103 protein-coding genes, 1 tRNA gene, 1 pseudogene and 1 riboswitch (1 of these 106 running past the window's edge) are annotated in these 115,343 nt (G+C 62.5%); of the genes and pseudogenes, 63 read left to right on the top strand and 42 right to left on the bottom strand.

The annotated features are described in order from the left end of the window. The 5 genes from NKH13_RS22215 to trmB form a co-directional block, all read left to right on the top strand. A protein-coding gene (locus NKH13_RS22215) for a VOC family protein (RefSeq protein WP_352914352.1) crosses the window boundary here: on the top strand, positions 1-66 show its 3' portion. It extends 405 nt beyond the left edge of the window; 66 of the gene's 471 nt are visible here — the last part of the coding sequence; the start codon falls outside the window, past its left edge; its stop codon occupies positions 64-66. 87 nt (positions 67-153) lie between these two features. Then, positions 154-1,743, top strand: coding sequence for an apolipoprotein N-acyltransferase (lnt, locus tag NKH13_RS22210; protein ID WP_352914350.1), 1,590 nt, complete (start codon positions 154-156; stop codon positions 1,741-1,743). A 138-nt stretch (positions 1,744-1,881) separates the two neighbouring features. Further along, positions 1,882-2,301 carry a helix-turn-helix domain-containing protein gene (locus NKH13_RS22205; protein WP_352715811.1) on the top strand — a complete coding sequence of 140 codons (420 nt, stop codon included), beginning with the start codon at positions 1,882-1,884 and terminating at the stop codon, positions 2,299-2,301. 328 nt (positions 2,302-2,629) lie between these two features. Further along, the gene (gene metK, locus NKH13_RS22200; RefSeq protein ID WP_352715809.1) at positions 2,630-3,919 is read left to right on the top strand and encodes a methionine adenosyltransferase; all 1,290 of its coding nucleotides are present in this window, start codon (positions 2,630-2,632) and stop codon (positions 3,917-3,919) included. Positions 3,920-3,930: 11 nt separating this feature from the next. Further along, positions 3,931-4,632, top strand: coding sequence for a tRNA (guanine(46)-N(7))-methyltransferase TrmB (gene trmB / locus NKH13_RS22195; protein WP_352914347.1), 702 nt, complete (start codon positions 3,931-3,933; stop codon positions 4,630-4,632). A 60-nt stretch (positions 4,633-4,692) separates the two neighbouring features. On the opposite strand, the gene NKH13_RS22190 is transcribed toward trmB, so the two are convergent. Further along, positions 4,693-4,857: a hypothetical protein gene (locus tag NKH13_RS22190; protein WP_352914345.1), complete on the bottom strand. Its 165-nt coding sequence runs from the start codon at positions 4,855-4,857 to the stop codon at positions 4,693-4,695. 281 nt (positions 4,858-5,138) lie between these two features. Between NKH13_RS22190 and rimP the strand changes: the two genes are divergently transcribed. From rimP to NKH13_RS22135, 11 genes are all read left to right on the top strand, one after another. After that, positions 5,139-5,771 carry a ribosome maturation factor RimP gene (rimP, locus tag NKH13_RS22185; RefSeq protein WP_023676900.1) on the top strand — a complete coding sequence of 211 codons (633 nt, stop codon included), beginning with the start codon at positions 5,139-5,141 and terminating at the stop codon, positions 5,769-5,771. A gap of 47 nt (positions 5,772-5,818) precedes the next feature. Then, positions 5,819-7,414, top strand: coding sequence for a transcription termination factor NusA (gene nusA, locus NKH13_RS22180; RefSeq protein WP_023676901.1), 1,596 nt, complete (start codon positions 5,819-5,821; stop codon positions 7,412-7,414). A gap of 38 nt (positions 7,415-7,452) precedes the next feature. Beyond that, positions 7,453-8,103 carry an RNA-binding protein gene (locus NKH13_RS22175; protein WP_023719562.1) on the top strand — a complete coding sequence of 217 codons (651 nt, stop codon included), beginning with the start codon at positions 7,453-7,455 and terminating at the stop codon, positions 8,101-8,103. Further along, complete coding sequence (gene infB / locus NKH13_RS22170) at positions 8,100-10,667, top strand: translation initiation factor IF-2 (protein ID WP_352715804.1); 2,568 nt, start codon at positions 8,100-8,102, stop codon at positions 10,665-10,667. Before NKH13_RS22175 ends, infB begins: the two co-directional genes overlap by 4 nt. 16 nt (positions 10,668-10,683) lie before the next feature. After that, entirely contained in the window at positions 10,684-11,256 is a 573-nt protein-coding gene (locus tag NKH13_RS22165; protein ID WP_352914342.1) for a YcxB family protein, read from the top strand. Positions 11,257-11,305: 49 nt separating this feature from the next. Beyond that, positions 11,306-11,728, top strand: a complete 423-nt coding sequence (gene rbfA / locus NKH13_RS22160; protein ID WP_352914341.1) for a 30S ribosome-binding factor RbfA — start codon at positions 11,306-11,308, stop codon at positions 11,726-11,728. Then, on the top strand, positions 11,728-12,687 hold the full coding sequence (gene truB, locus NKH13_RS22155; protein WP_352914339.1) for a tRNA pseudouridine(55) synthase TruB: 960 nt from the start codon (positions 11,728-11,730) through the stop codon (positions 12,685-12,687). Before rbfA ends, truB begins: the two co-directional genes overlap by 1 nt. A 146-nt stretch (positions 12,688-12,833) precedes the next feature. Further along, positions 12,834-13,928, top strand: a complete 1,095-nt coding sequence (gene corA, locus NKH13_RS22150; protein ID WP_352914337.1) for a magnesium/cobalt transporter CorA — start codon at positions 12,834-12,836, stop codon at positions 13,926-13,928. Positions 13,929-14,068: 140 nt separating this feature from the next. Beyond that, complete coding sequence (gene rpsO, locus NKH13_RS22145; protein WP_280940423.1) at positions 14,069-14,380, top strand: 30S ribosomal protein S15; 312 nt, start codon at positions 14,069-14,071, stop codon at positions 14,378-14,380. Positions 14,381-14,789: 409 nt separating this feature from the next. After that, positions 14,790-16,937, top strand: coding sequence for a polyribonucleotide nucleotidyltransferase (gene pnp / locus NKH13_RS22140; RefSeq protein ID WP_352914336.1), 2,148 nt, complete (start codon positions 14,790-14,792; stop codon positions 16,935-16,937). A gap of 104 nt (positions 16,938-17,041) precedes the next feature. Further along, complete coding sequence (locus tag NKH13_RS22135) at positions 17,042-18,055, top strand: class I SAM-dependent methyltransferase (protein WP_352914335.1); 1,014 nt, start codon at positions 17,042-17,044, stop codon at positions 18,053-18,055. A 36-nt stretch (positions 18,056-18,091) separates the two neighbouring features. On the opposite strand, the gene fabI is transcribed toward NKH13_RS22135, so the two are convergent. The 3 genes from fabI to fabA all read right to left on the bottom strand — a co-directional run bounded on the left by fabI (position 18,092) and on the right by fabA (position 20,779). After that, complete coding sequence (fabI, locus tag NKH13_RS22130) at positions 18,092-18,904, bottom strand: enoyl-ACP reductase FabI (protein ID WP_352715792.1); 813 nt, start codon at positions 18,902-18,904, stop codon at positions 18,092-18,094. A 13-nt stretch (positions 18,905-18,917) separates the two neighbouring features. Then, complete coding sequence (fabB, locus tag NKH13_RS22125) at positions 18,918-20,138, bottom strand: beta-ketoacyl-ACP synthase I (RefSeq protein ID WP_352715790.1); 1,221 nt, start codon at positions 20,136-20,138, stop codon at positions 18,918-18,920. 122 nt (positions 20,139-20,260) lie between these two features. Further along, positions 20,261-20,779: a 3-hydroxyacyl-[acyl-carrier-protein] dehydratase FabA gene (gene fabA, locus NKH13_RS22120; RefSeq protein WP_352715788.1), complete on the bottom strand. Its 519-nt coding sequence runs from the start codon at positions 20,777-20,779 to the stop codon at positions 20,261-20,263. Positions 20,780-21,019: 240 nt separating this feature from the next. On the opposite strand from fabA, the gene irrA reads away from it, so the two are divergent. Continuing rightward, the gene (gene irrA / locus NKH13_RS22115) at positions 21,020-21,451 is read left to right on the top strand and encodes an iron response transcriptional regulator IrrA (protein ID WP_352715786.1); all 432 of its coding nucleotides are present in this window, start codon (positions 21,020-21,022) and stop codon (positions 21,449-21,451) included. Positions 21,452-21,461: 10 nt separating this feature from the next. After that, positions 21,462-21,821 (top strand): DUF4260 domain-containing protein, encoded by a 360-nt coding sequence (locus NKH13_RS22110; protein WP_352715784.1) that lies wholly within the window; start codon positions 21,462-21,464, stop codon positions 21,819-21,821. A gap of 82 nt (positions 21,822-21,903) precedes the next feature. On the opposite strand, the gene NKH13_RS22105 is transcribed toward NKH13_RS22110, so the two are convergent. Continuing rightward, positions 21,904-22,461, bottom strand: a complete 558-nt coding sequence (locus NKH13_RS22105) for an SH3 domain-containing protein (RefSeq protein ID WP_352914330.1) — start codon at positions 22,459-22,461, stop codon at positions 21,904-21,906. Positions 22,462-22,616: 155 nt separating this feature from the next. Here NKH13_RS22105 and NKH13_RS22100 point away from each other — a divergent pair, with 155 nt between their 5' ends. Next, the gene (locus NKH13_RS22100) at positions 22,617-23,618 is read left to right on the top strand and encodes a 2-hydroxyacid dehydrogenase (RefSeq protein ID WP_292654007.1); all 1,002 of its coding nucleotides are present in this window, start codon (positions 22,617-22,619) and stop codon (positions 23,616-23,618) included. A gap of 64 nt (positions 23,619-23,682) precedes the next feature. Here the strand turns inward: NKH13_RS22100 and NKH13_RS22095 are convergent, their stop codons facing one another. The 9 genes from NKH13_RS22095 to NKH13_RS22055 all read right to left on the bottom strand — a co-directional run bounded on the left by NKH13_RS22095 (position 23,683) and on the right by NKH13_RS22055 (position 33,236). After that, entirely contained in the window at positions 23,683-24,171 is a 489-nt protein-coding gene (locus NKH13_RS22095; protein WP_352715782.1) for a GNAT family N-acetyltransferase, read from the bottom strand. Then, complete coding sequence (locus tag NKH13_RS22090; protein WP_352715781.1) at positions 24,168-24,929, bottom strand: molybdopterin-synthase adenylyltransferase MoeB; 762 nt, start codon at positions 24,927-24,929, stop codon at positions 24,168-24,170. Before NKH13_RS22090 ends, NKH13_RS22095 begins: the two co-directional genes overlap by 4 nt. Before the next feature lie 74 nt (positions 24,930-25,003). Next, positions 25,004-26,152 (bottom strand): DNA replication/repair protein RecF, encoded by a 1,149-nt coding sequence (recF, locus tag NKH13_RS22085; RefSeq protein ID WP_352914326.1) that lies wholly within the window; start codon positions 26,150-26,152, stop codon positions 25,004-25,006. Between the two features lie 26 nt (positions 26,153-26,178). Beyond that, the gene (gene dnaN / locus NKH13_RS22080; RefSeq protein WP_023676920.1) at positions 26,179-27,297 is read right to left on the bottom strand and encodes a DNA polymerase III subunit beta; all 1,119 of its coding nucleotides are present in this window, start codon (positions 27,295-27,297) and stop codon (positions 26,179-26,181) included. Between the two features lie 199 nt (positions 27,298-27,496). Further along, complete coding sequence (gene dnaA / locus NKH13_RS22075; RefSeq protein ID WP_376702025.1) at positions 27,497-29,044, bottom strand: chromosomal replication initiator protein DnaA; 1,548 nt, start codon at positions 29,042-29,044, stop codon at positions 27,497-27,499. A gap of 839 nt (positions 29,045-29,883) precedes the next feature. After that, positions 29,884-30,150, bottom strand: coding sequence for a 30S ribosomal protein S20 (gene rpsT / locus NKH13_RS22070; protein ID WP_023676922.1), 267 nt, complete (start codon positions 30,148-30,150; stop codon positions 29,884-29,886). Between the two features lie 160 nt (positions 30,151-30,310). Continuing rightward, positions 30,311-31,084 (bottom strand): enoyl-CoA hydratase, encoded by a 774-nt coding sequence (locus NKH13_RS22065; protein WP_352914324.1) that lies wholly within the window; start codon positions 31,082-31,084, stop codon positions 30,311-30,313. 27 nt (positions 31,085-31,111) lie between these two features. Further along, complete coding sequence (mutM, locus tag NKH13_RS22060) at positions 31,112-32,002, bottom strand: bifunctional DNA-formamidopyrimidine glycosylase/DNA-(apurinic or apyrimidinic site) lyase (RefSeq protein ID WP_352914322.1); 891 nt, start codon at positions 32,000-32,002, stop codon at positions 31,112-31,114. Next, a complete protein-coding gene (locus tag NKH13_RS22055; protein ID WP_352914320.1) occupies positions 31,995-33,236 on the bottom strand; it encodes a phosphopentomutase in 1,242 nt (413 codons plus the stop codon). The genes mutM and NKH13_RS22055 overlap by 8 nt, the downstream gene beginning before the upstream one ends. Before the next feature lie 154 nt (positions 33,237-33,390). On the opposite strand from NKH13_RS22055, the pseudogene NKH13_RS35675 reads away from it, so the two are divergent. Next, positions 33,391-33,665 (top strand): annotated as a pseudogene (locus NKH13_RS35675) (phosphate/phosphite/phosphonate ABC transporter substrate-binding protein); the annotation flags it as partial. On the opposite strand, the gene NKH13_RS22050 reads toward NKH13_RS35675, so the two are convergent. The 3 genes from NKH13_RS22050 to NKH13_RS22040 form a co-directional block, all read right to left on the bottom strand. Beyond that, positions 33,617-34,237 (bottom strand): TadE/TadG family type IV pilus assembly protein, encoded by a 621-nt coding sequence (locus tag NKH13_RS22050; protein WP_352914318.1) that lies wholly within the window; start codon positions 34,235-34,237, stop codon positions 33,617-33,619. The pseudogene NKH13_RS35675 and the gene NKH13_RS22050 sit on opposite strands and share 49 nt — an antisense overlap. 30 nt (positions 34,238-34,267) lie before the next feature. Then, entirely contained in the window at positions 34,268-34,828 is a 561-nt protein-coding gene (locus NKH13_RS22045) for a TadE/TadG family type IV pilus assembly protein (RefSeq protein ID WP_352464859.1), read from the bottom strand. A 152-nt stretch (positions 34,829-34,980) separates the two neighbouring features. Further along, positions 34,981-35,403, bottom strand: a complete 423-nt coding sequence (locus NKH13_RS22040; protein WP_352715763.1) for a pilus assembly protein N-terminal domain-containing protein — start codon at positions 35,401-35,403, stop codon at positions 34,981-34,983. A 346-nt stretch (positions 35,404-35,749) separates the two neighbouring features. Between NKH13_RS22040 and NKH13_RS22035 the strand changes: the two genes are divergently transcribed. From NKH13_RS22035 to NKH13_RS21995, 9 genes are all read left to right on the top strand, one after another. After that, positions 35,750-35,920, top strand: a complete 171-nt coding sequence (locus NKH13_RS22035; protein ID WP_023676929.1) for a Flp family type IVb pilin — start codon at positions 35,750-35,752, stop codon at positions 35,918-35,920. A 149-nt stretch (positions 35,921-36,069) separates the two neighbouring features. Further along, positions 36,070-36,588 (top strand): A24 family peptidase, encoded by a 519-nt coding sequence (locus NKH13_RS22030; RefSeq protein WP_023676930.1) that lies wholly within the window; start codon positions 36,070-36,072, stop codon positions 36,586-36,588. A 189-nt stretch (positions 36,589-36,777) separates the two neighbouring features. Next, positions 36,778-37,593 carry a Flp pilus assembly protein CpaB gene (gene cpaB, locus NKH13_RS22025; RefSeq protein ID WP_023676931.1) on the top strand — a complete coding sequence of 272 codons (816 nt, stop codon included), beginning with the start codon at positions 36,778-36,780 and terminating at the stop codon, positions 37,591-37,593. Beyond that, entirely contained in the window at positions 37,590-39,116 is a 1,527-nt protein-coding gene (locus tag NKH13_RS22020; protein ID WP_352715760.1) for a type II and III secretion system protein family protein, read from the top strand. The genes cpaB and NKH13_RS22020 overlap by 4 nt, the downstream gene beginning before the upstream one ends. A 14-nt stretch (positions 39,117-39,130) precedes the next feature. Continuing rightward, on the top strand, positions 39,131-39,865 hold the full coding sequence (locus tag NKH13_RS22015) for a CpaD family pilus assembly protein (protein ID WP_352914314.1): 735 nt from the start codon (positions 39,131-39,133) through the stop codon (positions 39,863-39,865). A gap of 55 nt (positions 39,866-39,920) precedes the next feature. Beyond that, positions 39,921-41,204, top strand: coding sequence for a CpaE/TadZ family protein (locus tag NKH13_RS22010; protein WP_352914311.1), 1,284 nt, complete (start codon positions 39,921-39,923; stop codon positions 41,202-41,204). 29 nt (positions 41,205-41,233) lie between these two features. Next, the gene (locus NKH13_RS22005) at positions 41,234-42,742 is read left to right on the top strand and encodes a TadA family conjugal transfer-associated ATPase (protein ID WP_352715754.1); all 1,509 of its coding nucleotides are present in this window, start codon (positions 41,234-41,236) and stop codon (positions 42,740-42,742) included. A gap of 29 nt (positions 42,743-42,771) precedes the next feature. After that, positions 42,772-43,785, top strand: coding sequence for a type II secretion system F family protein (locus NKH13_RS22000; protein WP_352715752.1), 1,014 nt, complete (start codon positions 42,772-42,774; stop codon positions 43,783-43,785). A gap of 9 nt (positions 43,786-43,794) precedes the next feature. Next, a complete protein-coding gene (locus tag NKH13_RS21995; RefSeq protein ID WP_352715749.1) occupies positions 43,795-44,811 on the top strand; it encodes a type II secretion system F family protein in 1,017 nt (338 codons plus the stop codon). A gap of 116 nt (positions 44,812-44,927) precedes the next feature. Here NKH13_RS21995 and NKH13_RS21990 read toward each other — a convergent pair whose 3' ends face one another. Beyond that, complete coding sequence (locus tag NKH13_RS21990) at positions 44,928-45,749, bottom strand: tetratricopeptide repeat protein (RefSeq protein WP_352715853.1); 822 nt, start codon at positions 45,747-45,749, stop codon at positions 44,928-44,930. Positions 45,750-45,871: 122 nt separating this feature from the next. Here NKH13_RS21990 and NKH13_RS21985 point away from each other — a divergent pair, with 122 nt between their 5' ends. The 5 genes from NKH13_RS21985 to pdeM all read left to right on the top strand — a co-directional run bounded on the left by NKH13_RS21985 (position 45,872) and on the right by pdeM (position 51,851). Then, a complete protein-coding gene (locus tag NKH13_RS21985; RefSeq protein WP_352715746.1) occupies positions 45,872-47,236 on the top strand; it encodes a leucyl aminopeptidase family protein in 1,365 nt (454 codons plus the stop codon). A gap of 70 nt (positions 47,237-47,306) precedes the next feature. Continuing rightward, on the top strand, positions 47,307-47,657 hold the full coding sequence (locus NKH13_RS21980; protein ID WP_023676939.1) for a MarR family winged helix-turn-helix transcriptional regulator: 351 nt from the start codon (positions 47,307-47,309) through the stop codon (positions 47,655-47,657). A gap of 30 nt (positions 47,658-47,687) precedes the next feature. Next, positions 47,688-48,548 (top strand): C40 family peptidase, encoded by an 861-nt coding sequence (locus tag NKH13_RS21975; protein ID WP_352715744.1) that lies wholly within the window; start codon positions 47,688-47,690, stop codon positions 48,546-48,548. A 67-nt stretch (positions 48,549-48,615) separates the two neighbouring features. Further along, on the top strand, positions 48,616-51,138 hold the full coding sequence (locus NKH13_RS21970) for a ligase-associated DNA damage response DEXH box helicase (protein WP_352914307.1): 2,523 nt from the start codon (positions 48,616-48,618) through the stop codon (positions 51,136-51,138). After that, the gene (gene pdeM, locus NKH13_RS21965) at positions 51,135-51,851 is read left to right on the top strand and encodes a ligase-associated DNA damage response endonuclease PdeM (RefSeq protein ID WP_352715740.1); all 717 of its coding nucleotides are present in this window, start codon (positions 51,135-51,137) and stop codon (positions 51,849-51,851) included. Before NKH13_RS21970 ends, pdeM begins: the two co-directional genes overlap by 4 nt. A 2-nt stretch (positions 51,852-51,853) precedes the next feature. Here pdeM and NKH13_RS21960 read toward each other — a convergent pair whose 3' ends face one another. From NKH13_RS21960 to NKH13_RS21950, 3 genes are read right to left on the bottom strand one after another with little or no spacing between them, the layout of a single operon-like run. Next, on the bottom strand, positions 51,854-52,789 hold the full coding sequence (locus NKH13_RS21960) for a dimethyl sulfoxide reductase anchor subunit family protein (RefSeq protein WP_352914305.1): 936 nt from the start codon (positions 52,787-52,789) through the stop codon (positions 51,854-51,856). A gap of 10 nt (positions 52,790-52,799) precedes the next feature. Next, positions 52,800-53,534, bottom strand: coding sequence for a 4Fe-4S dicluster domain-containing protein (locus NKH13_RS21955; protein ID WP_352914303.1), 735 nt, complete (start codon positions 53,532-53,534; stop codon positions 52,800-52,802). Beyond that, positions 53,531-56,461, bottom strand: a complete 2,931-nt coding sequence (locus NKH13_RS21950; protein ID WP_352914301.1) for a molybdopterin oxidoreductase family protein — start codon at positions 56,459-56,461, stop codon at positions 53,531-53,533. The genes NKH13_RS21955 and NKH13_RS21950 overlap by 4 nt, the downstream gene beginning before the upstream one ends. Before the next feature lie 280 nt (positions 56,462-56,741). Between NKH13_RS21950 and NKH13_RS21945 the strand changes: the two genes are divergently transcribed. Beyond that, complete coding sequence (locus tag NKH13_RS21945) at positions 56,742-57,644, top strand: LysR substrate-binding domain-containing protein (protein WP_352914298.1); 903 nt, start codon at positions 56,742-56,744, stop codon at positions 57,642-57,644. A gap of 5 nt (positions 57,645-57,649) precedes the next feature. On the opposite strand, the gene NKH13_RS21940 is transcribed toward NKH13_RS21945, so the two are convergent. The 4 genes from NKH13_RS21940 to NKH13_RS21925 all read right to left on the bottom strand — a co-directional run bounded on the left by NKH13_RS21940 (position 57,650) and on the right by NKH13_RS21925 (position 64,781). Beyond that, a complete protein-coding gene (locus NKH13_RS21940) occupies positions 57,650-58,906 on the bottom strand; it encodes an Hsp70 family protein (RefSeq protein ID WP_352914297.1) in 1,257 nt (418 codons plus the stop codon). Positions 58,907-59,014: 108 nt separating this feature from the next. Further along, complete coding sequence (locus NKH13_RS21935) at positions 59,015-59,806, bottom strand: TIGR02186 family protein (protein ID WP_352715726.1); 792 nt, start codon at positions 59,804-59,806, stop codon at positions 59,015-59,017. Continuing rightward, complete coding sequence (locus NKH13_RS21930) at positions 59,806-60,729, bottom strand: sulfite exporter TauE/SafE family protein (RefSeq protein ID WP_352715723.1); 924 nt, start codon at positions 60,727-60,729, stop codon at positions 59,806-59,808. Before NKH13_RS21930 ends, NKH13_RS21935 begins: the two co-directional genes overlap by 1 nt. 191 nt (positions 60,730-60,920) lie before the next feature. After that, positions 60,921-64,781 (bottom strand): peptidoglycan-binding protein, encoded by a 3,861-nt coding sequence (locus NKH13_RS21925; RefSeq protein ID WP_352914295.1) that lies wholly within the window; start codon positions 64,779-64,781, stop codon positions 60,921-60,923. Positions 64,782-65,331: 550 nt separating this feature from the next. On the opposite strand from NKH13_RS21925, the gene NKH13_RS21920 reads away from it, so the two are divergent. The 7 genes from NKH13_RS21920 (at position 65,332) to NKH13_RS21890 (ending at position 74,283) form a co-directional block, all read left to right on the top strand. Then, positions 65,332-65,793, top strand: a complete 462-nt coding sequence (locus tag NKH13_RS21920) for a MerR family transcriptional regulator (protein ID WP_023719513.1) — start codon at positions 65,332-65,334, stop codon at positions 65,791-65,793. 237 nt (positions 65,794-66,030) lie between these two features. Then, on the top strand, positions 66,031-67,827 hold the full coding sequence (locus NKH13_RS21915; RefSeq protein ID WP_352914293.1) for an acyl-CoA dehydrogenase: 1,797 nt from the start codon (positions 66,031-66,033) through the stop codon (positions 67,825-67,827). Between the two features lie 239 nt (positions 67,828-68,066). After that, complete coding sequence (locus tag NKH13_RS21910) at positions 68,067-69,236, top strand: acyl-CoA dehydrogenase family protein (RefSeq protein WP_352914291.1); 1,170 nt, start codon at positions 68,067-68,069, stop codon at positions 69,234-69,236. A 31-nt stretch (positions 69,237-69,267) separates the two neighbouring features. Continuing rightward, positions 69,268-70,476 carry an acetyl-CoA C-acetyltransferase gene (locus tag NKH13_RS21905; protein WP_352715712.1) on the top strand — a complete coding sequence of 403 codons (1,209 nt, stop codon included), beginning with the start codon at positions 69,268-69,270 and terminating at the stop codon, positions 70,474-70,476. Between the two features lie 12 nt (positions 70,477-70,488). Then, complete coding sequence (locus NKH13_RS21900) at positions 70,489-72,708, top strand: 3-hydroxyacyl-CoA dehydrogenase NAD-binding domain-containing protein (RefSeq protein ID WP_352914289.1); 2,220 nt, start codon at positions 70,489-70,491, stop codon at positions 72,706-72,708. Positions 72,709-72,790: 82 nt separating this feature from the next. Further along, positions 72,791-73,435, top strand: a complete 645-nt coding sequence (locus tag NKH13_RS21895; protein WP_023677336.1) for a S24 family peptidase — start codon at positions 72,791-72,793, stop codon at positions 73,433-73,435. 11 nt (positions 73,436-73,446) lie between these two features. Continuing rightward, a complete protein-coding gene (locus tag NKH13_RS21890; protein WP_352715707.1) occupies positions 73,447-74,283 on the top strand; it encodes a thermonuclease family protein in 837 nt (278 codons plus the stop codon). Here the strand turns inward: NKH13_RS21890 and NKH13_RS21885 are convergent. After that, positions 74,246-75,901: a lysine--tRNA ligase gene (locus NKH13_RS21885; protein ID WP_352914285.1), complete on the bottom strand. Its 1,656-nt coding sequence runs from the start codon at positions 75,899-75,901 to the stop codon at positions 74,246-74,248. The two genes, NKH13_RS21890 and NKH13_RS21885, sit on opposite strands and share 38 nt — an antisense overlap. 246 nt (positions 75,902-76,147) lie before the next feature. On the opposite strand from NKH13_RS21885, the gene NKH13_RS21880 reads away from it, so the two are divergent. Then, complete coding sequence (locus NKH13_RS21880; RefSeq protein ID WP_292659499.1) at positions 76,148-76,558, top strand: tellurite resistance TerB family protein; 411 nt, start codon at positions 76,148-76,150, stop codon at positions 76,556-76,558. A gap of 14 nt (positions 76,559-76,572) precedes the next feature. On the opposite strand, the gene NKH13_RS21875 is transcribed toward NKH13_RS21880, so the two are convergent. After that, positions 76,573-77,424: an ABC transporter substrate-binding protein gene (locus tag NKH13_RS21875; protein WP_352914284.1), complete on the bottom strand. Its 852-nt coding sequence runs from the start codon at positions 77,422-77,424 to the stop codon at positions 76,573-76,575. 271 nt (positions 77,425-77,695) lie between these two features. On the opposite strand from NKH13_RS21875, the gene NKH13_RS21870 reads away from it, so the two are divergent. The 3 genes from NKH13_RS21870 to NKH13_RS21860 all read left to right on the top strand — a co-directional run bounded on the left by NKH13_RS21870 (position 77,696) and on the right by NKH13_RS21860 (position 79,928). Then, a complete protein-coding gene (locus NKH13_RS21870; protein WP_352898518.1) occupies positions 77,696-78,427 on the top strand; it encodes a helix-turn-helix transcriptional regulator in 732 nt (243 codons plus the stop codon). Between the two features lie 97 nt (positions 78,428-78,524). Further along, entirely contained in the window at positions 78,525-79,163 is a 639-nt protein-coding gene (locus NKH13_RS21865; protein ID WP_023677342.1) for an acyl-homoserine-lactone synthase, read from the top strand. Between the two features lie 15 nt (positions 79,164-79,178). Beyond that, positions 79,179-79,928: an enoyl-CoA hydratase-related protein gene (locus tag NKH13_RS21860; protein ID WP_352914282.1), complete on the top strand. Its 750-nt coding sequence runs from the start codon at positions 79,179-79,181 to the stop codon at positions 79,926-79,928. A 24-nt stretch (positions 79,929-79,952) separates the two neighbouring features. Here NKH13_RS21860 and ppk2 read toward each other — a convergent pair whose 3' ends face one another. Next, positions 79,953-80,855 (bottom strand): polyphosphate kinase 2, encoded by a 903-nt coding sequence (gene ppk2 / locus NKH13_RS21855; protein WP_352914281.1) that lies wholly within the window; start codon positions 80,853-80,855, stop codon positions 79,953-79,955. Positions 80,856-81,052: 197 nt separating this feature from the next. On the opposite strand from ppk2, the gene NKH13_RS21850 reads away from it, so the two are divergent. The 3 genes from NKH13_RS21850 (at position 81,053) to NKH13_RS21840 (ending at position 84,285) form a co-directional block, all read left to right on the top strand. Next, positions 81,053-82,318 (top strand): sensor histidine kinase, encoded by a 1,266-nt coding sequence (locus NKH13_RS21850; protein ID WP_352914278.1) that lies wholly within the window; start codon positions 81,053-81,055, stop codon positions 82,316-82,318. 117 nt (positions 82,319-82,435) lie between these two features. Continuing rightward, positions 82,436-83,161 (top strand): phosphate signaling complex protein PhoU, encoded by a 726-nt coding sequence (phoU, locus tag NKH13_RS21845; protein WP_352488223.1) that lies wholly within the window; start codon positions 82,436-82,438, stop codon positions 83,159-83,161. A gap of 116 nt (positions 83,162-83,277) precedes the next feature. Further along, positions 83,278-84,285 (top strand): magnesium and cobalt transport protein CorA, encoded by a 1,008-nt coding sequence (locus NKH13_RS21840; protein WP_352715689.1) that lies wholly within the window; start codon positions 83,278-83,280, stop codon positions 84,283-84,285. Positions 84,286-84,395: 110 nt separating this feature from the next. Here NKH13_RS21840 and NKH13_RS21835 read toward each other — a convergent pair whose 3' ends face one another. Then, positions 84,396-84,920 (bottom strand): GcrA family cell cycle regulator, encoded by a 525-nt coding sequence (locus tag NKH13_RS21835; protein WP_023677348.1) that lies wholly within the window; start codon positions 84,918-84,920, stop codon positions 84,396-84,398. A gap of 354 nt (positions 84,921-85,274) precedes the next feature. On the opposite strand from NKH13_RS21835, the gene NKH13_RS21830 reads away from it, so the two are divergent. The 3 genes from NKH13_RS21830 to NKH13_RS21820 all read left to right on the top strand — a co-directional run bounded on the left by NKH13_RS21830 (position 85,275) and on the right by NKH13_RS21820 (position 88,588). Then, positions 85,275-86,474, top strand: coding sequence for an aspartate aminotransferase family protein (locus tag NKH13_RS21830; protein ID WP_352914274.1), 1,200 nt, complete (start codon positions 85,275-85,277; stop codon positions 86,472-86,474). A gap of 14 nt (positions 86,475-86,488) precedes the next feature. Beyond that, positions 86,489-87,400 carry an ornithine carbamoyltransferase gene (gene argF, locus NKH13_RS21825; RefSeq protein WP_352914271.1) on the top strand — a complete coding sequence of 304 codons (912 nt, stop codon included), beginning with the start codon at positions 86,489-86,491 and terminating at the stop codon, positions 87,398-87,400. A gap of 177 nt (positions 87,401-87,577) precedes the next feature. Next, complete coding sequence (locus NKH13_RS21820; protein WP_352715680.1) at positions 87,578-88,588, top strand: Hsp33 family molecular chaperone; 1,011 nt, start codon at positions 87,578-87,580, stop codon at positions 88,586-88,588. Positions 88,589-88,594: 6 nt separating this feature from the next. Here NKH13_RS21820 and apaG read toward each other — a convergent pair whose 3' ends face one another. Further along, the gene (gene apaG, locus NKH13_RS21815; protein WP_254816331.1) at positions 88,595-88,987 is read right to left on the bottom strand and encodes a Co2+/Mg2+ efflux facilitator ApaG/CorD; all 393 of its coding nucleotides are present in this window, start codon (positions 88,985-88,987) and stop codon (positions 88,595-88,597) included. A 228-nt stretch (positions 88,988-89,215) separates the two neighbouring features. On the opposite strand from apaG, the gene NKH13_RS21810 reads away from it, so the two are divergent. After that, positions 89,216-90,370, top strand: a complete 1,155-nt coding sequence (locus NKH13_RS21810) for a ceramide glucosyltransferase (RefSeq protein ID WP_352914268.1) — start codon at positions 89,216-89,218, stop codon at positions 90,368-90,370. 36 nt (positions 90,371-90,406) lie between these two features. Here NKH13_RS21810 and NKH13_RS21805 read toward each other — a convergent pair whose 3' ends face one another. Continuing rightward, the gene (locus NKH13_RS21805; RefSeq protein WP_352715674.1) at positions 90,407-91,597 is read right to left on the bottom strand and encodes an O-succinylhomoserine sulfhydrylase; all 1,191 of its coding nucleotides are present in this window, start codon (positions 91,595-91,597) and stop codon (positions 90,407-90,409) included. A gap of 69 nt (positions 91,598-91,666) precedes the next feature. Next, a riboswitch (SAM riboswitch) is annotated at positions 91,667-91,744 on the bottom strand. A gap of 135 nt (positions 91,745-91,879) precedes the next feature. Between NKH13_RS21805 and NKH13_RS21800 the strand changes: the two genes are divergently transcribed. After that, complete coding sequence (locus tag NKH13_RS21800) at positions 91,880-92,974, top strand: 2'-deoxycytidine 5'-triphosphate deaminase (protein WP_352715671.1); 1,095 nt, start codon at positions 91,880-91,882, stop codon at positions 92,972-92,974. A gap of 34 nt (positions 92,975-93,008) precedes the next feature. Here NKH13_RS21800 and NKH13_RS21795 read toward each other — a convergent pair whose 3' ends face one another. The 5 genes from NKH13_RS21795 to chvE all read right to left on the bottom strand — a co-directional run bounded on the left by NKH13_RS21795 (position 93,009) and on the right by chvE (position 98,653). Then, positions 93,009-93,458 (bottom strand): hypothetical protein, encoded by a 450-nt coding sequence (locus tag NKH13_RS21795; protein WP_352914266.1) that lies wholly within the window; start codon positions 93,456-93,458, stop codon positions 93,009-93,011. Positions 93,459-93,485: 27 nt separating this feature from the next. Further along, positions 93,486-94,478: an AraD1 family protein gene (araD1, locus tag NKH13_RS21790; protein WP_352715665.1), complete on the bottom strand. Its 993-nt coding sequence runs from the start codon at positions 94,476-94,478 to the stop codon at positions 93,486-93,488. A 189-nt stretch (positions 94,479-94,667) separates the two neighbouring features. Further along, positions 94,668-95,960 (bottom strand): multiple monosaccharide ABC transporter permease, encoded by a 1,293-nt coding sequence (gene mmsB, locus NKH13_RS21785; protein WP_292659525.1) that lies wholly within the window; start codon positions 95,958-95,960, stop codon positions 94,668-94,670. Beyond that, positions 95,957-97,489 (bottom strand): multiple monosaccharide ABC transporter ATP-binding protein, encoded by a 1,533-nt coding sequence (mmsA, locus tag NKH13_RS21780; RefSeq protein WP_292659527.1) that lies wholly within the window; start codon positions 97,487-97,489, stop codon positions 95,957-95,959. The genes mmsB and mmsA overlap by 4 nt, the downstream gene beginning before the upstream one ends. Positions 97,490-97,588: 99 nt before the next feature. After that, complete coding sequence (gene chvE / locus NKH13_RS21775) at positions 97,589-98,653, bottom strand: multiple monosaccharide ABC transporter substrate-binding protein (protein ID WP_254816339.1); 1,065 nt, start codon at positions 98,651-98,653, stop codon at positions 97,589-97,591. Positions 98,654-98,971: 318 nt separating this feature from the next. On the opposite strand from chvE, the gene NKH13_RS21770 reads away from it, so the two are divergent. Beyond that, entirely contained in the window at positions 98,972-99,961 is a 990-nt protein-coding gene (locus tag NKH13_RS21770; protein WP_352464898.1) for a LysR family transcriptional regulator, read from the top strand. A gap of 314 nt (positions 99,962-100,275) precedes the next feature. Here NKH13_RS21770 and NKH13_RS21765 read toward each other — a convergent pair. Continuing rightward, positions 100,276-100,349, bottom strand: a tRNA-Gly gene (locus tag NKH13_RS21765). A 131-nt stretch (positions 100,350-100,480) separates the two neighbouring features. On the opposite strand from NKH13_RS21765, the gene NKH13_RS21760 reads away from it, so the two are divergent. After that, positions 100,481-100,744 carry a DUF6460 domain-containing protein gene (locus NKH13_RS21760; RefSeq protein WP_023677362.1) on the top strand — a complete coding sequence of 88 codons (264 nt, stop codon included), beginning with the start codon at positions 100,481-100,483 and terminating at the stop codon, positions 100,742-100,744. A gap of 4 nt (positions 100,745-100,748) precedes the next feature. Here NKH13_RS21760 and NKH13_RS21755 read toward each other — a convergent pair whose 3' ends face one another. After that, entirely contained in the window at positions 100,749-101,651 is a 903-nt protein-coding gene (locus NKH13_RS21755) for a histone deacetylase family protein (protein ID WP_352914264.1), read from the bottom strand. 50 nt (positions 101,652-101,701) lie between these two features. Here NKH13_RS21755 and NKH13_RS21750 point away from each other — a divergent pair, with 50 nt between their 5' ends. After that, a complete protein-coding gene (locus NKH13_RS21750) occupies positions 101,702-103,126 on the top strand; it encodes an MATE family efflux transporter (protein ID WP_352914392.1) in 1,425 nt (474 codons plus the stop codon). A gap of 3 nt (positions 103,127-103,129) precedes the next feature. Here the strand turns inward: NKH13_RS21750 and NKH13_RS21745 are convergent, their stop codons facing one another. Further along, positions 103,130-104,206, bottom strand: coding sequence for a quinone-dependent dihydroorotate dehydrogenase (locus NKH13_RS21745; protein ID WP_352914262.1), 1,077 nt, complete (start codon positions 104,204-104,206; stop codon positions 103,130-103,132). Then, the gene (locus tag NKH13_RS21740; RefSeq protein ID WP_352914261.1) at positions 104,203-104,553 is read right to left on the bottom strand and encodes a DUF952 domain-containing protein; all 351 of its coding nucleotides are present in this window, start codon (positions 104,551-104,553) and stop codon (positions 104,203-104,205) included. The genes NKH13_RS21745 and NKH13_RS21740 overlap by 4 nt, the downstream gene beginning before the upstream one ends. A gap of 125 nt (positions 104,554-104,678) precedes the next feature. Between NKH13_RS21740 and NKH13_RS21735 the strand changes: the two genes are divergently transcribed. Next, positions 104,679-105,110: a hypothetical protein gene (locus tag NKH13_RS21735; protein WP_352914260.1), complete on the top strand. Its 432-nt coding sequence runs from the start codon at positions 104,679-104,681 to the stop codon at positions 105,108-105,110. Positions 105,111-105,229: 119 nt separating this feature from the next. After that, a complete protein-coding gene (locus tag NKH13_RS21730) occupies positions 105,230-105,892 on the top strand; it encodes a response regulator (RefSeq protein ID WP_473556440.1) in 663 nt (220 codons plus the stop codon). Between the two features lie 3 nt (positions 105,893-105,895). On the opposite strand, the gene NKH13_RS21725 is transcribed toward NKH13_RS21730, so the two are convergent. Continuing rightward, complete coding sequence (locus tag NKH13_RS21725; protein WP_352914258.1) at positions 105,896-109,384, bottom strand: hybrid sensor histidine kinase/response regulator; 3,489 nt, start codon at positions 109,382-109,384, stop codon at positions 105,896-105,898. A 235-nt stretch (positions 109,385-109,619) separates the two neighbouring features. On the opposite strand from NKH13_RS21725, the gene mscL reads away from it, so the two are divergent. Both mscL and NKH13_RS21715 read left to right on the top strand, forming a co-directional pair. Continuing rightward, positions 109,620-110,042, top strand: a complete 423-nt coding sequence (gene mscL / locus NKH13_RS21720) for a large conductance mechanosensitive channel protein MscL (RefSeq protein ID WP_352715847.1) — start codon at positions 109,620-109,622, stop codon at positions 110,040-110,042. Between the two features lie 112 nt (positions 110,043-110,154). Then, the gene (locus tag NKH13_RS21715) at positions 110,155-111,321 is read left to right on the top strand and encodes a pyridoxal phosphate-dependent aminotransferase (RefSeq protein WP_352715649.1); all 1,167 of its coding nucleotides are present in this window, start codon (positions 110,155-110,157) and stop codon (positions 111,319-111,321) included. A gap of 91 nt (positions 111,322-111,412) precedes the next feature. Here NKH13_RS21715 and hemA read toward each other — a convergent pair whose 3' ends face one another. After that, the gene (gene hemA, locus NKH13_RS21710; protein WP_352715646.1) at positions 111,413-112,690 is read right to left on the bottom strand and encodes a 5-aminolevulinate synthase; all 1,278 of its coding nucleotides are present in this window, start codon (positions 112,688-112,690) and stop codon (positions 111,413-111,415) included. Between the two features lie 264 nt (positions 112,691-112,954). Between hemA and galE the strand changes: the two genes are divergently transcribed. Next, positions 112,955-113,950, top strand: a complete 996-nt coding sequence (gene galE / locus NKH13_RS21705; protein ID WP_352715644.1) for a UDP-glucose 4-epimerase GalE — start codon at positions 112,955-112,957, stop codon at positions 113,948-113,950. A gap of 43 nt (positions 113,951-113,993) precedes the next feature. Continuing rightward, the gene (locus NKH13_RS21700; RefSeq protein ID WP_352914255.1) at positions 113,994-115,244 is read left to right on the top strand and encodes a D-amino acid dehydrogenase; all 1,251 of its coding nucleotides are present in this window, start codon (positions 113,994-113,996) and stop codon (positions 115,242-115,244) included. The last annotated feature ends 99 nt before the right edge of the window (positions 115,245-115,343 follow it).

Below are 115,343 nucleotides of genomic sequence, written 5' to 3'. Positions count from 1 at the left end.
CGCTCTGTCCCACGCGAAGAGACTGAACGGCTGGGCGGACTGAAGATCGAAGGCTGGCATCGATAGCTATGAGCGGACTAGGTCGCCCGGTTTGGAGCCAAGGCCGTGGCCTGATAAATCTTGCTTCCTGATTCGCACGACTCGGAAGCATAGATGGAGCGCCAGGCCGGCCGGATAATTCTGCTTTGGGGCTGGCGGCGCGCGCTGGTGGCGTTTCTCGCCGGGGCGCTAGCGGTTCTTGCCCAGGCGCCTTACGATTTCTTCGCCGTCTGTTTCGTTTCGTTCCCGCTGCTGGTGTGGCTCCTCGACGGCGCGACCGGCGAAGCCTCGGACGGTTTTCTGCGGCGCTTGCGGCCGGCTTTCGCCACCGGCTGGTGGTTCGGTTTCGGTTACTTTCTTGCCGGTCTCTGGTGGGTCGGCTCGGCGCTGCTGGTCGAGGCCGACAGCTTTGCCTGGGCCTTGCCGTTCGCGGTGGTCGGCATCCCCCTCGCGCTGGCCTTCTTTTACGGTTTCGCTGCCGTGGTTGCCCGGCTGTTGTGGAGCAACGACATTGGCCGCATCGCCGCGCTCGCCTTCGGCTTTGCGCTGGCGGAATGGCTGCGCGGCTTCCTGTTTACCGGTTTTCCGTGGAATGCCGTCGGCTATGCGGCGATGCCGGTGCCTTTGCTGATGCAGAGCGTCTCGGTGACCGGCATGGTCGGCATGAACGCGCTTGCGGTCTTCGTCTTCGCGCTGCCGGCCCTGCTTGCGGCGCGCAAGCATCTTCGCCTCGGCGCGGCATTGCTTGTCGTTCTCGTCGCCGCCCATGCCGGCTTCGGCTATATCAGGCTCGCCGCCCCCGAAAAGCCAGCCGCCCGCAGCCTCGACGTCCGTATCGTGCAGCCTGCCGTCGACCTTACGGAAAAATGGGATGCCTCGGTGCGTGACCGCATCTTCGCCACCATGATGGGCCTTTCGGCCAAGGCGCCGGAACCCGGCCATGACAGGCCGCAATTGATCCTGTGGCCGGAGACCTCCGTGCCGTTTCTGTTCACCGAACGTCCGGATGCCCTGCCTGCCATCGGAGAGATGCTTGGCGATGGCCAGATGCTGGTTGCCGGCGTCGTTCGCGAGGAAGGCGGCTCGGCGACCGGCAGCCGTTACTACTACAACTCTGTGGTGGCGATCGACGAAAGGGGCGAAATCGTCGATGCCGTGGACAAGGTCCATCTGGTACCCTTTGGCGAATACCTGCCTTTCGCCGATCTGCTCGGCCGCTTCGGGCTTGAGCAGCTTGTTGCCGGTCCGATGACCTTCGCGGCCGGCAATGAACGGCACCCGATCGCGCTGCCCGGCGGTATCCGGGCGCTGCCGTTTATTTGCTATGAGGTCATCTTTCCCGATCTCGTCGCGGTTGACGCAACGGCAGCCGAGCTTATTGTGAACGTCACCAATGACGCCTGGTTCGGCGACACGCCGGGGCCGTACCAGCACTTCAGGCAGGCGCAGATCCGGGCGGTGGAGAATGGGGTGCCCCTGTTGCGCGCGGCTAATAACGGCATTTCGGCCGTTGTCGACCCGCGCGGTCGCATCGTCGACGCGTTGGCAATCGATGCACGCGGTGCAATCGATGTGCGTGTGCCGATCTCCAACCAAGACATCGTTTCCTCCGGCCAACGACGCATTAACGGAATGCTGATCATGTTTTTGCTTGCCGTTGCGGCATGCATTTTGAACGTAAGGCAAAGGCTACGGGCGAATTGACAGCCGACACATTAGAAACTCATACTGTAAGCGCCTGAAAAATTATCGAAGTCGATAGGTCGTTCTGTTGGGGCACGGGCCGCCGTCTTCGTTTGGGCAGCAAAATAGAAAAAGCCGGAAAAATTCGGCGAGGAAAAAATGACAGAAGAAAACAAGAAAAAGCCGAATCCGATCGACATCCACGTCGGAAGCCGTATCCGGCTTCGCCGCAATATGCTGGGAATGAGCCAGGAAAAATTGGGCGAAAACCTCGGCATAACGTTCCAGCAGATCCAAAAGTACGAAAAGGGCACCAATCGCGTCGGCGCCAGCCGTTTGCAGGCAATCGCCTCCATACTCGGCGTGCCCGTCGCCTTCTTTTTCGAGGATGCGCCCGGTCAGGAGCCCGTGGGCAACCGTGGATTTGCCGAGGATGCGTCGATGACCTCCGCCGTCGCGTTCTGCGGCAGCCCGGAAGGCCTCCAGCTGAACCGCGCCTTCGTCAAGATCGCCGACGTGAAAGTGCGCCGCAAGATCATTGAGCTTGTGAAGTCGCTCTCCGCCGACGAGGTCGATTGACTGGCCCGTGAAGAGTTCAAAGAGGAAGAGGTCGTCGTAGCTGGGATGTAATTTCTCGCGGCTGCGCGCATCGAGGGATGTGCATTCCGCAGATGCGCTAAAGCGCGGATCGATTTTGCCCGACACGCTTCCTCGAAGCCATTTTCCTCAGTCTGTTGGTGCAAGGGCTGATGGCAGTGCGCCCTGCCGCCATCTCGGGATGCAAAGATAATAACGTCAAAATTCATGCCAGAACGGCTGCACGGCTTGACGAGCGGCGCCCGGCACCGTTAACAACTGGCGCGCCAAAATCGGCAGCCTGCCGATATTTTTTCAAGAGGGGACACCCGTGACGCGGCACAATTACTTCTTCACCTCGGAATCCGTTGCCGAGGGCCATCCCGACAAGGTCTGCGACCGTATCTCCGACGAGATTGTCGATCTCGTCTATCGCGAAGCCAGAAAGACCGGCATGGACCCGTGGAAGGTCCGCGTTGCCTGCGAGACGCTTGCGACGACCAATCGCGTTGTCATCGCCGGTGAGGTGCGCGTCCCCGAGACGCTGCTCAAGAAGGACAAGGAGGGCAACATCCTGAAGGATGCGGCCGGTCATCCGCTTGTCAACCCGGCCAAGTTCAAGTCGGTCGCCCGCAAGGCAATCCGCGAAATCGGCTACGAGCAGGCAGGCTTCCACTGGAAGACGGCTAAGATCGAGGTTCTGCTGCACGGCCAGTCGCCGGATATCGGCCAAGGCGTCGACAACGCCTCCGACCGGCAAGGCGAGGAAGGAGCCGGCGACCAGGGCATCATGTTTGGCTATGCCTGCCGCGAGACGCCGGACCTGATGCCGGCGCCGATCTACTACAGCCACAAGATCCTCGAACTGCTGGCCGCTGCGCGCCATGAAGGCAGCGGTGATGCAGGCAGGCTCGGGCCGGATGCCAAGAGCCAGGTTACAGTCCGCTATGTCGACGGCAAAGCGGCGGAAGTGACGCAGATCGTGCTGTCGACCCAGCATCTCGATGAGACGTGGGATTCGAAGAAGGTGCGCAACGTCGTCGAGCCCTATATTCGCGAAGCACTGGGCGACCTGAAGATCGCCGATAATTGCAACTGGTACATCAACCCGACCGGCAAGTTCGTCATCGGCGGGCCTGACGGCGACGCCGGCCTGACCGGCCGCAAGATCATCGTCGACACCTATGGTGGGGCTGCGCCCCATGGCGGCGGCGCATTTTCCGGCAAGGACACCACCAAGGTCGACCGCTCGGCAGCCTATGCGGCGCGTTATCTCGCCAAGAACGTGGTTGCCGCGAAGCTTGCCGATCGTTGCACTATCCAGCTTTCCTATGCGATCGGTGTCGCCCAGCCGCTGTCGATCTACGTCGACCTGCACGGCACCGGCAAGGTCGACGAGGCAAAGCTCGAGCGTGCGCTGCGCACCGTGATGGACCTGTCGCCGTCCGGCATCCGCCGCCACCTCGATCTCAACAAGCCGATCTATGCCAAGACGTCGTCCTACGGCCATTTTGGCCGCAAGGCCGGCCGCGACGGATCCTTCTCCTGGGAGAAGACCGATCTCGCCAAGGCGCTCAAGGACGCTCTCGCCGAACCAGTCGCCGAAGCAGTCGCCGCCTAACCGCGGCGCCTATGGACCCGAAGGACCAGCCAAGCCGTGCGACCGAGGCATTTTTCGGTCGCCGGCGCGGCAAGACCATTCGACCGCGACAGGCGGCGGCGCTGGAGAGCGGCTTCGCCGTTTACAGGCTCGATCTGACGGTCGAACCGCCAGCCGATCTGCGCAGCCTTTTCGAAGCCGAAGTTTCGGCTGTCCAGCTCGAAATCGGTTTTGGCGGCGGCGAACATCTTCTGCACCGTGCCACGGCCAGCCAGGCGACCGGCTTTATCGGCGTCGAGCCCTTCGTCAACGGCATGGCCAAGATGATGATGGCGGTCCGGGAGCGGCCGCTTGCCAATCTGCGCGTCTATGACGACGACGCCACACGCCTGCTGGACTGGCTGCCGCAGGCTTCGCTTGACGGCATCGATCTTCTCTACCCGGATCCGTGGCCGAAGAAGAAACACTGGAAGCGGCGCTTCGTCAGCCCGATCAATCTCGACCGCTTCGCGCGCGTCCTGAAGCAAGGCGGAAAGTTCCACTTTGCGTCCGACATCGACAGCTATGTGAACTGGACACTGCTGCATTGCCGGGCGCACGGCGCCTTCATGTGGCAGGCAAGCGAAGCAACCGACTGGCACCGGCCCTATGATGGCTGGCCGGGGACGCGCTATGAGGCCAAGGCCATTCGCGAAGGCCGACGGCCCGCCTATCTCACCTTCGTGCGGAAATAAGCAGGAAATCCGAGCTGAGCAAAAGGCGAGCGGGCCGAAGGCTCTCGTCGCTCACATGGCTCAGAAGCGACGGATCTTGTCGAAGGCGGCCGGCTCCATGCCTAGATTGCGCAAATCATGCGCATGCGGCTTGCGACCGCTTTCCACAGCCCGCGACGCTGCTACGGCGCTGCCGAACACGCTAAAGACATCGCCTATGGCTGAAAAAAATCCACGATTGTTCATGGTGGTACCCTTTCGAGCGCAGTGAGCGCTCCAATTGTGCAATGCAACATAGATAGTCGTGCGTCGCCGGTGCTCAAAGGGGGATCACTGCATGGGCGCCATGCATTTGGCGCAGCCTGCGGACTCGACCCTTGCTGTTATGCACGACGGGCTTGAAACGAGCACCATGATCGTCTATATCAGCTTCAAATTCTTGGTCGGTATGACGAAGAGTGGGTCCACCCGGTCCCGCTCTTTTTTATTACCTGCCGGCCAAACAGGAATCGAGCGACAGGGACCGAATGACAGTGACGGCAAGCGAAGGCGACGACCGCATCATCCGCGAAAGCGGCATCGATGCGCGCATCGCGCTGATCGTTCAGCCGGTACTGCGCGCCATCGGCTTCCGCTTGGTGCGTGTGCACCTGTCGGGCCAGAACGGGCTGACGCTGCAGATCATGGCCGAGCGCGAGGACGGCACCATGACGGTCGAGGATTGTGAAGAGGTCAGCCGGGCGGTGTCGCCGGCGCTCGATGTCGATGATCCGATCGAGAAGGCTTATCATCTCGAAGTATCGTCGCCGGGCATCGACCGGCCGCTGGTCCGCAAATCGGACTTTGCAGCCTGGACCGGCCATCTGGTGAAGATGGAAACGTCGGTTCTCGTCGCCGACCGCAAGCGCTTCAAGGGCAAGATCGCCGAAAGCGACGCGGACGGTGTGCTGATCGAGCGCGACAAGGCCGCTTACGGCGAGGAGCCTACGGTGCGTGTCCCCTACGATGCGATTGCCGAAGCGCGGCTGATTCTGACCGACGACCTTATCCGCGATGCGCTGTCGAAGGACAATCGGGCGCGCAAGGAAGCCAGGAAACGCCGCGGCGAACCCGAAGATGCACCAGAGGGTGCGGAAGACGAAACCGAACAGGAAATGTGATTGGGCTGCCGGCCGTAAAGGTTGGCAACAAGCTCGGGAGAAAGAAGATGGTTGTAAGCGCCAACAGGCTTGAACTGCTGCAGATCGCCGATGCGGTCGCGCGTGAAAAGTCGATCGACAAGTCGATCGTCATCGCCGCCATGGCCGATGCGATCCAGAAGGCCGCGCGCTCGCGTTACGGCCAGGAAACCAACATCCGCGCCGACATCAACGCCAACACCGGCGAGATGAAGCTGCAACGGCTGATGGAAGTGGTCGAGAAGGTCGACGATTACGCGACGCAGATTGCCATTTCCTCGGCGCGCGAGCGCAATCCGGACGCCCAGCTCGGCGATTTCATCGCCGAACAGCTGCCGCCGATGGATTTCGGTCGCATCGCCGCCCAGTCGGCCAAGCAGGTTATCGTGCAGAAGGTGCGCGAGGCCGAGCGCGACCGGCAATATGACGAATACAAGGACCGTATCGGCGAGATCGTCAACGGCACCGTCAAGCGCGTCGAATACGGCAACGTCATCGTCGATCTCGGCCGCGGCGAGGCGATCATCCGCCGCGACGAGCTGATCCCGCGCGAAAACTACAAGTATGGCGATCGCGTCCGCGCCTATGTCTATGACGTGCGCCGCGAACAGCGCGGCCCGCAGATCTTCCTGTCGCGCACCCATCCGCAGTTCATGGCGAAGCTGTTCACTATGGAAGTGCCGGAAATCTACGACGGCATCATCGAGATCAAGTCGGTCGCCCGCGATCCGGGTTCGCGCGCCAAGATCGCTGTCATCTCGCGCGACAGCTCCATCGATCCGGTCGGCGCCTGCGTCGGCATGCGCGGCAGCCGCGTCCAGGCGGTCGTCGGCGAATTGCAGGGCGAGAAAATCGACATCATTCCGTGGTCGCCTTCGGCCGCGTCCTTCATCGTCAATGCGTTGCAGCCGGCGGAAGTCGCCAAGGTCGTGCTCGACGAGGATGCCGAGCGCATCGAGGTCGTCGTTCCCGACGATCAGCTGTCGCTGGCCATCGGCCGCCGTGGCCAAAACGTCCGTCTTGCGTCGCAGCTCACCGGCTGGGACATTGACATTCTGACCGAGCAGGAAGAGAGCGAACGGCGCCAGAAGGAATTCGTCGAACGGTCGTCGCTGTTCATGGAAGCCCTCGACGTCGACGAGATGGTCGGCCAGGTGCTCGCTTCCGAAGGCTTCACCAGCGTCGAGGAGGTCGCGTATGTCGACTCCGGCGAAATCGCGTCGATCGACGGCTTCGACGAGGACACGGCTTCGGAAATCCAGACCCGCGCCCGCGAATATCTGGAAAAGATCGAAGCCGAGCATGACGAGAAGCGCAAGGCGCTCGGCGTCAAGGACGAGCTGCGCGAGATTCCCGGCATCACCACCGCCATGATGGTGACGCTCGGCGAGGACGGCGTGAAGACGATCGAGGATTTCGCCGGCTACGCCGCCGACGACCTGACCGGCTGGAAGGAACGCAAGGACGGCGAGACGAAGGTATTCCCGGGTGTGCTCGCCAATCATGGTGTGTCGCGCGCCGATGCCGAGCAGATGGTCTTGGCCGCCCGCCTAAAGGCTGGCTGGATCACCGAAGACGAGCTTGCTGCCGAGGGCGTGCCGGCTGACGAAACCGTCGGTGCGTGAGGTGAAACCGCATCGCACCGAACCCGCCCTTGGACGAGATGAACGATCGCACCTGCATCGTCACCCGCAGGCAAGCCGAACCGGATGAGCTGATCCGTTTCGTCGTCGGCCCGGATTCGGCCGTCGTTCCGGACATCAAGAGAAACCTGCCCGGCCGCGGTTGCTGGGTGACCGCCGACCGCCTACATATAGACAAGGCAGCGGCGAAGAACCTGTTTGCCCGTGCTTTTAAGGCGCAGGTGACCGTGCCAGCCGATCTTGGCGGCATGGTCGACGCGCTGCTTTCCAGGTCCGCTCTGGGCATGCTTGGCCTGGCCCGCAAGGCGGGCGCCATAGCGCTCGGAGCGACCAAGGTCGAGAGCGCCGTGCGCGGCGGACTTGCACTTTTCGTGCTCCACGCGACCGAGGCTTCCGACGATGGCGTCCGCAAGATAAGCCAGGCGCGACGGGCAACCGTCCACCTCGGCGGGCCTGCGATCCGCGCTTACAAACTTTTCTCCGAGGCCGAGTTGAGCTTGGCATTGGGGGGTACAAATGTGATACATGCTGCCGTTCTCGCGGGAGACGCGGGCAGGGCGGTCCAGAAGCGTATGGTTGCGCTCGACCGATATCGGGGCGGTTCCCCGGACGATCTGGCAATGCTTGCGGCCGTTGCTGACGAAGATGATGCCGCAGAGGATATGGAATGAGCGATACGAAATCGGGCGACGACAAGACGCTGAGTGTTACGCCGAAGAAGACCTTGACGCTGAAGCGCCCCGGTATGGAACAGGGCACTGTGCGCCAGAACTTCTCGCACGGCCGCACCAAGTCGGTGGTTGTCGAGACCAAGAAGCGCAAGTTCTCGCTGCCCGGCGACAAGCCGGAGCCGGCGGCAGCGCCTGTGTCCGTCTTCACGCCGAAGCCGGTCGCGGCAGCGCCTGCCGTGCAGGAAGCTCCCAAGGCGGCGCCGCCTCCGCCGCCAGTCGAACGCAGCGGCATGGTGCTGAACGAATTATCGCGCCAGGAAATGGAAGCACGCCGCCGGGCTCTCGAAGGCTCGAAGGTGCGCGACGTCGAGGATCGCCAACGCGCCATCGAGGAGGCCAAGCGCCGCAGCGAGGACGAAGAGCGCCGCCGCCGCGAGCGCGAGGAATCGGCCCGCCGTCAGGCCGAGGAAGAGGCGCGGCTGCAAGCCGAGGCCGAATCCCGCCGCCGTGCCGAGGAAGAGGCACGCCGCCGTGCGCCCCTGGCCGCCGAACTGGCGACAGTCGATGACGAGGAAGAGGTCAAGCCGAAGCGGACGGGTGCCGGTGCACCAGTGCGCCGTCTGGTCACGCCCGAAGTGGCGCGTCCAGCCAAGCCGACCAAGGGCGAGGAAGACCGCCGCCGCGGCAAGCTGACGCTGAATTCGGCGCTCTCCGACGAGGATGCGCGCGCCCGCTCGCTGTCGTCGATGCGCCGCCGTCAGGAGAAATTCAAGCGCGCGTTGCATAACGAGCCACGCGAGAAAGTCATGCGTGAAGTGATCCTGCCCGAAACCATCACCATCCAGGAGCTGGCGCAGCGCATGTCCGAGCGCGCTGTCGACGTGGTCAAGTTCTTCATGAAGCAGGGCCAGATCCTGAAGCCTGGCGACGTCATCGACGCCGACACGGCCGAACTGGTCGCGACCGAATTTGGCCACACGGTCCGTCGCGTCGCCGAGTCCGACATCGAAGAGGGCTTGTTCAACATCGCCGATCGTCCCGAGGACCTGCAGCCGCGTCCGCCGGTGGTAACGATCATGGGCCATGTCGATCACGGCAAGACCTCGTTGCTCGATGCAATCCGAAATGCCAACGTGGTGTCCGGCGAAGCCGGTGGCATTACCCAGCATATCGGCGCCTATCAGGTCGAGAAGAACGGTAACAAAATTACCTTCATCGACACGCCCGGCCACGCCGCCTTCACGGCGATGCGTGCCCGCGGCGCCCAGGCGACCGATATTGCCATTCTCGTGGTGGCGGCCGACGACAGCGTGATGCCGCAGACGATCGAATCGATCAATCACGCCAAGGCGGCCGGCGTTCCGATCATCGTGGCGATCAACAAGATCGATAAGCACGACGCCGACCCGCAGAAGGTGCGCTCGGAACTGCTGCGCCATGAGGTGTTCGTCGAATCCATGGGCGGCGAGGTGCTGGATGTCGAGGTGTCGGCGACTAAGGGCATCAATCTCGACAAGTTGCTCGAAGCGATCCTGCTGCAGGCCGAAATCCTCGACCTGAAGGCCAATCCGGACCGCACCGCCGAAGGCGTTGTCATCGAAGCCCAACTCGACAAGGGCCGCGGCCCAGTCGCAACCGTGCTGGTGCAGACCGGCACGTTGATGCCGGGCGACATTCTCGTCGCCGGCAACGAGTGGGGCCGGGTACGCGCGCTGGTCAACGATCGCGGCGAGCAGGTCAAGGAAGCGCCGCCGGCAATGCCGGTGGAAGTCCTCGGTCTGCAAGGTACGCCGCTGGCCGGCGACCGCTTCGCCGTTGTCAACAACGAGGCCCGCGCCCGCGAGATCACTGAATATCGCCAGCGCCTGGCGCGCGAGAAGGCGGTGGCCAGGCATGCCGGCCAGCGCGGCTCGCTTGAACAGATGATGTCGCAATTGCAGACCAGCGGATTGAAGGAATTCCCGCTGGTCATCAAGGGCGACGTGCAGGGCTCGATCGAGGCGATCAACGCGGCGCTCGACAATCTCGGCACCGACGAGGTACGCGCCCGCATCGTCCATGCGGGGGCTGGCGGTATTACCGAAAGCGACGTGTCGCTGGCGGAAACCTCCGGGGCTGCGATCATCGGCTTCAACGTTCGCGCCAATGCGCAGGCCCGCGCGGCCGCGGCTGCGGCAGGCATCGAGATCCGCTACTATTCGATCATCTACAATCTGGTCGACGATGTGAAAGCGGCTCTTTCCGGCCTGCTCTCCCCGGAGCGTCGCGAGACCTTCATTGGCAATGCCGAGATCCTCGAGATCTTCGACATTACCAAGGTCGGCAAGATCGCCGGCTGCCGTGTCACCGAAGGCAAGGTCGAGCGTGGTGCGGGCGTGCGCCTGATCCGCGACAATGTCGTCATCCACGAAGGCACGCTGAAGACCCTGAAGCGCTTCAAGGACGAGGTTTCGGAAGTCCCGGGCGGCCAGGAATGCGGCATGGCCTTCCAGAACTACGAGGACATGCGCGTCGGTGACGTCATCGAGTGCTTCCGCGTCGAGATGGTGACCAGGACGCTATAAAAGGTTCGGTTTGCCGATGGAGATTGGCTTCACGCCGAACTATGAGGAATCGATCATTGCGGGTCGCGCAGCGGCCCGCAATGCGTTTAGCTTTTGGCAGAGATACTGGTGCTGGCCTGTTTATCTGCTTCTGGGTCTAGCCGTTGGCTGGTTCTTAGGCTGGTCGTGGGCGCATTGGGGCCGTTCTCTGGGCAGGGTGGGCGGACTCGCGGCTTCCGCATCGATAGCATTTTTACTCTATTTCGCAGGCGCCAAGCTCGTAATGAGGCTTGCCCGGCGTCTGGGTATTCGCTGGATAAGACAACGAAGAACTGAAACAGCGGTTGTTTTTTCCATCGAAGCCGACGGGTTGCAGTGGAAAAGTGCCCACAGTCTTATGAAATTGGGTTTTCCGGACATCGACCAGATATACGAGACGGAGAGACTGGTGGGGTTTGTTTCAGCTGGATCAGCACACTATGTGCCCAAACGCGCGTTCGGCTCATCTGACGAAAGTCGAACGTTTGTAAGAGATGTTTTCCAACGTCTCTCCGACGACGCAAAGCAGCGTTCACTCAAGCAAAACTCAGTACGCGTTGTCGTATCCTGATAAGTCGGCGCATCAACCCGATCTCGGCGCGACAGTCTGGAAAGAAAAAATGATAGCATCCACCAAAGGCCCATCCCAGCGCATGCTGCGCGTCGGCGAGCAGGTGCGCCATGCGCTGTCCCAGACCTTGCAGCGCGGCGAGATCCTCGATCCGCTGATCGAGAACACTGTGGTTTCGGTCTCGGAAGTGCGCATGTCGCCCGATCTGAAGATCGCCACCGCCTTTGTCTCGCCGCTTGGCGCCAAGGATGCCGGCGTGGTGGTCGAAGCGCTCAACAAACATGCGAAGTTTGTTCGCGGCCGCGTTTCCAGCGCGCTGCGGCAGATGAAGTACATGCCGGAATTCCGCTTCCGGCTCGATACCAGCTACGACAATTTCCAAAAGATCAACGAATTGCTGCACTCGCCCGAAGTGGCGCGCGATCTCAGCGCCGACGACAAAGACAAAGACGACAAGAAGGACAGCGAATAGTGGCGCGCCGCGGCAAGAAGAAGGGCCGGCCGATCTCGGGCTGGCTGGTACTGGACAAGCCGGTCGGCATGGGCTCGACCGAAGCCGTCTCCAAGATCAAATGGCTGTTCCAGGCGGAAAAGGCCGGCCATGCCGGCACGCTCGACCCGCTGGCGTCGGGCATGCTGCCGATCGCGCTTGGCGAAGCGACCAAGACCGTGCCTTACGTCCAGGACGGCGCCAAGGTCTACCGCTTCACAGTTGCCTGGGGCGAGGAGCGTTCGACCGACGACCTCGAAGGCCCGGCGGCCAAAAGCTCAGACCGCCGTCCGGCGGAATCCGAAGTGCTGGCGCTGCTTTCGAAATATACCGGCGTCGTCATGCAGACACCGCCGCAATTCTCGGCGATCAAGATCGCCGGCGAGCGCGCCTACGACCTTGCCCGCGACGGCGAGACGGTCGACATTCCGGCACGCGAGGTCGAGATCGGCCGGCTCGACCTGGTCGAGCACATGGCAGATCGCACCATTTTCGAGGTCGAATGCGGCAAGGGCACCTATGTCCGCTCGCTGGCCCGCGACATGGGCCGCGACCTTGGCTGTTTTGGTCACATCGCCGAGCTGCGGCGGGTCGAGGTCGAGCCGTTTACGCAGGAAGATTTCGTCACCCTGGCCGAGTTGGAAGCCGCCCGCTTCGGCGAACGGAGCGAGGAAGGTTCGCAAGCAGCGGACGCGCCGATCGACTTCGGTGCCATCGATGCACTTCTGGTCGACACCGCGGCGGCGCTCGAATGCTTGCCGCAGGTTGCGATCAGCGACGATGCGGCAACCAAAATCCGCCTCGGCAATCCGGTCATCATTCGCGGCCGTGACGCGCCGGTGGAAGCTGAAGAGGCCTGCGCCACCGCGCGTGGCAAGCTGGTCGCCATCGGCGCCATCGAGCAAGGCATGTTCAAGCCGAAGCGGGTCTTTGTCGGGTAACAGCTGTCGCCCGGCGCATGATCTCCAAACCGGATTCTATTTTGGGAAAGGATCATGCGCTAAATCAACGGGGCTACGGCGCCGTTTGCCGTCCTAAAGGATGCGCTGCGCTGTAGTGCCGTTCGACGCTGCACTCGGGGGGGCACATGGCAAAAGCTGACACGGTCAACAAGCGAGCGGTGCTCAAAACACGGCGGCCGCCGGTCGGGGCTTCGCCGGGCACGCTGATCGCCGACCCGGCGGCGCGCCGCTCCGAGCTCAGGCTGACGTTGATCTCGCCTGAGAAGTTCAAGACGATCGACAATGCCAGCATCGACGACGTCAACACCCATTGCCACAATTGGCCGGTCATCTGGCTCGACTGCACAGGCCTCGCCAACATCCAGCTGATCGAGGAGATCGGCCGGCTTTTCAACCTGCATCCGCTGGCGCTGGAAGATGTCGTCAACACCGGTCAGCGGCCCAAGGTGGATTTCTTCGAGGACCACGCCTTTGTCGTCGTCAGGATGATCGACGACGTCACCGCGCACCGTTACGAACAGATCGCCGTCTTCTTCGGCAAGAACTTCGTCGTCACCTTCCAGGAGCGCGAAGGCGACCCGTTCGATCCCGTGCGCAAGCGGATCGCAAGCTCGGTGCCCAACCGCTTGCGCTCTCGCGGCGCCGACTATCTCGCCTATGCTTTGATCGACGCCATCGTCGACAGCTATTTCCCGCCAATCGAGGCTGCCGGCGAATTGGTCGACAGCATCGAGGACCAGATGCTGAACCAGGCGCACAAGCACCAGATGCGGCAGCTTCACGAATTGCGGCGCGACGCCAATGTGCTGAAGGGCGTGCTTTGGCCGATGCGCGACGCGCTGGCGACCATGATCCGCAACGACGTCTCTTATGTGAAGGCCGAAACCAAATTATTCCTGAACGACACGCTGGATCATTCGCTGCGATTGATCGAACTGGTCGAAACCCAGCGCGATATGCTGACCGGCCTGATCGAGATGCACCTGTCGCTCAGCCAGGCGCGCACCAACGACGTCATCAGCTATCTGACGATCGTCTCGGTGATCTTCATGCCGCTTACCTTTCTCGTCGGCGTATGGGGCATGAATTTCGACCCCGACACCTCGCCCTGGAACATGCCGGAGCTGAAAGCCTATTACGGCTATCCCCTGTCGCTCGTCTTCATGGCGATTGTTGCGGTCGGGCTCTACGCATACTTCAAATGGAAGAAATGGCTCTGACTAGGCGGAAGTGCCCGTTTATGCAGCAAAAAGCCGGCTGGTGAATTGGGCTGGCCTTTTTGTCGGAATTGCACTATATGCGCCGCAGCTTCGCGCTTTGACGCGTTGCTTGCACCGGCCCCTGCTGGACGACATCCCGGCTGAGGGCGTCCCGTTTCCTCAAACAGACAAGGAAAAACACGATGTCGATTACTGCCGAACGCAAGAAGGAATTGATGGGCGAATTCGCAACCGCCAAGGGCGACACCGGGTCTCCGGAAGTCCAGGTGGCCATCCTTTCCGAGCGCATCAAGAACCTGACCGATCATTTCAAGGACCACAAGAAGGATAACCATTCCCGCCGTGGTCTGCTCGCTCTCGTTTCCCAGCGCCGCAGCCTGCTTGATTATCTCAAGCGCAAGGACGACGCGCGCTATCAGACGCTGATCGAGAAGCTCGGTCTGCGCCGTTGACGAATTGACCGGCGGGTTCTTTCGAGAGCCCGCCGGTCGCGCATTGGAGCATCGGATCATCCAAGGCTCCAATGAAGAAAGCAGAGCGCCGCGCACCGGTTTGGATGCGCAAAGGACGCTCTGAAGTTTTAGATTTGCGCAGGATACTTTCCGAAAACCTGGTTTTCGGGTTCACGCGCAAGGCCAGTCGGATCGATTGGCCAACCCGGTTTCGAAACAGCAGAGGGCCACTCGAAACCGCCCATGGACGGTCATGGGGCAGGATTGCAGGACGCTCGTGCGGCAAATGCGCCGAATAGCCGAGCTTCCCGTTGTCTTGCCCGTGGCTGCCCGAGAAAGGAAGCCAAGGGAAAGGGGCATCCGCGCACGCTGAAACGGCGCGGCCCTTTCCGCATACGAAGGACAAGACATGTTCAATTACCACAAAGTGGAAATCGAATGGGGCGGCCGTCCGCTCATTCTCGAAACCGGCAAGATCGCACGTCAGGCTGACGGCGCGGTGCTGGCCACCTATGGCGAAACCAAGGTTCTCGCCACCGTCGTCTCGATGAAAGAGCCGAAGCCCGGCCTCGATTTCTTTCCGCTGACGGTCAACTACCAGGAAAAGACTTACGCCGCCGGCAAAATCCCGGGTGGCTATTTCAAGCGTGAAGGCCGTCCGAGCGAGAAGGAAACGCTCGTTTCCCGCCTGATCGACCGCCCGATCCGCCCGCTCTTCGCCGAAGGCTACAAGAACGACACCCAGATCGTCGTCACCGTCGTCCAGCACGATCTCGAAAATGACCCGGACATCCTGTCGATCGTCGCCACCTCCGCCGCCCTTACCTTGTCCGGCGTGCCGTTCATGGGCCCGGTTGGCGGCGCACGCGTCGGCTACATCAACGGCGAATACGTGCTCAACCCGCATGTCGACGAGATGCAGGAATCGAAGCTCGACCTAGTCGTTGCCGGCACCGCCGACGCCGTGCTGATGGTCGAGTCCGAAGCCAAGGAACTCGGCGAGGATCTGATGCTCGGCGCCGTCATGTTCGGCCACAGGGGCTTCCAGCCGGTGATCGACGCGATCATCAAGCTGGCCGAAGTCGCCGCCAAGGACCCGCGCGACTTCACCGCGCCGGACTATTCCGCACTTGAAGCCGAGATGCTCAAGATCGTCGAAGGCGAGCTTCGCGACGCCTACAAGATCACCGACAAGCAGAAGCGCTATGCCGCCGTCGACGCTGTCAAGGCGAAGGTCAAGGCCGCGTTCGCGCCGGCAGAAGGCGAAGAGGCCAAATACACGTCCGAACAGATCGGCACCGTGTTCAAGGAGCTCCAGGCCAAGGTCGTGCGCTGGAACATCCTCGACACCGGCTCGCGCATCGATGGCCGCGACCTGAAGACGGTCCGCAAGATCATCTCGGAAGTCGGCGTCCTGCCGCGCACGCACGGCTCGGCGCTGTTCACCCGTGGCGAGACCCAGGCGCTGGTCGTCGCCACGCTCGGCACCGGCGAGGACGAGCAGTATGTCGATTCGCTGACCGGCATGTACAAGGAGAAGTTCCTCCTGCACTACAACTTCCCTCCCTATTCGGTCGGTGAAACCGGCCGCATGGGTTCGCCGGGCCGCCGCGAAATCGGCCATGGCAAGCTCGCCTGGCGCGCCATCCGGCCGATGCTGCCGACCGCCGACCAGTTCCCCTATACGTTGCGCGTCGTTTCGGAGATCACCGAGTCCAACGGCTCGTCCTCGATGGCTACCGTCTGCGGCACCTCGCTGGCTCTGATGGACGCAGGCGTGCCGCTGGCCAAGCCGGTCGCCGGCATTGCGATGGGCCTGATCAAGGAAGGCGAGCGCTTCGCCGTGCTCTCCGACATCCTTGGCGACGAGGACCACCTCGGTGACATGGACTTCAAGGTTGCCGGCACCGCCTATGGCATCACCTCGCTGCAGATGGACATCAAGATCGAGGGCATCACCGAGGAGATCATGAAGATCGCCCTCGACCAGGCCAAGGATGGCCGTCAGCACATTCTCGGCGAAATGGCCCATGCGCTGTCCGGCGCACGTGCCGAGCTCGGCGAGTTCGCGCCGCGCATCGAGGTCATGCACATCCCGACCGACAAGATCCGCGACGTGATCGGCTCGGGCGGCAAGGTCATCCGCGAGATCGTCGAAAAGACCGGCGCCAAGATCAACATCGAGGACGACGGCACGGTCAAGATCGCTTCGGCCAATGCCAAGGAGATCGAGGCGGCGAAGAAGTGGATACACACCATCGTCGCCGAGCCGGAAGTCGGCGAAATCTACGAAGGCACGGTCGTCAAGACCGCCGACTTCGGCGCTTTCGTCAACTTCTTCGGTCCGCGCGACGGCCTCGTCCACATCTCGCAGCTCGCCAATGACCGCGTCGCCAAGACTTCCGATGTGGTCAAGGAAGGCGACAAGGTCTGGGTCAAGCTGATGGGCTTCGACGAGCGCGGCAAGGTCCGCCTGTCGATGAAGGTCGTCGACCAGGCTACCGGCAAGGAAATCGTCCGCGACAAGAAGAGCGAAGGCGAAGAGAACGCCGCCTAAGCGGGGTTGCGTTCCGTCGAACGCATAGAGCAATCGAAGCGGGCGCGCCGGAAGGTCGCGCCCGTTTGCGTTTCAACAACAGCCTTGCAGTTCAAGAGTGGTGAATGTCCGCCGAGCCGCTGAAAACGCTTTTCCATCCGTTCGAGGCCGGTGCTGTTTCCCTGCCACGAAAGGATGAACGCATACTCTTTCTCGGTGCCGAGCCCGGCTTTCGCTTGCCCGAAGGGTTTGATGCCAAGCTTCATCTCGTCCAAGGCTTCAGGCCGCACTTTCGCGCCTTGCAGGCGTCCGGCTTCGCGGTCACGCCGCAGGTCGAAGGCGACGCTTTCGACGCGGCATTTGTGCTCGCTGGCCGCCATCGCGGCCAAAACGAGTTGCGCGTTGCCGAAGCGGTCAAACGCGCAGCACCAAGCGGGTTGATCGTCGTCGCCGGCGGCAAGGACGATGGTATCGCCAGCCTGCGCAAGTATGTCGGCGCCCTTGTGCCGCTCGAAGGCCACCTGCCGAAGCATCACGGCATTGCCTTCTGGTTTCGCCGGCCGGCCGATACCGTTGCCGCCGCAACGCTTCGCGCCGCCAATCCGGACTTGGTCGTCGAGGACCGCTTCCGCACGGCCCCAGGCATGTTTTCGTTCGACAAGATCGATGCGGGATCGAAGCTGCTGGTTGAAAATCTGCCCAACGATCTGCGTGGCAGCGTTGCGGATTTCTGTGCCGGTTGGGGCTATGTCGCCGCCGAAGTCGCCGCCCGCTCACCCGGCATATCGGCGCTTGACCTTTACGAAGCGGATTTCGAGGCGCTGGAGGCGGCGAAGGCCAATGTCGGCAACACAGGCGTGGAGCCACATTTCTTCTGGATAGATCTTTTGAGCGAGCCGGTCGAGCGCCGCTATGACGCGGTCGTCATGAACCCGCCCTTTCACCGCAGCCGAGCGACTGAGCCGGAGATCGGTGCCGGCATGATCCGCGCGGCAGGCAAGGCGCTGAAGCCGGGCGGCCGGCTGTTCATGGTGGCGAACCGTCAGCTTCCCTACGAACCGGTGCTGGCGGCCGCCTTCTCCAGCCATGCGGAGCTCGCCCGCGACGGCATGTTCAAGGTCTTCGCGGCGCGGCGCTGAAACGCTGCGGGGCAAGCCGGCGACACGTCGCTCGCGCTATTCCCGCCCGCCGTCGGTCTGCTTCAACTCGTCAAGCGTCGGCATGGACACGATGTGATAGCCGGAATCGACATAGTGGATTTCGCCGGTGACGCCGGAGGACAGATCGGACAGCAAATAGAGCGCGGAACCGCCGACTTCGTCGATGGTCACTGTGCGGCGCAGCGGCGAGTTGCGCTGCTGATAGGAGAACATGTGGCGTGCGTCGGAAATCCCGGCGCCCGCAAGCGTCCGCACCGGTCCAGCCGATATGCCGTTCACCCTGATGCCGCGCGGGCCGTAGTCGTTGGCTAGATAGCGGACGCTGGCCTCCAGCCCGGCCTTGGCGACGCCCATAACGTTGTAATTCGGCATGACGCGGACCGAACCGGCATAGGTCAGCGTGATCATCGAACCGCTATCCTTCATCAACGTGGCGGCGTGACGGGCGACCTCGGTGAAGGAGTAGCAGGAGATCACCATGGTGCGGATGAAGTTGTCGCGGCTGGTGTCGGCGTAGAGGCCTTTCAGCTCGTTCTTGTCGGAAAAGCCGATGGCATGGACGACGAAGTCCAGCCCGCCCCACGCCTTGCCAAGGGTCTCGAAGGTGGCAGCGACCGATGCGCTGTCCTCTACGTCGCAAGGCACCACCAGGGATGCGCCCAGTCTCTCGGCGAGCGGCTTGACCCGGCGCCCGAAGGCCTCACCCTGATAGGTGAAGGCGAGTTCCGCGCCATGTTCGGACAGTTTGCGGGCGATACCCCAGGCGATCGAATGATCGTTGGCGACACCCATGACAAGCCCGCGCTTGCCCTTCATCAATCCGTCCATGGTCGGCAAATCCTTATGCGGAATAGCGCTGGAAAATCAGCGTAGCGTTGGTGCCACCGAAACCGAACGAATTGGACAAAACGGTGTCGATCCTGGCTTCGTCGATGCGCTTGCGCACGATCGGCATGCCTTCGAATTCCGGATCGAGGTTGTCAATATGGGCGCTCTCGCCGATGAAGCCGCCTTGCATCATCAGGATCGAGTAGATCGATTCCTGCACGCCGGCCGCACCCAGCGAATGGCCGGTCAGCGATTTGGTCGACGTGATGAAAGGCATCTTCTCGCCGAACACCTCGCGGATGGCGCCCATTTCCTTGGAGTCGCCGACCGGCGTCGAGGTACCGTGCGTATTGATATAGTCGACCGGCGAGGACACCGACGCGAGCGCCTGCTTCATGCAGCGCGCCGCGCCTTCGCCCGACGGCGCCACCATGTCATAGCCGTCCGAGGTCGCGCCATAGCCGACGATCTCGGCATAGATCTTGGCGCCGCGTGCCTTGGCATGCTCGAGCTCTTCAAGAATCAGCACGCCGGCGCCGCCGGCAATGACGAAACCGTCGCGATCGACGTCGTAGGCGCGGGAGGCGACCGATGCCCTGTCGTTGAACTTGGACGACATGGCGCCCATGGCGTCGAACAGGTCCGACATCGTCCAGTCGAGATCCTCATGGCCGCCGGCGAAGACGATGTCCTGCTTGCCCCACTGGATCAACTCGTAGCCATTGCCGATGCAATGCGCAGACGTCGAGCAGGCCGATGATATGGAGTAGTTGACGCCGTGGATCTTGAACCAGGTGGCAAGCGTCGCCGAAGCGGTCGACGACATCGCTTTTGGCACCGCGAATGGCCCGATCCGCTTGGGGCTGCCGTTTTTGATCGTCGTCTCGGCCGCCTCGACGATTGCACGGGTCGACGGTCCGCCGGAGCCCATCACGATGCCGGTGCGCTCGTTGGTGATGTCGGTCTCGTCGAGGCCGGCGTCTGCGATCGCCTGGTCCATTGCGACATGGTTCCAGGCAGCACCCTGCGACAGGAAGCGCATGGCGCGACGGTCGATCATGCCCGATGGATCCAGCGTCGGCGCGCCCCACACCCGGCAACGGAAGCCATGTTCGGCGAAAGAGTCGGAGAAACTGATGCCGGACCTTGCATCGTGCAGCGAGGTCTGCACCTCGTTGGCATTGTTACCGATCGACGACACGATACCGAGACCTGTGACTACGACCCGTCTCATTCGCAACTCCTTCCAGCGCGGACTCCGAACCTGAAATCAATTTCCGGAACGGAACCATGCGCAAAATTAAAGTGCTACAGCGTCCATCAGACGTCCAAGACGTCGTACTGTAGGGTCTTCGTTCAGACGGCGGCCGGTTGCTTGGACAGACCGACCTTCAGATCCGTTGCCGCGTATATGGGCTCGCCATCTGCCTTCAGCCAGCCATCGGCGATGCCAAGCACAAGCCGACCGCGCATCACTCGCTTGAAGTCGACGCCATACTCCACCTTCTTGACCGAAGGCGTGACCATGCCTTTGAACCTCACCTCACCGGTCGACAGCGCCATCCCCTTGCCGGGTTCACCGAGCCATCCGAGATAGAACCCCGTCAACTGCCACATGGCGTCCAGGCCCAGGCATCCCGGCATGATCGGATTGCCGATGAAATGGCAGGCGAAAAACCACAAATCCGGCCTGATATCGAATTCCGCGCGGATGAAACCCTTGTCGAACGCACCGCCAGTTTCGCTGATCTCGGTGATGCGGTCGAACATCAGCATCGGCGGATAGGGCAGCTGCGCATTTCCCGGTCCGAACAGCTCGCCGCGGGCGCAAGCAAGCAATTCCTCGTAACCGTAGCTGGATTTCGAACCCGCCATCAATCTCGTCCCCGTGATCGTCCCGGGCGATAGGCGCCCTTGTCGGTGGTTTCCTAACACAATCTGTTTCAGGCCGGAAACCGGCGTTTGCGCTTAACCTGCCCGTCTGCCCGGGTCAATGCGCGCTATTGATCGCATTCGGTCGACAGAATATATGTCAGGACACGTCCAGTTTCGGCAGATGCTCAATTTCTGCCATTTTGGACGTGTCTGAGGCGGAACTGTGAGCGCGACGGATAGATGGATCTGGGTTGCCGGAAGGATAATGTCGCTGTGGACAAGCGGGTTCGCGAGGCCGGTCTGAGGCCGACACGCCAGCGCATCGCGCTGGCCGATCTGCTTTTCGCCAAGGGCGACCGCCATCTTTCGGCCGAGGAACTGCACGAGGAGGCGCTTGCCGCCGGCGTGCCGGTGTCTCTGGCCACCGTCTACAATGCTCTGCACCAGTTTACCCAGGCCGGTCTTCTGCGCATCCTTGCCGTCGAGGGATCGAAGACTTATTTCGACACCAACACCTCCGATCACCATCATTTCTATATCGAGGGCGAAAACAGGATCTTCGATATCGACAGCGGCCCGGTGATGGTTTCCAACCTGCCGGAACCGCCGGAAGGCATGGAGATCGCCAATGTCGATATCGTGGTGAGACTGCGTCCGAAACGCTGCGACTGACCGGCGCCTTATGAAATTCCTGGATTTGACGCTCCGGCTCGAATGGGTTGCCGTCGCGGTGGCGGCTCTTGCCTTCTATGCAATCGCCGGTGTTTCCTGGTGGCTATTTGCAGTGCTCATTCTGGCGCCCGACCTGTCGATGCTGGGTTACATGGCCGGGCCGCGCGTCGGGGCCGTCGCCTACAACGCCATGCACATACTGATTTTGCCCGTTCTGCTGGCGCTTGTCGGCAACGTCTTTGACAATGCAATGGCGACAGCTGTTGCGCTGATCTGGATCGCCCACATCGCCATCGACCGCGCTCTGGGCTATGGCTTGAAGCTGTCGAGCAGTTTCCAGGATACCCATCTCGGCCGCATCGGCCGCTAAACCATCCCCGAACCGAAGATCAGCGAAACAAAATGCCGGATCCGGTGCTTACAGCGCTGGCCCGACCTCCGGTTCGGAAACGTCAGTTCTTGACCTTTTCGCCGGGATAGGCACCCCAGACGAGCGACTGGGCGAGCCAGCCGGTATGGCCGTCGAAGGTCATTTCGCACCATTGGCCATCGCAGGACTTGATTGTGCCCATCACCCCCGGTTCGAGGATCGCGATGACGCCTGCATCTTTTGCCGGGTCGTCGAGGAGGTTGACGCGGGCGTCCTTGCCGCGCTGCCAGGGCGCGACGATCGCCGTGCGGCGGCCCGACAGCAGCGACTGATTGATCCAGCCTTCCGAGCCGTCCGCATCGCGCACGCGGCGCCACGTATCGAACTCCTGGATGATCTCCATCGGCAGGCCTGGCTTCATATACATCCAGTCGACGGAATAATTGACGCCCGGCCCGACGCGCGAGTTGACGCGGCCGGATTTCAGACTGACGAAGCGCGGCAGCGGCAAGCCGCTTGGTCCGAGCGTGACGCTCTGGGCGGGTGCGGCGGCACTTTGCACCATCACCAGTGGGCTATGGATGAGAGCGCCGAGGAATGCTGCACTGAGGGTCAGGCGGAGCGACGCGAAACCAGACACTTTCGTTCCTTTCGGCGCCGGCCCATCGGCCTTCGCCCCTTTTTCTTTGTCTTCGGCGGAACCGCTTGTTACATGGATGACCAGTACCGCGATCGGCTCTCAGTTTCGCCGTTCTTGGTTAAAGAGGTCTCAACGAGATCGGGTTCGAGGAAACAATGGTAGGCAAAAAGAAGCCCCTCGTCGTCATCACGCGCAAGTTGCCCGACCCAGTCGAGACCCGCATGCGCGAGTTGTTCGACGCCCGCTTGAATGTCGAGGACAGGCCGATGACGCAGCCGGAACTGGTGGCGGCGGTCAAGGAGGCCGACGTGCTGGTGCCGACCGTGACCGACAATATCGACGCGGCGCTGATTGCCCAGGCCGGCGACAACCTCAAGCTGATCGCCAATTTCGGCAATGGCGTCGACAAGATCGACGTTGCGGCAGCGGCCAAGAAAGGGATCACCGTCACCAACACGCCGAACGTGTTGACCGAAGATACGGCCGACATGACCATGGCGCTGATGCTGGCGGTGCCGCGGCGGCTGGCCGAAGGCGCCAACGTGCTGACCGGCGACAAGAAATGGGCGGGCTGGTCGCCGACCTGGATGCTCGGCCGGCGCATCTGGGGCAAACGGCTCGGCATTGTCGGCATGGGTCGCATCGGCACTGCCGTCGCCAGGCGCGCCAAGGCCTTTGGCCTCTCGATCCACTACCACAACCGCCACCGGGTGCTGCCGGCAATCGAAGACGAGTTGGAAGCGACGTATTGGGAAAGCCTCGACCAGATGCTCGCCCGCATGGACATTATCTCGGTCAATTGCCCATCGACACCGGCAACTTTTCATCTGCTGTCGGCACGGCGGCTGGCGCTTCTGCAACCGTCAGCTTACATAGTCAACACCGCGCGCGGTGATATCATCGATGAGGAATCGCTAGTCAAGCTCATCCATGACGGCAAGATCGCCGGCGCCGGCCTCGACGTCTACGAGCACGAGCCGGCGCTGAACAGCAAGCTGCTGAAGCTCGCCCACAAAGGCAAGGTCGTGCTGTTGCCGCATATGGGTTCGGCGACGCTCGAAGGCCGTATCGACATGGGCGAGAAGGTGATCATCAACATCCGCGCCTTCTTCGACGGTCATCGCCCGCCCGACCGCGTGCTGCCGCTGCGGGCGTGACCTGCCATCATGCCGGCATGGTCTTGCCGCGGCAACCACGCGTTCGTCTTTGGATAATGTTGGCTTACGAAAGCACCTTGCGCATAGTGATTGAGGTCGGCCGGTCGTAGCCCTTGTGCGCTGTCTGTTCGGTTTCACGAAAACCGAGGCGGGCAAAGGCTGCGTGATTTCCTATCAGCTCGATCCGGGTCTGGAGCTCGATGGCGGTCCTGTTGTGGCTACGGGCAAGATCTTCGACGGCCTGCATCAGCCGTTTTCCAACGCCTTGTCCCTGAAGAGCCGGCTCGACCGCGAGCTTTCCAATATAGAGGTCGTCTGCGCGCTTCAGGACGAAGACGCAACCGACGATCTCGCTTTGCTTCAGCGCCAGGAATGCTGTCTCCTCGATCGCTTTAGCCCTGATATTTTCGACGGTGAGCCGATGCGCCGAGGACGGCGGGTCAATAACCCCGTCCATGAAGGCGAAGGCGCGCAGGACAAGTGCCAAGACCTCGTCCCAACGGTCGAAATCGGCCGCAAGCTGCACGATGGAAACGTCGGCAGGCAGGCTCACCGGTTGGTTCGCTTGTAGCGGATCGTGTCGAAGCGTGCCGCCAGCGCATCGTAGAGCAGCAGTCGTCCGACCAGCGGCTCGCCAATCCCGGTGATCAGCTTGATCGCTTCCATTGCTTGCAGCGTGCCGATGACCCCGGTCAGCGCGCCGACAATGCCGGCCACCGCGCAGGATGGCACCAGTCCCGGCGGCGGCGCCTCGGGAAAGAGATCGCGGTAGCTTGGGTTCAACGTGCCGTCCGGGCCGGTTTCGAACGGCTTCAGCACGGTGACCGAGCCGTCGAAGCGGCCAACGGCGGCATGCACGAGCGGCCGGCTCTCGGCGGCGCAGGCGTCGGCTACCGCGTAGCGTGTCTCGAAATTGTCGGAGCCGTCAACGACGATGTCATAACGGGCGATGAGAGCAGGGGCGTTGTCCACGGTCAGCCTGAAATTGTGCTCTTCCACGACGACGTTTGGATTGATGCGGATGATCGCCGCTCTGGCGCTGTCGGTTTTCGCTATGCCGACATCGCCCGTGGCGTGGATCACTTGTCGTTGCAGGTTGGAAAGCGAAACGATGTCGTCGTCGACGATACCCAGAGTGCCAATCCCTGCGGCGGCGAGATATTCGAGCACCGGCGCTCCCAATCCGCCGGCGCCGATGACCAGCACCCGCGCCCGCTTCAGCCGCTGCTGGCCGGCGCCGCCGATTTCGGGCAGCACGATATGGCGGGCGTAGCGTTCGAGCTCTTCATCGGTGAGGGCGGCTGTGATCATCGCCGGACCATATAGCGGAGGAGAAAGCTTGTCAGCGCCATGCATGCCGCTCAGAAGTGCGCCATGAACCAAGTTCAAATGGTCGGCCTGACTGTGCCGTGATCGACGGTCAGGAATTGCGCGCGTCCCTTGAGGCTGTCAAACAACGCGGCATCGGTCCCGGTCATGAAGGCCTGGCAGTTCAGTTCCTCCAGGATCGAGAACAAGGCCGCCCGTCGACCGCCGTCGAGATGGGCGGCAATCTCGTCGAGCAGCAGGATCGGCGTCATGCCCGATATTTCGCCGGTTAGCCGCGCATGTGACAAGACAATGCCGACCAGCAGCGCCTTCTGCTCGCCGGTCGAACAGAGCTCGGCCGGCATCGCCTTGGGCCGGTGGCGCACCACGAGGTCGGAACGGTGCGGGCCGTCGAGCGTGCGTCCGGCGGTGCGGTCGCGGTCGCGCCCCTGGGCAAGCGCGCGACGGAACCGTTCCTCTACGTCGACGGCCGGCAAAATACCGATTTCGCCTTCCAGTTCGCCCGAGATGCCGATATCGGCTTGCGGAAACGGTCCGTCGCCGGGCAGACGGTCGATCATGGCGGCGAGCAGGCGCACCAGTTCGGCACGCGCCGCGGCAATTGCCACGCCGGTCTCGGCCATTTGCATCTCGATTGCATCGAACCAGGCACCGTCACGCGAACCGTCGGCGAGCAGTCTGTTGCGGCCGCGCATTGCCTTTTCGTAGTCAAGCGCGCGCTGGCCGTGGCCGGGATCGATCGCCAGCACCAGCCGGTCGAGGAAGCGCCGACGATCGGCTGCCGGCCCGGGGAACAGGCCGTCCATGGCCGGTGTCAGCCAGACCACGCGCAGCCATTCCAGCATGTCTTCGGCTGAGCGTGCCGCCGCGCCGTTGATCCGCACCCGCCTGCCGCCTTCGCCGTCGCTGCCCGGTATCCCGGTACCGATCTCAACCTGGCCTTCCGGCCCATCAAGCCGAGCATGCAGCGCAAAGCCACCGTCGCCGCCTTCGCGCGCCACCTCGGCATAGGGTGCGCGGCGCAGGCCGCGGCCTGGCGTGAGCAGCGAGATCGCTTCAAGCAGATTGGTCTTGCCGGCGCCATTGTCGCCGGAGAAAACCACAGCGCCGGGATCAAGGTCGATTGCCAACGCCGCATAGTTGCGGAAATTCGTAAGTGTGAGCTTACTTATGTAGGTCTGCTGCGGTTTTGCAGATCTGGTCACGACAGCAAAATGGCCCCGTTCGGGCCCTACACCCGCATCGGCATCAGCACGTAGAGCGCGGTCTCGTCGGCCATGTCGTGGATCAGCGTCGGGGAACCGGCATCCGCCAGCATGAACTTCGCCTCCGTGCCGGTCAGTTGCGCGGCAACGTCGAGCAGGTATTTGGCGTTGAAGCCGATTTCGATCGGATCGGACGAATAGTCGGCCGCCAGTTCCTCGGTGGCACTGCCCGAATCCGGGTTGTTGACCGCAAGCGTGACCTGCCCTTCGGCGATCGAAAGTTTCACCGCCCGGCCGCGTTCGGACGAAATGGTCGAAACGCGATCGACGGCAGCCGCGAAACTCTGACGATCGATAATCAGCTTCTTGTCGTTGCCGGTCGGAATGACGCGCTGGTAGTCCGGGAAAGTGCCGTCGATCAGCTTGGAGGTCAAGATGACGCTGCCGATGGTGAAACGGATCTTGGTGTCCGACAGCTCGGTGGTCACTGCAACATCGGGATCGTCGACCAGCTTTTGCAGCTCGCTGACCGTCTTTCGCGGGATGATGACGCCAGGCATGCCCTCAGAGCCTGCCGGCGCATCGATCTCGGCGCGCGCTAGCCGGTGGCCGTCGGTCGCGACCGAGCGCAGCTTCAGCTTGCCGCCGGCCTCGTGCGTGTGCAGATAGATGCCGTTCAGATAATAGCGCGTCTCCTCGGTCGAGATGGCGAACTGGGTCTTTTCGATGAGGCCCTTTAGTCCAACGGAATCGAGCCGGAAAATATGCGAGAACGACCCGGCTGAAAGTTCGGGAAAGTCGGACTGCGGCAGGCATTGCAGGCGGAAGCTCGAGCGCCCCGACGTCACCGTCATGGCGTTGCCGTCTTCGTCGGTCTTCAGCGCCACCTCCGCGCCGTCGGCAAGCTTGCGCACGATGTCGTAGAGCAGATGCGCCGGGACCGTCGTCGCCCCGCCACGTTCGACCTTTGCCGGCGTTGCTTCGGTCACCTCCAGGTCGAGGTCGGTCGCCTTCATTTCAAGGCTGGCCCCCTCGGCGCTGAGCAGCACGTTCGACAGGATCGGAATGGTGTTGCGCCGCTCGACCACTCGGTGAACATGGTTGAGCGACTTCAGGAGATTTGACCGTTCCAGGATAACACGCATGACGAAACAGGCTCGCTTGAATGAATGAACGGGTCTCCGGCAAGCGGCGCCCCGCGAAAGGTCTGAACAGGCTCAGAATCTGCGTAAACTGACAGGAAAAACCCGGCAAACGCAAGCCCGCGCCACCGGTTCGGGCCGGCTGCGCGGGCTTTCTGGGGATAAAAAGGCCGAAGTCCGCGAGCCGGGGTTTTTCGGGCCGTCAGGCCTGGTCGTTGATCAGCCTTCTCAGCAATTCGAGTTCCTGCGCCAGTGTGTTGTCGGCACCGGAAAGATCCTCGATCTTGCGCACCGCATGCAGCACGGTCGTATGGTCACGGCCGCCGAACCGCCGCCCGATCTCCGGCAGCGAGCGCGGCGTCATCACCTTCGACAGATACATGGCGACTTGCCGTGGCTTGACAATGGTGCGTGTGCGCCGGTTGGACAGAAGTTCGGTCTTCGACACGTTGTAGTGGCGCGCGACGATGCGCTGGATGTCCTCGATACGCACCCGCTTGGGCTCGCCCGAACGATAGATGTGGCCGAGGATCTCGTCGATGCGGTCGATGGTGATCTGCGGTTCGAAGGATTGGCGAAACAAAAGCTGGTTGAAGGCACCTTCGAGCTCGCGCCCGCTGCCGGTCACCGTGCGGGCGACGTGGTTGAGGATCTCTTCGGAAATATCGAGCGACGCATCGTCGAGCTTGGCGGTGGCCAGCCTGAGCTTGAGCATACCGATGCGCATGGCGAAATCCGGGGCTGACATTTCCAACGCGACGCCGCCATTGAGGCGCGAGCGGACGCGTGGCTCCAGCGACTCCAATTCCGACGGCGGCCGGTCGGCAGCGACCACCACTTGCTTGGCGCTGTCGAGCAGCATGTTGATCAAATGGCAGAATTCGTGCTGGATCGACTTGCCCTGCAGGAACTGCATGTCGTCGATGATGAGGAGGTCGATGTCGCGCAGCTGTTCTTTCAGCGTCAGTGCGTTGTTGTCACGGATCGCGGTGGCGAACCGCCACATGAAATACTCAGCCGTCAGATAGACGACCCGCGATTTCGGATTCTGCTTCAGCGATTCTGCGGCGATGGCCTGCAACAGATGCGTTTTGCCCAGCCCGACCGTCGCGTGAAGAAAGAGCGGATTGAAACGCACCGCGCTCGACTGCGATTCCGCGACCGCCTTGGCGGCGGCAAAAGCCACTCGGTTCGATGGTCCTTCGATGAAGGAGGTGAAAGTGTAGCGTGGATCGAGCGGCGAACCGAGCACATTGTGCCGGAACTCGGTCTCTGCCGGCATCCCCGGGCGGGGTGCCGGGACCCGTTCGACCCTGCTGGGGCTCGCCGTGCCGGCAGAGAGCGCGGTTTGCGTCTGCCTGGTCATCTTGCGCGCCGGGGCCACTTCTGGCTCGACGCTGTTGCGGCCCTGGCGTGTGGCGGTACGAACGACGATCTCGATCTTGAGGATCTCCGGATCCTCGTGCTTCCACAACTCGGTGATGAGATCGAGATAGTGGCCGTTGATCCATGAACGCAGGAATGCGGTTGGCACCGAGATGCGAACAATGCCCTTGGAGGATTCAGCGACCTTCATGCGCCCGAACCAGCTCGAATAGACCTCGGTTCCCAGACGCGCCTTTAGCTGGGCCTTGACCCGATCGAACTTCTGTTCAGCTTCATTGGAAGCCGCCATGTCGTTCCTTCCGATTAACGTTCCAGGAAATGGGAGGTCGCCTGTAAGCTCCCTTTCGATGCCGCCGCTCTGCATGATCGAGTTCCTTGTCTCTTGTACCTGTTTTCCGCCGGGGATGCGCCTCCTGCATCCATGTTTCCGGCGACCGTGTCTTCGCTGCGACACCATCGCCGCCGCCGGCTGATGAATCGCCTCCTTGTCGGTCCGGCGCCGAAGAGCCGATCCGCTTTGGTCATGTCAGGGCAACAAAATGCCGTCCGGCGAAAAACCGCCGGCGCACCGTCGACCTGCCATGTACAATTACGCCAGTCCCCTACCGTATCGAAAAGACAAACCAACCCCGTCCGCGGAGTTGAATCCGCGCTGTAAACTCTGCCAATTTGAGCTGGCCGGTTTCAGGCTGGTCAAGGGCCAAGGGCCCGTCCCTTCGATGGACAGACATTACCGAAATCGCTGTGGATAGGGCAAGGCCACCCCTAACGGATTTTTAAGGAATCTGACTAGCAAGGGACGTTTCGAACGCCATGCTGCAACAGTTGATTTTGACAAAGCCATTGTGATTCAAACCCTTTTCCGGCGAATATGAAAAAGGCCACACAACGCGAAATTTTCTGAAATAATTCACTTGACAGCCAATTGTCGCCTATCGGCTGCAGCTGATGTGAACAAGCTGTGGATCACCATCGGTAAGCTTCTGAAAAGAAACGGTAATCTGTGACGCTCGGAAATTTTCGTATTGGCGGTTTCGGAGGCTCCGAATATGAGCGGGCATGTATATGCCGGCAAAGCATTTCGAACTTTGAAATGCTCGCGGAGCGCCGTTTTGCGGGCTTTCTTTTAAGTACTTGCCGGCAAACGAAAAAACCCGGCGCGATTGGCCGGGTTTGAAGAAGCGCAGTTCAGGAATGGATATATTAGGCTGACAGCACCTTGACCCGTTGGGCCAGCCGCGACACCTTGCGCGATGCCGTGTTCTTGTGCACCACGCCCTTGGTCGCGGCGCGCATCAATTCCGGCTCGGCCACCTTGAAGGCAGCCTGTGCGGCCGCCTTGTCGCCAGCCGCGAGCGCCTCTTCGACCTGGCGGATGTAGGTCCGGACGCGGGAGCGGCGGTTCTTGTTGATCGCTGCGCGACGGGCGATCTTGCGCGTTGCCTTTTTGGCCGAGGAGGTATTGGCCATGGTGCCTCTCTTCTGATCTGGTGGGCGCTTGCGGGATACCGCAGGGCGCAAAAAACAAACGGGCAGCCACAGGGCCGCCTCGGTTGGTGCGGCTTATAGTTCAGCTTTTCCGGCGCGTCAACGCTGCAGCGCTTTCTTTTTGACCGGCGCCTTCGTCATCTCATCGGTTCGTGAAATTCGGCTTCCGCTTGCCGGTGAAGGCCGCCATGCCTTCCTTCTGGTCATCCAGCGCAAACAGCGAATGAAACAGCCGGCGCTCGAACCGCAGACCCTCGGTGAGCGTCGTCTCATAGGCGCGGTTGATGGCCTCCTTTGCCATCATCACCGACGGCAAGGAAAAACTAGCAATCTTGGCCGCTGCCTTAAGCGCTTCCTCGATCAACTCGCCGGCTGGCACCACGCGCGAGACCAGGCCGGAACGCTCGGCCTCGGCTGCGTCCATCATCCGCCCCGTCAGGCACATATCCATCGCCTTCGACTTGCCGACGAAGCGGGTCAGGCGCTGCGATCCGCCCATGCCAGGCATGACGCCCAGCGTAATCTCGGGTTGGCCAAACTTGGCGGTGTCGGCGGCGATGATGAAATCGCACATCATCGCCAGTTCGCAGCCGCCGCCCAGCGCATAGCCCGCCACCGCCGCGATGATCGGCTTTCGTGCCCGCGTAAATTCTTCCCAGCCGACGAAGAAATCCTGCAGATAGGCATCCACGTAGGAGATCGACTGCATTTCCTTGATATCGGCACCTGCCGCGAAAGCCTTGTCCGAACCAGTGATGACCATGGCGCCGATGTCTGCATTTGCGCCCATGCTGTTCACCGACGCGACCAGTTCCGCCAGCACTTGTGAATTCAGCGCATTGAGCGCCTGCGGCCGGTTCAACGTAATCAGCCCGACCTTGCCGCGGGTTTCGACGATGATGGTTTCGTAGCCCATGCTTTGCTCCTCCTCCTCGCTTCTGGTTCAAGCCTGACAGGTCCGGCAGTGGAAAGTCGAGCGACCGCTTTGCACGATACGCTCGATGTGGCCGCGACAACCAGGCTTGGAGCAGGCTTCCCCCTCGCGATCGTAAACCGCGAAGGAATGCTGGAAGTAGCCCAGCGATCCATCGGTCTGCATATAATCGCGCAACGACGAGCCGCCGGCGGCGATCGCATCGGCGACGACCGAGCGGATTGCTTCGGCCAGGCTTTCGCTCTGCTCTTTGGCTTTCTTGCCGGCTCTCGCGAGGGTGCCCGCTTCGCGCAGCGGCGACAGGCCGGCCCGCCAAAGCGCTTCCGAGACGTAGATATTGCCTAGCCCGGCGATCAGCCGTTGGTCCAGAAGTGCCGCTTTCAGCGGTGACTTGCGACCTTTCAGCAACGAAGCGAGCAGCGCGCCGTCCAGTGCATTGCCCGTAGGCTCGACGCCTAATCCCGCCAGCATCGGATGCATGTCGGGCTCGCCTTCCGAAAACAGCATAAACCCGAAGCGGCGCGGGTCGTTGAAGATCACGCGAGAGCGGACGCCGGCAGGTGATACGATTTCGAAGACGACGTGATCGTGAGCAGTGTTTTTCGAACGTTCGTAGTGGAACGCGCCGGGCGTTGCGCTCTCGTCGGCCGTTTCGATGCGAAACGACCCCGACATGCCGAGATGGCAGATCAGAACCGGGCCGTTGTCCACGTGCATCGTCAGATATTTGGCACGGCGGCCGAGCGCCGCAATCGTCTTGCCGGTCAGCCGCTCCGAAAATCTCTCGGGGAACGGAAACCGCAAGTCCGGCCGGCGTGCCTCGACACCGACAATGCGGGCACCTTCAAGGGCCGGCTGCAGACCGCGCCTGACTGTCTCGACCTCCGGTAGCTCAGGCATGGCCACCTATCGCGGCATGGAAGGAGGTGCCGTGACGGCCGCGCGCCAGCCCGAGATGTTCGGCCACGGTTTCGCCGATGTCGGCAAATGTTGTCCTCAGTCCGACGTCTGCGCCTTTGAAACCCGGCCGTGTCCCGATAACCGGAATACGCTCGCGCGTGTGGTCGGTGCCGCGCCACGTCGGATCGTTGCCGTGATCGGCGGTCAAAATGAGCAGATCGCCTGGCCTCAGCCGTGCGAATGCCTCGGGCAGGCGCCGGTCGAAAGCTTCGAGTGCGGCGGCATACCCCGCAACGTCGCGCCGATGCCCGAACTCGGTGTCGAAGTCGACAAAGTTCGCGAAGACGAGGTCGCCGTCGCGGGCGTCTTCCATGGCACCAAGCGCTTTGTCGAACATCGCCATGTTGCCGGCAGCCTTGCGGACTTCCGAGATCCCCCGATGGGCGAAAATGTCGCCGATCTTGCCGACCGCGATAACCCGGCTGCCGCGCGCCGTCAGCCGGTCGAGCAGCGTCGGTTCCGGCGGCGGTACGGCATAGTCGCGACGATTATGCGTTCGCTCGAACGTAGCGGCGATTTCACCGATAAACGGCCGTGCGATGACGCGGCCGATATTCAGCGGATCGACGAGCCTGCGCACCACTTTGCAGAACTCGTAAAGCCGTTCCAGGCCGAAATGGACCTCATGCGCGGCGATCTGCAGGACGGAGTCGATCGAGGTGTAGCAGATCGGTTTGCTGGTGCGAATATGGTCTTCGCCGAACCGTTCGATGATCTCGGTGCCCGGAGCATGGCAATTGCCGAGGATGCCGGGCACCTTCCCTTCACGCACCATTGCTTCGGTCAACTCGGCCGGAAAGGCGGGAATCGTGTCCGGGAAGTAACCCCAGTCGAAACGGACCGGCAGGCCGGCTATCTCCCAATGGCCCGATGGCGTGTCCTTGCCGCTCGAAACCTCTTGGGCCGCGCCGTGAAAGGCGGCGGCAAGCGGGGCACTGCCGCCATTCTCGAACCTGAAACCCGTCGCCGTTGCCGCGGCCTGGCCGAGGCCGAGCGCGAGCATGTTTGGTACGAGAAGGGGTCCGTCACGCAGGCCTTCGCGATCGGCGCGGCCTTCCGCGCAGGCCCGCGCGATGTGTGCGAACGTGTTGGAGCCGGTGTCGCCATAGAGTTCGGCATCGGCCGCGCCGCCGATGCCGAAAGAGTCAAGGACAAAAAGGAAGGCGCGTGCCATTGAAAGGTTCATCATTGCCTGTGTGTTGGCTCAGACATAGGGTTCCGCGCCGCCATTGGCAATTCGGAAACCCAAACAGCACGGCTTGGCGTGCTGGTCCGAGAGAGACGAATCGCGGCATGGTCGATCTGCCGATGGAAATGCGCGGCGTGGAGCCGTCCGCAGCGATCTGGACCCCGAAGCCAAGCGCCGGCTCACCGTGTTTCTCACCAATCTCAGATCAACCGCGCCGGACATTTACGATCTTCTGGAGCAGAGACACTCCGGCGGGTTCGCCGTTGCCGGTCCGAGGGACTATGTGCTGGCTGCGGCCATCGTGCGCCTAGTCTCGGCCCGCGGTCGCAAGCATTAGCAACAGCCCGGTTGGCGGGCTTCAGGCGTCAGCAATCGCTACACGGAATGGTCGGGCTCCGGCGCGGCCGCAGATAATAAGTTTCCGCCATCGATATCGAATTGAAGACCGAACTCAACCCGAACCGGCTTTGGCCGTCCGCCGACCAGGTGATGATTGGCTTGTAGGCGAGATCGCTTTCGACCCGAATGAGGAAAGTGCCTTTGATCTTGAGCGCGCTCGGGACCGTTGTGGTGGAATCCTTGACGGCGTCGACGCTAGAGACACCATCGACCACTTTGCGCGACCACACGACCAGGACTTTCGGCGTCGTCTCGTTCGTCACCTGTATCGCCGTGATAATGATCTTCGGTTTCGAGCGGTTGTAGGGCTGAAGCGTGGAACTGCCGATCGCCATGATGGCATCGACATCGGCCGCCTTGATGGTCTGCTGCTGCGTGACGAGGTCCGCTACCATGCTGCCGATGCGGCTGACCTTCTTGCTGGTCTCGATGGCTTGCGAGGCCTCCATTGTCATAAAGTACATGATCAACAGGACAGGCACGATGAGGGCAAACTCGACAGCCGCAATACCGCGGCGGTCCGAGCAAAGCCGGACTACTCTTGTACAAATCCCTGCGATGCCCAGCTGTGCCCCCGCACGAATCATGGCTTTGCCCTTTTCAAGCGACTACGTGGTTCAGTTGTCGAACGGCTCGTTCTGCCAAGTGATCGAAGCAAAATGCAGCGTTTTGCCGTCCTTCAGGTTGGCCATCGATTTGGCCATGAAGTCGGTCATCACCGGCCATTTGTAAAAAACCCGCAGCATGTTTCTCGACTCCGCCAGGCCAGGTGCGACGGTGAAGGTCTGTGTGCTCGTGCCCTTGGTCAGCACGACATCGCCATCCTGGATCTTGAAACCGGCCAGCGCCGCATCGGCGAAGGTCGGATATTCGCGCAAATCCACCAGCAATCCGGGACAGGTGCTGGCAACCATGATCTCCAATTTTGTGCAGATCATGTCCCGCAGCTTGGTCCCGGACACATCGGCCGGTCTTAGTTGGCCGGTACGCAGTTGGCGCGCGATGTCGTCTGTGGCGTTTGCCATCACTTCCTGTGCGGCAAAAGAAATGCAGCTCTCCAGGATGGCGAAGACAAGAAGCGCGAAAGGAATTGCAAGCATGGCGAATTCGATCGCCGTGCTTCCGCGTCGGTCGCCCAAAAACCGTCCGGGAAAACCTGCTCGTCCTGCCTTGCTCATGTTCTCTACACGCCGATGCCGCTTCTGTATCGGTCCCACCCTTAGTCGGAACCGATTGAAGTCCGGTTGGAATGACCGTTAAATTCAACGGGAAGGCCTTAACCCGGCGATAACCGAAGCACGTTCCCGCCAAAGGCGGAGACGTCGGCTAGCTAATGCCCGGCGCTCATTTCGGCTTCAGAGGCCTTCTCGGCATCGCTCTTATACGAGCTTTCGCAATATGGCGCGCAGGACATGGTCTGTACTTCGGAACGCCGATAGATGCGCACCGACGACGCTGCCTGGCGCACGACGGTTATTTGCTCATCGACGATCGGGTTGCCCTCCTGGTCGAGGACGACGAGATTGGTGACACCAAATCCCTTGCCGGTCAGTACGATCGTCGATGCGTCCTGCACGGAGGCGTCGGCGATCGCCGGATTGCCGACGACAATCGTATCGGCGGCGCGCGACAATTTGATAATCTTTGCCTGGTTCATCGTCACCTCGATGCCGGCGCCGGCCTTGGCTGGAACGGCGAAAGCCGCTGCGGCAAAAAGCACGGCAACTGGAAATGATGATCTCGGCCCGGCCATTGAGGCGCTCCCCTGGCAAACTGTTCAACAGAACATGAACGAGATTGGTGAACCAACCGTTAAGCGGCTGGAGTTCAGGATTAAGCCGGAACCGGTATTTGGGCTCAGCCGGCACGGCTGGAACGTCTTTGCCGAATTGCGCCTTTTGCGCCCTTTTGTCACCCCGTGGGCCCAGCGGCGGGTATTTTAGTTCTGGGTTAACCACGCAATGTCGTCGAAGCGGGAAAGGAATCGGTAAGCCTGTTTATTAAGCCGATTGAAACAGCTTCTCCTTAGATTTGCAGCATCCGATCAACCACCAAGAGAAGTTGACGGAAGTGCTGTAACAATTGGAGTAGGAGCTCGAATGTCTAACCTCATCGCACGTTTTGTGAAGGACGAATCCGGCGCGACCGCTATCGAATACGGTCTGATCGCCGCTCTTATCGCACTCGCCATCATGGTCGGCGCCGGCCAGCTCGGCAACTCGCTGAACGCCAAGTTCACCGCCATCTCCACTAAGGTGAACGGTAGCTGACCGTAACAGGTTCGGTTGTTCTCAAATAAGGGCCGCCGCACTGGCGGCCCTTATTTAGTCCCGGCGTGATTTGAAATTTAGGCCTCGTCAATCATTAATCGAATAGGACTAGGCTGGGGGCCAGATGCAATTTGGTCATAGACGCGCTGATGCTTGAAGCCGTGATCTTCGTCGTGTTTCCGTTCTGCATGCTTTTTGCCGCGATCTCGGACATGCTTTCGATGACGATCGCCAATCGCGTGCCGGTGTTGCTTGTGGTTGTCTTCGCCTTGGTTGCACCTTTGACCGGCATGGACTGGGCCACCTATGGCTGGCATTTCGCCGCCGCCGGCCTGGTTCTCGCGGTGACGTTCGGCCTGTTCGCGCTGGGCGGCATGGGCGGCGGCGACGCCAAGCTTCTGGCCGCCACTGCCATGTGGATGGGACTGAACATCCATCTCATCGAGTACCTCGTCGCCTCGACATTCATCGGCGGCCTGCTGACGCTAGCCATCCTCGCCTATCGAAAATCGCCGCTTGCCGCCGTCACAAGCCACAATCCGTTCCTGCGCCATTTCGCCGATGAGGCGACCGGCGTTCCGTACGGCATCGCGCTTGGCATTGGCGGTCTGCTCACCTATTCCGACTCGCCGTTGATGGCCTGGGCACTTACCAGGCTGGCGGGCTGAATTTCGCTTTATGCCGTTGGCGCCGAGCAGGCGAGTTGGCCACGTTTTCCTTCGGGCCGGGCCTGTCGCTCTAATTTATGTAAACGTTAAATTAATCACGATCGTAAGTATAACATTAACCTTGTTTTGACGATTGCCGCTGCAAAGTCCGGCTTGGCTACGTGGTTTGCCAAGGCGAGGTTCGGACAGATGCCAGCATCCCGATTGATTATTCTGAGCGTGGCGATAGCCGCGGCCGGTGGTGCAGGCTATGTCGCGAAGAACATGGTCGTGGCTCCGCCGCCTCCGGTTGTCGATTCCGGTCCTCAGGCGCCGGCGATCGCGCTGCAGGATGTGCTGGTCCTTTCCGGCGACGTTCCGATGGGCAGTCCGCTTGAAAACAACATTTCCTGGGAGTCATGGCCGTCCGCCGGCATCAACGCAAATTTCATCACCCGCGCCGCCGAGCCTGAAGCGCTGGACAAGCTGAAGGGCGCCGTCGCCCGCGTGGCGCTGTACGCCGGCGAGCCGCTGCGGCGCTCGAAGCTGATCGGTGAAGGGCAAAGCTTCATGTCGTCGATCCTGCCCTCCGGCATGCGGGCCGTCGCCACAAGCATCTCGGCGGACACCTCGGCCGGCGGCTTTATTCTTCCCAACGATTTCGTCGACGTCATCATGACCCGCAGAGCCGATCCCGCCAATGGCGGTGGTCCGGGCTTCACGACCGAAACTATCCTGAAGAACATTCGCGTCCTGGCGATCGACCAGACCATTCAGGAGGACGAGGAAGGCAAGAAGACCAGGGTTGGCCAGACCGCCACCCTGGAACTGACGCCGCAGCAGTCCGAGATCATCACCGTCGCACAGCAGATGGCGGATCGCCTGACTCTGGCGCTGCGCTCGATCAAGGACAGTCAGGACAAGAATGTGGGCGAAGCCGACTACCTGGTTTCCGGCAATGGCCGGCGCGGAACGGTGCGGTTGATCAAGTCGGGCGAAGTTTCCGAAGTGGGGGCAAGGAAATGAGTCTAAAAACCAAACTGCCGCTCACGCTGGCTGCGGCGATCGGCCTGTTTCTCCTTGGAACGAATGCATATGGCATCCTCGATGCCAGTGCGGCGAACAATGCCAGGGTCACGGCTTCGACTGCCACCCAGCGGGTCAAGCTCGGGCTCAACAAATCGGTGGTCATCGACCTGCCGAGCGATGCCTATGATATTCTCGTCGCCAACCCCGCTGTAGCCGACGCGGTGACCCGCACCGCCCGGCGTATCTATCTGTTCGGAAAGGCGGTCGGCGAGACCAACATCTTCGTCTTTGGCCCGAATGGCGAGCAGATCGTCAGCCTCGACCTGGCGGTCGAACGTGATGTCGCCGGGCTGGAGGATTATATCAAGCGCTTCATCCCGTCATCGGAGGTCAAGGTCGAGTTGCTGAACGACAACGTCGTTCTGACCGGAACCGTGGACACTCCTCTGGACGCCAAGCGCGCGGCCGATCTGGCAACCATTTTCGTGTCCGGCGGCGAGGCGACCACGGGTCAATATTCGCAGACCGCTGCCGGCGGTTCGGCTGAAGCCGGCGTCGCGATCGATAACCCGGATGCCGAGCGCCGCGTCAGCAAGATCGTCAACCTGCTGCAGATTATCGGCGACGACCAGGTGACGCTGAAGGTGACGGTCGCGGAAGTCAGCCGCTCGGTGATGAAGCAGCTCGGCGTCAACATGGTCGGCAACGGCAGCAGCAACGGCATTAGTTGGGGCGCGGTAAGCGACAATTTCACTGGTTTGGGCAAGTCGCTGTCGAACTCGGGCCTCTCTATCGGCAGCTCGACGCTGCAGGCCTACATCAATGCCATGGAACAGTCCGGCGTCATGAAAACCCTCGCCGAACCAACATTGACGGCCGTATCTGGCGAGAAGGCGACCTTCAAGGTTGGCGGCGAATACAACATGGTGACCAGCGTTTCCCAAGCCGTATCCAACGATAACCAGACCGGTCTGAAGACGTATTCGGTCGAGAAGATCGAATACGGCATTGGCCTGGAATTCCAGCCGGTGGTGCTGTCTCCCGGCCGCATCAGCCTGAAAGTCAGAACCTCGGTCTCCGAGCCGACAACGGAGGGGTCTGTGTCTTTGTCCGAAGGCGTAACAAGCCCGGGCATGAATGCCCTGTCGCTCCGCAAGCGCTTGGCCGACACAACAGTGGAACTGCCTTCGGGCGGCTCGATGATGATTGCCGGCCTTGTCCGCGACGATCTCAGGCAAGCCGTCAACGGCTTGCCTGGTCTGACAAAGATTCCAGTGCTTGGCGCGCTGTTCCGCAGCAGGGATTTCGTCCGCAACGAGACCGAGCTCGTCATCATCATTACGCCCTATCTGGTGAAGCCGGTGGCGCGCAACGATCTTGCCAAGCCGGATGACAATTTCAACGCCGCCAGCGATGGCGCCGGCATTTTCCTTGGCCGCGTCAACCGTGTCTACGGCACCATGCAGACCGACAAGCCCAACGGCCGCTATCACGGCGTTGTCGGCTTCATCTACAAGTAAGCGGGGAAGTGGACATGTCTCAGTCAGTATCGAAGGCAAGGGCGGTCACCGCGATACAGTCCGTCCATTCGCGAATCTGGCGGCCGGCCGTTCCCATCATGGCGATCGCGGTGGCGGCATTGCTGGCCGGCTGCGCCAATCGCGACAGCGTCACGGTGGGTGCCATACCTGACGATTATCGCACCACCCATCCGATCGTCATCGCCGAGAAGATCCAGAAGATCGACCTTCCGGTCGGCGCCGGCGACCGCGGCATGACCAGGTTCCAGCGCGACACGCTCCTGGGCTTTCTGGACGGGTACGACAGGAGCGCAGCTCCGGTACTGACGATCGAGATTCCGAGTGGCTCGGCCAACGAAATCGCAGCGGCCGCGGCCGGCCGCGATTTCGCCAGGCTAGCCATAGCGAGCGGCATCAGCCGGAAGCGGATCGCCATGCGATCCTATCAGTCTGTTTCGGCCGAAGCGTCCGCACCGGTCCGTGTTGCCTACGTCTCGGTTAAGGCTCAGACGGATAGATGCGGGCGCTGGCCCGAAGACCTGCTGCAGACTTCGGAAAACAAGCACTATGCCGATTTCGGCTGTTCGTATCAGAACAACCTGGCTGCCCAGATGGCCAATCCGGCCGATCTGATCGGGCCACGCAAGCCGACGCCGATCGACGCGGAAAATCGCGGCGCGGTGATCGACGTCTATCGTGACAGAGGTATTTCGGACGAATTCCTCGGCAATTCGGAAGTCGAATATTAACGAGTGTTGAGGCTCAACAAACCCTAAGCCGCGCAAGTCACGGAAAGTGATGACAATGAGCAATCTTGCCTATGACACAGAGGTACCGGGCGGCGAAACCTCGGAGCAGGATATTGCCGCGATGCAGGCGTTGCGGCCGATCCCGCGCATTTCGATCCAGGCATTTTGCGAGACCGAAGGCGTAGCCAATCCGGTCGAGCGCGCCGGCGAGGATCGCCGCATGGCCAAGGCACATTTGAAGGTGCATATGGGGGGCATCCCCACCGCCATCGAATTCTATCAGTCTGCGCCGACACCGAACATGATCCTGCTTGAATCGCGCAGCGAGCCGAAGCTGTTGCTGGAACAACTCGCCCAGCTTTCCGAGCATTGTGATCCGACCTCCAAGGTGGTGGTTGTCGGCCACTACAACGATGTCGGCCTGTACCGCGAACTCATCCGTTCGGGCATTTCCGAATATGTCATCGCGCCCGTATCGATGGCCGACATCGTCAGCGTGGTGTCTTCGATCTTCGTCGATCCGGAAGCTGAGCCGATCGGCCGCTCGATTGCCTTCATCGGCGCCAAGGGCGGCGTCGGCTCCTCGACCATTGCCCATAATGTGGCCTGGGCCATGTCGTCCCTTTTCAAATCCGAAGTGGTTATCGCCGATCTCGACCTCGCTTTCGGAACGGCCAATATCAATTTCGACCAGGATCCGGCGCAAGGCATTGCCGAGGCGGTCTTCTCGCCGGAACGCGTCGACGAGGTCTATCTCGACCGGCTGCTCGCCCAATGCGCCGAGCACCTGTCGCTGCTTGCGGCACCTTCGACCCTGGAGCGGGTCTACGATTTCGATCCTGACGCCTTCACCCAGCTTATCGACATAGCCCAGCGTAGCGCGCCGCTCCTCGTGCTCGATGTTCCCCACGTGTGGGCCGGCTGGACCAAGAACACGCTGGTCAAGGCCGACGAGATCGTCATCACGGCGACGCCCGAACTGGCCAATCTGCGAAACACAAAGAACCTGGTCGACATGCTGAAGCGGCTTCGTCCGAACGATCCTGCGCCAAAGCTTGTAATCAACCAGGCCGGTGTGCCGAAACGTCCCGAGATTACGCCGTCCGACTTCTCCGAATCGCTCGGCCTTTCGCCGATGTCGATCATCCCGTTCGAGCCGCTTTTGTTCGGAAATGCTGCCAACAATGGACGTATGCTCGGTGAAATGGATGCCAAGAGTCCGGTCGTCGCCATGATCAACGAGATCGCCCATGTGCTGACAGGGCGCAGCGAAATCAAGGTGAAGAAAAAGGCTGGGCTCGGCAACCTGATCGGCAAGCTTTCGCGCAACAAGAAGTGATGCCTCAGCGGTGGAATTGGTAAGCGATCATGTTTGGTAAAAGAGGCAGCGACGACGGCAACCGGACCATTCCGGAATTCCGTCAGCCAGCACCCGCACCTGCTGCGCCGGCGGCCGCGAACCCTGTGGAAGCTGCTGTCACTGCCAGGCCGGCGGCGCTGCCGCCATCCGGCGCGCCTGCCGCGCCGGCGGTTCGCCGTGCGGTCGAGCCGCCGCCATTGGCCCCGGAGCCGAAAACTATCCAGCGCCAAAAGAGCGAAACCTACTACGACACCAAAAGCCAGGTCTTCGCCGCACTCATCGATACGATCGATCTGTCGCAGCTCGCCAAGCTCGATCCCGAAAGCGCGCGCGAGGAAATCCGCGACATTGTCAACGACATCATCGCGATCAAGAATTTCGCGATGTCCATCGCTGAGCAGGAAGAGCTTCTCGAGGATATCTGCAACGACGTTTTGGGCTACGGGCCGCTGGAGCCACTGCTTGCTCGCGACGATATTGCCGACATCATGGTCAATGGCTCCAAGAACGTCTACATCGAAGTCAACGGCAAGGTCGAGCAGACCGGCATCCGTTTCCGCGACAACCAGCAGCTCCTCAACATCTGCCAGCGTATCGTCAGCCAAGTCGGCCGCCGCGTCGATGAATCAAGCCCGATCTGCGATGCGCGTCTTCCTGATGGCTCCCGTGTCAACGTCATCGCACCGCCCCTGGCTATCGACGGCACCGCACTTACCATCCGCAAGTTCAAGAAGGACAAGCTGACGCTCGACCAGCTGGTCAAGTTCGGCTCGATTTCGCCGCAAGGGGCCGAGATTCTCAAGATCATCGGCCGTGTCCGCTGCAACATTGTCATCTCGGGCGGTACCGGCTCAGGCAAGACGACGCTGCTCAATTGTCTGACCAACTATATCGACCGCGAGGAACGCGTCATCACCTGCGAGGACTCAGCTGAGCTGCAATTGCAGCAGCCACATGTGGTGCGTCTCGAAACCCGTCCGCCCAACCTCGAAGGCGAGGGCGAAGTGACCATGCGCGACCTGGTCAAGAACTGTCTGCGCATGCGCCCCGAACGTATTATCGTCGGCGAAGTGCGCGGACCCGAAGTGTTCGACCTGCTGCAGGCGATGAACACCGGCCATGACGGCTCGATGGGAACGATCCACTCGAACAGCCCGCGCGAATGCCTCAACCGTATAGAGTCGATGATCGCCATGGGCGGCTACACGCTGCCGCAAAAAACCGTGCGCGAAATCGTCGTCGGCTCCGTCGACGTGATCATACAGGCTGCACGCCTGCGCGACGGATCGCGGCGCATCACCCACATCACCGAGGTGATCGGCATGGAGGGTGACGTCATCATCACCCAGGACATCGTTCTCTATAACATCAAGGGCGAGGACGCGAACGGCAGGCTGCTGGGCGAGCACGTGTCGACTGGCATCGGCCGTCCGCATTTCTGGGAGCGCGCCCGCTATTACGGCGAGGAGCAGCGCCTCGCCGTTGCGCTAGAGGCAATGGAGAAACGCGCTGACTGATCCGTCTGGAAGCCTGGGGGCCAGGGTCGATGTTCGGAATTGACGGCACCGCATTGGCATTCGTCGTGCTCGCCGGCTTCAGCGCCGGCGCTGTGGCCTATGCTTTCCTGTTCAACCGGATCAGCACCGAGAAGCAGGTCGGCAAGCGGCTTGAATCGATCAAGACCGCCGAGACGGATCGTTCCGTCGTCAAGGCTTCGCGCGATCGCGTGGCGGAAGCGGCCAAGCGTCGCAAGTCCGTCCAGGATTCGCTGAAGGATCTCGATCAAAAGCAAAAGTCCAATCAGAGCCTGGTCAAGAAACCACCGCTGAAGATCCAAATCCGTCAGGCCGGCATGAAGATCTCGCTTGAGCGCTTCTATGTCTACTCGGCGGTCTGCGGCATCGTCTTGACGGCTCTTGTCTATTTCATCGGCGCACCGTTGCTGGTCTTGCCGGCTGCGCTGCTGGTCGGCGTTTTGGGTCTCCCCCGCTGGTTCGTCTCGTTTCGCCGCGCGCACCGCGTCAAGGCGTTCCTCAACGAATTTCCGAACGCGCTCGATATCATCGTGCGTGCGGTAAAATCCGGCCTGCCGCTGAACGATGCCGTGCGCCTGATCGCCAACGAATCCCCCGAACCGGTCAAGACCGAGTTCCGCCGCATAGTCGATTCGCAGCAAATGGGTTTGTCGATCCCCGACGCGGCCATGCGCATGCCCGAAACGATGCCGTGCACCGAGGCGAGCTTCTTCGGCATCGTCATCCAGATCCAGTCTCAGGCCGGCGGCAATCTTTCCGAAGCGCTGGGCAATCTTTCGCGTGTACTTCGCGACCGCAAGAAAATGAAAGCCAAGGTCCAGGCGTTGTCCATGGAAGCCAAGGCATCCGCCGTGATCATCGGCGCGTTGCCTTTCGTCGTCGCCTTTCTCGTCTATTTGACGAGCCCGAACTACATCATGCCCCTCTTCGTCACCAGCACCGGCCATCTGATCCTCGGTTGTTCCGGCATCTGGATGTCGATGGGCGTCCTGGTAATGCGCAAGATGATGAACTTCGAAGTCTAGGACTCGCGTATGACCGATCACGTCATCAGAACTCTCACCGACCCGTCCCTGCTGATCGCACTGCTGGTCGGCATCGCGGTGTTTGCGACCGTCTTCACGCTGCTGCCCGCCTTTGGCGGGAACCAGCTCAAGGCGCGCATGAAATCCGTAGCGCTGGAGCGCGATGAGCTGCGCGCCAAGCAGCGCGCGCGACTGGCAGTCGAAGCCGACCGCCGCCGCAAGGGCCTGCGCGAAGAACAGTCGGTCGGCATGCGCAATATTGTCGATCGCCTGGATCTCAGGCGTGCGCTGGCGGATGAAGGTACCTTGCAGAAATTGAAAGTGGCGGGTTTTCGCGGGCAAAATCCGCTGACGCGCTTCCTTTTCTTCCGTCTCGTCCTGCCCTTCATAGGCTTTGCATTGGCGGCGATGTATCTGTTCGTGCTCGGAGGATTGCCGGAGCAGCCGATTTTCGTGAAGCTGTTCGTGTGCATCGTGGTTGCCTATGCGGGGTTCTACGCACCGGTGCTCTACGTCAACAACCGCGCTACCAAGCGCAAGCAGTCGATCCAGATGGCGTGGCCGGACGCGCTCGACCTGTTGCTGATATGCGTCGAGTCCGGCATGTCGGTGGAAGCAGCGCTTCGCAAGGTCGCCGATGAGATCGGCGCGCAATCGGTGGCATTGGCGGAAGAATTCATCCTGACCAACGCCGAACTTTCCTATCTCCAGGAGCGCAAGCAGGCCTACGAGAACCTTGCAAGCCGAACCGGCCTGGAATCCGTCAGGTCGGTGTCCCAGGCGTTGGTTCAGGCTGAGCGCTACGGTACGCCCGTGGCGCATGCGTTGCGCGTGCTTGCCAGTGAGAGCCGCGACATGCGCATGAATGCCGCCGAGAAGAAGGCGGCCGCGCTGCCGCCGAAGCTCACCGTGCCGATGATCCTGTTCTTCCTGCCGGTACTGTTCGCCATCATTCTGGGTCCCGCCGGCATCCAGGTGAGCCAGCGCGGCATCTTTGGCGACCAGCCGAAATCCAGCAGCGAGTAGCGCCAGCCGCGTCGCCACAAAGCTGATATGATTCAGAGCCGCGCTGCCGGTGCAGCGCGGCTCTTTGCGTTTGACATGTTGCGGAATTTCGCGCGCCGGTTCGGCGCTCGAGCCAGTCAGTTGGTGGCGGGCTTTGCCTTGTCCTGCTCCTTGAGCTGGCTCCAGGCATTCTGCTGTGCCAGCATCTGGCGAAGGTAAGCGACGTTCGCCTGCGCCTGATCCGGCGACAGCTCTTGCGAGGCGATCTTCTCGGCCTCGTCGAAACGGCCTTGCAGACCGACGACCAGCGCCAGGTTCTGGCGGACGCGGCTGTCGGCATTCGGCTGCTGGGCGGCCGAGCGCATATAGGTTTCGGCCGTGCGCAAATCGCCTTCCAGCACGTACGACATGCCGAGATTGGAAAGGATCGTCGGTTCGTTCGGCCTGAGGTCCAGCGCCTTGCGATAGCCTTGGCGCGCCTCATCCTTTTGGCCGAGCTGGTCGAGAATGGCAGCTTCCGCCGATACCAGTTTCCAATCAGGATATTCGGGGGTCTGCGCGCGGCGCACGGCATCGAGAGCCGGCTCGAACTGTCCGTTGGCGGCAAGCGCCTTGCCATAGGCGGCGAGCACGTCGCGATCCTTCGGCAAGGCGATCGCCAGCTTGCGCATCACCGCAAGCGACTGGTCTGCGTCGCCGTCCATCTGCAGCGCCGCGGCATAGTTTGTCGCGATCCGCTTGTCGGTGGGGTTTTTCGAATAGGACTGGCCGAGCGCCATCGTAGCGTTGTGCAGTTCGCCCGCCGACATTGTTTCCAGCGGCTTGCCGCTTGGACGAGAAATCGAGCCAGTCGTCAATTTGCTGGTTCCGCAGCCGGCGACGCCTGCAGCAAGCACCATCATCAACGCCGTGGTGATCAGCCTATTTGCGCTGGCGTTCATCCTGCGGTTGGTCGGCATCGGCACCAGGGCTCCGTTCATCGCGTGACCATTTGCGTGGCCATCTTCCCTCCCGCAGAAATATTCTGTTAACCCTAACGGAGAGTTAAGAAACGCCGACTCGGAAGCCCGGAGACCAGCGAATGCCTGTCGAACTCGTCGAGAAAGAATTGAGCAATGCGCTGCCGGTTCATCTGGTAGCGAAGGATGCTCTGGCGGCGGCGGGCCTTGCGCCATCCTCGGTCGCCTGGGCCAAGGCCAACGGCTTTTCCGGCGAGGCCGGCAGGACGGTGATCGTGCCTGGCGACAACGGCGCGATTGCCGGAGCCCTGTTCGGCACCGGTGATGGCGAGGGCGCACTGGCCATCGGCGCACTTGCGAGAGCCTTGCCCGAAGGCGACTGGCATTTTGCGTCGGCACCCGCCAAGCCGGAGCTTACGGCACTCGCCGTGGCGCTCGGCGGCTATGTCTTCACCCGCTACGGCAAGAGGCCAGGCAAGACGCTGCGCCTCGCGCTGCCGGCTGGCACCGACGTCGCCCGCATCCGCCGCCTCGCCGATGGCATTTTCCTGGCGCGCGATCTGGTTAACACGCCGACCAGCGATATGGGCCCCGGGCAGTTGGAGAAAGCCGCCCGGACCTTGGCCGCGACGCACAAGGCCGAAATATCGGTGACCAAGGGCGACGATCTTCTTACCGCCAACTTTCCGATGATCCACGCCGTCGGTCGGGCTTCTGCCGACGCGCCTCGCCTGATCGACATGATTTGGGGGCCGAACAATGCCCCCAAGATAACGCTGGTGGGCAAGGGCGTCTGCTTCGATACAGGCGGCCTCGACATCAAGCCGTCCTCGGGCATGCTTTTGATGAAGAAGGACATGGGCGGCGCTGCCAACGTGCTGGGCCTCGCTTCCATGATTATGGCCGCCGGGCTGAAAGTCCGCCTGCGCGTGCTCATTCCCGCTGTCGAGAATTCGATAGCCGGCAACGCCTTCCGGCCAGGCGACGTGCTGGTGAGCCGCAAGGGCATCACCGTCGAAATCGGCAACACCGACGCCGAAGGACGGCTGGTGCTCGCCGATGCCTTGGCCTTGGCCGATGACGAGGAGCCGCAGATGCTGGTCGATATGGCAACGCTGACAGGCGCTGCCCGTGTTGCGCTCGGTCCCGACTTGCCGCCGTTCTATACCGGTGACGAGGCGCTTGCATCCGAGCTGGCGGACGCCTCCGTTGCGGTCGAGGATCCGCTGTGGCGCATGCCGTTGTGGAAGCCCTATGACGCCAAGCTGGCGTCGAAGGTGGCCGACATCAACAACGTCACATCGGACGGTTTCGCCGGCTCGATCACCGCGGCGCTTTTCCTGAAGCGCTTCGTGGAAAAGACCGCCGGCTGGGCGCATTTCGACATCTTCGCCTGGAACCCGTCCGATCGCCCGCACGGCCTTGCCGGTGGCGAGGCGCAAGGCATCAGGGCGCTGGAGCGGGTCATTTCGAACCGCTTCGGCTGATGTCTCGGGCATAGCCGACGAAAGTATTGACTGAAACGGAACCGAAACAATTTTCCGTCATGCTGGCCGGATGTCGATTATCATGCGTCCAAGCCAGGCCTTGCGACTGTGGCAGCAGGTGGTGCTGTCGGAGGTGCGCGACGACGCGCCCGACCTTACCATGCGCCAGACGGCGATCCTGTTCACCATCTATCTCGATCCGCCGCCACACACGGTGCGCGGGCTCGCTGCCCGCCTCAACGTCACCAAGCCGGTGATCACCCGTGCGCTCGATACGATGGGGGCGCTGAAACTGGTGTCGCGCCACCGCGACGAGCTGGACAAGCGAAACGTGCTGGTGAGGCGCACAGTCGAAGGCGCGCTCTTTGTCGAGCGCTTTGGCGATGTTATCATTGCCAGAGCCCAAGAGTTGCCCATTTGACCAAATTGTCCATTTGAACGAGTTGCCGATTTGACCGCCAGGGATGCCCGCCTCCATGCCTTCCGCTCCGATCTCGCCGACGCCAGGCTGAGAGGCGAGATTTCCGCCGACCGTTTCGTCGCCGGCCGGCCGGCTCGCATCACCGCTTCCGTCGCAGACATCCGCAAGGCGCCGCGGCCGGATGCCGGCGTCAACACACAGCTTCTGTTCGGCGACGATATTCTCGTCTTCGAGGACGCCGAAGGCTGGGCCTGGATCCAGGCCGAACGCGACGGTTATGTCGGCTATGTCGCCGACACGGCACTGGGCGCGCGGGACCATGCGCCGACCCATGTCGTTTCGGTGCCGCGCACCTTTCTCTATCCAGGACCCGACTTGCGCTTCCCGGTGAGCGGACAGCTCTCGATGGGATCGTTGGTGACGGTGACGGGCTCAGCCGAAACGCGCGGCACGCATTATGCGCTGTTGCCGTCCGGCCAGGCGGTCATCTCGGGTCATCTCAGGCCTGTCGCCGAGGCAGCCGCCGACTACGTTGCTGTTGCCGAGAGCTTTCTCGGCACGCCCTATTTGTGGGGCGGCGCCTCGGGCTTCGGCATCGACTGTTCCGGCCTGGTGCAGCTTGCGATGCACATGGCTGGCAGGCAAGTGCTGCGCGACACCGACATGCAGGCGGCGACCATCGGCGAGCCGCTCGACCCCGGGCCGGATTTTGCCGGGTTGCGGCGCGGCGACCTGGTCTTCTGGAAAGGTCACGTCGCTGTTATGACCGACGCAGAGGCGATGATCCACGCCAACGGGCACACCATGCTGGTATCGCGTGAGGGGTTGAAGGAAGCGATCGCCCGTATCGGCTATCTCTATGGCGGCCCGACCGGGTTTCGCCGGCCGTAACGCGAATCGATCACCTTTTGTTCCGATTCTGCTTGGCGATTGCGCGTCGCCGCGCTACCTCTGGCGCGTGACAGAGCAGCCGCGCCTTGCCGAACAGAATGCCGCCGTCGTCCTGCCCGAGCCATTTGTCAAATGGTTTGCGGAAAAGGGCTGGTCGCCGCGCGCCCACCAGATCGATTTGCTGGCCAAAGCCCGGGGCGGCCAGTCGGCATTGCTGATCGCGCCGACCGGCGCCGGCAAGACGCTGGCCGGGTTCTTGCCATCGCTGACCGAACTGGCTGGCCGACCGAGGAGAAGGCCGGGGCAGGCGCATCGAGGCATCCACACACTCTACATCTCGCCGCTGAAGGCGCTGGCCGTCGACATCGAGCGCAATCTCGGCAAACCCGTCGCAGAAATCGGGCTGCCCGTCACCGTCGAGACGCGCACTGGCGACACGCCCGCACACAAGCGCCAGCGGCAGAAGCTGGCGCCGCCCGACATTCTCCTGACCACGCCCGAGCAATTGGCGCTGCTGATTGCCGCGCCCGATGCCAGGCGCTTCTTCGAGGACCTGCGCTATGTCGTGCTCGACGAATTGCATTCGCTGGTGACCTCGAAGCGCGGGCATCTCCTGTCGCTCGGGCTGGCCCGGCTGCGCTCGTTTGTGCCCGCCCTGCAGACGATAGGCCTGTCGGCGACGGTCGCCGAGCCCGACGAATTGCGGCGCTGGCTGGTCAACCAGAATCCACCGGGGCCGATGGCCGAACTGATCGTCGTCACTGGCGGCGCCAAGCCCGAGATCTCCATTCTCGATTCGGAGGAGCGCGTGCCGTGGGCGGGACATTCGGCCCGCTACGCAACGCCGGAGATCTACGACGAGATCAAGCGCCACAAGACAACCCTGCTGTTCGTCAACACGCGCAGCCAGGCGGAACTGCTGTTCCAGGAGTTGTGGCGGGTCAACGAGGACACCCTGCCGATCGCGCTGCATCACGGCTCGCTCGATGTTGCCCAGCGCCGGCGCGTGGAGAAAGCGATGGGCGAAAACGCCCTGCGCGCCATCGTCGCCACATCGACGCTCGACCTCGGCATCGACTGGGGCGACGTCGACCTGGTCGTCCATGTCGGCGCGCCGAAAGGTGCCAGCCGGCTGGCACAGCGCATCGGCCGCGCCAACCACCGTATGGACGAGCCGTCGAAGGCGATCCTGATCCCGGCCAACCGCTTCGAGGTGCTGGAATGCAGGGCGGCGCTCGACGCCAATTATCTCGGCGCCCAGGACACCCCGCCGTTGGTCAATGGCGGTCTCGACGTGTTGGCGCAGCACGTACTGGGCTGTGCCTGCGGTGCGCCGTTCCATGCCGATGCGCTGTTCGAGGAAGTGCGGACGGCTGCACCCTATGCCGATCTCGATCGGCCGACATTCGATCGCGTCGTCGATTTCGTCGCCACCGGCGGCTATGCGCTGAAGAACTACGAACGCTACGCCCGTATTCGTCTCAACAGGGACGGGCTGTGGCGGGTCTCAAATCCTCGCGTCGCCCAGCAATACCGGCTCAATGTCGGCACCATCATCGAAGTGCCGGCGCTCAACGTCCGCTACGTGCAGGCCGGCAGCAGAGGCGCGGCCTCGCGTGGCGGCCGGGTTCTGGGCAAGATCGAGGAGGCCTTCCTCGAGACGCTGACGCACGGCGATACCTTCATGTTCGCCGGCAAGGTGCTGCGCTTCGAAGGCATCCGCGAGAATGAGTGCTTCGTCTCGAACGCACCCGGCAGCGACGCCAAGGTACCTTACTATGGCGGTGGCAAATTCCCGCTTTCGACGTACCTAGCCGAACAGGTCCGCGCCATGCTGGACGACCCGCAGCGCTGGAAGAAGCTGCCGGAGCAGGTCGCCGACTGGCTGCGTTTCCAGGCCGACAAGTCGGTGCTGCCGAAACGCGACGATCTGCTGATCGAGACCTTTCCGCGCGGCAACCGCTACTACCTGGTGGCCTATCCGTTCGAGGGCAGGCTGGCGCACCAGACGCTCGGCATGCTGCTCACCCGCCGCCTCGACAGGGCGGGAGCCAAGCCGCTCGGCTTCGTCGCCACCGACTATGCGCTTGCCATTTGGTCGCTGGCCGATATGGGCCACATGTTCAGGGCGAAGAAACCGTCGCTGGCTGCGCTCTTCGATCAGGACATGCTGGGCGACGACCTCGAAGCCTGGCTCGCCGGCAGCTGGCTGTTGAAGCGCACCTTTCGCAATTGCGCGCTGATCTCGGGATTGATCGAGAAACGCCACCCGGGCCAGGAGAAGAGCGGCCGCCAGGTAACCGTGTCGACGGATCTCATCTACGACGTACTGCGCAGCCACGAGCCCGACCATATCCTTTTGCAGGCGACGCGTGCCGATGCCGCGACCGGTCTGCTGGATGTCAGCAGACTTGCCGAGATGCTCTCGCGCGTCCAGGGTCGAATCATGCATAAGAACCTCGAGCAGATCTCGCCGCTCGCCGTGCCGATCATGCTCGAGATTGGCAAGATGCCGGTGCACGGCGAGGCCGATGACACGCTGCTGATGGATGCAGCCACGCTGGTCGAGGAGGCCATGGGGACGAAATGACTGTCGCGCTGGCCATGGCTGCGCCTCTAGCGGATGCGGGCGCTGTCCGTATCGCCGGCGAACGCGCGATCTGCGACCGTCGCGGCGTGCTCTATTTTCCCGAATTCCGGCTTCTGGCCGTGTCCGATCTGCATCTGGAAAAAGGCTCCTCACTGGCCAGGCGCGGCACGCTGGTCCCACCTTACGACACCGGCGCGACGTTGCTCCGGCTGCAGGCGGTGATCGCCGATTATCAGCCTGCGATCGTCATCAGCCTGGGCGACAGTTTTCATGATGGCGGCGGCGCAGCGCGTATGCACGCGAGCTTTCGCGAAAGGCTGGAAGGGCTGATGGTCGGGCGCGACTGGTTCTGGGTCGCCGGGAACCATGATCCTGAAGCACCGGCCGACCTGCCCGGCGAGACCGTGCGCGAGCTGGCCATAGGCTCGCTACTCTTCCGGCACGAGCCTTCGGCGGTGAGAGTGGAAGGCGAGATATCAGGCCATCTGCATCCGTGCGCCCGCATCGTGCAGCAAGGCCGTTCGGTGCGGCGTCGTTGCTTTGCCGGCGATGGCGGCCGCATGATCATGCCGGCTTTCGGCGCCTATACCGGCTCGCTCAACGTGCTCGATCGCGCCTATCTGGGACTGTTCAAGCGCGAAACGCTGATGGCCTATATGCTTGGCAAGGAACGCATCTTCGCGATTTCCCACGCGATGCTCAGGCCGGGCTGAACCTACCTGCCGTAGTACAACGTGACCGTGTGTTTCGCCTCGGCGAAGAACAGCCAGCGCTCGACCAGCATTCCGGCGAGTTGGGCGATTGCGGCGAGCATCGACGAAGCCGCCGCATAGGGCCACGGCAAGGCGAATGCAGCGACCAACAGCAACGCCGGCAAAGCAAAGGCCAGCACCTGCGTGATCTGGCGTAGCCGCACGCTGTGCTTGCGCGCGATGCGGAAACCCATCTCCTTGAGCAGGTAGTTTTCCTCGGTATGCGGCCATTCCATCGACCGCACAGTGCCGCCGGCGAGCCCCGTTGCGGTGTTGGCATTGGTCGGGGTCTCCAGCCTGTCATTGTATCGCCAGGTCGCCAGCTTCAAGCCCCAGCCAAGCGCGGTCAGCAACGGGGCAGCCGCCAGAAGCGTATTCGAACCGACGGCAAAACCCTGCAGCAGCGCATTGAGCAGCACGCAGCCGGTCATTGCCGAAAAGATCAGATAGCCGGGCAGGGTGAAGCGGCTGTGCCACTGGGCAATCGGCTTCAACGACGCGTAGATCATGCCGGTGGTGCAGACGGTGACCACCGCGCCGATGGCAGCGAGCAGCCCGGCGACAGCCACCCAGCCGCTCGTACGGCCGAGGACCACCCAGCCAATACCGAACAGTCCCGCCGGCACGAAGGTGACGACCGACGCAACGCCTTCGCGCGACAGCCATGAGCTTCGCCATTGCGAGAAGGCACGCCAGGCGCGTTCGGGCCGACCGAGATGGCCGGCCGACGACAGCAGGCCGGCCGAGATCAGGCCAAGCGCCAGTCCCATGCCGGTGAGGCCGAGCCAGAAATCGGGCGGGATAAAGCCCTGTCCGGCCAGCACGCCAAGCAGCGCGAGCAGGCCGTAACCGGCGCCCGTGGCGGTGGTGAAAAAGACGACGGAGAATGCTGGATGCATGAGACGCGGGTCAGTTCGAAAGCATGCGGTCGACCCAGCCGAGGAAGCCGCCTTCCGCACGCACCGCTTCTAGCGCCGGGGCAGGCACCGATGCGGCGCGGGTGGTGTGGGCACGTGGCGGCAGATATTTGTTGGTCGGCTTGTAGCCCATTTCCGGCATCAGATCGACACCGCCGCGCTCGGCCACCAGTTGCGAGATAGCCGATGCCGGATCGCCCAGATCGCCGAAATGCCGCGCGCTGGTCGGGCAAGCAGCGACGCAGGCCGGCACGCGATCTTCTTCCGCCAGATTGTCGTTGTAGATGCGGTCGACGCACAACGTGCATTTCTTCATCACGCCAACATCGGTGTCGAATTCGCGCGCACCGTAGGGACAGGCCCAGCTGCACAGTTTGCAGCCGATGCATTTGTCCTCGTCGACCAGCACGATGCCATCCGACGCCCGTTTGTAGGAGGCGCCGGTCGGGCAGACCGTGACGCACGCCGGTGTCTCGCAGTGCAGGCAGGAGCGCGGGAAGTTCACCGTGCGTCCGCCCATCTCCGTCATGTGCTCATAACTGTGCACGCGGTTGAACCAGACACCGTCGACATTGCCGCCATAGGGGTCGATGTCGGTTAGCGGCGCCATTTGGCCGCCGGTGTTCCATTCTTTGCAGGCGGTAACGCAGGCCTGGCAGCCGACGCAGGTGTCGAGATCGATGACAAGGCCGAGCTTCTTGTCGGTATTGGCGGGAAGGCAAGTCATTCGGCAGCCTCTCTCTCCCGGCGGAATTCCGCGCCGAAACTGAGTTTGTCGGGCGAGGGCTGGAAGCCCGGCGGCTGCCGGAACCGCTCGAACTGCGGTTCGGTGAAGCCAGCTTCCTCGGGCGCGCATTTGACGATGCGCACGCGCAGGTCGAACCACGCCGCCTGACCGGTCACCGGATCGGAATTCGAATAGCGTTTGCCGCTGGCATCGGCGGAGGTCTGGTCGCTGATGATGTGGTTGAGCAGGAAGCCGCGATTGGATTCGGCCGCATCATCCTTGAGCCCCCAGCTGCCGCGCCGTTTGCCGATCGCGTTCCAGGTCCACACCGTATCGGCGTTGACGCCGTCGACCAGCTTGATCTGTCCTTTAACCTTGCCGTTGATGCTCTCGATCCAAACCCAATCGTCATCGACAAGCCCGAGGCCGGCTGCGGTCCGGTGATGCACGAACAGCCGGTTCTGGCTGGTGATCTGCCGCAACCACGCGTTCTGAGAACCCCATGAATGGTACATATGCATCGGCCGCTGCGTCAGCGCGTGGAGCGGATAGACTTGGCTATCGACCGCAGCCTCTTCGAAGGGCGCGTACCAGAACGGCAGCGGATCCATATAGGTCTCGATACGGCTGCGCTCTGCCTTCGGCGGCAGCATCCCGCCATGGCCGCGCGCCGCAAGGCGAAAGCGCTGCATCGGCTCGGAATAGAGTTGGAACACGATAGGCTCGGCCTTCGGGATGAAGCCCATGCTCTCGGCGAATTCGAGATACGAGCGGTTGGCCATTTTGTAGTAGCGCTGATCGGCGGCGAAATCCTGGTGCCAGAAGCCGCCATTATCAATGTAGCGCTGCAATTGGTCGGGATTGACCTCGCCCTTGCCGACCGAGGCCCCGTCCTTTCCGCGCCAGCCGGCGAGCGGGCCGACACCTGGCGTGCGCTCGTGATTGACGATGTAATCGGCATAGTCGCGGTATTTGGCGGAACCATCGTCCCCGACGAAGCCGGGCAGGCTGAGCCGCGCGCCGAGTTCGATCAGCACCGTCTGGAATGGCCTGACGTCGCGGTCCGGCTCGACGACGGGATGGCGGATGGCGTCGCCCGGCCCGTCGGCGTGGCTGATCGGCCGGTCGAGCAGGCTGATACAGTCATGACGCTCGAGATAGGTCGTATCCAGCAGCACCAGATCGGCGAACGGCACGGTCTCGGAATAATAAGCGTCGGAATAGATGATGAACGGGATCTTGTACTCCCCCGACGCATCCACATCGGTCAGCATCGCCATCGTCTCGACCGTGTTCATCGACGAGTTCCAGGCCATGTTCGACATGTACATGAATAGTGTGTCGATCGTGTAGGGATCGCCGGTCCAGGCATTGCGGATGACCGTGTGCATGAGGCCGTGTGCAGCAAGCGGCGCATCCCAGGAGTAGGCCTTGTCGATCCGAATGGGCTTGCCGGCTTCATCGATCAGCAGGTCCTCCGGTCCGCAGACGAAGCCGAGCGGCATGCCGTCCAGCGGCGTCATTGGCTTCACAGTCTTGCCGGCTGGCTTGGGACCCGGCGGCGCGGACCGCGGATAGGGAGGCTTGAAGCGGAAGCCGCCCGGCACGTCCACCGTGCCGAGAAGCACCTGGAGCAGATGAATGGCGCGGCAAGAGTGAAAGCCGTTCGAATGGGCCGAGATGCCGCGCATCGCATGCATCGACACCGGCCGGCCCTTGATGGTCTCGTGCCGGCGGCCGGCCCAGTCCGTCCAGGCCACCGGCAATTCGATTTGCTGTTCGAAGGCGACATGAGCGAGTTCTGCAGCAATGCGTCGGATCGTGTCGGCGGAGATGCCGCACCGGTCAGCGACGGCGTCGGGTGAATAGCTCTCGTCCAGATAGCGGTCGGCGACGAGTTGGAAGACCGGCACGCCGCGGCGGCCGTCAACTAGAACGCTGCCGGTCAATGCCGGTTTCGCATCGGCATTGCTGGCATCGACAGGCCTCTTCGCCACCCTGTCCCAAGCCAGTGGATTGCCGCCATCATCGCGCATGAACAGCCCGTCGTCGGCCGCACCAGGCTCCTGAATGACGAGAAGATGGGCGTTGGTGTAGCGCAAGAGGTAGTCGAGATCGACGCGCCCTGCCTTCAGCAATTCGTGGATGAGGGCAAATACGAACAGGCCGTCGGTGCCAGGCCGGATGCCGATCCAGTCGTCGGCAATTGCATTATAGCCGGTGCGGCAGGGATTGATCGAGACCACCTTGGCGCCGCGCGCCTTGAGCTTGCCGAGGCCGATCTTGATCGGATTGGAATCATGGTCTTCGGCAACCCCGAACAGCATGAAATATTTGGTGTTGTCCCAATCGGGTTCGCCGAACTCCCAAAACGAGCCGCCAATCGTGTAGAGGCCGCCGGCCGCCATATTGACCGAGCAGAAGCCGCCATGGGCGGCAAAGTTCGGCGTGCCGAACTGGCTCGCCCACCAGCCGGTCAGCGATTGCGACTGGTCGCGCCCGGTGAAGAAGGCGAGTTTCTTCGGATCGGTTCGGCGGATATTCGAAAGCCGCTTCGTCGCGATCGACAAAGCTTCCTCCCACTCGATCTCGCGGAACTCACCCGAGCCGCGCGGGCCGGTGCGTAGCAGCGGCTTCTTCAGCCGGGCCGGGCTGTAATGCTGCATGATGCCGGCGCTGCCCTTGCCGCACAGCACGCCGCGGTTGACCGGGTTGTCCTTGTTGCCGTTGATGTAGCGGACCTTGCCGTCCTTGATATGGACGTCGATGCCGCAGCGGCAGGCGCACATATAGCAAGTGGTCTTGGCGACGCTGTCGGAGACATCGGGCGAAGTATCGACGCCGTCGCCTTCAGCGGGCGCGCGCGTATCGGCAAGCGGCCGTTGGGATGGTGCTGAGTTGGCGCCGCGCAGCGGTTCGTTGGTCATGATCCGGCGATGTTTTTGCGTTCCGCGGCCTTGGCTCTCGTCTTCGGGCCTGGGCCGCGCATGTAATGCTGTTCCGGCCGATAGCGTTCACCGACGAGCCGCCATGGCAGGCTGCGGGTCCAGTGCGCAAACACGGATTTGAACAGCCTCACCAATTTCTAGCCTCGACTGTTCTGGCGCGACTTTTTTCCAATTTCGGGCCAAAATCTAGAACAAAGCAATCAATCTGTCTAACAACTTGCTCTTGTAATTCCAATCGGATTTGCTTCTTAATGCCGGCATGACTCTGGACCAATTGCGGATCTTCGTCGCCGTCGCCGAACGGGCGCACATGACCAAAGCGGCCGAGTTGGTGGGCATCTCACAGTCGGCGGCATCCGCCGCGATCCGCTCGCTCGAGCAGCAGCATGGCGTCCAGTTGTTCAATCGCGTTGGCCGCAACATAGAGCTCGCCGAGACCGGGCGCCGGTTCCTGCCGGAGGCCAAGGCGGTTCTCGAGCGGGCGGCGGCCGCCCACAACGTGCTGGAGCATGTCTCGCAGACGATATCAGGCAGTCTCTCGATCGCTGCCAGCCAGACCATCGCCAGCTATTGGCTGCCGCGCCGGCTCGCCTCTTTCCACGAAGCCTATCCTGCCGTCAGGCTGAGCGTGAGCATTGGCAACACCAGGCAGGTCGAGACCAATGTGCTTGATGGCGCAGCGGATTTTGGCCTGGTCGAGGGGCGCACCGAATCCGACATATTGCGGCGTGCCAAGGTCGATATCGATCGCATGATACTGGTCGTGGCGCGCTCGCATTCCGAGATCGCCGACGTTTCGCCTGGGCATCCGGACCTTGGGGGGCTTCGCTGGATCATTCGCGAAGGTGGGTCGGGCACGCGCGAGGCGCTGGAGGACCTTGCCCGACGCGACGGGATTTCGTTTGCGGACCTGCAGATATTCCTGGTGTTGCCGAGCAATGAGGCTATTCGCCAGGCAGTCGAGGCCGGCGCCGGCGCCACCATCATTTCGGAACTCGTCGTCGCGCGCGCGGTCGCCGAAGGCAGCCTGCGTTCCGTGCCGATCGATCTGCCGAAGCGCGAATTTGCCATGATCACGCATCGCGACCGGCAGCCAAGCCTGGCCCAGATGGCGCTCAAGGCGCATCTCGGCGGCAAAGCTGAGAGAGCCACGCCGCTTTAAGCCGATCAGCCGAACTTCCGCTGCGCGTCGAGCGCCAGCCCAAGCCCGACCGAGCCGAACACGTCGCCTTCGATTACCGACGCCTGCGGCACCAGAGCCAGGATCTGCTGCCTGGCCAGCGGGATCGCGGTCGATCCGCCGGTCAGGAACACCGCCGTGATATCGGAGGGCTTCACCTGCGCGTCGCGGACGGTCTGCTCGACGGTACCTGCAACGCGCTCAATATCCCGAGCGATAGTGGCTTCGAGACCTTCGCGCGTGATCTCTGCCGTGAACCTCACCTCCGGTAGCGCGACCTCGATACCGGCCGACGATCGGTGCGTCAGCTCGATCTTGGCCCTTTCGACCAGCGCCGCCAGAGCGTGGCCGTAACGATGCTCGACGATGTGCATGAAGCGTTCGACCAGGTCTGCGCGCTCCGCCTCGTAGCGGATCTGGCGCAGATGCGTCATCGCCCTTGCGGTGTAGACCAGGTTGATGCGCTGCCATGTAGCCAGGTCGATGAAGTAGCTCGCCGGCAGATTGCGCTTGCCGTCCTTGGTCGGTGAGAGATAGCCGAGCTGCGGCATTACATGGGCGATGCTCAGCAGCCGGTCGAAGTCGGTGCCGCCGATGTGGATGCCGCGGCTGGCCAGGATGTCGTCCTTGCGGTCGAGCGAGCGGGCGCGCTCGGGCGAGACCCGCACGATAGAGAAATCGGACGTGCCGCCGCCCATGTCGACGATCAGCGCCAGTTCCTCGCGCGTCACTTTCTGCTCGTAATCGAGTGCCGCCGCGATCGGCTCGAATTGGAAGGCGATATGCTTGAAGCCTTGGGCGCGAGCGGCATTTTCGAGTTCGTGCTCGGCCCCGGCGTCGGCCCCGGCGTCGTCGTCTACGAACTGTACCGGCCGTCCGAGCACGACGCTTTCGACGGTGTCGAGGGCGTTTTCTTCGAGCTTCTTTTTCAGGTGGCCGACAAATAGGCCGACAATTTCCATGAAGCCGATCGAGCGCGCCTTGATGCGCGTCTTTTCATGAGCGAGCGAGCTGCCGAGCACGCTCTTCAGCGAGCGCATCAGGCGGCCTTCGATACTGTCCGTATAGTTGGCGATGGCGCGTCGCCCGAAATAGGTGCGGTTGTCCTCGAAATTGAAAAACACCGCACTGGGCAGCGTGACCTGGCCGTCTTCCAACGGCACCAGCCGCGGCTGCCCGTTCCTGACCACGCTCACGGTGGAATTTGAAGTGCCGAAGTCGATCCCGGCAAATGCTGGTCGCATCGTGCGTTCCTGTATTTCTGATTTGGGGAGCAGCAGCTCGTGTCCGGTCGGGCCGGGGGTCGCGGTCTAGCCCATACCCTCGGAAAGGGAAACCACTTTTACGAGAGTTCAGTCTTTCCTGAAGACCAGTCTTCCGAGCCAGCCTGTCAGCATGGCCAGCGATACGGCAAAGACACCGTAGAGGAAGGAGTAGTCGTGCGCGACGCGGAAGATCGACTGTTCGAAACCGGACTTGCGGATTTCGAGCTGGGCGGAGCTTTCCTTGATGAACAGGCCGCTCTTGAACAGGAAGGCGCGGGCCTTGTGGGTGCCGACCGGAACGTTGGGAGCGAGCCTGACGGTGGCGCGGAACAGGTTCTGCGACAGGAACTGCACACCGCCGACATTCTCGCTGTAGAGGCCTGTTGCCGCCTTGCGCTCGCGCAGCGCGGCGGTGAACTCCTCGATTGTCGCCGGGCTGTCCTCGGCGTCGGCCGGCTGCAAATAGAGGTTGGAGGCGCCAAGCGACAGCTGCCTGTAGCTGTTCGGATCGGTGACGTCCTGCAGCGGCCGCGTCGTCGCCACCGAATAGGAGACAGGTACGTTTTCGAAGGTCTCCGACTCCAGATTGACCCAGACGCCGAGCACCCGGTCCTTGCGGCGCACGACGACCGGTCGGGCCGGGCCTTCCAGCACAACGATCACGTCGTAGCGCCCTTGCCGTGCGACAAGCGGATCGGCATTTTCCAGCGATCCGAAGATGGTCAGGTCGGCGCCGGAAAAGCCGGCGGTAATCGAGACATTGTCGGTGGAAAGGCCGATCTGGATGTTTTCGGTTAGTGGCGTCTGTGCCTTCGCCGGTGACGCCGCGGCCAGCAGCGACAGCAAGGCGGCGGCCGCGAGCGTCCTCAAGCCAGCCATCAGCTCAGGCCCACGCCGGACAGCGAATAGAGATTGGGAGGCGTGACGAAAAGATCGATGGCGAGCCGGATGGCGACCGCCAGCACAAGCAGCGCCAGCAGTGCCCTGAGTTGTTCGCCCCGCAGCCTCTGACCGGCCTTGGCGCCATATTGTGCGCCGGCGACGCCGCCTGCCATCAACAGGAAGGCGAGCATGACGTCGACCGTCTGGTTGGTGGTGGCGTGGACCAGCGTGGTGTAGGCCGAGGTGAAGATGATCTGGAACAGCGAGGTGCCGATGACGACGTTGGTCGGCACTTTCAAAAGGTAGATCAGGGCGGGCACCATGATGAAGCCGCCGCCGACGCCCATGATCGACGACAGGAAGCCAATCGCCGCGCCCAGCCCAAGCACCGGAATAACGCTGACAAAGAGCTTCGAGGCCCTGAACCGCATCTTCAGCGGCAGGCGGTGGATCCAGTTGTGCTGGCCGGATTTCTTCAACACCGGTGCGGCGCCGCTGCGGGTGGCGCGCAGTGCATTGACACTCTCGACCAGCATCAGCCCGCCGACAGTGCCGAGCAGCACGACGTAGAGCAGCGATATGAACAGGTCGAGCTGGCCGAGCCGGCGCAGGAGTGCAAAGACATAGATGCCGCCGGTCGAACCGACGATGCCGCCGGCCAAAAGCACGCCGCCGAGCTTGAAGTCGAGCGTGCCGCGCTTCATGTGCGACAGGGCGCCGGAGAAGGAGGAAGCGATGACCTGGTTGGCGCCGGTGGCGACCGCGATTGCCGGCGGTATGTTGTAGAAGATCAGCAGCGGCGTGATGAGAAAGCCGCCGCCCACGCCGAACATGCCCGACAGGAAACCCACCGCTGCGCCCATTGCCAGCAGCACGAAGACGTTGACGGAAATTTCCGCGATCGGGAGATAGATGCCCACCCGTCAGTCTCGATCAGTTTGCCTCCTGGCGAATGCAACCGTTGCGGGCATTTTGCGTCAGAAGGTTATCTCGTTCTTGCGCCGGCCGGGCGGTGAAGTCAAACTTCGTCGCGCTGCCGAAACAAAAAACAACTCAATCAGTTAACAGGCAAATCTGTGGCAGGGACGTCGCGGAAACGACGCATCCGCCGTTATTTGCGCGCGAGCAGCGCCTTGACCAGTTTTTCGTCGATCGCGCCGGTTGCCTTCATGTCGTTGTCGGCCTGGAAGGCCATGATCGCGTTCTTGGTTTTCTGGCCCATCATGCCGTCGGGATTGCCGGCTTCGTAGCCGTTCTTGTTGAGAATGCGCTGGATGTTCTGGACCGCTTTCTTCATGTCGATGCCGGCCGTCGTCTGCGGTGTGCCATCCTGCCACGATTCAGGAATGTCGGCCGAATTGGCGGCTGGATCGAGCGGCTTGGCCTTCCACAGTTCAGCCGCGGCCCGCGCACGCTCCAGCTGCTCGGGCCTCAGCGCCTTGGCGATCTCGTCGCGCTTGGCCGCCGCATCCTTGTCGCCGGTCTTGGCGACGAGCGCGAACCATTTGTAGCTCTCCTCGAGGTTCTGCTTCATGCCGACGCCCTTCGCCGCGAGGATGCCGAGATTGAACTGGCTGTCCTTGACACCGAGATCCGCCGCCGCCTGGAACCAGCGCGCTGCCGATTCATTGTCGGTCACGCCATCCGCCGCCATCGCAAACAGCACGGCCAGATTGTGCATGGCGCTGGCATTGCCCTGCTCTGCGGCAAGCTGGTACCAGGTCTTCGCTTTCTTGATGTCGCGTGCGACGCCGATGCCCTTCTCGTAGAAATTGCCGATGCGGTATTCTGCCGGTGCGAAACCGAGGTCGGCAGCTTTCTCATACCATTTGGCCGCCGCCGCCATGTCTTCCTTGACACCGCGCGACTCGGCGTAGCGCGAGCCGATCTCGAACAGCGCCTTGGCGTCGCCGCCGGCCGCTGCATCGCGCAGGGCGACCGGACCGGCATCGGCCGGAACGTCGATCTCGGCGCCTGCTGCCGCGGCAGCATCCGCTGGCGGCACCGTGCCCGTCGTGTCCTGCGTCGCAGCGGTGGTGATAGCAGGCGCGGCAGCCATTGGCTCGGCGTAGCTGACCGTCGCCGCTGCAGGCGCGGGCACTGCGGCCGTGGTGTCTGGCGCCGCTAGGTCAGCGGATGCCGCGGCAGCCGAGGGCGCCGTCGATGCCTCGGTTGCCGCTGTGGCGGGGCCAGTTTGCGCCGCCGTGTCGTCCTTGGTCATCGATGCGGATGGTTCTGCCTGCCTGACGGTGGGCGACGGCGCGCTCTCCTGTGCTGTCGTCTGCGCGTCCGCCTTCGGCTCGCTGGCAACGCTGGCCAATGCAGTTTCCACCGGCTGTACGGCCACGGCCGGTGCCGCCTCATTGTTGGCGACTTCGACCGGGTCGGAGAAGAAGGCTTTGCCCAGTTGCAGGCCGGCAAGCGCCAGCATGATGGCGATTGCCCCCATCAGGATCGGCTTGCGCCGCGCCTTGAGCAGGTCGCCGATCCTGAGTGCCTTGACCGGGCCTTTCATCGTCGACTGGCGCTTGAGGGCGTCCGCCTCGGCGGCCGCCGCTTGCGCAGCCCGTCTGGCTGCCGCGATGAAGTCCGATTTCGCCGCCTCAGCGCCGCCTTCCCGGGACGGCTGCCCGCGCTCGTCGCGCACGCGCTTCATGATGGCGCTGAGGTCGGGTGCGCCGGAGCCGGGTTCCAGTGGCCGGTTGGCGAGCTTGGGGTCGAGGGGCTCGTCGAGATCGACGCTCGGTATCTCGGCGCTCGGCGCCGAGCCTGCAAGCGGCGGCATCTCGGCGTCCTTCTTGCCCTTCAAGGCGCGCGCCAGCCCGCCTAACATCGATTTCCTGCCGCCGCCTTGCTCGGTTTTTTCACGCGTCGTGTCTGAACCGAGAGCCGCCAGGGCGGCTGCGGCGGCGGCCTCAGCCGGCGTACGCGGACCTGGTTCGTCTCGCACGAGCGCCGCGGCGCGGCCGTCGAGATCGGCCATGCTGCCCGTCAACGGCAGCGGCTGGTCGAGGTCCATCGACGGTGCGTCCTGCACCGAGATCTTGGATGCCCGGCCGAAGCGCTTGCTCAACTCCGCGCTTGCCGGTTCGCCGGTCTCCAGTGAACCAAGCCTGTCAACGATCTTGAGCAGCGTATCGTGGATAGCCTCGAACGTCCTCGAATTGCGCTCGTCCGAACGGCGCGTCAGTGCCTCAAGCGTCTTCAGGTCCTGGGCGAGGCCGGTAACGGCCGCCGTGTTCGCGCTTGATCCGGCCAGCGATCGGACGGCGCTCTCAGCCGCCTCGCGCGCCGCGCCGAGGATGGAATCGCGGGTTCCGGCCAGCGACTTCTCGATTTCGTTGAGACGCGGGCTGATGTCGTCGAATTCCGGCAGCGGCGTGCCGGGCCTGGAAAGATGCGCCGTCAGGCCGGCGACCTGCGCTTCGAGGCTGCGGATCAACGCCGGGTCGATGCTGGCGACCTGTGCCGCGGACGAATCCAGCCGGCTTGAGATGTCTTCGAGCCGGCTCTCCAGGCCACGGATCGCCGCCTCGTTGGCAGGATCCGGAACGCGCGTCTCCATCCGCTTGGCCAGCGCGGTGAAGCGGGCGTCGATGGCATCCATGATGCCGGCACTGTCGACCTGCGGCATGCGCTGGTCCAGCCTGTCGGCGACCTCGTCCAACCGGCGCTCAAGGTCACGAAACAGCATGTTGCCTTGTTCGATGGCGTCGCCCTGGCGACGTTCCATCATGCTGGACAGCACGTCGAAGCGCTGCTCGAGCCCCTGGAAGATGTAGTCCGCGTCGGGCATGGCAGGTGCGTGGTCGATCTTGTCGGCAATAAGCGCGACTTGCCTGGCAAGGCGCTCCATCGCCTGTTCCGGCAGATTGGCTCGACCGGCCAGCTCATCCACACGACTCGACAATGTGTTGAGACGGTCGATGACCTCCCGGCCCGGACGATCCTGCGACACTTCTTCGATTTGCTGGGCCAGTGAATCGATCCGCTTCTCGATGCGCTCGAAGGGCTCTGGGTCGAACGAATTGGCTTGCGCGGCAACCGTCGAGGCGACGATCGCGCGGGAAATCTCGTCGAGCCGCTCGTCGATCTGACTGAATGTGTCGCTCCCGCGATTGTCCTGCTGGCGGGCGAAATGGTCGACCGCTCCGGCAAGCGTGCGGACCTTTTCCTCGAGCGAGCGCAGCGACAGCGATTCCGGCAGATTGCTGACGGCATTGCTGATCTGTTCGAGCCGCTCCGTCAACGCCGACAGGCCGGGTGCATCGGAGCGCTTGCGCTGATCGGCGTCGACGCGGTCCTCGAAGGCGTTCCAGCGGCGGTCGAATTCGTCCCAGCGGCGGCCGACCGCCTGCACGCTCTCCTCGCGCGCCAGCGTATCGAGCGCGGCCTTGACCTGCTCAAGCTCGAGCCGCAGCATATTGACGCTTCTGTCGTCGCTTTTTTCGGCCAGTGTCTGGATGGCGCCGGAAAGCCGCTCGAATTCGACGCCGAGTTCGGCGCTGCCTTTGTCGCCGCCATTTGACTGGAAGGCTCGCTCAATATTCTTGCGCAGCACATCGAACTCGCGTTGCAGGCCGGAGGTCATCTGCTGCCGCAGCTCTTCGCGCAGGCCGCGCAATTCCCCGGCGATCTTGCCGGCTAGGGCGACGCCGTCCTCCTGACCGCGCACCCGGTCGATATCGCGGGCGATCGCCTGGTAATTCTGGTCGAAAGCCGCTGCTGGACCTTTCGGCCGTTGCACGCGTGGATCCTCATACCGGCGCTGCTGGCCATAGGGTTGGGCGCTGGGATAGCGCGGTTCTGCCGCTGGTCGGCGCGGATCGGGGTGGCTTGCCGTCTCCTCGCGCGTCCGCTCCAGTCGCTGCTCCAGAGTTTCCAGGGAGCGGTTGAGCTCTTCAAGCGTCGTGTGCGGCCTGCGTTGCCTGCCGGCGTTGAGTGTATCGAGGTAGGACCGCTTGCTGTTCATCAATGCGCCCGTTTCAGAATTGCTGGCTTTCACCAGGTTCCCAAAGTCCTGCCGGGACGAAGGCGACTGCTTGGCTTGTTGCAGTGGAAGACGAGCTTCCCGGGTCTCATCCGCGCTCCGAAAAACCGTGAAAAATTCAATACAGGATAGACACGGGTAACCGACATGCGCACATTTCGCCCCAACGTGGTAAACAACGCGTTAACCAAGCTTAAGAAGTTGCAACTTTGTCGACTGGCCGCCGACCGCGCCACCTGTCTTTTTGGACGCACAAAGGACGCTGTAGAATTTTGATCTGCCGCATGATCGCTTCCGAAATCGGCCGCGGCCTTTGGGTTATCCGCCGGCGCTGCGGCATAAAGTTCCAAGCCCAGAACGCTCTTGCGTGGTGAGGCGGCTATCGATATAGAATTGACGTAAACGTAAATGAGCGCATTACGCCGTTTGCGATTTGTTTGTTGAAACCACGAGTGGAAGCACGCCCCCGCTTTCACTCAGGCGACGCAAGGTCCGCGACCGCGACGCCACCAGACGGGGAAAGCCAGTGACCATGAAACTTATTTCGCCCGGCCAAGCCGCGGCCAACACCAACGATATGTCGAGCGAAGCCGGTGAAGAGCTTGTCCGCATCGGCGAAATGGCCAAGAAATACGGAGTGACGCTGCGTACGCTGCGTTTCTATGAGGACAAGGGTCTACTCAACCCGCAGCGTGACGGATCGACCCGTCTCTATACGCGCCGCGACAGGGCCCGGCTGAAGCTGATCCTGCTTGGCCGCAAGGTCGGGTTCTCGCTGCGCGACGTCAAGCAGATGATGGACCTCTACGATCCGAACGGCTCCAACACCAAGCAGTTGCGGCTGGCGCTCGACAAGTCGGAGAAGCAGCTTGCCCGTCTGCAGAAGCAGCGGGCGCTGATCGACGACGCCATCAGCGAACTGAGTGCTTCGATGTCGACCGTCCGGCAAATGCTGATCGAGCGCTCGGCGCCGCAGGCCAGCGTGGCGAGCTAAACTAACCTGTCGATTTCCGACGAATGAGAACCGCGTGGCTTTCGCTGCGCGGTTCTTCGTCGTTTGCCATCTTTCGTCGTTTGCCGTCTTGGCGCGCGCCAGAAAATTTGCCGCACCGCAGAATTGACGTTTACGCAAACGTCAATATTTGTTATCTCGACCGTAACGTTGGTCCGCCTGCCATCCTCATATGCTGGGGCTGATTTCGGGGCCAAGACCGCATGGTGGAGGAAACGCATGCCGATCTACAGAGCGCCGGTCCGGGACACGCTGTTCGTGCTGAACGAAGTGCTGGGATATCAGCGTTATTCCAATCTTCCCGGATTTTCCGACGCGACGCCGGATGTGCTCGAGGCCATCCTTGCCGAGGGCGCGAAGCTCGCCGAAAACGTGATGCAGCCGCTGAACCGTGTCGGCGACATGGAAGGCTGCATGCGCCATGACGACGGTTCGGTAACGACGCCGAAAGGCTTCAAGGAAGCCTTCGACCAGTATCGCGAAGGCGGCTGGATGGGGCTCGCCGCACCTGTCGGGTTTGGCGGGCAAGGCTTGCCCTACGCGGTGCACACTGCGGTTGCCGAATATATGGTGTCGGCCAATATGTCGCTGATGATGTATGCCGGCCTGACGCAAGGCGCGATCGCTGCGATCATCACCCATGGCACCAAAGAGCAGAAGGCAACATGGTTGCCGAAGCTGGTCGAGGGCGCCTGGACCGGCACCATGAACCTGACCGAGCCGCACTGCGGAACCGATCTTGGCCTGCTGCGCACCAAGGCCGTCCCAAATGGCGACGGCACCTACAGGATCTCCGGCCAGAAGATATTCATCTCGGCCGGCGAGCATGACATGTCGGACAATATCGTCCACCTCGTGCTGGCCCGTATCGAGGGCGCGCCGGATGGCGTGAAGGGCATCTCGCTGTTCATCGTGCCAAAGCTCAAGCTTGATGCCTCGGGCAATCCGGGCGAGAAGAACACCGTCTCCTGTGGCTCGATCGAGGAGAAGATGGGTATCCATGGCAATTCGACCTGCATCATGAACTACGACGACGCTGAAGGCACGCTGCTCGGCGAGGCCAATGGCGGCCTGAAAGCAATGTTCACCATGATGAATGAGGCGCGGCTTGGCGTCGGCCTGCAGGGGCTCTCACTGTCGGAGGTTGCCTACCAGAATGCGGTTTCCTACGCCAAGGATCGTCTGCAGGGCCGCTCGCTGTCAGGGCCGATGGCGCCGGACAGGAAGGCCGATCCGATCATCGTCCATCCGGACATCCGCCGCAGCCTGATGACCATGAAGGCTTTCAACGAGGCCGGCCGCGCGCTGGCGCTGTGGACGGCGATCAAGTCCGACATCGCTCACCGCTCCAGTGACGACAAGGATCGCCAGGCGGCCGACGACTACACCGGCCTGATGACGCCGGTGGTCAAGGGCGTGCTCACCGACAAGGGTTTCGATCATGCGGTAATGGCGCAGCAGGTGTTCGGCGGCCACGGCTATATAGAAGAGCACGGCATGAGCCAGTTCGTCCGCGATGCTCGCATCGCCATGATCTATGAGGGTGCCAACGGCATCCAGGCGCTCGACCTCGTCGGCCGCAAGTTGGCCTTGAATGGCGGTCGCGCGATCCAGGCTTTCTTTAAGGAAGTCGGAGAGTTCTGCGAGGAAAACCGCACCGACGAGAAGATTGCGCCCTTCACCAAGGCGCTGAAGAAGGGCCTCAACGATCTGCAGGCGGCGACGATGTGGCTGGTGCAGAACGGCATGGCCAAGCCCGACAATGCCGGTGCCGCCTCGACCGACTACATGCATCTCTTCGGCCTGGTGGCGCTGGGCTATATGTGGGCCCAGATGGCCAAGGTGGCCGCAGCGAAATTGACGAATGGCGCCGACGGCGCTTCGTCTTTCTACGACAACAAGCTGGTGACGGCGCGCTTCTTCATAGAGCGGATCATGCCGGAGACGTCGGCGCATCTTGCCCGCATCTCCAGCGGTGCCGACACATTGATGGCACTGCCGGCGGAAGCGTTCTAGGTTCGGCGTTCCCCTCCCCCTCGAGGGGAGGGTGGCCCGAAGGGCCGGGAGGGGTCCTGCGTGCAGTGCGCCGACCTCCATTCTGGTGCATGCCTTGGGAGGAGAACGATCGCAATGCCGTGGCACGTGGCGCAGGTTGTAAAAGATAAGGTCGAGCACGTCATCGGCGACCCCACCCGGCCGCTTCGCGGCCACCCTCCCCTCGAGGGGGAGGGGAACGTCGGCGCGAGGGAGAAAGCATGACCAACCCCGCCGAAATCCTTGGCCTTCCCAAGCCCGCCTGGGCGGCGGACGAGGTCGGCATGCTTTACGACATGGCGCACCGCTTCATGTCGGAAGAGATCGCGCCGCGCTACGACGAGTTCGAGAAGAACGAGATGGTCGACCGCGAAAGCTGGCTGAAGGCGGGTGCTGCCGGCCTGCTCTGCGCCTCTATGCCGGAGGAATATGGCGGATCGGGCGGCAGCTTCGCGCATGAGAGCGCCATCATCGAGGCGATCGGCCATGTCGGCGTCGACGGGTTCGGCATCGGCCTGCACAATTCGATCGTTGCCCCCTATATCCTCCACTACGGCTCGGAGGAGCAGAAGAGGAAGTGGCTGCCGAGGCTGGCGACCGGCGAGCTGATCGGCGCCATTGCCATGACCGAGCCGGGTGCGGGCTCCGACCTTCAAGCCGTCAAGACGCGCGCCGAAAAGGACGGCAACCGGTACAAGCTCAACGGTTCGAAGACCTTTATCACCAACGGCCAGCTCGCCAATTTCATCATCGTCGTTGCCAAGACCGATCCTGAGAAGGGCGCCAAGGGCATCTCGCTGATCGTCGTCGAGACTGACGAGGTGGAGGGTTTCGAGCGCGGCCGCAACCTCGATAAGATCGGCCTCAAGGCCAACGACACGTCGGAACTGTTCTTCAACGACGTGCGTGTGCCAACCTCGAACCTGCTCGGCAACGACGAAGGCCAGGGCTTCGTCCAGTTGATGCAACAATTGCCGCAGGAGCGGCTGCAGATCGGCACCACTGCTATCGCCATGGTCGAGCGGGCTCTGGCGCTTACCATCGACTACGTCAAGGAGCGCAAGGCCTTCGGCAAGGCCATCATCGAATTCCAGAACACCCAGTTCAAGCTTGCCGAATTGAAGACCGAGGCGACCATCGGCCGCGTCTTCTATAATGACTGCGTTGCCCGCCACATTAACGGCGGCCTCGACCCGGTGACGGCTTCGATGGCCAAATACTGGCTGTCAGACCTGCAAGGAAAAGTCGTCGACGAATGCCTTCAATTGCATGGCGGCTATGGCTACATGAATGAATATCCGATAGCGCGCATGTTCCGCGACGCCCGCGTCCAGCGCATCTACGGCGGCACCAACGAGATCATGAAATTGCTGATCGGGCGCTCGCTCTGAGCGAGTTTCAGCAAACCCAAGGAGCAGGAAAATGGCCGAAGCTTATGTCTATGATGCGGTGCGCACGCCGCGCGGCAGGGGCAAGAAGGATGGCTCGCTGCACGAAGTGCCGGCGGTGCGGCTCGGCGCCAAGGTGCTCGAGGCCATCCGCGACCGCAACGGACTGGACACCGCCGCTGTTGACGACATCATCTTCGGTTGTGTCGATCCGGTTGGCGAGGCGGGTGCGGTCATTCCACGTGCCGCTGCTTTCGAGGCCGGCTACGACACCAAGGCGCCTGGCATGCAGATATCGCGCTTCTGCGCCTCGGGCCTCGACGCCATCAATTTCGGCGCCGCCAAAATCGCGCAAGGCGCCGACGAGATCGTCATTGCCGGTGGCGTCGAATCGATGTCGCGCGTCGGCATGGGCGCCTCCGGCGGCGCCTGGTTCATGGACCCGTCGGTCGGCCTGCCGGGCTGGTTCGTGCCGCAAGGCATATCCGCCGACCTGATTGCCACCAAATACGGCTTTTCGCGCGACGATGTCGATGCCTACGCGGTCGAAAGCCAGAAGCGTGCCGCCAAGGCGTGGGGCGAGGGCCGCTTCAAGAATTCGGTGATCTCGGTCAAGGACCAGAACGGCCTGACCATCCTCGACCACGACGAACATATGCGGCCTTCGACCGACATGCAGTCACTGGCCGCTCTCAACCCGTCCTTCGTCATGCCCGGCGAAATGGGCGGCTTCGATGCCGTCGCCGTGCAGAAGCATCCGGAGGTGGAAGAGGTCAACCACGTCCACCATGCCGGCAATTCGTCCGGCATCGTCGACGGCGCGGCGGCCGTGCTGCTCGGCTCGAAAAAGGCGGGAAAGACGCTCGGTCTCAAGCCGCGCGCGCGCATCCGCGCCTTCGCCAACATCGGCTCGGAACCGGTGCTGATGCTGACCGGCCCGGTCGACGTCACCGAGAAGCTGTTGAAGCGGGCGAAGATGAAGCTGTCGGACATCGACCTGTTCGAGCTCAACGAGGCATTCGCTTCGGTGGTGCTGCGCTACATGCAGGCTTTCGACATTCCCCATGACCGGATCAACGTCAATGGCGGCGCCATCGCCATGGGCCATCCGCTCGGCGCCACCGGTGCGATGATCTTCGGTACGGTGCTGGACGAATTGGAACGCCGCGACCTCAACACCGCGCTGGTAACGCTTTGCATCGGCGCCGGCATGGGCACCGCGACGATCATCGAACGCGTCTGACGGAGAAAGATGATGAGCTACACCAATTTCACCGTCGACATCGACGCCGACGGCATCGCGCTGGTTACCTGGGACATGCCGGACCGTTCGATGAACGTCTTCACCGAGGAGGTGATGCTCGAGCTGAACGCTATCGTCGACAAAGTGGCGAACGATGCAGCGATCAAGGGCGCGGTGATCACCTCCGGCAAGGATACGTTCTCGGGCGGCGCCGACATCACCATGCTGCAGAAGATGCTGGCGACCTTCGCCGCCGACAAGGCCAAGGACCCTGAGAAGGCGACCAAGGCGCTGTTCGATAATGCGGGCACTATGAACGGACTGTTCCGTAAGCTGGAAACCTCGGGCAAGCCGTGGGTTTCGGCGATCAACGGCACCTGCATGGGCGGCGCGTTCGAATTGTCGCTCGCCTGCCATGGCCGTGTCGCGGCCGATTCCGACAAGGTGAGGATGGCGCTTCCCGAGGTGAAGATCGGCATTTTTCCAGGCGCCGGCGGCACCCAGCGCGTGCCGCGGCTGACCGACCAGCAGCAGGCGCTGCAAATGCTGACCTCCGGCCAGACGCTGTCGCCTCAGAAGGCCAAGTCGATGGGCTTGATCCATGAGATTGCCGAGCCGCAGAAGCTGGTCGAAACTGCCAAGGCGATGATCAAGAACGGCTTGAAACCGGTGGCGCCATGGGATGAAAAGGGCTTCAAGCTGCCCGGCGCCCCGGTCTATTCGGTGGCCGGTGCCAATCTGTGGCCGCCGGCCATCGCCATTCTGCGCCGCGAGACCTATGGCAATTATCCCGCCGCTGCCGCCATCCTGAAATGCGTCTACGAGGGCCTGCTGGTGCCGTTCGACACCGCCTTGCGGATCGAGCAACGCTATTTCACCGAGATCATGCAGACCAGGGAAGCGGCAGCGATGATCCGTTCGCTGTTCGTGTCGCTGCAGGAACTGAACAAGGGCGCGCGCCGCCCGGCCGGAGTGCCGGAAACGAAGTTCAAGAAGATCGGCGTACTCGGCGCCGGCTTCATGGGCGCCGGTATCGCCTATGTGACGGCCAAGGCCGGCATTCCGGTGGTGCTGCTCGACCGCGACATGGAATCCGCGGCCAAGGGCAAGGCGCATTCCGACAACCTGATCTCGGATCAGGTAAAGAAGGGCCGTGCCAAGCCACAGGACAAGGACCAGTTGCTATCGCTGATCACGCCGACGGCCGACTATGCGGATCTCGCCGGCTGCGATCTTGTAGTCGAGGCGGTATTCGAGGATTCGGCCGTAAAGAAGGCTGCCACCGAACAGGCCGAGGCTGTACTCAAGCCGTCGGCGATCTTCGCCTCGAATACGTCGACCATACCGATTACATCGCTGGCCAGGAATTCGGCGCGGCCGAAGAATTTCATCGGCATCCATTTCTTCTCGCCGGTCGACAAGATGATGCTGGTCGAGATCATCCTCGGCAAGAAGACCGGCGACAAGGCGCTGGCAACCGCTATCGACTTTGTCCGTGCCATCAAGAAAACGCCGATTGTCGTCAACGATACGCGCGGTTTCTATGTTAATCGCTGCGTGCTGCGCTACATGTCGGAGGCCTACAAGATGCTGATCGAAGGTGTTCCGGCGCCAATGATCGAGAACGCGGCCAAGGCCGCCGGCATGCCGGTCGGTCCTTTGGCGTTGACCGACGAGACGGCGATCGACCTTGCCCAGAAGATCATGAAGCAGACCATGCGCGACCTCGGCGACAAGGCGGTCGATCCGAAGCAGATGGCGCTGATCAACACGATGGTCGACACGCATGGTCGCTTGGGCCGTAAGAACAGCAAGGGCTTCTATGACTATCCGGCAAAACCGGCCAAAAAGAAGCTGTGGCCAGGCCTCAGGGATCTCTACCCGCAGCTGGCGCCGGAGCAGGTCGACTATGAGGAACTGAAGCAGCGGCTGCTGGTCACCATCGCGCTTGAGGCGGTACGGGTGATGGAAGAGGGCATCGTTACCGACCCACGCGAGGCCGATGTCGGCTCGATCCTGGCCTTCGGCTTCGCGCCTTATACAGGCGGTGCACTATCCTACATCGACGGCATCGGCGCGAAGAAATTCGTCAAACTCGCCAAGCGCCTGCAGAAGAAATACGGCACCGAGTTCAAGGCGCCGAAGCTGCTGCTCGATATGGCGGAGAAGGGCGAGACCTTCTACGAGCGCTTCGATCCCTATACCAGGGACGAGGCCAAGGAGGCAGCGTGACGCCGTCTTCGGCGGTGGACAAGATGGCGGCCAAGGGGTAGAACAGGGAAGGTATTTTTTCCTGTTTCGAAGGAAGAGCAAGGTGCTCTCGCACGACCGCGTTTGGGCCGCCATCGACGCTCTTGCCGAGCGTTATTCGCTTTCGGCCTCCGGACTGGCCAGGCGCGCTGGCCTCGACTCGACCGCCTTCAACAAATCGAAGCGGCTGTCCTCAGATGGACGGCCGCGATGGCCGTCGACCGAATCGCTGGCCAAGATCATCGAGGCGACCGGCGCCTCGCTGGATGAATTTGCGGGGCTGGTCGAGGGTCGGGGTAATTCCGGCGCACTGCCCGTGCAGAGATCGTCGGTGCCGCTGCTCGGCTTCGCCCAGGCGGGCGCCGGTGGCTTCTTCGACGACGCCGGGTTTCCGGCGGGGCAGGGATGGGACCTGATCGAGCTTCCGGCACGGGCAACCGAAACCTCCTATGCCTTGAAGGTCCAGGGCGATTCCATGCTGCCGCTCTACCGCAATGGCGATGTCCTGATCGTCGAACCGGGGGCTACCATACGAAAGGGTGATCGCGTCGTCGTCAAGACCAATGCCGGCGAGGTGATGGCCAAGGTGCTCGACCGCCAGACACCGAGGTCGATCGCGCTGGTCTCCCTCAATCCCGATCACCCTGACCGCGACATCCCCATGCGCGATGTCGAATGGGTGGCGCGGATTGTCTGGGCAAGCCAGTAGGCGCGGGGCCGGTGCGTCTGCCTCACCTTGCGTTGGCTGTTCTGGCGATCCCGGCGATGGCCACGGCAATTGTCGCCGGCGGCCGCGCCGTCCAGAGCGAAAGCGGCGGCCCTTGGGAGCAAATCCAGGTCGGCCCTGAACCGCACCCCGCCGCGCCGGCTACGTCGGCCATCCCGAAACCAGTGCCGGCCAAGCAGGCGGCGCATTCGAGGGCAATCGATCCAGAAATCGTGGTGCCGCCGCAGCTCGGTTCCAACGAGCTTGAACGGATAGAGCCGCGCGCCCCGTTGAGCGATCTGGCATTGGCCGGACCGCCCAAGCCGCCAAAAACGAAAATGCCCGACGACTGGAAAGGCACGAAACTATTCCAGCCCGTCGCGTCGGCCGCCGGGGTCATCGAAGCAAAGGGCTATTCGATTGCGGTTTCCGGTATCGACATCGTCAAGCAGGAGGAGACTTGCACCGACGGCGGCGAGTCCTGGAATTGCGGCATCCGGGCCCGAACGGCCTTCCGCGCCTTTCTCCGCAGTCGTGCGGTGGTCTGTGCCGTGCCGCCCGAAGGCGGTCGTGATCTGATCGCCGCCGAGTGCCGGATCGGCAATCAGGATATCGGCCAATGGCTGGTCGAAAATGGCTGGGCGCGCGCCGCCAAGGGCGGCCCTTACGTGGAAGCCGGCGAGAAGGCGCGTGCAGCAAAAAAAGGCGTCTTCGGGCCGGCGCCGAGCGTTTCAGGCCTGCCGCCGCTCCCGGCTGCGTCGCGATCCGCGCCTGTAGCGCCTAGCTCGATCCTGCAGGAGCAAGACGGCGTCCTCATGCCGCCAGCTGACCAGCCAGCGCCCGCTGAATGAGCTCGCGCGTTTCGGCGATGCCGTAGAGCGCGGCGAAGGAGCCGAAGCGCGGCCCGCGTTCCTGACCTATCAGCACCTGATAAATCATCTGGAAGAAGGCGACGGAGACTCCGGGTCCGCCCTCCGGGCTCTGCTTGGAATGATCCTGGTATCGCTCGATCTTGCGCGCAACATTGAGGGCAGCGTTCTGGATCGCCTCGCTGTCGGCATCGGCCGGCAGCGCGGCGAGCGCTTCCGAAAGCTTGGTCAGCGCCTCGCGCTCGACCGCGTCGGCAGCACGGTACACTTTGGCCGGCTTCACGAAATCGTCGAAATAGCGGATGGCATATTCGGCCAGCCGGTCGAGCTCGGGATGGGTCGTCGGCGTCACACCCGGCGCGTGGCGCGAAATGAAACCCCACAGCACGCTCCTGTTTTGGGCATTCGAAGCGCTGACCAGGTTGAGCAGCAGCGAGAACGGAACCGGCAGGTCGACTGCCGGGGGATTGCCGTCATGCATGTGCCAGACCGGATTGCCCAGCCGCTCCTTCCAGTCCTGCCGCTGATAGGCAGAGAGGAACGTGTAATATTCGTCTACCGCCTTCGGGATGACGTCGAAATAAAGCTTCTTCGCGGTTCGCGGGCGCTGGAACATATAAAAGCTAAGGCTCTCGGTTGGCGCGTAAGTCAGCCACTCGTCGATGGTCAGCCCATTGCCCTTCGACTTCGAGATCTTCTGGCCGTGCTCGTCGAGGAACAGCTCATAATTGAAGCCCTCCGGCGCCGGAGCATCAAGCGCGCGGCAAATCTGACCGGCGAGCTTGACGGAATCGATCAGATCCTTGCCGGACATCTCGTAGTCGACGCCGAGTGCTGCCCAGCGCATCGCCCAATCAGGCTTCCATTGCAGCTTGGCATGGCCGCCGGTCACCGGCGTCTCGAAGCGCTCGCCGGTGTCCGGGTCGCGCCACACGATGGTGCCGGCGTCGAGCTTGCGCTCGTCGATCGCGACTTGCATGACGATGCCGGTCTTGGGATGGATCGGCAGGAAGGGCGAATAGCTCAGCGCCCGCTCCTCGCGCAGCGACGGCAGCATAATTGCCATCACCTTATCGAAGCGCTCGAGCATCTTGAGCAGCGTCGCGTCGAAGCGGCCGGAAGTATAATAGTCGGTCGAGGAAGCGAATTCGTAATCGAAGCCGAAACGGTCGAGAAAAGCGCGCAGCCGTGCGTTATTGGCGGCGCCGAAGGACGGATACTCATTGGAGAACGGGTCCGGTATCCTGGTCAGCGGCTTGCCGAGATAGGCGCGCAGCATGTCCTTGTTAGGCACATTGTCCGGCACCTTGCGCAATCCGTCCATGTCGTCGGAGAAGCACAGCAGCCGCGTCTTGACCTTGTCTTCGGTCAGCACGCGGAAGGCGTGGCGCACCATAGATGTGCGCGCCACCTCGCCGAACGTGCCGATGTGCGGCAGGCCGGACGGGCCGTAGCCGGTCTCGAACAGCACCGTTTCCGGGTAGCCGCTGCTCGCGTAGCGGGCGACGATCTTTTTCGCTTCCTCGAATGGCCACGCCTTGCTTTCGGCGGCGGCGGCGAGGACTTCCGGGCTGAGATCGATCGGCTGTTGTTCGGCCATGATGCTATTCCTGCAACTTTGCCAGCATCCATGCCGGCAGCCGCATGCTCTAGACCATGATCCCGAAAAGTGGAACCCGGTTTTCGGGCAGGACCGTGATCAGGCAAGAAGATTAAGAGCCCCCGTCCCGATAGTCAGGATGGATCAAGTTCCAACGCGTGACCGGAGCGCCAACGATCGCGGCTGTTTTTCCTTGCGGCGCCGGTCCCTCGTTCCTAACTTCGGGACCATCTCAAGGAGTTGTAAATGCCATTGTCGCCACACGAAGCCATGATCTACCTGATGGTCATCACCTCGGCGTCAGACCGCGACATGACCGACGTCGAACTAGCGCGGATCGGCGACGTCGTTCGATCCTGGCCGGTGTTTGAGGATTTCAACCAGGAGCGGCTGGTCGAGGTCGCCCAGGCCTGCCAGAAAATGCTGCAGGAAAAGGACGGGCTGGAGGGCGTCCTGGCGCGCGTCGCCGAGGCGCTGCCCGAACGCCTGCGTGACACCGCCTATGCGGCCGCCTTCGAGGTCGCAGCCGTCGATCTCGAGATGCGCCTGGAGGAGGTGCGCGTCCTGCAGCTCGTCCGCCGGGAACTCGACCTCGATGCGCTGACGGTCGCCGCCATTGCGCGAGCCGCCAAGGCCCGCCTTCGCACGCTGACCTGAGCCGGCGGCCAAGCTCAGAAAAAACTGACGGGAAAATAGCGCAGATAGAACTCGGCGAACGTGCCTTTCACCGAGATTTCCTGCAGCGCGTAGTCGAAAGCGGCGGCCAGTGCCGGATCGTCGGCCCTGGTGGCGATTGCCATGCCTGAGCCGAGATATTCGGGCGCCAGATAGGGGCCGCCGGCAAAGCGGCAGCAGCCCGCTGCATCCGAACCGCCGAGCCAGAAGGCGAAACGCATGCCGTCGCCGAAGGCGGCGTCGATCTTGCCGGCTTTCAGCTCGCCATAAAGCTCCTCCGGCTTTGCGAAGGGGACGATTTGGACGTCGCCGAAATAATCGCGCAGCATCCGCTCGTGCGCGGAGCCGGCGATCACGCCGACACGCTTGCTGCGCAGCTTGTCGAACATTGGTTCGGTCAGCGCCTGTGTCTTCAGCATGATGAAGCGTGCCGGAAATTGCAGGTAGGAGCGTGAAAATGCGTATTTCGACCGCGACTCCGGCGTCGCGGCGATGCCGGCAATGATCGCTTCGCCCTCGCCTTTCCCGAGCGCACCTTCGAGCTCGGCCCAGGGCAGCGCCTGGATCTGGCATTTTTCGGCAATGCCGAGCTCGGCGCAGATGGCGCGCGCCAGGTCGACATGGAAGCCCGACAGCCGGCCTGCCCCATCGAGGAAATTGAACGGCGGGAAATCCGTGGTGGTCAGGAATCGCAGCCGCGGCAGCATAGAAAGGTCCGGCTTTGGCAGCCGCTCCTTGGCGTCCCAAAACACCGGCACCTGCGGCTCCGCGGCGAGCGCAGCAGCCGCAAGCGATTGCGCTCCGATCAATATCGAGATCAATGAAATGGATATGCGCCGAAATGCCACGCGACGACTCCGTCCGGTCTTGCCCCGGCTTTCGTACGAAATAACACAGGTTTTTGTACGAAAAAAACACAGGTACAACGGTTTTTGGTTTCATCATTGCAATTTAGGGATATTGTTTAGTGAGTTTGCAAGTGACTGCGTGATGCCGGCTGAAGAGGAGCAGTAGGACGCACAGGGGAAGCAGCTTTGCAGTCCGGGGTTGATGGCGTGGTGCGGGTTGATCACTGCCATTGGCCTCAAGAGCGGAAGGCAACATGGGGTAGATGTTGCGATGGGTCATTTCGATCGTACCCTGGAGTTGATAGATCAGTTGCAGCACGCCGGCACAGCCGCCGCCGTCTGCGAAAAGCTGCTGGGGGTAACAAGCGGGTTCGGGCTGACGGCGCTGATGGCCGGGACGGTTCCGCAACCTGGCACGCCGAGAAACCAGCAAAAGGACCATGTGCTGCTCTGCGACTGGCCGGCCGAATGGCTTGAGCGCTACGTCGCGCGTAATTACGTCGATCACGACCCCGTCGTCAGTCACATGAAGCAGCTTCAAGCGCCATTCCAGTGGCGGGAAGCGTCTCAGGGCATCCGCATCGGCAAGAGCGGCGGCGAGGTGATGGGCGATGCCGGCGAATTCAAGCTGCGCGACGGGCTGGCCTTCCCGCTGATCACGCTCGATGGCCAGATCGTCATGGTGTCGCTGGGCGGCGAGGCTGTCGAATTGTCGGGCGCCGAATTCGGGCTGGTGTCGCTGGTCTCGACTTATGCGATTGGCCGCGCCATGCAGCTCCACACCATGGCAGGCAAAACCATCGACCATGTCGAATTGACGCCGCGTGAGCGCGAATGCCTGCAATGGGCCGCCGTTGGCAAGTCGGAATGGGAGATTTCACAAATTCTCGGCATTTCGGAACACACGTCAGAGAAACACCTTCTTAACGCCAAAAGCAAACTCGGTGCCGTCAACCGGGTCCAGGCCGTCGCGGAAGCGATAAGGCGCGGCTATATTAACTAGGTCGGCCGCGCCGGCCTAGAAATTCTTGCCTACGCGATCGCGTAATTTTTTCGGGAAAGCACGGCCGTATCTTCCTATTGAAACTAGGAGACGGCAAATGCTTTTTTCCCTCACGACCCAGGAATTGATGGAACGGCCCGACCTCTGGGAGGCAGTTCATCGTTTGCGTTACAGAGTTTTCGTCGAAGAGATGGGATGGACCGATCTGCAGCGCCCCGATGGCCTCGAGATCGATCAATTCGACCACGACGAGGCAGTGCACCAGATCGTCATCCGCAATGGCGAGCTCGCCGGTTACCAGCGGATGTTGCCGACGACCCGGGCACATCTTCTAACCGATGTGCTGGCGGACCTTTATGAGGGAACCCCACCGTCGGGCCCGAATGTCTATGAACTGACCCGCTATGCGGTTGCGCCGGGATTCCGCGACGGTCGGCGCGGCGTGTCGACGGTCGGCACCGAGCTGATCGCCGGCTTCGTCGAGTGGGGTCTGAAGCGCAACGTCAACCAGGTGATCATCGAATTCGAGCCGATGTGGGTGCTTCGCGCGCTGCAGCTGCATTTCCTGGCAACGCCGCTCGGTTACCAGCGTACCTATGGCAACCAGCAGGTGGTTGCCACACTGCTCACCTTCAACGAGCACACGCTCGACGTGGTGCGTTCGCGCCGCAACCACTTTGCGCCGGTGCTGGCCAGAGGGTACCCGGACATGCTCGGACAGAGACGCGCCTCGTGAGATTGGAGAGAGGCCATGAACGTTCACTCAAAAACAGAATACCGCAATCACACGCTGATCGTCACGGTGTCGTCGGGTGACGGCCGCCCGGTGCTGGACAGGCGGGCCTATGAAAGCCTGGCCAGGACATTCCACGAAGCCGCTGTCGACGACGACGTCCGCGTTGTGGTCCTTCGCGGCTTGGCCGGGTGCTTCTGCCTCGGTGCCGATTTCTCCGAATTTCTCGACGCCACCAAACATCGGCGACTGATCGCCGCCGTCACCGATATGTTCCGCACGCTGGCGACGTTCCCGAAACCGGTCCTTGCCTGTGTCGACGGCGACGCCGTCGGCGTCGGCTGCACCATCCTGTTCCACTGCGACATGGTGATCGCCTCGAGCAAGAGCACGTTTCGGGTGCCGTTCGTCGATTTCGGCCTGGTGCCGGACGCGGCGACCAGCATCCTGGCGCCGCAGAAGCTCGGCTATGCCGGGGCGTTCCGCTTCTTCTGCCTGGGCGACACGCTCGCCGCCGAAGATGCCAGGGCACTGGGCCTTGTCGGAGAGATCGTGACGGACGGGAGCGTCGAGGAAGCCACGCTGGCAAGAGCCAGGCAACTCGCCAAGAAGCCTGTCGCGGCGCTGCTGCAGACGCGCGACCTGCTCAGGGGGGACACCGGCGCGCTCTGCGACCGCATCGACCAGGAGATCTCGCTTTTCCAGCAGGCGCTGCAGGACGACACCACGCTGAAGCGACTGCAGCGGATTGCCCGGCTGGCGGCATGAAAGCCGCGTATCGATGAGGTGAGCTTATTTTTCGAGGAAAGTCGGCCCTTCGCCGATGATCTTCTTGTCCTCCTTGCCGATGACGTCGAGGTCGCGGCCGTCATAGGGAAGCGAAAGGAGAATGCGCTGCATGACGGCCAGCCGCGCGCGCCGTTTGTCGTTCGCCCGCACAATGATCCAAGGCGCGAACTCCTTGTGCGTGCGCTCGACCATCAGGTCGCGCGCTTTGGTGTAGTCGTCCCATTTGGTGATGCCGGCGATGTCGATTGGCGAAAACTTCCAGCTCTTCAGCGGGCTCCAGCGGCGGTCATGGAATCGCTCGAGCTGCGTTTCCCGGCCGATGTTCAGCCAGAATTTGAAGAAATGTATGCCCTCGTTGCGGATCATCCGCTCGAAATGCGGAACCTCGTCCAGAAATTGCTCGTGCTGCTCGGGCGTGCAGAATCCCATCACCGGTTCAACGCCGGCGCGGTTATACCAGGAGCGGTCGAAAGTGACGAATTCGCCCGACGTCGGGAAGTGGTCGACGTAGCGCTGGAAGTACCATTGTCCAAGCTCGGTGGGTGTTGGCTTGGTCAGCGCCACGTTGCGCGCCGTGCGAGGGTTCAGATACTGGCGCAAAACGAAGATCGTGCCGCCCTTACCGGCAGCGTCGCGCCCCTCGAACAGCGACATTACCCGCTTGCCTGTCGACTGCAGCCACGCCTGCGCCTTGACCAGCTCGATCTGCAGCTTCTCAAGCCTCTCGTCATACTCCTCGCTCTTCATCTTCTTGTCGTAGGGATAGCCGCCGGCGGTCAGCTTGCGGTCCTCGACCCAGTCGGGAAGCGTGGGGGCCTCGATGTCGAACTCCCGCTCCTTGCCGTCGATCATGATCTTCAGCGGCCCCGATGAGGGTGCGGCGGGGATTTCCTTCGCGTTTTTCATCGAGGCGAACCTTTCCAGCTTCCGGACTCATGCTATTGGGAGCCTTACTGCATCGGCCCGAAAATCGGAATCGATTTTCGGAAAGAACGATGCAGCATATAAAGTGGTAGAGCGTCCTTTGTGCGCCCAATTGGACGCACTGTGCTCTAGCGCCGGTCCAGCAGGAAGTTCTTGAAGTGGCCGCAGACGGAGCGCAAATGGCCGACATCGGCACAGAGCGGAAAGGCAGGGCGCAAGCCGTCGCCATGCGGCTGTGGAACAGCCGCTGGCTGCTGGCGGCCGCCTTAATTGCGGTGCTGATGGTCTATGGTTTTGCCGGCATGTCCGGCTATGTGGTGCTCCTGGCAGGCGTCGTGCTGGTTGCCGCTGCGATGCTGCCGGCCGGCGTCGCGCGTCAATCGACCCAAAATGCCGCGGCCATCGAGGCGAGCGGTCTGCAACGGCTTTCCGGCGAATATCTCGCGGCGGCGGTTGCCGATCCGCTGATCATTTTCGATCGCTCCGCCGCCATCGTCCACGCCAACGCCGCCGCCTTTGCCGCCTTTGGCGGAATTGCCCCCGGCATGTCGCTGTCGCTGAAATTCCGCGCGCCGGAAATGCAGGCCTTGCTGGATAGTATCTTGGCGGGCAACGTCGCTTCGGACAGCGTCGACTACATAGAAAAGCTGCCGGTCGAACGAGCCTATCGGGTGAGCGCGTCTTCTGTCGGCCATGCCACGGATCTCTACGTGCTGGTGTTCAAGGACCAGAGTGAGGCGCGCCGGATCGACAGAATGCGTGCCGATTTCATTGCCAATGCCAGCCACGAGCTGCGCACGCCTCTCGCCTCGATCACCGGCTTCATCGAGACGCTGCGCGGGCCGGCCCGCAACGACCCCGTGGCGCGCGAGCAGTTCCTGCAGATCATGCAGAACCAGACCAGCCGCATGGCGCGCCTCATCGACGACCTTCTGTCGCTGTCGCGCCTAGAGATGAAGCCCTATCTCAAGCCGGGAACCGAGGTCGACCTGCGCCAGGCCATCGACAGCGTCATCGATTCGCTTGGGCCGCTCGCAAAGGAAAACGGCGTCGTCATCGAGCGTGATTTCGCGGAAGGGCCGCTCGACGTGCCCGGCGATCGGGACGAGCTTTTCCAGGTCTTCGAAAATCTGCTGGAAAACGCCTGCAAATACGGTCAGTCGGGCGGACGCGTCGTGGTGTCGATCACGCGCAGCGATAGCGATCCCGAACCGGGCATCGACGTCACCATCAGGGATTTCGGCCCCGGCATCCCCGAAGAACACATCCCGCGCATCACCGAGCGCTTCTACCGCGTCGACGTAGAGAACAGCCGGACCCAGAAGGGCACCGGCCTTGGCCTGTCCATCGTCAAGCATATCCTGACCCGCCACAACGCCAGGCTCTCCATCAGGTCGGAGGTCGGCAAGGGCGCTGCGTTCACGGTCCATTTGCCGGCTCGCTGACGCGGTACTATCTCTAGCACATAATGGGCCGTTTCTTTTTTCTGTCATCCGGCTAGCGTATCAGCGGGGATTCGAGGGAACGACTCAACCACGAGATCCCGGGAAGGCATTTCGTCCATGCAGTCCGTGCATATCGTCAGCGCCTATGACGAGGAGCTGAAATATCTGTCGAAGCGCATCGCGGCGATGGGCGGGCATGCCGAGCGCATGGTCGAGCAGGCGGTCGCGGCGTTGGTTAATGCGGATCCGGGGCTTGCCCAGAAAGTCATTCGAGACGACCTGGTTCTGGATGAGGGACAGCGCGAGATCGACGACAAGGCGATCATCATCATCGCCAAGCGCCAGCCGATGGCGACGGATCTGCGCGAGATCGTAGGCGCGATCCGCATCTCGGCGGACCTCGAACGGGTAGGCGACCTCGGCAAGAACGTCGCCAAGCGGGTGGTTGCGGTCGCAGACGGGCGCCAGCCGAACAGTCTGTTCCGCGGCCTCGAGGCTTTGGCCAATCTGGCACTGACCCAGCTCAAGGAAGTGCTCGACGTCTATGCGTCGCGGTCGGTGGAGAAAATCGGTTTCGTGCGCGACCGCGACGACCAGATCGACGCCATGTACACGTCGCTGTTTCGCGAATTGCTGACCTACATGATGGAAGACCCACGCAACATCACCCCCTGCACACATCTCCTGTTTTGCGCCAAGAACATCGAGCGCATCGGCGACCACGCCACCAACATCGCCGAGACGATCTACTATATCGTCACCGGCGATCAGATGCCGGCCGATCGTCCAAAGGGCGACAAGACGGACAAGATTATTCTTCCTGCAACGCCACCGGCGAAGTGAGTTCTCCCGACACCGATGCGAATTTCGGATTCGCCACCTGACAGAAAATTGCGCTAAGCTTTCGACGCGCCGACTTCTCAGTTCCGCGATGAAGGCCCCGCCTTCAGGAGGCTGCGATGGAATATGTCCGCGAGTTTGCTCCTGCGCCGCCGCTGTCGGGCATAATCGCCTGCGGTGTCTATACGGCTGGGCGGCGCATCGCCGACATACCGATCGAGGAAGCCGGTGAATGGGCCGGGAAGCCGGGCCACGTGGTCTGGATCGGACTGCTGGAGCCCGACCGCAATTTGTTGCTGCGCGTCCAGGCGCAATTCCATCTGCATGAGCTGGCGATCGAGGACGCCGAGCATCCGCACCAACGGCCGAAGATCGAGCAATATGGTGATGCCCTGTTCATCGTTGCCCGCACGGCGCAGTTGATCGACAGCCGTGTCACCTTCGGCGAGACACATTTGTTCGTCGGCGCCGGCTATATCGTCAGCGTCAGGCATGGCCCGTCGACCTCCTACGCCGCCGTTCGCCAGCATTGGGAAAGCTGCCCGCATTCCCTTGCCAAGGGCGAGGATTTCGTCCTCTACGCCATTCTCGATTTCATCGTCGACAACTACATGCCGGTGCTCGAGCAGATCGAAAACGAGGTCGAGGCGATCGAGGACAAGGTTCTGCTGAAACCGATGACCGGCTCCGATATCGAGCGGCTTTACATGCTGCGCCGCGATCTCTTGCGCCTGCGCAACGCGGCCCTGCCGCTGGTGGAGGTCTGCCGGCGGCTGACCAGCGCCGATCTGCCGCAAATCCACACAGCCATGCACCCGCTGTTTCGCGACGTCACCGACCACATCCGCACTGTCCAGGAAAAGATCGACAGCCTGCGTGAGGTTCTCGCCTTCGCCTTCGAGGCGAGCCTTCTGGTCGGTCAAAGCCAGGAGACGGCGATCTCCAAAAAGCTTGCCTCATGGGCCGCCATCTTGGCGGTGCCCACTGCGTTCGCCGGCATTTACGGCATGAATTTCAGCGACATGCCGGAACTGAGGATGGAATATGGCTACCCGGCCGTCCTGGCGGCAATTGCCCTGATCTGCACGTTTCTTTACTGGCGGTTTCGCAAGAATGGGTGGCTATGAAGTGGGTGAATGGTGAATAGTGAATAGGGCTAGACGAGAGCCTTGCTTCTTACTCCAAGCTCAACCCGCTACCATTCACCATTCACCATTCACCATTCACCATTCACCATTCACCTGCTCCGCCGCCGCTCCGATGCCGGCTGGAACGCCACGCGGGCGTGGTACTTGCAGTAGGGCCCGGTTTCGGCGGCGTCGTTGCCGCAGAAATGGAAGTCTTCCGAAAGCGGATCGCCATTCGGCCATTTGCAGGTGCGCTCGTTCAGTTCGACGAGTTGCAGATGCCGCGAGATCGGCACGACGACGTTCTCGACCGGGCGAATATAGTGGCGCGCCACCGGTTCGGCATCGAACTGCGCCTTGAGCGCGGTCGCACCGATCGACATCGACGTGGTGGCATGGCGCGTGGCGCTTGCTGCCCGCGACACCGATTTCTGGATCGTCGACCCCTGTACCGTCTTCTTCTGGCGTGCCGGTGAGGCGGTCGTGCGTCCGCGACCGGACAGTTTCAGCCGGTGCACTTTGCCGATGACCGCATTGCGGCTGACCCCGCCAAGCTGTGCGGCGATCTGGCTGGCGCTGAGGCCCTCCGACCACAATTTTCTGAGAAGTTCGACTCGCTCGTCAGTCCAGTTCATGAGACCGCGCTCCTGCTGAAACGTGCGGCAATCGGAATCCATTCCCGACCCGGCTTCTGCCGGGCAGACACCACATATATCGGGTGATTAGGTCCGCCGCACGAAATCTAGTTATTTCTCTACTACAATTACCTTATGCGCTGACTCGGTGACAAGAGTCCCAAGGCCAACACGAATCGGTTTTTTCGGTTTTCCCCAACTTGCCCGGTCGCTTATGAGCCGGCGTTGTGCTGGAGGGCTTGCCGCACGTCCTTGCGCGACCTTTTCGTTGACTTCACGGCCGAAAAACACGATAAGCCACAAGGGCCGCCGCTTTGGCGGCTTTTTGATTTTCCGGTTCCGGAGACGCATATAATGAGCGGTTCGGCGCTTTTCGAGACCTTTGTTCGCGCACCCCTGGCTTTCGACCACGGTGAAGGCACCTGGCTGGTCACCGATAAGGGCGAGCGATATCTCGACTTCGCCGGCGGCATCGCCGTGAATTCGTTGGGCTACAGCCATCCGCATCTGGTCGCGGTCCTCACCGAGCAGGCCGCCAAGCTCTGGCACGTCTCCAATCTGTACGAGATTCCGGGACAGAGCCGGCTCGGCGAGCGGCTGGCCGACGCCAGCTTCGCCGACAAGGTGTTCTTCACCAATTCCGGCGCAGAGGCACTCGAATGCGCCATCAAGACGGCGCGGCGCTACCACTTCGTCAAGGGCCATCCCGAGCGCTACCGCACAATCACCTTCGAAGGCGCGTTCCACGGCCGCACCCTGGCGACCATCGCCGCCGGCGGCCAGTACAAATACCTGGAAGGTTTCGGCCCCAAGGTCGACGGCTTCGACCAGGTCGGTTTCGACGATATCGACGCCGCCGAAAAGGCGATCACGCCTGAGACCGCGGCGATCCTGATCGAGCCGGTGCAGGGCGAGGGCGGCATCAGGCAAGTGCCGACGCAATCGCTGAGGCGCCTCAGGCAGCTCTGCGATCAGCACGGGCTGCTCCTGATTTTCGACGAGGTCCAATGCGGCGTCGGCCGCACCGGAAAGCTGTTCGCGCATGAGTGGGCGGGTGTCACACCCGACCTCATGGCGGTGGCCAAGGGCATCGGCGGCGGCTTTCCGATGGGTGCCTGCCTCGCCACCGACGAGGCAGCGGTCGGCATGACCGCCGGCGTGCACGGCACCACCTTCGGTGGCAATCCGCTGGCGATGGCGGTCGGCAACGCCGTGCTCGACGTGGTGCTGGAAGACGGCTTTCTCGAGGACGTCCGGCGCAAGGCGCTGCTGTTGAAGCAGGGGCTTGCCGGTGTCGCCGACGAATTTCCGGATGTTATCGAAAGCATCAGGGGCACCGGCCTGATGCTCGGGCTTAAATGCGCGATGCCCAACACCAAGGTCACGGTGGCACTGCGTGACCAGCATCTCTTGACGGTTCCGGCCGGCGACAACGTTATCCGCCTGCTGCCGCCTCTCACCGTCACCGACGCCGAGATCCACGAAGCGCTCGAGCGCATTCGTGCCGGCGCCAAAAGCCTGGCGGATGCCATCGTCGCTGCCGCCGCGAAGTAATCCTGGAATTCCTGATGTCCCTTCGCCATTTCACCGATCTTTCCGCCGTTTCCGAAGGCGATCTGCGCTTCATGCTCGACGACGCAGCTGTGCGAAAGGCAAGGCTCAAGGCCGGCGAACGCACCAAGCCGCTCGAAGGAAAGGTGCTGGCAATGATCTTCGACAAGCCGTCGACGCGCACGCGCGTGTCGTTCGACGTCGGCATGCGGCAGTTGGGTGGCGAGACGATCATGCTGACCGGCACCGAGATGCAGCTTGGCCGCTCGGAGACCATTGCCGACACGGCCAAGGTGCTGTCGCGCTATGTCGATGCCATCATGATCCGCACCACCTCGCATGACCGGCTGCTGGAACTGACGGAAAACGCTACGGTCCCCGTCATCAACGGGCTGACCGACGAGACCCATCCCTGCCAGCTGATGGCCGACATCATGACCTTCGAAGAGCACCGCGGTCCGGTGGCCGGCAAGACGATCGCCTGGACCGGCGACGGCAACAACGTGCTGCATTCGCTGCTGGAGGCTTCTGCGCGGTTCCGCTTCAAACTGAACGTCGCCGTGCCCGAGGGCAGCGAACCGGCTCAGAAGCATGTCGACTGGTCGAAAGCCAATGGCGGCAAGCTGAAATTCACCCGTTCGCCCGAGGAGGCCGTTCACGAGGCCGACTGCATCGTCACCGACTGCTGGGTCTCGATGGGGCAGGAGCACCGTGCCCGCGGCCACAATGTCTTCTTGCCCTATCAGGTCAATGCGGCACTGATGGCGAAAGCCAAGCCGGACGCGCTGTTCATGCACTGTCTGCCGGCGCATCGCGGTGAGGAGGTTACCGACGAGGTCATCGACGGGCCGCATTCGGTGGTTTTCGATGAGGCCGAGAACCGGCTCCATGCCCAGAAGGCGGTCTTGGCCTGGTGCCTGGGCGCTTGATACGGGCCGCGGTGATCCGGGCCGGCCTGATCCGCGCCGCCTTGATCCGCGCCGCCTTGATCCGGGCCGCCTTGATCCGGAAGTGGGTGGTGCCTATCTCAGGCGCATCACGCAAATCGAGCGCGTCTCGTCGCATGCGCCCCGGAGGGCGGCATCGCCGCGCCCCGGAGCTTTGTCATGTTGGAAACTCATCAATTGGCTGAACATAAACCCAAGCTCGGCGAATTCGGCTACGCCGGCGACGACCATGTCGTGCCGTTCGAGGTCGGCCCGCTCGACGTGCGCGGCCGCACCGTCCAGCTCGGGTCGATGCTCGACGCTATTCTCAGCCGCCACGACTATCCCGAGCCGGTCGCCCGACTACTGGCCGAAGCCTGTGTGCTAACTGTACTGCTCGGAACTTCGCTGAAGTTCGAGGGCAAGTTCATTCTGCAGACCCGCACCGACGGGCCGGTCGACATGCTGGTCGCGGATTTCTCCACGCCGCACGCGCTGCGCGCTTATGCCCGCTTCGATGCCGACCGGCTGCAGGCTTTGACTTCTGCCGGCGAGACGTCACCGCAGACTCTGCTCGGCAGCGGCGTCCTGGCGCTGACCATCGACCAGGGCGCTCACACGCAACGCTACCAGGGCATCGTCCAACTCGACGGCGTCACGCTGGAAGATGCCGCACGCACCTATTTCCGCCAGTCGGAGCAGATTCCGACCGACCTCCGGCTTTCGGTTGCCAAGCTTCTGACGCCCGGCGTCGGCGGTGCCCGCGAGCAATGGCGGGCCGGTGGCCTGCTGGCACAATTCCTGCCGCAGTCGGCGGAGCGCATGCGCGTACCCGACCTTCCCGGTGGCGACGGCGATCCGCGTGAGGAAATCCACGACCCGACCGACAATTCCTGGCAGGAGCTGCTGGCGCTGCTTGGTACCATTGAACCGACCGAGCTGATCGATCCGACGATCGGCGCCGAACGGCTGCTTTACCGGCTTTTCCACGAGCATGGCGTCCGCGTTTTCGGCGGCGTGCCGGTTGCCGACCAGTGCTCATGCTCGAGGGAGAAGATCCGCGGCATCCTCGAAGGCTTTTCCGCCGAGGAGATCAGGGACAGCACCGAGGATGGCAGCATTCACGTCGCCTGCGAATTCTGCTCGAAGCAATATGACTTCGACCCGGCGGAGTTTGCAGCGGCCGGATGACGGCCCTCAATTGACGGTGCGCCGCGTGCCCGGCAAATCGAGCGAGAAGGCGGGGATGGCGACGTCGAAGGTCTCACCCCGTTTGTTGCGCATTGTGTAGTGCCCGACCATGATGCCGGATGGGGTCGAGAGCGGGCATCCAGACGTATACTGATAGCTGTCGCCGGGGTTGAGTCCGGGTTGCTCGCCGACGACCCCGGGGCCGCGCACTTCCTCGACCTTGCCGGTGCCGTCGGTAATGTGCCAGTAGCGTGATAGAAGCTGCACGAACTCATCCGACTGGTTGTCGATGGTCACCTGGTAGCCCCAGACATAGCGGTTTTGCGGCGGGTCAGAGTGATCCTCCAGATAGAACGGCCTGACCTGCACTTCGATGTTGCGGGTGACGGCGCTGTACATAAACTGCTCCAAAGCAATGTAGATGGAACTTTCGATGCTCAGCGCAGTTTGGTCAACGATGCGCGGCATCTTCTTGCCCGATCTCAAGCGCAGGTGCCGAAAAACAATGTCATTTGAGTGACACATGACAATGTTGGTGTGCAGGCTTGTGCCGGGCGACTCAGCGTTTTGTCGAATTGTTGAAAACGGCCGTCATGCGGCCGGCATTTCTGGAGTGACCAGATCTCGATGGAACCGACATTCGCAGCCGCCCTCCTTTCCATAGCCCTCCTTCTTTCAAATCTCGCCAGCATCCTGTTAGCTTCGCTGAAGCTGAAGCGACCAGCCAGGATTGCACCGCCCGCGGCCGACGCGCCGCCGGTATCGATCGTCGTCCCGGCGCGCGGCGTCGAGCCGTTTGCCGAAGAGACTCTGGAGCGCGCCTTCTCCCTCGACTGGCCGCGCTACGAACTCATCTTCTGCGTCGCCCATGCCGATGACCCGGTGGTCAAGCCGATCACCGCCGCAATGGCGCGGTTTCCAGCTATTCGCGCCCGCCTTCTAGTCGGTGACGACCGCATCAGCGGCAATCCAAAACTCAATAATTGCGTGAAGGGTTGGGAGGCGGCCCATTATCGCTGGGTCATCCTTGCCGATTCCAACGTGCTTATGCCGAGCGATTATGTCCAACAGCTGATGGCGGCATGGCGGCCCGATACCGGCCTCGTCTGCTCGACGCCGATCGGCTCGCGGCCGGACGGATTTTGGGGGGAGGTCGAATGCGCCTTTCTCAACACGCTGCAGGCACGCTGGCAGTACGCTGGAGAGGCGCTCGGCCTCGGCTTCGCGCAGGGCAAGAGCATGTTGTGGAACAAGCCGATGCTCGATGCCAATGGCGGCATCCGCGCGCTTGCTGCCGAGATCGCCGAGGACGCCGCCGCGACCAAGCTGGTCAACGGGCTCGGACTGCGGGTCAATCTTGTCGCCTCGCCCTTCGAACAGCCGCTCGGCCGGCGCACGCTTGGCGAGATCTGGTCGCGGCAGGCGCGCTGGGCGCGGCTGCGCCGCGTCACCTTTGCACTGTTCTTTGCCCCCGAAATCCTGATCGGCGCGGCGCCGCCGCTGGTGCTTGCGCTGATCGCCGCGGCTGACGCCGGCGTCAGCCTGCCGGCAACCGCCATCGCCGTGCTGGTCGCGGCCTACCTGCCGGAATGCGTCTTGGCCTCGGCCAAGGGATGGCACCTGTCGCCGCGCACGATCCCGGCGATGATGGCGCGAGACCTGATGCTTCCCGCCATTTGGGCGCGCGGATGGCTGAGCGGCGCCGTCGACTGGCGCGGCAACGTGATGACCATCCAGACCAAGGCCGTCGCGGAGCTGGAAGAGACCCCGTCCGGCGTCTGATCGGCGCATCCCCGCTCGCCTCTGTTCGGCCAGTCCTTATCCGGCAGCTCTCAGCGCTTGCTCGATATCTTCGAGCAGATCGTTGGCATCTTCCAGGCCGACGGAAAGCCTGAGCGTTCCCGGTCCGATACCGAGCTCGGCGCGAGCCTCATCGGTCAAGTTCTTGTGCGTCGTCGTCGCCGGATGGGTGATCAGGCTCTTGGCATCGCCGAGATTGTTGGAAATCAGCACGATGTCGAGTGCGTTCTGGAAGGCAAAGGCCGCCTGCTTGCCGCCCTTCACATCCAGGCAGATCAGCGTCGAGCCGCCCGACATCTGCTTCTTGACCACGGCCGCTTGCGGGTGGTCGGCGCGGCCGGGATAGATGACGCGGGCGACTTGCGGGCGCTCGGCGAGGAAATCCGCGATGCGGCCGGCACTTTCCGTCTGCTGGCGTACGCGCAGCGGCAGCGTCTCCAGCCCTTTCAGCAGCGTCCAGGCATTGAAGGGCGAGAGGCTCGGGCCGGTGTGACGGAAATAGTCATGCAAGTTTTCGTCGATCCACTTCTTGTCCGACAGAACGATGCCGCCAAGACAGCGCCCCTGGCCGTCAATATGCTTGGTCGCGGAGTAGACGACGATGTGAGCGCCGAGCTGCAGGGGTTTCTGCTGCAAGGGCGTGGCGAAGACATTATCGACGATCAGCCTGGCGCCAATCGAGTTGGCAAGTGCGGCGACGGCGGCGATATCGACCACCTCCAGCGTCGGATTGGTCGGGCTTTCCAGGAAGAACAGTTTGGTGTTCGGCTTGACCGCCTTTTCCCAACTGGCGATGTCTGTGCCGTCGACCAGTGTTGCCTCGATGCCGTATTTCGGCGCCAGCGTCTCGACCACCCAGCGGCAGGAGCCGAACAGCGCGCGCGCCGCGACGATATGGTCGCCCGCCTTGGCGCTGCACAGCAGTGCTGCCGTCACCGCCGCCATGCCGGATGCCGTGGCGCGCGCGTCCTCGGCGCCTTCCAGCGCGCACATGCGTTTTTCAAACATGTCGACGGTCGGGTTGGCATAGCGCGAATAGATGAAGCCCGGCTCCTCGCCCTTGAAGCGGGCTTCCGCCGCTTGCGCCGTCTCGTAGACATAGCCTTGGGTGAGATACATCGCCTCGGAGGTCTCGCCGAAGCCGGAACGCAGCGTCCCGGCATGCACGAGTGCGGTCTGAGGCTTCCAGTCGCGCTTCTTGTTCATCATTCTATCCAACACCAAAAATGGTCCAAACAACAAAAAACCGGTCGCGAAAGTCGCAACCGGTCCATATGGCCTTGCGGCCCGACGGTCCTTTAGCGACTTGTTTAACGTGGCTGCAAGCCGACCGGCCAAATCACCACGGGATAACGACCTTTAGACCCGCGCCACGCTTGCGTCAATTGCCGGCATGATTAAGAGGGTTGTACCAAGCAGGTGCCAAAGGCGTCCACGGTCGGACCTGCGACAGTACAAGACCTCGCCCGGCGTTCGAACGGAGCCAGACCCTTGCGGCAGACAGGCATTCTTCCCGATCAGGATATTTCCGCGCTGTTCCAGTCGGGCGCGCTGAAATCGCCGCGCACGCTCGATGCCGATCAGATCCAGCCGGCCAGCCTTGACCTCAGGCTCGGCGACAAGGCCTGGCGGGTGCGTGCTTCCTTCTTGCCCGGCCCGGACCACAGGGTTGCCGACAAGCTCGACCGGCTGAAGCTGCACGAGATCAACCTCGCCGAAGGTGCCGTGCTGGAAACCGGCTGCGTCTACATCGTGCCGCTTCTCGAAAGCCTGGCGCTGCCCGCGCATATTTCGGCTTCGGCCAACCCGAAGAGCTCGACCGGGCGGCTCGATATCTTTACCCGGGTTATGACCGACCGTGGCCACGAGTTCGACAAGATCGCCGCCGGCTATGAAGGCCCGCTTTATCTGGAAGTCAGCCCGCGCACCTTCCCGATCGTCGTGCGCACCGGCTCGCGGCTGTCGCAGATCAGGTTCCGCACCGGCAATGCGCTTTTGTCGGAAAGCGAGCTGCACGAGTTGCACCGCGCCGAAATGCTGGTCGCCACCGAACCACCCAATATCTCAGGCGGTGGCATCGCGCTGTCGATCGATCTCGACGGCGACAAGGACGGGCTGGTCGGCTATCGCGGCAAGCACCACACCGGCCTGGTCGACGTCGACAAGCGCGCCGCGCAGGATGTCGTCGATTTCTGGGAGCCGCTCTACAAGAGCGGTGCCGGCGAGCTGGTGCTCGATCCGGACGAATTCTATATTCTGGTGTCGCGCGAGGCGGTGCATGTGCCGCCGCTCTACGCCGCCGAAATGACGCCCTTCGATCCGCTGGTCGGCGAGTTCCGCGTCCATTATGCCGGTTTCTTCGACCCGGGTTTCGGCCATTCGGCGTCGGGCGGCACCGGCAGCCGGGCGGTGCTCGAGGTACGCAGCCATGAAGTGCCGTTCATCCTCGACCACGGCCAGATCGTCGGGCGGCTAGTCTACGAGCACATGCTGAAACGGCCGCAAGCGCTCTACGGCACAGATCTCGGCTCGAACTATCAGGCGCAGGGCCTGAAACTGTCCAAGCATTTCCGCGCCGCGCGCTGAGCTTGTTCGCAAGCCGTCAGCCGCGAACAAGCTGTCAGCCGCGAAACAGATATTCTTTCGCGGCGCCAAGGCAGCCATGAAACTGACCGATAAAGAGCAGTTCTCGCACTGCCAATCGCTTCTTCCCCCAAAATCCTCTGGTTTGCTTCTCGTCAAGTGAGGCGCTTGAGCTGGACTGCAAGGGGAACAACTGCTTGCCGAGACATCCCAGCACATGGGCTCTGGCGGAGTCGATACCGCAGGCTCTGCCATTGTCGTTCATTCTGTCAGCGCGGAGTGCGGACGTCATGCGATCCGCGTTGCGCATCAGAAAGCTCACTTGCGATTTCGAATAGCCGGTGGCCAGAAGCCGGTTAGTCATCGACATCCGGGCTTCGCGATAGGATTTTGCGCTGCATTGTCCGGCGCTGTAAGCCGCTGGGGAGAAATAGGCGAGGAACAGGACTAAACTTACGAACACAGTGCCAATCCGCAGGCCGTTCATCTTTCGCCCCTGAATTCTGTCACCAGTTTACAACGCCTTCACCGCCACCTTCACCGGCTGCTCGATTTCAAGCGGGTTGCGCAGCGGCAGGCCGAAATCCTGGGCCTCGATTTCGAACACGTCGCCGGCCTCGGTCCTGATGCCGTCGGCGAAGGACAGCGTCGCCGTGCCGAACATGTGCACATGCACGTCGCCCGGCTGGCGGAAGGCCGAGTATTTGAAGTGGTGATGCTCGAGATTGCCAATGGTGTGCGACATGTTCGCCTCGCCCGACAGGAACGGCTTTTCCCAAAGCAGCTTGCCGTCACGCAGGATGCGTGAGGCGCCGCGGATGTCGGACGGCAGATCGCCGATCAGGATTTCGGGCCCGAACGAAGCGTTGCGCAGCTTGGAATGGGCAAGGAAGAGATAGTTCACGCGCTCGGTGACGTGGTCGGAAAACTCGTTCGACAGCGTGAAGCCGACGCGGAACGGGGCGCCGTCGTCGCCGATCACATAGATACCGGCGATTTCCGGCTCCTCGCCGGCATCCTGGGCGAAGGCCGGCGACATAAGCGGCGCCCCGGGCGCCACTGCCATGGTGCCATTGCCCTTGTAGAACCATTCCGGCTGCACGCCAGTCTGGCCCTTCGCCGGCTTGCCGCCCTCAAGCCCCATGCGGAACATCTTCATGGAATCGGTCAGCTGTTCCTCGCCGTCCGTGCTGAGCTTCTTATGCATGGAATCGCGGGTCGCGGCGGAGCCGAGATGCGTCAGCCCGGTGCCGGTGAGATGGAGATGCGCCGGATCGGGATGGTTGATCGGCGACAGCAGCCGCCCCTTCTTGTAGGCTGCGTCGAGATCGACGGTTTCGCCAAAGCCCTTGCGCTCGATCAGGGCGACAAGCCCGCTGCCGGTGCGCGCGGCCTCCATCGCCAGCGAATAGACGCTGCGGGCGCCGTTGATGACGCGGGTCTTGCCGCCGTTGCGGGCAACGACGCGGATCGTCTCGGCGTCGTCGAGGATCTGTGAGATCAGCATGGTAACCCTCTCTGAATTGCGGGCTGGCCTGCCTTTCTCGGCAAACCCTACCCTGCGCGGCCCGGACCCTGTCCGCGCCTCGGTTGAAATTCTTCGTCCGGATTGCGCTCGCGGATCAGGTCCTTCGGGGGACTTTTTCGCGTCGCCCGGCAGCGCCGCGATATGACCCGTATGCCTCCTGGTTGCCTCTCAAGCCTTGTTCTTGTTGTAGACGTCGAAGACGACGGCGCCGAGCAGCACCAGGCCTTTGACCACCTGCTGCCAGTCGACATTGACGCCCATGATCGACATGCCGTTGTTCATGACGCCCATGATAAAGCCGCCGACCACCGCGCCGATGACCTGGCCGACACCGCCCATCGCCGAAGCGCCACCGATGAACACCGCGGCGATGACGTCAAGCTCGCTGCCGAGGCCCGCCGCCGGCACAGCCTGCCCCAGGCGCGCAGCGATAATCAGGCCGCCGAGTGCCGACAGCACGCCCATATTGATGAACACCATCAACGTCAGCCGTTCGGTCTTGATGCCCGATAGCTGGGCTGCCTTGGCATTGCCGCCCATCGCGTAGATGCGACGGCCGATCGTCATGCGTTTGGTAACGAAGACGAACAACGCGATCAGCACGCCCATCACCATGAGAACGATGGGGAGACCCCTATAGGTGGCGAATTGGTAGACGAGAAACAGCGCCAGCGCGCTGATCACCAGGGTCTTGACGACGAACAGCGAGAAGGGCTCGGCTTCGTAGCCATGCTTCTCACGGGTGCGCCGTGCCCTGAGTCCGAAATAGGCATAGGCGAGCACGGCGACGAGGCCGATCACGATCGTCGTCAGGTGCAGCGTCAGGCCGCTGCCGACAATGGTTTTGCCGGCGGCGTTCACGGTTGGCGGTATCAGCGTCAATGGGCCGATCAGGTCCGGAATGAAGCCGGAACTGAGCGCCTTGAAGCCGACGGGGAGCGGCCCCACGGAAGACCCGCCACCCAGCAGCGCCTGGCAGATGCCGCGGAAGATCAGCATGCCCGCCAGTGTGACGATGAAGCTCGGTATTCGATGATAGGCAATCCAGTAGCCTTGTGCCGCGCCGATCGCGCCACCGACGATCAGGCAGATGATCGACACCACCAGCGGATTGCTCAACGGGCCAAGCGGCCAGATGACCATCATCATCGCCGCCAGCGCGCCGATGAAGCCGGCGACGGAGCCGACGCTGAGATCGATGTGGCCCGAAACGATCACCAGAAGCATGCCCAGCGCCATCACGATGATGAAGCTGTTCTGCTGAACCAGATTGCTGAGGTTCACCGGCTTGAACAGCGTTCCGGACGTGGTGAACTGGAAGAACACCATGATTGCGATCAACGCCAGCACCAACCCGTATTCGCGCAGGTTGGTGACCAGCGCCGAGACGGCAATGCGAGGTCCCTGTTGTAGGTCCTGGGCAACGCCGGTCTGCGGCCCGGGAGCGCTTTCGGTGCTCATGATGCTTTTCCTTCTCCGCGGACGATGGCGCGCATTATCTTTTCCTGGCTGGCGTCGCTCGCCGCCATTTCGCCGACGATGCGTCCTTCGTTCATGACGTAGATGCGGTCGGTGATGCCGAGCAGTTCGGGCATTTCCGACGAGATGACGATGATTGCCTTACCCTCGGAGGCGAGACGCGCGATGATCGTATAGATTTCATACTTGGCACCGACGTCGATACCGCGTGTCGGCTCGTCGAGAATCAGCACTTCCGGATTGGCGAACAGCCATTTCGACAGCACCACCTTCTGTTGATTTCCGCCAGAAAGGTTGCCGGTCATCTGGTAGACGCTCGAGGCTCGGATATTGGTCCTGCCGCGATAATCATTGGCGACCGAGAGCTCGCGCAAATCGTCGATCACGCCGTGGCGCGACACGCCGGGCAGGTTGGCCAGCGTGATGTTGTGCTTGATGTGGTCGATCAAGTTGAGACCGTAGGTCTTGCGGTCCTCGGTAACGTAGGCGATGCCGTGCTCCACCGCCTTGCTCACCGAAGAGACATCGATCGGCTTGCCGTTAAGGAACGCCTCGCCGGTGATGCGACGGCCATAGGACCGGCCGAACAGGCTCATCGCAAACTCGGTCCGGCCGGCGCCCATGAGCCCGGCAATGCCGACCACTTCGCCCTTGCGGGCGTTGAGGTTGATGCCCTTGATGACCTGCCGCTCGGCATGGATGGGGTGGTAGACCGACCAGTTTTTCACTTCGAGAACGGTCTCGCCGATCTTCGGCTCGCGCGGCGGATAGCGGTCGTCGAGCGAACGGCCGACCATCGAGGTAATGATGCGGTCCTCCGAGATGTCCTTCTTGGCCAGCGTCTCGATAGTCCGGCCGTCACGGATGATGGTGACCTTGTCGGCGACCCGGTTCACCTCGTTGAGCTTGTGCGAGATCAGGATCGAAGTGATGCCTTGCCGCTTGAATTCGAGCAGCAGATCGAGCAGCGCCTGGCTGTCCTTTTCGGACAGGCTCGCGGTCGGCTCGTCGAGAATGAGCAACTTCACTTCCTTGCTGAGCGCCTTGGCGATCTCGACCAGCTGCTGCTTGCCGACGCCGATATTCGTGATCAGCGTGTTGGGGTCTTCCTTGAGGCCGACCTTCTTGAGCAGGGCGCTGGTGCGCGTCTCGTTGGCATTCCAGTCGATGACGCCGTATCTGGCGTGCTCGTTGCCGAGAAAGATGTTTTCGGCAATCGACAACATCGGCACCAGCGCAAGCTCCTGATGGATGATGACGATGCCCTTGCGTTCGCTATCATGGATGCCTTTGAAATGGCACTCATCGCCGCGATAGATGATCTGGCCGTCATAGGTGCCGGACGGATACACGCCCGACAGCACCTTCATCAGCGTCGACTTGCCGGCGCCGTTCTCGCCGACCACGGCATGGATCTCGCCTTCCTCGACCATGAGCTTGACGTTCGACAGCGCCTTGACGCCGGGAAACGTCTTGGTGATGTCGCGCATCTCCAAAATCGTCGATGCCATTGAGAATACCACTCCTGCGAGGTCCGCAAACAATACCGGGCTGGCTCGCCAACGAAAAGGGGCCCTGCCTGCGCAGGACCCCAGGCTTTGTAACCGCGATTACTTCAGTTCTTCGGCCTTGATGTAGCCGGAGTCGACCACCAGCGCCTGGTAGTTCGACTTGTCGACGTCATGCGGCGTCAACAGGATCGAGGGAACGACCTTGACATCGTTGTTGTAGGTCGTGGTGTCGAGGCCTTCCGGCTTGCCGCCCGAGAGCACCTTGTCGACGAGTTCGACCGTCGCCTTGGCGAGTTCGCGGGTGTCCTTAAACACGGTCGAATACTGTTCGCCGGCGATGATCGCTTTGACCGAAGCGGTCTCGGCGTCCTGTCCGGTGACGATCGGCCATGGCTGATCGGCAGTGCCGTAGCCTACGGCGCGCAGCGAAGCGATGATGCCGCGCGACAGGCCGTCATAGGGCGAGAGCACGCCATCGACGCGGCTGCCGTCCGAGTAGTTGGCGGAGAGCAGATTGTCCATGCGGGCCTGGGCGGTTGCCGCCAGCCAGCGCAGCGTGCCGACCTTGTCCATGCCCATCTGGCCGGACTTCACGACGAGGGTCTTGTCGTCGATCAGCGGCTGAAGAACCGACATGGCGCCGTTATAGAAGAAGAACGCATTGTTGTCGTCCGGCGAACCGCCGAACAGCTCGATGTTGAACGGACCCTTCTTCTCGGGATAGCCGAGGCCCTTGAGCAGCGATTTGGCCTGGATGACGCCGACGCCGAAATTGTCGAAGGTTGTGTAGTAGTCGACATTTGGCGTCTTCTTGATCAGGCGGTCGTAAGCGACGACGACGACGCCTGCGTCATTCGCCTTCTGCAGCGCATCGCCCATCGTGGTGCCGTCGATCGAAGCGATGATCAGCGCCTTCGGGCCCTTGGTGATTTCGTTTTCCAGCTGGCTGAGCTGGTTCGGAATGTCGTCCTGCGCATATTGCAGGTCGACGGTGTAGCCCAGAGCCTCGAGCTGGGACTTGACGGCGTCGCCGTCGTTGATCCAGCGCTGCGAGGTCTTGGTGGGCATCAGCACGCCGATCAGGCCTTCGCCCGCCTGCGCGGGCAGCGTCATGGCCGCGATGCCTAGGGCCGCGACGGCGGCCAGTGTCTTGATAATCTTCACATTAACTCTCCCTGGTTGATGGACGCGTACCCTTGGGTTTCGTGGGCCGCGCAATCGTGCAGGAGCGCCAAACGCGCCGCTGCCGTCAATCGATCTCCGGTATCCTCCCAATCGGCCCCGAAACTCTGGTTTCAATCGATACGAATTTTCCCTCGTCACCGATCGTCAAGTCTCAGGACGCGCGAAGGGTGTGTCGCTTTGCCATAACTGTCAAATGCGATCTTTGATGGTTGCTATATCGAGACTGATATGGCTTAGGCTAGTGACGACGCTGCCGGATTCAGCCGGGGCGCCGGGCGTAGGAGTAGGGAAAAAATCATGGCGGCGCTGCGAAATCCTGGCGGAATATCAGCCGGTTACGATGAGATTCCGGGTGATGGCGGAACCTTGCTGCGCAGCGGCTTGAGCCTGCGTCACATGCGCATGATCGCGGCCCTCGACGAGCACGGCCGGGTGAGTGCCGCGGCCCAGGTCATGAACATCTCGCAGCCGGCCGCCTCGCGCATGATCGCCGAGATGGAGGCCGTGCTCGACGTCAAGCTCTGCGAAAGGCTGCCGCGCGGCATCACGCTGACGCCTTATGGCAAGGCGTTGGCACGGCGCGCGCGATCGATCCTGCTCGAGATGCGCGAGGTCGACCGTGAGATATTCGAGCTCAAGGCGGGCAAGGGTGGCTCGGTGTTTCTGGGCGCGGTGACAGCACCGGCGATCGAGCTGGCAGTGCCGGCGATCCGCGAGATCCGGCGCCTCTATCCGCGCATCGAAATCACCATGCAGGTCGAGACCTCGAACGTGCTTGCGCGCGAGCTGATCGCCTCGCGCCACGATTTCATCATCGCCCGCATCCCCGACGATCTCAATCCGCGGCTGTTCGAAGCGCGAGTCATCGGCGTCGAGAAGGCCTGCCTGATCGTGCGCCGCGGCCATCCGCTGACCAAGGGCAAGGCAGTGCGGCTGGAAGACACCGCCGCCTATGACTGGGTCTTCCAGTCGGGCGGTTCGCCGCTGCGCCAGGCGATGGAGAGCAACTTCCTGAACCGAAACATCGCCCTGCCGGACCGCATCCTCAACACCAGCTCGCTGCTATTGACTCTGGTCATGGTCGCGCAATCCGACGCCATCGCGCCGGTGTCGATCCAGGTCGCGAAGTTCATCCAGAACCCGGAAGGCCTGGCCGGCGCCATCGATGTTGTCCAGACCGAATTCGACATCGAGGTCAGGCCCTACAGCCTGATCACGGTAAAGAACCGCGCGCTGTCGCCGGCAGCCAAGATGCTGCACGATTTTATTCTGCGAGAGGTGGGCTGAGGGTTGGAGCGGGTAGCGGGCGCATCCCGTGGCCGGCCAGACGACCAGACAGGCCCGCCAGCAGCGGCGCCGATGCACGTCCGCCCCTATTGCGTGATGCTTAAAAAAGCCCGCCAGCAGAAGCCAGCGGGCCAAGGGTAGACTTTCCGGTTGGGGTCATTCGAGGCCCCGCCGACCCTCAATGTGAGATATTCCACGAACTGGCACATCGGCCAAACAGATGAAAGACGGCCAGCCGGGCTATAAAAAATTTTCTGTGAATTTCGCTGGTTTTCAGCCTGGCCAAAACAAGTTTAATGCAGTGGGGCAGAAGCTGGAGCGGGTAGCGGGAATCGAACCCGCGCGTTCAGCTTGGGAAGCTGACAAGCTACCATTACATCATACCCGCGCTGTCCCTCCGATATCATGGCCCGGCGCCGATGCGCAATCCGATTTGAGGCGCCGCCTTGATGCAGCGCGGTCGACTGCGTATTTCTGGGCATGTGCCCGAATCGCGGCACCCGACTGTGGAGACAGGCCTTGTCCGCACTGAACCGCTTTCTCGGCGATACGCCGCTCCGGGTGATCTTGAAGCTGCTCGTGGTGTCGTTCCTCGTCGGCCTGGTCATGAACGCCTTCGGCTGGTCGCCGATGGACGTGCTTTACGGCATCCGCAAATTCTTCATAGACCTGTGGAATTTGGGCTTCCACGCCATCGACCGCTTTCTCGGCTACATCCTGCTCGGTGCCGCGATCGTCGTGCCGGCGTTCATCCTGCTCAGGATCGCTAACTACCGGAAGTGAATTTTCAGGCGTAGGCAGCGGCCATCTCGAACAGGATGGCATGGCGTGCGGCGAGTGCTGCGACATCCGTTGAATAGCCTCCGCCGATAACGCCGCACACCGGTATGCCAAGCGTAAGGAAATGGCGGATCACCATATCGTCGCGGGCGCGCAGCCCGTCATCCGTGAGCGACAACCTGCCGAGCCGGTCCTCGGCATGGACATCGACCCCGGCATTGTAGAAGACGAGGTCCCAGCGCCTTCGCGCCGACAGCTCCGGCAGGGTGGCGTCCAGCCGCTCTAGATAGGCTGCATCGCCGGCGCCGTCGGGCAGGGCGACATCGAGATCGGAGGCGATCTTGCGCGCGGGGTAGTTGCGGTCGCCATGCATGGAGAAGGTAAACACGCGCGGCTCGTCGTTCAGGATATCCGCCGTGCCGTCGCCCTGATGCACGTCGAGATCGACCACCAGGATGTTTTGGACAGCAGCTTCGGCAAGCAGCACCAGCGCAGCCACGGCCACATCGTTGAAGGTGCAGAAGCCGGCGCCTTGCGCGCGCCGCGCATGATGGCTACCGCCGGCGGTGTTGCAGGCGATTCCGTTCAGCAAAGCCAGCCGCGCCGCCAGCACCGTGCCGGCCGTTGCGAGCTGCGCCCTCAGCGAAACCCGCGGTCCAACGGGAAAGCCGATCTCGCGCTCGATCCCCACCGGCACTTCGCAGGCAAGCACCTGATCGACATAGTCGGCCGCGTGGGCAAGCTTCAGCCATGATGGCCGCGCCGCCGCTGGCATGTTGAGCGCTTCGGGCCGCGCCAGGCCGCGTGCCCGCAAGGCGTCCATCAGCAGCGGATATTTGCTCATCGGGAAGCGGTGGTTGACGGCGAAGCCGGCGTCGTAATCGGGATGATGAACGATCTGCAAGGGCATGGGACGGCCGGTGCGCCAGAGGCGGGTTTCGGTTGACCATAGCGGGGTGGATGGTTGCGCGAGGTCCGCAAACTGGGGCACATCGGCTAGCCGATCAAGCGGCAACAGGAAGCAACACGCGTTTGGAGCAGGCTTTACCCACCGAAGCCCACGCCCCCGAAGCCAGGGCCTTCGTCGTCACCAACCGCTCGGTGCTCGCCATCGCCGTGCCGATGACGCTTGCCTATCTGACGACGCCGTTGCTCGGAATTGTCGACACGGCGGTGGTCGGACAGTTCGGCGACGCCGCCCTTCTCGGCGGCCTGGCGGCCGGCGCCCTGATCTTCGATGTCGTCTTCACCACCTTCAACTTCCTGCGCTCCGGCACCACCGGCTTGGTCGCCCAGGCCTTCGGGCGCGGCGATGCGCTGGAGGAGCAGGCGGTGTTCTGGCGCGCCGTGCTGATCGCGGTCGTCGCCGGCATTGTGCTTGCCGCACTTGCGCCGCTGGTCTCCACCGCCGGGCAATGGTTCATCGGCGCCGAGCCGCGCGTCAGCGCGGCGATGGACGTGTATATCCACATCAGGATGCTCGCAGCACCGTTCTCGCTGATCAATTACGCCATCCTCGGTTACGTGCTGGGGCGCGGCGAAGGCGGGCTCGGGCTGATGCTGCAATTGATACTGAACGGCATCAACATCGCCCTCTGCTTCCTGCTTGGCCTGGAGCTCGGCTGGGGCGTTGCCGGCGTTGCCTGGGCAACGGTCACCGGCGAATTCGTCGCCATGCTGCTTGGTCTCGCCATTGTCGGCCGGCGCTTTTGGGCCGCGCCCAGGTTGCCGCGCCACCGCGTCCTCGATCTGCCGGCATTCCTGCGCATGATGTCGCTCAATCGCGATATCATGATCCGCTCCTTTTCGCTGCTCGCCGCCTTCGCGCTGTTCACGCGCCAAGGGGCGCAATTCGGCACGCTGACCCTGGCCGCCAACGCCGTGCTGATGAACCTCTTCCTGATTGCCGGCTATTTCCTCGATGGTTTCGCCACCGCCGCTGAACAGCTCGCCGGGCGCGCCATCGGTGCTCGTGCCGCCACGGCGTTCGACCGGGCGGTGCGGCTGACGCTGCTTTGGGGGCTCGGGCTGGCGGGCACGGCGACGCTCTTCCTCCTGCTGGAGGGCACCGATCTCGTCGCCCTGATCACGACCTCGACGGACGTCCGCGCCATTGCCGACATCTACTTGCCCTGGGCGGCGTTCACCGCGCTCAGCGGCGCGCTGGCTTTCGAGATGGACGGGGTTTTCATCGGCGCGACGTGGTCGCGCGACATGCGCAACATGATGCTGGTGTCGTTCCTGGCGTTCAGCGCCGCGCTGCTGATCCTGTCGCCGGCCTTCGGCAATCACGGCCTATGGGCGGCGTTGCATGTGTTCCTGCTTGTACGCGGCTTCAGCCTGCTCGCCATATTGCGGCTGCGGATGCGCACGGCCTTTGGCTGATCGCTAAAGCGGTTTCGCTGCCCATTGAATGAGGCGGCTGTCGCGAAGCTCGCGCAGCGACTTCAGCCCATGACTGTCCATGAAACGGGCCATGCCGGAAAGAATGCGTCCCGGCAGCGCAGGCCCGGCATAGATCATGCCGGTATAGAGCTGCACGAGATCGGCGCCGGCACGGATCTTTTCCAGCGCCGTCTCGGCGGAATCCACGCCGCCGACGCCGATGATGGCGCGATCCGGCCCAAGCAGTTTTCGCATCTTAGCCAGCACGATCGTCGAGCGTTCGAACAAGGGTTTCCCCGAAAGCCCGCCGGCCTCGCCGGCAAGGCCGGCGCTGCTCAGGCCGGCTCGCGCGATCGTGGTGTTGGAGACGATGACGCCGTCTATTTGCTTCTCAGTGACCTCGGCGGCGATATCCTCCAGCTCGGCCTCGACCAGATCCGGCGCGATCTTGAGGAAGACGGGCGGTCTTGCCGGTGCCGCGGCACGCGCGGCCATGACCCGCGACAGGAGCTCGCCAAGCTGTTCGCGCGCCTGCATGTTGCGCAGGCCCGGCGTGTTCGGCGAGGAGATATTGATTGTCAGATAGCTGGCATATCGCGCGAACCGGATCACGCCGCTCTCAAAGTCACTGACGCGGTCGGCGCTGTCCTTGTTGGCCCCTATGTTGATTCCGACGATGCCGGCGCGGCCCTTACGGGTGGCAAGGCGCTTTTCCGCGGCGGCGTGGCCTTCATTGTTGAAGCCCAGCCGGTTGATCACTGCCCCGTCCGAAGGCAGCCGGAAGATGCGCGGCTTCGGATTGCCCGTCTGCGGCAGCGGCGTGATCGTGCCGACCTCGGCGAAGCCGAAGCCGAGGCCGAGCAGCGCGTCCGGCACTTCGGCATTCTTGTCGTAACCCGCGGCCATGCCGAGCGGGTTCGGGAAATCGAGCCCGCAAAGGCTGACTTTCAGCCTTTCGTCCTTTGGCGGACGACCGGCGACCGGCAGCCCGCATCTCAGCGCGGCGATCGACAGCCCATGCGCGGTTTCCGGATCGAGCGTGAACAGCAGTTTCTGGCCGATCCGGTCGAACGCGCTCATTCGGCCCCCACCGCCGGGAATTCATGCCGGCCGTCGCCGCCGAGCGGCAATGCCTGCACAGAAACGACCGCATCGAGGCCGAGCGCGCCGTAGAGATGCGGGAACAAGGCGCCGCCGCGCGAGACCTCATATTTCAGCGCATCGCCGAGGCGCGCGCTGTCAATGGCAACCAGCAGCAACCCGGCCTGGCCGGCGAAATGTTTTGCTGCCGTTTCCCGAACCTGCCCGGCGGTGGAAAAATGGATGAAGCCGTCGGCGACGTCGATCGGCGCGCCGGTGAAGCGGCCTTCTCTTTCAGCCTCGCGCCACAGCGCCTCGGGAACTATCTTGTAGATGATCTCGGACATCGTTGCGCTATAGTCCGAACAGATCATGCGGGGAAGGGGCAAGCGGGTTTCGGAGGCTCCGAAGTCTTCCCCATTTCAGGCGCAAACATGTGATACATTGAGCCAACTGGCTCATGGAGGAAAACATGCGTCTGAAACACGTCTTGATCCCTGCAGCACTGGTCTCGCTCGTCTCAGCTTCGGCGTTTTCCGAGGAGGCCGATCGCTACCGGCTGGAAAAATCGGCCAATGGCTATGTCCGCATGGATACCCAGACCGGCGCCATGTCGCTCTGCGAGGAGCGCTCCGGTCAGCTCGTCTGCAAGACGGCGGCCGACGAACGTGCCGCTCTCCAGGATGAGGTCGACCGGCTGCAAAATTCGGTGAAGGCGCTCGACGAACGCGTCGCCAAGCTCGAAAATTCGCTTGCCGCGCGTTTCGAATCGACTTTGCCCAGCGAGGAGGATTTCAACAAGACGATGGGCTATATGGAGCGCTTCCTGCGCAGCTTCATGGATATCGTCAAGGACATGGACAAGGACGAAGACGGCGCCAAGCCCAATTCGCAAAAGACCTAGGCAATTCGCAAAAAGACCTGGGGCGGGAATAGCAAGCCGGCCACGCCGAACAGCAGGCGAAGCGTTATAATCGTTCAGATCCTGGAAGGCGGAAAATCGCCAATGGGAGTCGGGGAGGGATATCACCGTTGGGCTACACATTCGTCATTGCCGACGATCACCCGCTTTTTCGCGGTGCATTGAGGGAGGCACTCGCGGGCATCGGGGATGTTGCCGCCATTCACGAGGCCGGCGATTTCGAAAGCGCCAAGGCGCTGGTCCTGGCCAATGAGGATGTCGATCTGGTGCTGCTCGATCTCTCGATGCCGGGGGCAAGCGGTCTTTCCGGCCTGATTTCGTTGCGCGGCATCCATCCGGCGGTGCCGATGATGGTGGTCTCGGCGCATGACGATCCGGTGACGATCCGGCGCGCGCTCGATCTCGGCGCCTCCGGCTTCATCTCCAAATCGGCCAGCATGGAGGAGATCCGCAATGCGGTGCAGTCGGTGCTCGCAGGTGATATCGCGGCACCCGCCGGGGTCGATCTCGGCGTCGAGCGCGATCCCGAGATTTCCGACCTGATCAAGCGGCTGCAGGCGCTGACCCCACAGCAGACGCGCGTGCTCGGCATGCTGGCCGAGGGACTGCTCAACAAGCAGATCGCCTATGAGCTCGGGGTCTCTGAAGCGACGATCAAAGCGCATGTCTCGGCCATCCTGCAGAAGCTCGGCGTCGACAGCCGCACCCAGGCGGTGATCCTTTTGTCCAAAATCGGCAGCGACCCGTTGCAGACGGCCGGCTGATTCCTATTCGGCCGCCGGCGCCAGCGGCCTGACCCTGGCCATCATCGAGCGCAGCATCGCCGGTTTCAGTGGTTTGCTGATCACCGGCACGTCGAGCCTGCCGGCGGCGGCGCGAACCTCGCTGGAGCGATCGGCAGTGACCAGCACGGCCGGCAGGTCCTCGCCATGGATCGCACGCAACTCGGCGATCAATTCGAGGCCGGTCTTGTCGTCGAGATGATAGTCGGCAAGCACGATGTCCGGCCGATGCATACCGGACCTGTCGAGATCCTCCGCGCCGGAAAGCGTGTCGACGCTGCAGCCCCAGCCCTCGAGCAACAGCCGCATGCCGTCGAGGATGCGGCCGTCATTGTCGATGCAGAGCACATGCAGCCCGGCAAGCGAGGCCGCGGCACGGGCAGGCGGCTTCGCCTCGGCCTCGCGCCGCGGTGCCTGCACGGCCACCACCGGCAGCAACACGGAAAAGCGCGTGCCCTTGCCGGGATTGGAGAATATCCGGATTTCGAGGCGCAGGACGCGGGCGATGCGGTCGACGATGGAGAGCCCCAAGCCGAGGCCTTCCGCCTCGCGCATGCCCTCGTCGAGCCGGGTGAATTCGCGAAACACGGTGTTGAGCTTGTCGCCGGCAATGCCGATGCCAGTGTCGATAACCTGGATCTCGGCCAGTTCGCCGCGCCGCCGCACGCCGACCAGGATACGGCCACGGCGCGTATACTTGATGGCGTTTGAGACCAGGTTCTGGATCAGCCGGCGCAGCAGATTTCGATCCGTCATGACGCTGAGCGACGACGGCATGATCGAGAGTTCGAGTTTCTTTTCGGCGGCAAGCGGCCGGAAGTCGTTGCCGATCTGGCGCAGCAGCCCGTCGAGGCCGAAGCTCGTATCGTCCGGCTTCATCGCGCCGGCATCGAGGCGCGAAATGTCGAGCACCGCGCCGAGGATGGTCTCGACCGATTCCAGCGACGATTCGATGTTCATCGCCGCCTTGCCGGCAGGTCCCTTGCCGGTCTTCTCGATCAGCGACGAGCAATAGAGGCGGGCGGCGTTCAGCGGCTGCAGGATGTCGTGGCCGGCGGCGGCGAGGAAGCGGGTCTTGCCGAGATTGGCCTCCTCGGCCAGCATCTGCGCCTGCGCCAGCTCCTCGTTGACGCGGGTGAGCTCGGCGGTGCGGTTCTTCACTCGCTGTTCCAGTGATTCGTTGGCGCGCTTCAGCGCCAGATCCTGCTCGACGCGTCCGGAAATGTCGGCATAGGTGGCGACGATGCCGCCGTCCGGCATCGGATTGGAGCGCAATTCGAGAATGCGTCCGCTGGTCTTCAACTCCATCTGCCAGGGGCTGACGAAGCTGGTCAGGCGGTTGAGCATGGTAACGCGCTGGTCTGCCGGTATATCACCGCGCTCGGCAAGGTGGCGCAGGATACGATCGAGCGAGACGCCGACCTGGCCCATCTCGTCGGGCAGGTCGAACAGCGCCCGGTACTGGCGGTTCCAGCAGATCAACCGGAAATCGCGGTCGAAGACAGTGATGCCCTGCTCCATCTGATCGAGTGCGATCTGCAGCAGGTCGCGATTGTGCTGCAGCGCCTCGGTGGCGTCGTCGAGCAGGCGGAAGGCGTCCTTGGATTCGCGGTCGTTGCGGCGCAGCAGCAGCGACAGGATCAGCCGCGCCGAAGAGGAGCCGACGGCACTGGCCAGAAGCTGCTCGGAGAAGCGGATAACATCCATGCTGGCCTGTTCGTTGCCGTGCAGTGAAGTGCCGCTGCTCTTCTCGAACGACTGGAAGGAGCGCTCGGTGCGTTCGACACCGAGATAGCGCGCAATCGTGTCCTTCAGGTCGTTGACGGTGATGGTGGTGCGGAAGCGGCGCAGGCTCGGCAGCGGCCCCGCCTCGCGCGGCACGAAGATCGACGCCTGGATGCGCTCCAGCGGCACCGACGCCCGCGACAGCGAGCCGAACACAAAAAACAGCGTGTTGATCGACAGGCTCCACAGCACGCCGTGGTTCAGCGGCTCGGCGACGGTGCCGAACAGGGATTGCGGTCGCAATGCATCGAAGCCGAACAGGCCGTGGACGAGGATGCCGGTATCGGGCGCGGCGAGCGATGGAAGCAGCAGCGTGTAGCTCCAGACGACGATGCCGGCGACCATGCCGAGTGCCGCCCCCCTTCCGTTGGCGCCGCGCCAGACCAGGCCGCCGATCATTGCCGGCGCGAACTGCGCGATCGCCGCGAACGACATCAGGCCGATCGAGGACAGCCGCGCGCTGTTGGTGCTCTCGCGGTAGTAGAGAAAAGCGATGAACAGCATGATGAAGATCGCCGCCCGCCGCACATTGAGGATGAGCGTCGACCAGTCCTCGCTCTCTGAGGTCGTGGTCCGCAGCAGCCGGCGCACGAACAGCGGGATGATCAGGTCGTTGGAGATCATGATCGACAGCGCGACGCTTTCGACGATCACCATTGCCGTCGCCGCCGACAGGCCGCCGATGAAGGCCGCCATCGCCAGCACGTCGTGGCCGCTGAACAGCGGCAGCGACAGCACGTAGAGGTCGCTGCTGGTCCTGGTGCCGACCAGTTCCAGGCCGGCCAGCGCGATCGGCAGCACGAACAGGTTGATCGCCACCAGATAGAGCGGAAACACCCATGTCGCGGTGCGCAGCTCGGCCTCGCTGCGGTTCTCGACGATGGTGACGTAGAACTGGCGCGGCAGCATGAGAATGGCAAAGCCGCTCAGGCATGTCAGCACAAGCCAGGTGGCGAGTGAGGTGTTGTAGCCCATCGCCTGGCGCACCTGCGTGTTTTCGGCGAGCCGGTCGAACATATCGCCTGGCCCGCCCAAGATCAGAAACATGACCATCAGGCCGATCGCCAGGAAGGCGGCCAGCTTGACCACGGTCTCGACCGCCACCGCCAGCACCAGTCCGTCCTGGTGCTCGGTGGCATCCGCATGGCGCGTGCCGAACAGCACCGCAAACAGCGCCAGCAGCATGGCCACGACCAGCGAGATGTCGCTGACGAACGGATCGAACGACGGGGGCGAGCCGGTATAGTGCTCGACCATCAGGCTGACCGAGCCGGAGATCGCCTTCAATTGCAGCGCGATATAGGGCACGGCGCCGATGGTCGCGATCAGCGTGGCGATCGCCGCGACAGCGAAGCTCTTGCCGTAGCGGGCACCGAGAAAGTCGGCGATCGAGGTGATCTTCTCGGTCTTGGCCAGCCTGACGATGCGCTGCAGCAGCGGAAAGCCGAACACGAACACCAGGACCGGTCCGATATAGATGCCGAGGAACTCGAGGCCGCGCTCGGAGGACAGCCCGACCGAGCCGAAGAAGGTCCAGGAGGTGCAGTAAATGGCGAGGCTGAGCGCATAGATGAACGGCCGGGCGCGGCCGGGCCCGGATGAAGTCGAGCGGCGGTCGCCCAGGCTGGCGATGACGAACAGCAACGTCACATAGGCGATCGCGATGATGACGATGAACCAGCCCTGCACGCCTCGAACTTCCTCCCTGCGCCGGCTTTTTCATCCGGCCTTGCAGACGCAATCACAGCTTGGCGATCGAGTCCATCGCGGCTTTCGGCGTATCATATCGACTGCGTCGGGCAATCGTGACCGGCTGAAACCAGCTTTTGTTCCTGTTGCAACCGCAGGTTTTTGCTATTCTGCCTGCCGGTCGATGCCGGAGGAGCGGACGGCAGAACGGCCGGTCAGGACAAGGAGGAGTCGAATGCTGAAAGAGTTTCAGGAATTCATTTCCAGGGGCAATGTGGTGGACCTGGCCGTCGCCGTCATCATTGGCGCTGCCTTCGGCAAGATCGTCACCTCGCTGGTCGACGACATCATCATGCCTATTGTAGGTGCGATCTTCGGAGGACTGGACTTCAACAACTACTTCATACCCCTGTCTTCTGCGGTGAATGCAACCTCGCTGGCTGATGCAAAGAAACAGGGTGCGGTCTTCGCCTATGGCAGCTTCATCACCGTGGCGCTGAATTTCCTTATCCTCGCCCTCATCATCTTCCTGATGGTCAAGGCGGTGAACAATCTGCGCCAGCGTCTGGAGCGCGAGAAACCGGCCGCCCCGGCCGCTCCGCCGCCAGCCGACGTCGCGCTGCTCACCGAAATTCGCGATCTCCTCGCCAGAAAATAGCGCCTGCGAGAACCTTTCTGGACCAAAACCCCGGTCGCTTGCGGCCGGGGTTTTCTGTTTTCGTCCGTCCTGAAACACGCTAGCAGTCGAGCAAACGAAAACGGATCCATCCATGACCCTGATCGATACTCTGCGCGCCGAAGCGCGGGCGGCGCCTGAAAGCGGCATTGTCGCCGTCATGAACCGTGGCCGCGGCCGCGACGGCATGATCCCGCTCTGGGCCGGCGAGGGCGACCTGCCGACGCCTGCCTTCATCACCGATGCCGCCGCCAAGGCACTCGCCGGCGGCGAGACCTTCTACACCTGGCAGCGGGGCATTCCTGAACTCAGGCAGGCGCTCGCCCGCTACTACACCAGGCATTTCGGCAAGACTTTCGCCAACGAAGAATTTATCGTCACCGGCTCCGGCATGCACGCTATCCAGTTGGCCATCGATGCGGTGGCCGGCAAGGGCGACGAACTCGTCTACCTGTCGCCGGCATGGCCGAACTTCGCCGCCGCCGCCGGGGTGGCCGGCGCCGTGCCCGTCGCGGTCACGCTCGACCAGTCGGGCAATGGCTGGTCCTGCGATGTCGACAAGATCGCAGCGGCGATCACGTCGCGAACCAAGGCGCTGTTCGTCAACACGCCGTCCAACCCGACCGGCTGGACCGCCGACAAGGAAACGCTGCAGGCGATCCTCGATCTCGCCCGCGAGAGGGGCCTGTGGATCATCGCCGACGAGATCTACGCGCTGTTTCATTACGGCCATGGCCGCGCGCCGTCCTTCATCGACATCATGGCTGATGAGGACCGCATCCTGTTCGTCAATTCCTTTTCCAAGAACTGGGCGATGACCGGCTGGCGCATCGGCTGGATCAAGATCCATCCCGCCTTGCAGCAGGTGTTCGAGAACCTGGTCCAGTATTCGACCTCCGGCGTTGCGCAGTTCATGCAGCGCGGCGCCGTCGTCGCGCTCGACGAGGGCGATGCCTTCATCGTCGAACAGGTAGAGCGGGCGAGGGCGGCGCGCGACTTGGTCTGCGGCATTCTCGCCGAAACCGGCAGGGCCCGGTTCACCGTACCGCAGGGCGCATTCTATCTGTTCTTCGCCGTCGACGGCATCACCGATTCCCGCGCTGCCGCCTTCGACATGGTCGACCGCGCCAATGTCGGCCTGGCTCCCGGCACCGCCTTCGGCCCCGGCGGTGAAGCCTTCCTCAGGCTGTGCTTCCACCGCCGTCTCGACCAGCTCGAGGAAGCCGCGCACCGGCTGGCGAAATGGATGAAGAGTGTGTGAGGTGTGTTGAGGTTCGCGCCAGGCATCGCAGCACTGAAAAATGAGGCGGCACCGATAGGCGGCTACCGCAATGATGCCCGTGGCGGCGGAGTTACCCGCCCGACTTTGGCACCAGCAACGGAATGACGCGGTCGCTCTTGGCGACCGACGGTCGGCCCGCCGAACCGTAGGAAATCCCCAACGCGTCCCATGTCTCGACCAGCGCGTCCTGCAGAGAGGCGATCAGCGCGTCCGAATGGAACGGTGTCGGCGTGATGCGCAGCCGCTCGGTGCCGCGCGGCACTGTCGGGTAGTTGATCGGCTGGATGTAGATGCCGTGCACACCGAGCAGGCGGTCGCTGGCCATCTTGCAGAGCTCGGGATCGCCGACCAGAAGCGGCACGATGTGGGTAGGCGACTCCATCACCGGCAGGCCGGCCGCGGCCAGCACTTGCTTGGTCCGTGTTGCCTGACGCAGCTGCGCATCGCGCTCGGCCTGCGAGCGCTTGAGATGGCGGATCGAGGTGGTTGCCGCGGCAGCGATCGCCGGCGGCAACGCCGTGGTGAAGATGAAGCCCGGCGCATAGGAGCGCACCGCGTCGATCACCGCAGTGTTGCCGGCGATGTAGCCGCCAAGCGTGCCGAACGCCTTGGCCAGTGTGCCCTCGATGATGTCGATGCGGTCGGCCAGCCCTTCGCGCTCGGTGATGCCGCCGCCGCGCGGCCCGTACATGCCGACGGCGTGGACCTCGTCGATGTAGGTCATGGCGTTGTAGCGCTCGGCGAGATCGACGATCTGCTTGATCGGCGCGATGTCGCCGTCCATCGAATAAACGCTCTCGAAGACGATCAGCTTGGCGCGCTCGCGGCCGGCCGTCTGCAGCAGGCTTTCGAGATGCGCGACGTCGTTATGGCGGAAAATCTTCTTCTCGGCGCCCGAGCGCCGCACGCCTTCGATCATCGAAGCGTGGTTGAGCTCGTCCGAGATGATCAGGCAATTGGGAAGCAGCTTTGCAATGGTCGAGATCGACGCCTCGTTGGAAACGAAGCCGGAGGTGAAAACCAGTGCGGCTTCCTTGTCGTGCAGGTCGGCCAGCTCCAGTTCGAGCTCGACCAGCGGGTTGCTGGTGCCGGAAATGTTGCGGGTGCCGCCAGCCCCCGACCCCATCTTGCCTGCCGCCTTCTGGAACGCGGCAATGACGTCCGGATGCTGGCCCATGCCGAGATAGTCGTTGGAGCACCAGACGGTAATTTCCTCGGCGCGGCCATTGGCGCGCCAGATGGCGCGCGGGAATTTCCCTACGATACGCTCAAGGTCGGCGAAGACGCGGTAGCGACGCTCTGCATGGAGCTGGTCGATCGCTTCCTCGAAAAACCGCTGATAGTTCATGTCGCCTTCCAGTTTTGCGCGGGATCATAGTCATTGGCCCATTCGTCGTCCACCTGGCCTTTTTGGTCAAAATGCCACGCCCCGAGCCTGTTCCTAACGACCACGGAACGTGGCCTATTCCCTTGATGTGGATCAATCTTGTTTCAGGACAATGCCACGCGCGGATGAGACCGGTTACCGCAGGTTCTAATGGCTTGGCGGCAGGTTCTCCAGTAAGGCGACGATTGAGACAGTGCCGATAAATCATGAATAGCGAGGATGCGGATGACGGTTTTGGTGACAGGCGGTGCCGGCTATATCGGTAGCCATATGGTCTGGGAATTGCTGGACACGGGTGACAGCGTCGTCGTCCTCGACCGGCTTTCGACCGGCTTTGAATGGGCGGTGGCTCCGGAAGCAAAGCTCGTCGTCGGCGACGTCGCCGACAGGGAACTGGTCGCCTCGATCATTCGCGACAATAAGGTCGACGCGATCATCCATTTCGCCGGCTCGATCGTGGTCCCCGAATCGGTCGCCGACCCGCTTGCCTATTACGAGAACAACACCTGCAAGACACGCACCTTGATCGAGACCGCGGTGCGCGAAGGCGTGCCCAATTTCATCTTTTCCTCGACCGCCGCCGTCTATGGCGGCGCGGGCCTGGAGCCGGTGCGCGAGGATGCCCGGCTTGCGCCGGAATCGCCGTACGGCCTGTCCAAGCTGATGAGCGAATGGATGCTGCGCGACGCGGCAATTGCCCATGGGTTGCGCTATACGGCGCTGCGCTATTTCAACGTCGCCGGCGCCGACCCGAAGGGCCGCACCGGCCAGTCGACGCCCGGTGCCACGCATTTGATCAAGGTCGCTTGCGAGACGGCGCTCGGCAAGCGCCCCTTCATGCAGGTGTTCGGCACCGACTATCCGACGCCGGACGGCACCTGCATGCGCGACTATATCCATGTCAGCGACCTGGCGGCGGCGCATCGGCTGGCGCTGCAGCGGCTGCGTGCCGGCGGATCGAGCCTGGTCGCCAATTGCGGCTACAGCCACGGCTATTCGGTGCTCGAGGTCATCGACAGCGTACGCCGCGTCTTCGGCCATGATTTCGAGGTACGGATGGGCGATCGCCGCGCCGGCGACGCCGCCGCGGTGGTCGCCAATTCGGAGCTGGCGCGCGGCGAACTCGGCTGGGTTCCGCAGCGCGACAACCTCGACCAGATCGTTGCCGATGCGCTTGCCTGGGAGCGCATCCTGACCAGCAAGAATTCGGCTCTGGGGTGATATGGCCTCTCCGCAAGGACTCGTTCAGCGCGCTGGGGGCGGAATGAAAATCCTGGTGCTTGGAGCCGGCGTCGTCGGCACGGCGGCGGCCTATTGTCTGGCCAGCGACGGCCATGAGGTGACGGTGATCGAGCGCCATCCGGCGGCGGCGCGCGGCACCAGCCGGTCGAATGCTGGCCTGGTGTCGCCTGGCGATGCCACCGCCTGGGCCTCGCCCGCCGCACTTAAAACGTTCCTGCGCGGCCTCTACAACCACGATCTCGGCATCAAGGTGCGGCTGCGCTTCGATCCGTATTTTTTCGCCTGGAGCCTGCGCTTCCTGCGCCAGTGCACGCATAAGCGCATGCGCGCCAACACCGACGTCAAGCTGCGTCTGGCGCTCTATTCGCGCGACTGCATCAACGCCATCTCGGCCGAAACCGGCATCCACTATGACGAGCGCAAGAAGGGGATTCTGTATTTCTTCCGCTCGCAGCAGAGCTTTGACACCGGCACCGACAATTACCGGTATCTCGGCGAACACGGCCTGCCGATCGAGATCGTCGGCCGCGACCGGCTGGTCGAGCTCGAGCCAGGCCTCGCCGGCGCCAAGGACAAGATTGCCGGCGGCGTCTATTCGCCGATCGACCAGACCGGAGACTCCAGCCGATTCACGCAGCGCCTCGCTGCCTATGCCGCCGAAAAACTCGGCGTCCAATTCCTCTACGGCACCACTGTCGAAGGCCTCGACATCGACGGCGATCAGGTGCGCGCGGTGATGACCTCGGCCGGCCCGATAACCGGCGACGCGGTGGTCATCTCGATGGGACCGGAGAGCGGTCTGCTCGGCCGCCGCTACGGCATCGACCTGCCCGTCTATCCCGTGAAGGGCTATACCGTGACTGTTCCGCTGGAAGATGAAAGCAAGGGGCCGATCATGGGTGGCGCCGACGAGGACCGGCTGATCGGCTATTCCAGGCTGGGAAATCGGCTGCGGATGTCCTCGACGGCGGAGTTCACCGGTTTCGACCGGGCGTTCAAGCCACGCGATTTCAGCTCGATCCTGAACACCGGCAAGGACCTGTTCCCGGGTGCCTTCGACGAGAGCAAGGCCGAGCTCTGGGCTGGACTTCGCCCGATGATGCCGAACTCCGTGCCGGTCATCGGACGGGCGCGGTACGAGAATCTCTACCTCGACACCGGCCACGGCCATCTCGGCTGGACCATGGCCTGCGGCTCGGGAAAGTTCCTTGCCGACATAGTTGCCGGCCGCAAGCCGGAGATCGATCCGCAAGGATTGGTCTACGCGGGCTAGAGTCTTTCACGTTTTGACGGAAGCGTATCCGGCGTTTGCGAAGTAGTTTTTGCATTCGCCGGGTTCGATCGTCGCAACGAGGTGGCCGATGTGGCGCCA

Source organism: Mesorhizobium sp. M1348 (genome assembly GCF_040317925.1).
Lineage (GTDB): Bacteria > Pseudomonadota > Alphaproteobacteria > Rhizobiales > Rhizobiaceae > Mesorhizobium.
Note: the sequence above shows the minus strand (reverse complement) of the source record. Positions and strands in the feature narration are given on the sequence as shown.

Coding starts and splice junctions, on each gene's coding strand:
- NKH13_RS21990 (WP_352715853.1), bottom strand. CDS start 45,749: ATGCCGACCAACCGCAGGATGAACGCCAGCGCAAATAGGCTGATCACC.
- NKH13_RS21935 (WP_352715726.1), bottom strand. CDS start 59,806: ATGGCTGGCTTGAGGACGCTCGCGGCCGCCGCCTTGCTGTCGCTGCTG.
- irrA (WP_352715786.1), top strand. CDS start 21,020: ATGGATCTGGGTTGCCGGAAGGATAATGTCGCTGTGGACAAGCGGGTT.
- pdeM (WP_352715740.1), top strand. CDS start 51,135: ATGACTGTCGCGCTGGCCATGGCTGCGCCTCTAGCGGATGCGGGCGCT.
- NKH13_RS21920 (WP_023719513.1), top strand. CDS start 65,332: ATGAAACTTATTTCGCCCGGCCAAGCCGCGGCCAACACCAACGATATG.
- dnaA (WP_376702025.1), bottom strand. CDS start 29,044: ATGCAGAGCGGCGGCATCGAAAGGGAGCTTACAGGCGACCTCCCATTT.
- NKH13_RS21995 (WP_352715749.1), top strand. CDS start 43,795: ATGACCGATCACGTCATCAGAACTCTCACCGACCCGTCCCTGCTGATC.
- NKH13_RS22110 (WP_352715784.1), top strand. CDS start 21,462: ATGAAATTCCTGGATTTGACGCTCCGGCTCGAATGGGTTGCCGTCGCG.
- NKH13_RS21810 (WP_352914268.1), top strand. CDS start 89,216: ATGGAACCGACATTCGCAGCCGCCCTCCTTTCCATAGCCCTCCTTCTT.
- NKH13_RS21700 (WP_352914255.1), top strand. CDS start 113,994: ATGAAAATCCTGGTGCTTGGAGCCGGCGTCGTCGGCACGGCGGCGGCC.
- NKH13_RS21980 (WP_023676939.1), top strand. CDS start 47,307: ATGTCGATTATCATGCGTCCAAGCCAGGCCTTGCGACTGTGGCAGCAG.
- NKH13_RS21840 (WP_352715689.1), top strand. CDS start 83,278: ATGGAATATGTCCGCGAGTTTGCTCCTGCGCCGCCGCTGTCGGGCATA.
- hemA (WP_352715646.1), bottom strand. CDS start 112,690: ATGAACTATCAGCGGTTTTTCGAGGAAGCGATCGACCAGCTCCATGCA.
- NKH13_RS21940 (WP_352914297.1), bottom strand. CDS start 58,906: ATGCGACCAGCATTTGCCGGGATCGACTTCGGCACTTCAAATTCCACC.
- NKH13_RS22055 (WP_352914320.1), bottom strand. CDS start 33,236: ATGGCACGCGCCTTCCTTTTTGTCCTTGACTCTTTCGGCATCGGCGGC.
- NKH13_RS22010 (WP_352914311.1), top strand. CDS start 39,921: ATGAGCAATCTTGCCTATGACACAGAGGTACCGGGCGGCGAAACCTCG.
- NKH13_RS22035 (WP_023676929.1), top strand. CDS start 35,750: ATGTCTAACCTCATCGCACGTTTTGTGAAGGACGAATCCGGCGCGACC.
- NKH13_RS22135 (WP_352914335.1), top strand. CDS start 17,042: ATGTCCGCCGAGCCGCTGAAAACGCTTTTCCATCCGTTCGAGGCCGGT.
- NKH13_RS22015 (WP_352914314.1), top strand. CDS start 39,131: ATGTCTCAGTCAGTATCGAAGGCAAGGGCGGTCACCGCGATACAGTCC.
- NKH13_RS21755 (WP_352914264.1), bottom strand. CDS start 101,651: ATGCCCTTGCAGATCGTTCATCATCCCGATTACGACGCCGGCTTCGCC.
- NKH13_RS21915 (WP_352914293.1), top strand. CDS start 66,031: ATGCCGATCTACAGAGCGCCGGTCCGGGACACGCTGTTCGTGCTGAAC.
- mutM (WP_352914322.1), bottom strand. CDS start 32,002: ATGCCTGAGCTACCGGAGGTCGAGACAGTCAGGCGCGGTCTGCAGCCG.
- NKH13_RS21950 (WP_352914301.1), bottom strand. CDS start 56,461: ATGACCAACGAACCGCTGCGCGGCGCCAACTCAGCACCATCCCAACGG.
- NKH13_RS22005 (WP_352715754.1), top strand. CDS start 41,234: ATGTTTGGTAAAAGAGGCAGCGACGACGGCAACCGGACCATTCCGGAA.
- NKH13_RS22100 (WP_292654007.1), top strand. CDS start 22,617: ATGGTAGGCAAAAAGAAGCCCCTCGTCGTCATCACGCGCAAGTTGCCC.
- NKH13_RS22000 (WP_352715752.1), top strand. CDS start 42,772: ATGTTCGGAATTGACGGCACCGCATTGGCATTCGTCGTGCTCGCCGGC.
- mscL (WP_352715847.1), top strand. CDS start 109,620: ATGCTGAAAGAGTTTCAGGAATTCATTTCCAGGGGCAATGTGGTGGAC.
- corA (WP_352914337.1), top strand. CDS start 12,834: ATGGCAAAAGCTGACACGGTCAACAAGCGAGCGGTGCTCAAAACACGG.
- NKH13_RS22045 (WP_352464859.1), bottom strand. CDS start 34,828: ATGAGCAAGGCAGGACGAGCAGGTTTTCCCGGACGGTTTTTGGGCGAC.
- NKH13_RS21835 (WP_023677348.1), bottom strand. CDS start 84,920: ATGAACTGGACTGACGAGCGAGTCGAACTTCTCAGAAAATTGTGGTCG.
- NKH13_RS21750 (WP_352914392.1), top strand. CDS start 101,702: ATGGTTGCGCGAGGTCCGCAAACTGGGGCACATCGGCTAGCCGATCAA.
- NKH13_RS21865 (WP_023677342.1), top strand. CDS start 78,525: ATGCTTTTTTCCCTCACGACCCAGGAATTGATGGAACGGCCCGACCTC.
- NKH13_RS21850 (WP_352914278.1), top strand. CDS start 81,053: ATGGCCGACATCGGCACAGAGCGGAAAGGCAGGGCGCAAGCCGTCGCC.
- argF (WP_352914271.1), top strand. CDS start 86,489: ATGTCCCTTCGCCATTTCACCGATCTTTCCGCCGTTTCCGAAGGCGAT.
- NKH13_RS21740 (WP_352914261.1), bottom strand. CDS start 104,553: ATGTCCGAGATCATCTACAAGATAGTTCCCGAGGCGCTGTGGCGCGAG.
- araD1 (WP_352715665.1), bottom strand. CDS start 94,478: ATGCTGATCTCACAGATCCTCGACGACGCCGAGACGATCCGCGTCGTT.
- NKH13_RS21795 (WP_352914266.1), bottom strand. CDS start 93,458: ATGAACGGCCTGCGGATTGGCACTGTGTTCGTAAGTTTAGTCCTGTTC.
- NKH13_RS21770 (WP_352464898.1), top strand. CDS start 98,972: ATGGCGGCGCTGCGAAATCCTGGCGGAATATCAGCCGGTTACGATGAG.
- trmB (WP_352914347.1), top strand. CDS start 3,931: ATGGACCCGAAGGACCAGCCAAGCCGTGCGACCGAGGCATTTTTCGGT.
- NKH13_RS21805 (WP_352715674.1), bottom strand. CDS start 91,597: ATGATGAACAAGAAGCGCGACTGGAAGCCTCAGACCGCACTCGTGCAT.
- rbfA (WP_352914341.1), top strand. CDS start 11,306: ATGATAGCATCCACCAAAGGCCCATCCCAGCGCATGCTGCGCGTCGGC.
- NKH13_RS22190 (WP_352914345.1), bottom strand. CDS start 4,857: ATGAACAATCGTGGATTTTTTTCAGCCATAGGCGATGTCTTTAGCGTG.
- NKH13_RS21820 (WP_352715680.1), top strand. CDS start 87,578: ATGTTGGAAACTCATCAATTGGCTGAACATAAACCCAAGCTCGGCGAA.
- NKH13_RS21905 (WP_352715712.1), top strand. CDS start 69,268: ATGGCCGAAGCTTATGTCTATGATGCGGTGCGCACGCCGCGCGGCAGG.
- lnt (WP_352914350.1), top strand. CDS start 154: ATGGAGCGCCAGGCCGGCCGGATAATTCTGCTTTGGGGCTGGCGGCGC.
- NKH13_RS21885 (WP_352914285.1), bottom strand. CDS start 75,901: ATGGCCGAACAACAGCCGATCGATCTCAGCCCGGAAGTCCTCGCCGCC.
- NKH13_RS21830 (WP_352914274.1), top strand. CDS start 85,275: ATGAGCGGTTCGGCGCTTTTCGAGACCTTTGTTCGCGCACCCCTGGCT.
- NKH13_RS21910 (WP_352914291.1), top strand. CDS start 68,067: ATGACCAACCCCGCCGAAATCCTTGGCCTTCCCAAGCCCGCCTGGGCG.
- NKH13_RS21900 (WP_352914289.1), top strand. CDS start 70,489: ATGAGCTACACCAATTTCACCGTCGACATCGACGCCGACGGCATCGCG.
- NKH13_RS22175 (WP_023719562.1), top strand. CDS start 7,453: ATGAACGATCGCACCTGCATCGTCACCCGCAGGCAAGCCGAACCGGAT.
- NKH13_RS21945 (WP_352914298.1), top strand. CDS start 56,742: ATGACTCTGGACCAATTGCGGATCTTCGTCGCCGTCGCCGAACGGGCG.
- NKH13_RS21955 (WP_352914303.1), bottom strand. CDS start 53,534: ATGACTTGCCTTCCCGCCAATACCGACAAGAAGCTCGGCCTTGTCATC.
- NKH13_RS21715 (WP_352715649.1), top strand. CDS start 110,155: ATGACCCTGATCGATACTCTGCGCGCCGAAGCGCGGGCGGCGCCTGAA.
- NKH13_RS22165 (WP_352914342.1), top strand. CDS start 10,684: ATGGAGATTGGCTTCACGCCGAACTATGAGGAATCGATCATTGCGGGT.
- phoU (WP_352488223.1), top strand. CDS start 82,436: ATGCAGTCCGTGCATATCGTCAGCGCCTATGACGAGGAGCTGAAATAT.
- NKH13_RS21985 (WP_352715746.1), top strand. CDS start 45,872: ATGCCTGTCGAACTCGTCGAGAAAGAATTGAGCAATGCGCTGCCGGTT.
- NKH13_RS21960 (WP_352914305.1), bottom strand. CDS start 52,789: ATGCATCCAGCATTCTCCGTCGTCTTTTTCACCACCGCCACGGGCGCC.
- mmsA (WP_292659527.1), bottom strand. CDS start 97,489: ATGGCATCGACGATTTTGGAGATGCGCGACATCACCAAGACGTTTCCC.
- NKH13_RS21925 (WP_352914295.1), bottom strand. CDS start 64,781: ATGAACAGCAAGCGGTCCTACCTCGATACACTCAACGCCGGCAGGCAA.
- NKH13_RS21870 (WP_352898518.1), top strand. CDS start 77,696: ATGGGTCATTTCGATCGTACCCTGGAGTTGATAGATCAGTTGCAGCAC.
- NKH13_RS21880 (WP_292659499.1), top strand. CDS start 76,148: ATGCCATTGTCGCCACACGAAGCCATGATCTACCTGATGGTCATCACC.
- nusA (WP_023676901.1), top strand. CDS start 5,819: ATGGTTGTAAGCGCCAACAGGCTTGAACTGCTGCAGATCGCCGATGCG.
- NKH13_RS22020 (WP_352715760.1), top strand. CDS start 37,590: ATGAGTCTAAAAACCAAACTGCCGCTCACGCTGGCTGCGGCGATCGGC.
- rimP (WP_023676900.1), top strand. CDS start 5,139: ATGACAGTGACGGCAAGCGAAGGCGACGACCGCATCATCCGCGAAAGC.
- NKH13_RS21745 (WP_352914262.1), bottom strand. CDS start 104,206: ATGAGCGCGTTCGACCGGATCGGCCAGAAACTGCTGTTCACGCTCGAT.
- dnaN (WP_023676920.1), bottom strand. CDS start 27,297: ATGCGTGTTATCCTGGAACGGTCAAATCTCCTGAAGTCGCTCAACCAT.
- NKH13_RS22205 (WP_352715811.1), top strand. CDS start 1,882: ATGACAGAAGAAAACAAGAAAAAGCCGAATCCGATCGACATCCACGTC.
- fabB (WP_352715790.1), bottom strand. CDS start 20,138: ATGAGACGGGTCGTAGTCACAGGTCTCGGTATCGTGTCGTCGATCGGT.
- mmsB (WP_292659525.1), bottom strand. CDS start 95,960: ATGAGCACCGAAAGCGCTCCCGGGCCGCAGACCGGCGTTGCCCAGGAC.
- fabI (WP_352715792.1), bottom strand. CDS start 18,904: ATGGACGGATTGATGAAGGGCAAGCGCGGGCTTGTCATGGGTGTCGCC.
- NKH13_RS21860 (WP_352914282.1), top strand. CDS start 79,179: ATGAACGTTCACTCAAAAACAGAATACCGCAATCACACGCTGATCGTC.
- apaG (WP_254816331.1), bottom strand. CDS start 88,987: ATGTACAGCGCCGTCACCCGCAACATCGAAGTGCAGGTCAGGCCGTTC.
- NKH13_RS22040 (WP_352715763.1), bottom strand. CDS start 35,403: ATGGCCGGGCCGAGATCATCATTTCCAGTTGCCGTGCTTTTTGCCGCA.
- galE (WP_352715644.1), top strand. CDS start 112,955: ATGACGGTTTTGGTGACAGGCGGTGCCGGCTATATCGGTAGCCATATG.
- cpaB (WP_023676931.1), top strand. CDS start 36,778: ATGCCAGCATCCCGATTGATTATTCTGAGCGTGGCGATAGCCGCGGCC.
- pnp (WP_352914336.1), top strand. CDS start 14,790: ATGTTCAATTACCACAAAGTGGAAATCGAATGGGGCGGCCGTCCGCTC.
- fabA (WP_352715788.1), bottom strand. CDS start 20,779: ATGGCGGGTTCGAAATCCAGCTACGGTTACGAGGAATTGCTTGCTTGC.
- ppk2 (WP_352914281.1), bottom strand. CDS start 80,855: ATGAAAAACGCGAAGGAAATCCCCGCCGCACCCTCATCGGGGCCGCTG.
- NKH13_RS22065 (WP_352914324.1), bottom strand. CDS start 31,084: ATGGGCTACGAAACCATCATCGTCGAAACCCGCGGCAAGGTCGGGCTG.
- infB (WP_352715804.1), top strand. CDS start 8,100: ATGAGCGATACGAAATCGGGCGACGACAAGACGCTGAGTGTTACGCCG.
- NKH13_RS22050 (WP_352914318.1), bottom strand. CDS start 34,237: ATGATTCGTGCGGGGGCACAGCTGGGCATCGCAGGGATTTGTACAAGA.
- rpsT (WP_023676922.1), bottom strand. CDS start 30,150: ATGGCCAATACCTCCTCGGCCAAAAAGGCAACGCGCAAGATCGCCCGT.
- NKH13_RS22090 (WP_352715781.1), bottom strand. CDS start 24,929: ATGATCACAGCCGCCCTCACCGATGAAGAGCTCGAACGCTACGCCCGC.
- NKH13_RS22030 (WP_023676930.1), top strand. CDS start 36,070: ATGCTTGAAGCCGTGATCTTCGTCGTGTTTCCGTTCTGCATGCTTTTT.
- NKH13_RS21735 (WP_352914260.1), top strand. CDS start 104,679: ATGCGTCTGAAACACGTCTTGATCCCTGCAGCACTGGTCTCGCTCGTC.